Source organism: Rhizobium brockwellii, from assembly GCF_000769405.2.
GTDB lineage: Bacteria > Pseudomonadota > Alphaproteobacteria > Rhizobiales > Rhizobiaceae > Rhizobium > Rhizobium brockwellii.
This window is the reverse complement of the sequence record NZ_CP053445.1, coordinates 57,672-142,731: the sequence shown is the minus strand read 5'-3', so window position 1 is coordinate 142,731 and position 85,060 is coordinate 57,672. Positions and strand designations below refer to the sequence as shown.

Here is an 85,060-nt window from a genome sequence, read left to right as displayed (position 1 = left end):
TCAGCTATTCGCCTCTAGTCACGATAATTTTAAGGAACTGATCCAATTATCGTGACAATTGCCCGATTCCCAACTCTGGGCAAGGGATTTAAGGTTAACAGGGAGTTAACGGATATTTCCCGCTTCCATCGCCCAAGGCGAATCTGCAATCATTTACCGTGAGTTAGTCAGATTTACTCCCTTTCGCCTAGTCATCGCAAAATGCAGATTTGCACATGAAACTCCATCGCCTAGCTCACCACACGCTCACATTCTAAGAGCCGGAGCAGCGACTCGCTAGAATCACCTGAGGTGCAGATCTGCACATAGGCACACGCTCAAGGAGATGATTTCTGTCCGCATGACCTTGTTCAAGCGGAGATCATCATGCGGATATTGACCGTTGCACCCGACCAATACGAGCGCCATCGCAACGACCTGAGACAGATGCACCGTCTTCGCGCCACGGTATTCGGCGGACGTCTCGCCTGGGACGTCTCCATCACCGCGGGAGAAGAGCGCGACCAGTACGATGATTGCAAGCCGACTTATCTTCTGGCAATTGCCGACGGCGGAAAGGTCGCAGGTTGCGTTCGTCTCCTTCCAGCTTCCGGTCCCACAATGCTGGAGCAGACCTTCCCCCAGCTTCTCGATGCAAGTTCACTTCGCCCGCATTCTGGGATGGTCGAGAGTTCACGCTTCTGCGTCGATACCTCACCTGCCTCGCAGAGGGGGGCAAGCCAACTGCATCTTGCGACGCTCACCTTGTTCGCCGGTATCATCGAATGGTCGATGGCGAGCGGCTACAGCGAGATCGTCACGGCCACCGATCTCCGCTTCGAGCGCATCCTGAAGCGAGCGGGATGGCCGATGCAGCGTCTCGGTGAACCGGCCACGATTGGTAACACCATCGCTATCGCTGGAAGCCTGCCGGCCGACCTTAGCAGCTTTGAGCAGGTTTGCCCGCAGGGTTATCATTCGACCCCGCAGATCGATGGGTCATTGCTCAGGAGCGCTGCGTGACCCAGCTCCGCTCTCATCCCCGCCTCGTCCGCAAACTGCAGGACGCACTCGGCGACCAACTGTGCATCGCCCTCGATGACGCCACCGTTGTCGAGATCATGCTCAATCCGAACGGCAGGCTGTTCATCGAACGGCTGGGGCACGGCGTGGCACCGGCTGGCATAATGAGCACCGCCGCAGCCGAAGTTGTCATCGGCTGTGTTGCGCATGCCCTGCAGTCGGAGGCCGACGACGAGCGGCCGATCATCTCTGGCGAACTTCCGATTGGTCGACACCGCTTCGAGGGGCTGTTGCCGCCGGTGGTCTCCGGACCGGCATTCACCATTCGCCGTCGTGCCTCGCGTCTCATTCCACTGACAGAGTATATGAATTCGAAGGTGATGACCGAAGCCCAGGCATCGGCCATTCGAAGCGCGATCGACGCTCGGATGAACATCGTCATCTCGGGTGGCACGGGATCGGGCAAAACGACGCTCGCCAATGCCATCATCGCCGAGATCGTGGCGGGAGCCCCGGATGATCGAATGGTCATCCTCGAAGACACCGCCGAAATCCAGTGCGCGGCCGAGAACGCCGTGTCCCTACACACCAGCGATACCATCGACATGGCTCGTCTGCTGAAAAGCACGATGCGCCTGCGTCCTGATCGCATCATCGTCGGCGAGGTCCGCGACGGCGCGGCACTGACGCTGCTCAAGGCCTGGAATACCGGCCACCCCGGCGGCGTCACCACGATCCATTCCAACACGGCGATGTCAGCTTTGCGCCGGCTCGAGCAACTGACGGCGGAAGCCAGCCAGCAGCCGATGCAGGAGGTCATCGGCGAGGCCGTCGATCTCGTCGTCTCTATTGAGCGAACGGGAAAGGGGAGGCGGGTCCGTGAGGTGATCCACATCGAAGGATACCGCAACGGCCGCTACCAGACCGAACATTATGCCCAGATCGATGAGGACAGCCATGTCGCGTAAAATCTCTATTCTTCTCACCGGCGCGACGCTTGTCGCCATTTCTATCGGCTTTACCGATTCCGCACTCGCATCCTCGGGAGGCGGCGGTCTTCCATGGGAATCGCCGCTGCAACAGATCCAGCAATCGATCACGGGGCCAGTCGCCGGGTTCATCGCGCTGGCCGCCGTCGCCATTGCCGGCGCTATGCTGATCTTCGGCGGCGAGCTGAATGATTTCGCGAGACGGCTTTGCTATGTCGCGCTGGTGGGCGGGGTACTCCTCGGTGCTACCCAGATCGTTGCTCTCTTCGGCGCCACCGGTGCCTCGATCGGCGAGACCCACGCACAGGCCGAGCAATACACCCCCGAACCGAGGATGAGGCCGACCATAGCGGGGGAGGGGGCTCATGGCTGAGGCCGGATCTTCCCTGGCGCGCTCGCGTGTGCACAGAGCATTATCGCGTCCAAATCTCCTTATGGGTGCCGACCGCGAACTCGTGCTTCTGACGGCGCTGGCCGCCATCATCCTCATTTTCGTTGTCCTGACCTGGTATGCGGCACTATTCGGCATCGCGATCTGGCTGGTCGCAGTCGCGGCGCTGCGCATGATGGCCAAATCCGATCCACTGATGCGGCGGGTCTATCTCCGCCACATCTCCTACAAGACGTCGTATCGCGCGACGTCGTCGCCGTGGCGCAAGTTCTGAGAGATGGTAGCGCTCAAATCATTCCGCCATTCCGGACCGTCATTCGCCGATCTGGTACCTTATGCCGGCCTCGTCGATAATGGGGTCATCCTGCTGAAAGACGGCTCCCTGATGGCCGGCTGGTATTTCGCGGGGCCGGATAGCGAGAGCTCGACCGACGCCGAGCGCAACGAGGTGTCGCGACAGATCAACGCCATCCTGTCGCGTCTGGGTTCGGGATGGATGATCCAGGTCGAGGCTATCAGGGTGCCAACGGGCGATTATCCGACCAAGGCCGAATCCCACTTTCCCGATCCGGTCACGCGCGCCATCGACGACGAGCGACGAGTGCACTTTCAGACGGAAAGGGGTCATTTCGAGAGCCGGCACGCTCTGATTTTGACTTGGCGGCCGCCGGAACCAAGGCGCTCCGGCCTGACGCGGTATGTCTATTCGGATGCGGCGAGCCGCTCCGCGACCTATGCCGATACGATGTTGCAAAGCTTCCTCACCTCGATCCGTGAAGTCGAGCAATATCTTGCCAATGTCGTGTCGATCCGTCGGATGATGACGCGAGAGACTTCGGAGCGCGGTGGGTTCCGTGTCGCCCGATACGACGAACTTTTCCAGTTCATTCGCTTCTGCGTCACCGCAGAGAACCACCCTGTGCGCCTGCCTGATATTCCCATGTATCTTGACTGGCTGGTGACGGCCGAGTTTCAGCATGGGTTGACCCCAATGGTCGAGAACCGCTTTCTCGGCGTGGTGGCGATCGACGGCCTGCCAGGCGAGAGCTGGCCGGGCATTCTTAACACGCTCGACCGGATGCCGCTCACCTATCGCTGGTCGTCCCGCTTCGTCTTCCTCGACGCCGAGGAAGCACGGGCAAAGCTCGAACGCACCCGCAAGAAGTGGCAGCAGAAAGTACGTCCATTCTTCGACCAGCTTTTCCAAACCCAGAGCCGCTCGGTCGATCAGGACGCGATGCTGATGGTGGCTGAGACTGAAGATGCCATTGCCGAAGCCTCCTCGCAGCTCGTCGCCTATGGCTATTACACACCGGTCATCGTGATATTTGAAGAAGACCCCACCCGCCTCCAGGAAAAGTGCGAGGCTATCCGCCGCCTGATCCAGGCCGACGGTTTTGGCGCGCGCATCGAAACGTTGAACGCCACGGATGCCTTTCTGGGCAGCCTACCCGGCGTCTCCTATGCCAACATCCGCGAGCCGCTGATCAACACCCGCAATCTCGCCGATCTTATTCCGCTGAACTCCGTCTGGTCGGGCAGTCCGACCGCGCCTTGCCCCTTCTACCCGCCGGCCTCGCCGCCCTTGATGCAGGTGGCGTCCGGTTCGACGCCGTTCCGGCTGAACCTGCATGTCGACGATGTCGGGCACACACTGATCTTCGGCCCGACCGGCTCCGGCAAGTCGACGCTGCTGGCGCTGATTGCCGCGCAGTTCCGGCGTTATGCGGATGCCCAGGTGTTCGCCTTCGACAAGGGTGGATCGATGCTGCCCCTGACGCTGGGCCTCGACGGCGATCACTACCAGATCGGCGGCGATATCGGCCCTTTGGTTGGTGGCGAGGTGAAGGCGCTTGCCTTCTGCCCGCTCGCAGAACTGTCGACCGATGGTGACCGCGCCTGGGCCTCCGAGTGGATAGAGATGCTGGTGGCACTGCAAGGTGTGACCATCACCCCGGACTATCGCAACGCCATCTCCAGGCAGATCGCACTGATGGCGGAATCCCGTGGCCGCTCGCTGTCGGACTTCGTTTCCGGCGTGCAGATGCGCGAGATCAAGGACGCACTGCATCACTACTCCGTCGATGGCCCGATGGGCCAGTTGCTCGATGCCGAGCACGACGGCCTGGCGCTTGGCGCGTTCCAGTGCTTCGAGATCGAGGAACTGATGAACATGGGCGAGCGCAATCTCGTCCCCGTTCTCACCTACCTGTTTCGTCGCATCGAGAAACGCCTCACCGGTGCGCCCAGCCTGATCATCCTCGACGAGGCCTGGTTGATGCTCGGTCATCCGGTCTTCCGCGACAAAATCCGCGAATGGCTGAAGGTGCTGCGAAAGGCCAACTGCGCCGTTGTGCTCGCCACCCAGTCGATCTCGGATGCGGAGCGCTCCGGCATCATCGATGTACTGAAGGAAAGCTGCCCGACGAAAATCTGCCTGCCGAACGGCGCGGCACGGGAACCGGGCACGCGCGAGTTCTATGAGCGCATTGGCTTCAACGAACGGCAGATCGAGATCGTCGCAACCGCCATTCCAAAGCGCGAATATTACGTCGTCTCACCGGAGGGCCGGAGGCTCTTCAACATGGCGCTCGGTCCGGTCGCGCTCTCGTTTGTCGGGGCGACGGGCAAGGAAGACCTCAAGCGCATTCGAACCCTTCATTCCGAACACGGGGCCGCATGGCCTCTCCACTGGCTCCAGCAAAGAGGGATCGCCCATGCCGAGACACTTTTTTCTGCCGAATAACATCGCGCACGCCATGGCCATGGCTGCCATTATTCTCCCCGCCGTACTTCCGGCCTCAGCTGAGGCCGGCGGCGTGACGGGCCAGGCGACCGAATGGACCCAGATCGCCAACAATACCGAACTGATTTCGCTGGTCGGCAAGTCGGCCGAGCAGGTCAACAATCAGATTACCCAGATCTCGCAGCTTGCCGAGCAGATCCAGAACCAGATCAACATCTACAACAACATGCTGCAGAACACGGCTCAATTGCCGAGCCATATCTGGGGTCAGGTCGAAAATGACCTGAAGAACCTGCAGAACGTTGTCGCGCAAGGGCAGGGCGTCGCCTTCTCTATGGGCAATATCGACGACGTGCTCAAACAGCGCTTCCAGAGCTTTGCCGAGATGAAGAGCAACCTGCCTGATGCAGCAAGTTTCTCATCGACATACCAGAACTGGTCCGACACCAACCGCGATACGATCGCCGGTTCACTGAAGGCCGCAAACCTGACGGCCGACCAGTTTTCGAGCGAGGAAAGCACGATGTCGTCGCTGCGATCGATGTCGGAATCGGCCGACGGGCAGATGAAGGCGCTGCAGGTCGGGCACCAGATCGCCGCCCAGCAAGTCGCACAAATGCAAAAGCTGCGGGGCCTCGTCTCCCAGCAGATGACGATGATGGGCACCTGGTTCCAGTCTGAACAGGCGCAAAAGGATTTGGCCCAGGCGCGCCGCGAACAATTCTTCAGCGGAAGCGAGCATGACATCCGCGGCGGACAGACGATGGAGCCGCGCTGGTGAGCCCGCGTCTTGTCATCATCCTTGCTGTCGTGGGGATCATCGCGTCCGGAATCGGCGTCGTTAGGTGGATCGTCCAGCCGCCTGCGGCACACCTGCCCGGAGCGGGCGAAGCGTCACCGCACGCTGCATCAGACGCAGACCGCCGGGCTCACCGGGAAAAGTTCTTTGGTGGTGATGCCAACCGCGACATTCGCGGTGGCCAGGAGATGAAGCCGAGATGGTGATCGTTCATCCCTCCCGGCGCGTGGAGCTCGCCTTCGTTTCGATCGGCCTCATCCTAATCGCGAGCACGCCGGCTCTGGCGCAGCAGGGTCAAGTTCTGACGACCCTGGAGAACTCCGTCGTTGCCGCAGCCAAAGGCTGGGAGACGACGGTGATGGATGCGGCGCGGTCGTTGTTCTGGATCCTTGCTGGAATCGAGGTCGGCATCGCCGCTGTATGGTTGGCGATCAATGCTGCCTCGCTCGACAGCTGGTTTGCCGAGCTGGTGAAGCGCATCATGTTTATCGGATTGTTCGCCTTCATCCTCGACCGGGGGCCGGCCTTCGCCAAGGCGGTCGTTGACAGCCTCTACCAGATTGGCGCCGGCGGTGGCTCGGCCTCGCCCGCCAATATTTTTGACGCCGGCATTCGTGTCGCGACCAAGATGTCGGAACAGGCGAAGTTTGGCCTCTTCGAGGATAATGCCCTGGCGATCGCCGCCGTCTTTGCCATGGTCGTGGTCGTCGTCTGCTTCTCGCTCGTTGCCGCTATCTTCGTCTCGGTCATGGTGGAGATGTATGTCGGCCTTCTGGCGGGAATGATCATGCTGGGATTGGGCGGCACCTCCTATACCAAGGATTTTGCCATCAAATATCTGGTCTACGCCTTTTCCGTCGGCATGAAGCTTATGGCGCTGGTGATGATTGCCAAGATCGGCTCGGACATCCTGCTAGGCCTGGCCGAGGCACCGACAGCAACATCAGAGCAGTTCATCACCACGCTTGCGATCGCAGGCATCTCAGTCGTGGTCTTCGTCATCGCCATGTATGTGCCGCCAATCCTGCAGGGTGTCGTTCAGGGCGCTTCCGTTTCCGGCGGCATGGAGTCGATCCGCCACGGCGGACAGGCCGCATCTTTTGCGGCGGGTGCCGGATTTTTGGCGACGGCAGCAGCCAGCAGAGGATTTCAGGCAGCAGGAGCGGCACGGGCAGGGGGAGCATCCCTTAGCAGTGCCGCGATGCGCGGCATGGAAGCTGGCATCGGCGGTGCTGCAGGTGCCGTCGGTTCGGCCGCGAAGGAAAAGGCGGTCGGGTCACCCGGCGCCTATGCCGGATCCCTACTCGGGCTTGCCAATGCCAAACTCGACCAGCAGTCGGGTCGGACCGCATCGCCTCCACCACCGCCACTTAACGAGACCAAATAACTGGAGGCCGACCCGCCATGGCCGGACACAATCCGCTCGATAATCCCGATCTTGCCAATCCCTATATCGCCGCCCGCAACGAATGGAACGAGCGTTATGGCTCCTATGTCAGATCCGCCGCCGCATGGCGCATCGTCGGCATCGCCGGCATGACCATGGCTGTAATCGGCTTTGGCTACGCGCTGTACCAGAGCACCCAGGTCAAACTCGTTCCCTATATCGTCGAGGTCGACAAGCTCGGCACGGCCGTCAATGCCGGCTTTCCTCAACAGATCGAATATGCCGATCCGCGTGTGGTACGCGCCACTCTCGGCAGCTTCGTCTCGAATTTTCGCAGTGTGACGCCGGATGCGGTCGTGCAGAAGCAATACATCGATAGAACCTATGGGCTGCTGAGGACATCCGACCCGGCGACCGAGAAGGTCAATGCCTGGTTTCGCTCGAACTCACCGTTCGAGAAAGCGAAGAACTCGACTGTCGCGATCGAGGTCAACAATATCGTCGCGCTCTCGAACCAGAGCTACCAGTTGGACTGGACCGAATTCGAGCGCGACCGGCGCGGCAAGGAAACTGCCGTTCGTCGTTTCCGCGGCATCGCCACGGTGACACTTACCCCACCACAGGACGAGGGCGTCATCCGCCTGAACCCCATCGGTCTCTATCTCCGCGACTTCGACTGGACAGCACAGCTTTGAAAGGCATGGCCCCGAACATGATCATCCCGCGAACAAGAACACGGGCCACCCTGACGGGCGCTCTCGCCTCGGCAATGTTGGCGTCTTCAGTGGTCGCTCCCCTGCATGCATATGCTGCCGATGGCGTCACGGCCAACGAAGCGAAGGGCATGGGCATCTCCACCCAGTGGCGAGGGTCTCGCGGCTTGGTGACCAAAGGAGCCGACGGCAAGGTGATCTTCCTCTACGGCGAGGTGCAGCCCTCCGTCGTCTGCTCACCGCTACAGGTCTGCGATATCGAACTGCAAGGCGGCGAGGTGGTCCGCGACGTGCTCGTCGGCGACACGGTGCGGTGGAAGGTAGAGCCCGCGACTTCGGGTGCTGCCGGCGGTCAGGCCATCCATCTGATCGTCAAACCATCGGAGCCTGGTCTCGTAACCTCGATGGTGGTGACGACGTCCAGGCGTACCTATCACATCCAGCTCAAATCCCATCCGACCCAGTATATGGCCCGTGTCGGGTTCGAATATCCGGAGGATGTTTCGGCGAAGCTGGCCGACATCAACGCCCGGATCGAGGCGACCACCATCCCAGGCGCAGGCGTCCCCGCCGAGCAGCTGAACTTCTCCTATTCTGTTTCGGGCAGCGCCGGTTGGCGACCGACGCGGGTCTATTCTGATGGGCTCAAGACCTACATCCAGTTTCCGCGCTCGATTTCCGGCCAGGATGCGCCTGTTCTTTTCGTCACCTCAGGCGGGCAGAACCGGATCGTCAACTATCGGATGAAGGGCGACATGATGGTCGTCGATTACCATGTCGATCGCGCGGTGCTCGTGTCGGGGGTCGGTTGGAAACAGGAAAAGATCACCATCAAGCGGGGAGGGCGGCAATGAACATCCCTCTCTCCCATTCGCGCGCCTTGCAACGCCTCCGCAATTTTGCCGCAGCCTGCGCCCTAGCCGCCCTTCTTTCCGGATGCCAGTCGATAGGGACTGACAGTGTCGTGGCCAGCAGCGCGCCACCGGAAATATCCGGTCCCGCCGCCAGCGCCATCGCCGGCGATATGGTGAGCCGCCTTGCCGAACAGATCGGGCCGGGAACAGCGACCATTGCGCTCAAGACTGATACCTCGCCCTTCGGACAGGCGATGGAAGCGGCGCTGAAGGGATGGGGTTATGCCGTCGTCACCGATCAGAAGACAGATAGCGGCGCGACGGTCATCCCGCTCGCCTATGTGATCTTAGACGTCGATGGTCAGGTCCTGGTCCGTCTATCGACAAATAGCGTCGAGCTCGGCCGCGCTTATTCCGTCACGGCAAACGGCGCGACGCCAGCAAGCGCCTTGTCGCTCATGCGGCGCGGGTGAGGGAGGATCATATGGTGCAATCTCTCAATCTCGGCGGCGCGCCAAACAGCCAGGCGCCATCCACTATCCGGCGGATCAACCGCCTGCCGATCGTCGTCATTATCGTCCTGGCTGTCGCGTTTCTTGGCGTGATCTTTTACGGCCTTGCCTCCCGCGGGCTCTACTTCGGCAGGGACACCGGCCCGGAGACAAGTTCGGGCAATCCGGCTTCGACGTTCGCCGACCAGATCAAACGGGGCGTTACCGACGGTATTATCGGCGATCCGCAGGAGCAGACCACCTTCCAACCGACGCCGGTCGAGACCAAGCAGGTAGAAGAAAAGACGAACAATCCCTTCACGCCGCAGCCGGGGCAACGCGAGGTGCAGCAGCGCGGTCAGGACCTCGAAGCGGAAGCGGTCTGGCGGGCTCGTCTTCAGCGAGAACAACAGGAACAGCTTCTCCGTGAGCAGCAGCGCCACCGGATGGCCCGCCTGCAGGCGAACAACGCTGCCTATGATGCGCCGCTTGCCATCGATCGCGGCAAATTGGACGGGCGTGCTGAAACGCATGATGCGACCGCAGACACGGCGGCAAGAGCCGCAACGACTTCAGCGAACACGGCAAGTGGTCCCGATCTCTATGCGGCCGCGTTGCGCGCCGGGCTCGGTGGTCAAAACGTTGATCCCAATGCCCAAGGCGCCAAGGAGGATTTCTTCAATGCCGACCTGAAAGAGCTTGGCTACTTGCCGAACCGTGTCGTGCCCCAACAATCACCCTTCGAGCTAAAGCGCGGTTCGGTCATTCCGGCAACACTGATCACTGGCGTCAATTCAGATCTGCCGGGGCGGATCACCGCCCAGGTGAGCCAGAACGTCTATGACAGCGCGACAGGGCATCGTCTGCTCATTCCGCAAGGAACGAAGCTGTTCGGCCGCTATGACAGCAAGGTGTCCTTCGGACAGAAACGCGTTCTCGTCGTGTGGACCGACATCATTTTCCCGAACGGCTCGACACTGCAGATCGGCGGCATGTCGGGGACAGATGCGCAAGGATATGGTGGTTTCAGCGACAAGGTGAACAATCATTATTTGAAGACCTTCGGCTCGGCCGTGCTGATTGCCCTGATCGGAACAGGTATCGACATGGCCGTTCCGGAGAGTTCGACGCTCGCGACCCAGGACACGGCCTCGGATGCGACGCGGCGGAATTTCGCAGAGACGTTTGGGCGGGTTGCTGATCGTACCATCCAACGGAATATGGATGTTCAGCCAACCCTCGAAATTCGCCCGGGCTACAAGTTCAATGTCCTTGTCGATCAAGACATTGTTTTCCCGGGAGCCTTCAAAGGCTGACCATCGGCTGGAACAGTCGTCAAAGGATGGCTCGATCTTGCGCGTTCGTGCCCGATCAGGACATCCAGCCCTGGAGAGCTTAATCTGCCGAAACCCTGACGATGAGGCGGCTTTCACCGAGAAGCCCCTACTCATCCATGATCGGGTGGGCGACCGACACAATGTGGGCGTTGATGCGCTTGAGATCCCGAAGAATGTCGAGATGAAGTGAGCTCGTCTGAAGGCTATCTGCGCGACCGTTCCTCAGCCGCTCCAGGTGTCGCTCGGAAGATTGTTTTTCCATGTTTCGAACTTCAACCTTCCTCTCCATCAATTGCTGGGCGAGGTTGAAGTCACGCGTGATCAGGATCGTTTGCGAAATTCGCAAGTTGTCGATCGTCAGCTTGAACAACTGCTGTAGCTCGGCGAAACCATCGTCGGAAAACTTCAGTCCTTGGGAAACCTTCTTTCGCACTGCCGGCAAAAGACCTTTCTCGATGATGTCACCAATGTGCTCGAGATTAATGGCATAATCGATGATGACGATCGATTTGCGCCCTTCGTCCTCTGAAAGGCCTGTCCGTCCGAGCTTCGACAGATAGACCTTGATCTCCTGCTGCAAGCGATCGACCTGAGCTTCCAGGGCAGGGATCTCGCGAAGCCCGGTTTCGTTGTTGTGATCGAAGGCGTCAGATGCTTTCAGCAGCATTTTCTCGATCAGGTCACCGACACCGAGTACCTCCCTTGCGGCGCTGGCAAGTGCCACGACTGGCGTCGAGAGTTCTACGGGATCAAGATATTTTGGCGCGTCTCCAGTTTGCATCTGCTCGGGTATCAAGATCGTCATCCAACGTGCCAATAGCCTTGAAAACGGCCAGGCAATCAGCGCGAGGGAGAGGTTGAAGGCGAGGTGCACATCGACTGGCAGCTTTGTCGCGGCGAGGGGAAGCATCGCAAGTAGATCAGCCGCCAATTGTGCACCCGGGAGGGCGATCAGACAACCAGCGGCACGTACGATCTGATTCCCAAGTGTCACACGTCGTGCCGCACCGGAACCTGACAAAGACGCAATCACCGGTGGGACGGCGCCTCCGAGATTGGCACCAAGTACCAGTGCGACGACAAGACCGCCGGAAAGCATTCCGGTCGACGATAGTGACAAAATCAGGATTACCGCCGCGAGGCTTGACGATGACAGTATGGCGATCACAGCCGAAAAACACATTGCTATCGGCCAAGCGTTGTCGAGCAGGCCGATGAAGGCAGCAAGCGCAGGCGAATGACGGAGGGGCTCGGTCGCACTGCTCAAGAGATGCAGCGAAAGCAACATGAGGGCAATTCCGATTAAAGCGGTGCCAGCGCCCTGTCGTGACGTGGAATTACTTCTGTAAAAGATGATGCCGACGAACAGCAGAACTGGCGAAATCCATTCGATTCCTGTCGCCACGATCCAGGCCGTTACGGCTGTTCCTACGTTGGCGCCAAGAAGCACCACCTGGGCCATCCTTGGTTTGATCAGCTCGCGCTCGACGAAGGAGGAAACCATCAGCGCGGTTGCAGTCGAACTTTGCAACGCGACTGTCGCGACAAAACCCGACACGAATGACCGAAGGCTTCCCTTGGTGCCGCTTGCCAGTCCCGTACGCAGCTTCGCGCCCAGCGCACGGATTGCTCCATCCTTGACCAGCGCAAGGCCGAAGAGAAGCAACGCCACCGCTCCGAGCAAATTTATCATGACCACAGTGGAATTCAATTTTGAGCTCCGTTCGAGTTCGAGTTGTCCGGCGTGTCGGCTGAGCAAGACGGGATCGATTGCCGTCTGCGACTTTGGAGCTCTAGGAGCAGCGGTCATTATGATCGATATCGCTCACTCATTCAAGAGTTCTCAGTTTTTCCGCTCTTGGCCATCCTACTCAGACAGTGATTTATCTTCGATAATGCTGCAAAGCAGCATCTTTTGTCATCAATCTGTCATTTGACAAAGATAGATAACGATCATACGAATGATCGAATTAGATCACTATTCGAAGAGAGACACCGTGTTAACAGCCGCCCAGGACCGCCAAGCCAAAATCGCAGACCTGCTGCGCGAGGAGCAGTTTGTCGCGATCAATACGCTGACTGAACGTTTCCAAATCTCGCTCGCAACAGCCCGGCGCGATCTTGGCGACCTCGAGCAGGCCGGCGTACTTCGCCGGACGCATGGTGGTGCCGTTAGCGTCAATCAGGTCGGCCAGGACCCAACGCATGCTGCGCGCGCGATTTCGCGTCAAGCAGAGAAGGCAGCCATTGCTGCCGTCGCCGCAGGGATGATCGCCGACGGTGACGCAGTCTTTCTCGATGCCGGGACGACCGCACTTGAGGTCGCCAAGATCCTGTCGGCTCGCAAGGGTCTGACGCTGATCTCCAACGGTCTTGATATTGTAGCCGAGCTCTCCCGGGGCGAAGGCAACACCATTTATTCCGTCGGTGGTGAGTTCACCGATACGAACCGCTCCTATCGCGGACCGCATGCGGAAAGCTTCATTCGCCAGTTCAACGCCGACAAGCTGATCCTCAATGCCAGCTCGATCGATCTCGATCGCGGCCAGATCTGCACATCGACACCGATGAACGCCAGCGTTCAGAAAGCCATGATCGAAGTCTCGAGCCGTGTGATCGTGGTCGCCGACCACTCGAAGTTCACGAAATCCAGCTTGTCGGTCACAGCAAAAATCGAGGACGTCGGTGTGATTATCACCGACGTCGGCACCAGGACCATCATCGACACGGTGCCAGAAAAATTGCGGAGGAAGTTCGTGATCGCGAACTAGGGCTCGATGTCCCCGCCAATCCGTCAATAGAAACTTGTTAAGTCCGGGAGAGGACCGATGGTAAAAACTGATCGCAGAAATTTCCTTATTGGCGCAAGCGTTGCCGCGCTCGCATCGACCACCAGCCTGAAATTCGCCTTTGCAGCAGATCGCCGCGCGTTGCGGATCGGCGTCAACGGCCTGCCGAGTTCGCTTGAGCCGATCAACGGTATCAGCAACACTGGTCCCCGCATTATCAACCAGATCTTCGACACCCTTATCCGTCGCGACTATTTCGCTGACGGCGCAAAGGGAAATGGCATCAAGCTGGTGCCGGCACTCGCCGAAAGCTTTGAACGCATCGATGACAAGTCGGTACGCTTCAAGCTGCGCCAGGGCGTTAAATTCCACAACGGCGCTGAAATGACGGCCGAGGACGTAGCCTTTACCTTCTCTTCCGAGCGTCTTTGGGGCGATGAGGCGATCAAGACTGTCCCGAACGGCCGTAATTTTTCGCCGAACTGGGATGAACCGGTTGTCGAGGACAAGTACACGGTTGTGCTGCGGACCAAGACGCCGTCCTATCTCATCGAAAAGTATCTCGGTTCCTGGCTCGGCCCCATCGTTCCGAAGGAATATTACAAGAGCCTCGGCGCCGTCGCCTTTGGTAACAAGCCCATTGGTACCGGTCCGTACAAGTTCCAGGAGCTGGTCGCCAACGATCACGTCACGCTGGAAGCCAATGACGCCTATTGGGGTGAAAAACCCACGGCCTCCAAAATCACGTATCAGGTCGTCGCTGAACCGGCGACACGCGTCGCCGGTCTCATCAGCGGCGAATACGATATCATCACCACTTTGACGCCGGACGACATGGCGCTGGTTGACGGATACTCGGACCTCGAAACGCGGGGCACGCTGATCGAGAACGTCCATATGTTCACCTTCAACATGAACCAGCCGATCTTCCAGAACAAGGCGTTGCGCCGGGCCCTTGGCCTCGCGGTTAATCGTCCCCTGATGGTCGAAGCACTCTGGAAGAAAACCGCGTCCATTCCGAACGGGTTCAACTTCCCTCACTATGGGGCAAGCTTCGATCCGAACCGCAAGGCTATGGAATACAACATCGAAGAAGCCAAGCGCCTGGTCAAGGAAAGCGGCTACGACGGCACGCCGATCACCTATCACACGATGGGTAACTACTACGCGAACGCCGTACCGGCGCTGATGATGATGATCGAGATGTGGAAAGCGGTCGGCATCAATGTCGAGCCAAAAATCTACGCTCCGGGAACCACGCCGAAGGATCCCGACATCTTCATCCGCAATTGGTCGAATGGCCAGTGGCTGACAGACGGTCTCACCACACTGGTATCCGAGTTCGGCCCCGGCCGCGGCATCCAGAAGCGCTGGGGCTGGAAAGCACCTGCCGAGTTCAACGAACTTTGCGACAAGGTGGCCCAGTTGAAGGATGGCGAGGAGCGCTCGGCCGCTTTCAATCGCCTGCGCGATATCTTCGAGGACGAGGCTCCTGCCGTGCTCCTGTATCAGCCGTATGACGTCTATGCCGCGCGCAAGGACGTCCAGTGGAGCCCGGTCTCGTTCGAGACCATGGAATTCCGCAAAAACCTGAACTTCAAATAACCACGAACCGACAAAATTGGCGGTGCGCATCCGTGCGCACCGCCCCCTGGGAGGGAAGAATGTCTACCTTGTTGAATGTTCGTAATCTCGTGGTCGAGGTTCCGGCACAAAAGATCAAAATCATCGATGACGTGAGCTTTTCGCTGGAGGCCGGGCAGACGCTTGGGCTTGTCGGAGAATCCGGCTGTGGCAAGAGCATCACCTGTTTTGCCGTTGGTAACATGCTTCCGCGCGGGATCGCCCAGACGGCTGGCTCTATCGAATTCGGAGTGGATCCGGCGGTCGTGGGCAAGGCCGGCAAACCGACCATCGCGATGATTTTCCAGGACCCGACAAGCAGCCTGAACCCCGTCCATACGATCGGTTATTACCTTGAATCGGCGCTCTACCGCCATCAGGGCCTAAGGGGCAGTGACGCCCGAATGGAGGCCATGCGCCTTCTTGAGCGGGTAGGCATCGACCGCGCCAAGAGCAGGCTGCGCTCGTACCCGCATCAGTTCTCCGGCGGCATGAACCAGCGCGTGATGATTGCTCATGCCCTTGCGGCCAAACCCCAGCTTTTGATTGCAGACGAACCAACGACAGCGCTGGACGTAACGATGCAGGCGCAGATCCTCCATCTGCTCGAAGAGTTGAAAGCTGAAACCGGTATGGCCCTGATCATCGTTTCGCATGATCTGGGTGTCATCGCGCGATTGGCCGACCGGGCAGCCGTGATGTACTGCGGCAAAATTGTAGAGACAGCGCCCGTCGCCGAATTGCTGGACAGGCCTGCCCACCCCTATGCGCGCGCGCTTATCGACTGCATGCCGAGCATCGACGCTGCCGATCTCGAGCCGCCGGTTCCGATCCCCGGTTCCGTCCCGCTTCTCGATAGCCTGCCTGAAGGCTGTTATTTCCATCCGCGCTGTTCGCGCGCGAGCGGTGAATGCACCGCTCGCTTCCCGGCCCCTGCAAAGATCGGCCTCGCCCATGAAGCCGCTTGCTACCATCCGGTGGCCGCATGACGACGAACCTCCTCCACACGCGCAATCTGTCCAAGGCGTTCAAGCACAAAACTGGTTTCTTCGCCAAGCCTACCAGCCAATTCGCATGCAACGCGATTGAACTGGAGCTGGCACCACGCGAGCGGTTGGGGGTTGTCGGCGAGTCCGGTAGCGGCAAGTCCACGCTCGGTCGACTTCTCCTCGGATTGACGCCGCCCACCAGTGGCGACATCTGGTTTGAAGGCGTGAACCACAAGGAGCGAAGCCCGCAGGACTGGAAGCAGTTTCGCATCAGAACCTCGCTCGTGCAGCAAAACCCTTTGTCCGCATTGAACCCGCAGATGACGGTCGGTCAGCAGGTTGCCGAGGGCCTCCTGGTGCATCATGTCACCAATCGCGCCGGCGCCTATGAACGAGCCGCAGCCATGCTTGAGCGTGTTGGCCTGTCGAGTGCGATGATGAGCCGCTATCCCCACCAGATGTCGGGCGGCCAGAGACAGCGCGTGGTTATCGCTCGTGCTCTGATCCTTGATCCGAAGCTCGTCGTCTTCGACGAGGCTGTCTCTGCGCTGGACGTTTCGGTGCAGGCGCAGGTCGTAGCATTGCTACGCGAGCTCTGGCAGGAACTAGATCTCGGCTATGTCTTCATCACCCATGATCTCCGTATCGTTCGTCATCTTGTTGATCGTATCGCGGTCATGTATCTCGGCCGCGTTGTCGAGACTGGAGATATAAAGTCGGTCTACCAATGGCCACGCCATCCCTATACGCGCGCGCTTCTGGCTTCCGTTCCGACAATGGACCCGACGGTTCGTAATATAGAACCGCCGATCAAGGGTGAGCTAGATGCTTCGAAGGTGGCGCAAGGATGTGCATTCCGTTCGCGCTGTCCATTCGCAATCGAGAGATGCGCAACCGAGATACCGGACCTTCGGCCAGTTGGCGGCCAGCTAGTCGCATGTCACCGGGCTGAGGAGTTCCCGCAATCGATTGCGTTATCGCCTCAGACTGCGCTGCAGAAGGAGATTGCGTAATGGGTTCTTTCATAACAGCTCGCATCATCCGCGCACTCATCGTCCTTATCTCCACCGTGACAGTCGTCTTTGTCGTGCTTCGTCTGAGCGGCGACCCTGCACAGCAGATGCTCCCAGATACAGCGAGTCCCGAAGCGCTGGAGGCTTTTCATGCGAAGTGGGGATTGGATCGAACAATCTTCGAGCAATATGTGATCTATGTCGGGAATGCGCTGCGGGGCGACTTTGGCACGTCCTTCGCGGATGGCCGCGAAGTCTTCGAGATTGTCAGAGAGCGAATTCCAAAGACACTGCTTCTGACGGTATCCGCCTTCTTTATCAGCATAATGATTGGCATCCCGGCCGGTATCATCGCTGCTGTGCGCCGTGAGTCCCCTGTCGACAAGGGTGTTATGGCAGGAGCGGTGCTCGGCTACAGTATCCCAAACTTTCTGCTTGGCTTGATATTCGTCTTTCTGTTCGCCGTCTGGCTGCGTGTGCTTCCAAGTTCCGGCAGTTCTTCCTGGAAACATATGATCCTTCCGGTGGCAACGTTCGCCCTCTTCAATGCGGCTGGCATTGCCCGGTTCATGCGTTCGACGCTGATTGACGTGTTGGGCCAGCCCTACATCGCTGCCGCGCGTGCCGACGGGATCCCGAACTGGGAGATCATTGTCCGGCACGCACTGCCGAACGCCGCGATCCCAATGGTGACCACGCTTGGTTTTACCGCCGGTGGGCTGCTGGGCGGTGCTGTGCTCATCGAACCGGTCTTTGCGTGGCCAGGCCTTGGTAGCGGTTTTGTCGCCGCCACCAGCAGCGGCGACCTCTCGGTGGTCCAGGCGATGATCCTCCTGTTTACCGCCTTCATGGTGACCATCAATCTGACCGTCGACGTCCTCTACGCGGTTCTCAACCCCAAGATCAGGAAGCAGTGACATGACGACAGCGACATCATCGCGTTCGTACACGAGCGCCATTTGGGCCCCTTTCCACCGCATGCCAATCAGCATCGGCGCATGCTGCACATGGATCGCAATCGTTATCGCTATCGGTGTTTCGGCGCGATGGGTGGCGCCCTTTGACTACCTCCATCAAGACCCTCTGGCCCGCTTTGCCAAACCGTTCCTGTCCGCCGCCCATTTTCTCGGGACCGATTACCTTGGCCGGGACGTGGTCAGCAATCTTCTGGTGGCAACCCAGACGACCCTGATGATCGCCATCATCGGATCGATCATCTGTGCTTTGGTCGGGACCAGCCTTGGTCTGCTCGCCGCCCACTTCGGTGGCTGGGTGGATAACGCCATCATGGGGTTTTCCGACGCCATGGCGTCTATTCCCTTTATCATCGTCGCACTCGGCGTATTGGCTATCTTCGGATCCAGCCCGCTCCTGTTCGTTTTCCTGGTCGGGTTTGCAAACTGGGAGCGCTATGCCCGACTGACACGCGGCCTGGTTTTGAGCGCCAAGGAAGAGGGCTACGCGGAGGCCGCCCGGATCGTCGGCGTTCCGCCTATGCGTATCTACCTGAGGCACATGCTCCCGAATATCGCCGGGCCTCTCATCGTGCAGTTCACAGTGAACTTCCCGGAAATCATCCTGCTCGAAAGCGGTCTGAGCTTCCTCGGCCTTGGCATTCAACCACCGGCGACGAGCCTGGGCCTGATGGTGGCAGACGGTCGCAACTATCTGGCCATCGCATGGTGGCTGGCTGCGTTCCCCGGCGTCGTGATCGTGCTTACAACCCTGTCCATCAGCCTGCTCGGCGACTACCTGCGCGACCGTCTCGACGCGCGCCTCCGTTAAACGAAAGGAAAAGCAAATGAACCCCCTGAGAATGACACCGAAGACGATGCGTGTCGCCGGCCACCGCGGCCACAGCGAAGGGGCGCCGGAAAACACGTACGCCGCATTCCGCAAGGCCCGCGAATATGCCGGACCCGGCGTGACATGCGAAACCGATCTGCGCATCACCAGCGACGGCGAGCTCGTCCTGATCCACGATGAGGCCGTGGATCGCACGACCGACGGCCATGGCCTTGTCCGTAACATGACCTATGCCGAAATCGAGACCTTGAGTGCCGGTCTCTGGTTTGGTGAGGAGTTCGCGGAGGAACGGGTGCCGCGCCTTAGGGACGCACTCAAATTTGCTCGTGAGTATGGCATCATCTATCAGCTCGAGCTCAAGACGTATGGCCATGACGACGTCTTCTTTCCCAAGCTGAGAGCGATGATTGACGAACTGGTCTGCGCGGATCTGCTGCAGTTTTCGTCATTCGACTTCGTGCAGCTGCGCGCGTTGAAGAAGGCGATCCCGGACGTTCCAACGGTCGGTCTTTCTCATTCCCGTTTGATCGATCCGGCCGCGATTGCCCTGGAGGCGAACGTCGACGCGATCAACCTGGAGATCCACCATTTCCCAAGCGGCGAGGCACGCCAGCTGCACGAGGGCGGCATCGCAACCTTCCTGCACGTGCCACCTCCCAGCAAACTGAAGAACCTCAAGACCTATGGCGTCGATATCGAGGCCGATGTGGTTGAATGGATCCGCGATGGTCAGCTCGACCAGCTGATCAGCAACGATGTCTCCCAGGTCGTCCGGCTCAAGGACATGGCCAATGCATGATTTGAATACGCCAGCCTCGGTCGAGACAATCATCGAAGGAATCGCTCGGGAGGCCGGTGAGCTTGCACTTGATCATTTTCGATCGCTGGCAAGTCTGCCCGTCGAAAAGAAGGGGCATCTCGATCTTGTGACGGAAGCCGACAGGCAGGTCGAAGATTTGTTGATCGCGCGTCTCAAACAGGCCTTTCCGGACGACGGTATCTACGGAGAGGAGCGCGGCGAGCTCGCTGGGACGTCTGGTCGGATCTGGGTCATCGACCCGATTGACGGAACCTTCAATTTCGTTCGAGGCGGCGACAACTGGGCGATCTCGATCGGTCTCTTTGAGAACCGCCGCCCGACCTTCGGGGTGATCTACGCACCTGTTCGCGACCAGATGCTTGTCGGTGGCAAATCGGTTCCCACACAGCTCAACGGAAAGGCGTTGTTACCGCTGCGTCCGCTCGACATGTCGCAGGCGGCCATGAGCTTTGGTATCCACCCGACAGTGGCAACCAAAGATCGCCTCGAACTGATGCGGTTCATTTCGGATGAGCTGCGCATAAGCTTCCGGTTCTGCGGATCGGCGACGCTATCGTTTATCTCGGTCGCACTGGGTGAAACAGACGGTTACCTCTCTCTTGGCGACTCGACATGGGATGTCATGGCGGCTCTGCCGATCCTGGCCAACCTTGGCGTCTCGCACACCATCGACTGGGACCACACCGACCTGTCGCAGAAGCTGCGGTTTGCATGTGGCAGCGATGAATTCGTCAGCCGGCTTCAGCCGCTCCTGCAAAACGTGGCAGCGGCCGCGTGATTGTTGGCAAATGACTGGGATCCGGTGCCGCGCACGGTCGCGGCACCCCGAAGCCACAGCTTTAAAGGGTTGATCACGCCATGGCCGGTGAGCTTTCAAGGCGAACATCGCTGTCTCAGCTCGCACGCGTCACCGACACGCTTTTTCATGGCAACGTCCGGACGCAGTATGCGGCGATTTGCTATCGTCACAATAACGGCGACGGATCGATCGAAGTTCTTCTGATCACGAGCAGGGATAGCGGGCGCTGGGTCATTCCGAAGGGCTGGCCAATGCGGAAGAAGAAGCCCCACGAGATTGCGCGTCAGGAAGCATGGGAAGAGGCAGGCGTGCGCGGGCGCGTGCGGAAAAAGGCATGGGGCCACTACACCTATATGAAGAAGCTCGATGACGGTGAACTCGTGCCCGCCGTTGTCCAGGTTCACTTGCTCGATGTGGCGCAGATGGAAGACGACTTCCCGGAGCGCCATCAGCGCAGACTGGCATGGTTCAGGCCAAGCATCGCTGCTTCGGCTGTGGAGGAGCCAGAACTGAGCGGTCTCATCACCAAACTCGAACTATTCGATTCAGACAAGGGTCGTTTGCGCCGAGTGCCTGAAACATCGTGATGATCACATTCCACGCCGACAATTTTACAAGGAGCATGAAATGGACATCGAGCTATTGAAGCGCAGCGCTGACCTGCGTTCGCTCGCGGACATACGCCTTGTCACGTTGGAAGATGGCCTGGGGCGCGGTCAGCGTATCTTGGTCGCCCGAAACGCAGCAGGCGTTGCGTTTGAAGTCGCTGTCGATCGCGGGTTCGACATTTCCAGCCTGTCTTTCAAAGGGACGAATATCGGCTGGCACTCACCGGCGCAGATGGCATTTCCGACGCATGACCCGGGATCTGAGGACGGGTGGGGCTTTCTCCGCAACTTCGACGGTTTCCTGGTTACATGCGGGCTGGACCATTACAGCAAGCCCTCCGAACTCGATGTCAGCCACTATAACCATCCCCACCTGAAGACGTGGAAAATGCCTCTCCATGGCCGGATTGCAACCGAGAAGGCGCGCCTCGTCAGCTATGGCGTAGATATCGAGACCCTCGAAATTTCTTGTGAGGGGATAGTCAGGCAAGCAAGTGTTTTCGGGGAAACGCTGGAACTGCGGCGCAAAGTCACCTTGCCGATCTTTGGTTCGGAGCTGACGATCCAGGACACGGTTACAAACCGTGGGTTCAGGCCGACTGACCACGCGATCATGTACCACACGAATTTCGGCTATCCCTTCCTCGACGACACGCTCACGATCGGCGGTTTGCCAGATGAATTCTCTTCCGAAATCAACTCATCTGCACCCAGGCCAGGTGACGAATATGGCGAGAAAGTCGATGTAGTGGACAATCGCGTCACACCACATCAGGTCCCTATTCTGCTTCGCAATCCGAAGTGCGGGATCGAAATTGCCATGACCTATGGTCAAGCGGCGCTTCCTAAGCTGGCCATATGGCGGGCATATCAGTCAGGTGTTTTTGCGCTAGGAGTGGAGCCGAGAACGGATCTGCGGCCCGCCAACGGCACGATGCTGCAGCCGAGCGAGGGCCGTTCTTATGTTCTCATGTTTGGGTTCTCGTCACTTTAAGCGGACAGTGCCGCCAAAAGGCGACAACACCAGTCGCGTGACCTGAGACCACTGGGTAGAGCTGACGGCACCGACTGTGTCGCGCATCGGATCATGTACGTGCGCCCGGCTGAGCCGGCTGCAGGATGACGGTTACCAAGGCGCGTTCAAGGTCCCCTGATTACGCTGCGCCCATGTCTATCTACCGTGCGGTGAGCGAATCTAATTTGTGGTTCATCAACAAAGGCCCCTCAGCTCAAGACGTGTGTTGTCGTGGTGCCTTATCAAATGTCTGCCGAAAAGCGTGACCAAAGGCACTTTGCGATGTGTAGCCGACACTTGCCGCGACGTCTGCAATGCTGGAATGACGTTCAGCCAGAGCGGCACGGGCGCGCGTCATCCGCCAGTTGCGCATATAGGCAAAGGGTGCCTGTCCTACCCGGCAGGCGAAAGCGGAAGAGAAGGCCGCCCGTGACATTCCCGCCTCTGTGGCCAGATCGGCAACGGTCCACGGCCGTGCGATATCGCTATGAAAGCATTGGATAGCGCGTCCGATGCGTGGATCCGCCAGCGCGCCAAGCCAGCCGCTGGTCGTGTCGGAAGCCGACGCGAACGTCCGGATAGCATGGATCATAAGAACCTCCGCTAACCTGGCCGTCACAATCTCCCGTCCCATAGCACTCTGTTCCGCCTCCGCGTCCAACAAACCCAGAAGCGCTGTTATCGTTGCGGCTCCCGTCGACATGCCAGAGATGTGCATGAACGATGGCAGCATATCGAGAAGGAAGGCAGCGTTGCCGGGCGCAAAGGATATGCCGCCGCCGAGCGTCACCGTGTCGTCACCGCGCAAGCGAACAACATCATTCCCTTCCACGTACAATGGCAAACCGTCGATTGGCACCAGCCCGGGATCGCTCGCGATAACATAGGCCGTGCGGCCGATCAGGCAGCAGTCGCCCGTCTCCAGGCGCTGGGGAGCGGTATCGGGCAGCAGAAGCCAGCCTGTTCCACGCAGCACTGCAACGAATTTCAGGCGCTCAAGCGCTGGGAATGCCAACGCCCAATCACCTGACCCCTCGAAGCGAGTCCTCCGCGTCGCCCGTGCATCGAGCACGGTGAGCACATCTGACAGTGGATCGAACATTTGAGACGATTGCGATAAATTCATGGCTTATCAAGCATAGTACGTCTTGCCCAATCTTTCTACAGTCAAGTGGAAGGAGACCAACATGACTATAGCAGGCAAGGTAGTAGTGATCACAGGCGCCAGCAGCGGCATTGGCCGCGCGACCGCAGTTGTTCTGGCTGAGGCTGGCGCGACAGTGGTGCTTGGCGCGCGGCGCGAAGATGTCCTGGCGGAAGTTGCCCGGGACATCGCTGCTGTCGGCGGCAAGGTCGCCTACAAAGTGACCGACGTGCGCGTTCGTGCCGATCTCGAAGCGCTCGTGGCACTCGCGGTGGAGCGCTGGGGCAGGCTGGATGTCATCGTCAATAATGCAGGCATCAGCCCGATTTCGCGGTTTGATGCCCTGCAGGTCGAAGACTGGGACGCGATGATCGACGTGAACTTGCGCGGTACGCTGTACGGTATCGCCGCTGCGTTGCCTGTCTTCGCACGCCAGCGCAGCGGGCATGTCATCAATGTGATTTCAACAGCCGGCATCAAAATTGTGCCGACGATGGGCGTCTACGCCGCGACCAAGAATGCGGTACGAACGATCACCGAAACCTTGCGGCAGGAAGCGGGACCTCATCTGCGCGTTACCGACGTCTCGCCGGGTATGATTGCGACCAATCTAACAGACTCATTCACCAACATAGCGGTCAGGGATGCAATCGCAGCACGGATTGAGGAGATTGCTATCCCGCCCACAGCCATTGCCCGCGGCATCGCCTACGCGATCGATCAGCCGGACGACGTGGACGTCGGCAGCATCGTCATCCGACCTACCGCGCAGGATTAGCGTCTGCGTTAAAATGCAGCCGCGTGGCTGATGGCGCAAATCGTCAAAAGAACGTCAGTTTGAACGGAGTTGCAGCCGCGCCCATCGCGGCCGCGTCCGGCTTGATCTCCGACACGATCAACTTCGGGCTTGCGCGCCATACGCCGTAGCGCGGCTTTCCAAACAGGTGCGTCCGCTCAATCATCAATTCGGCGAGGGCTGGCGGGATCTGACCACCGAAGACAATCGCCTGCGGATCGTAGACCGCCCAAATCGCATTGACCAGGCGATTGTAGGCGGGGGTCACCTCATCCAGCCACTCCTGCACGCCCGGCCATTTTGGGTCGAAGGATGTTCAGCCGACGCTGGAAATCCCTCCTGGTTACAAATTCAACGTCCTTGTCGATCAGGACATTGATTTCCCAGGAGGCTTCAAAGGCTGAGGGGAAGTGAGAACGGCAGACCTTTGAACGTGGCACACATCACTCACGGAACCGCGCCTAATAAGTGTCGCTGCAAGAAGGGTTTCTTTGCGGACGTTTGAGGCGGCACCCGTCAAACGCGCTATCAGCTTTTCTGTGGCGGCAGTAGCAAGTTCCTTAATTGGCTGCGAAATTACAGTCAGTGGCGGTGTCGTTATAGAGGTCCAGTCGGGATTGTTAAAGCAAATGAGCGAGACATCGTCAGGGATTGAGAAATGCAACTCCCGGAGAACATTCAAGATAACAAGGGCAACGGAACTCTCCGTGGCCAAAAAGGCGGTAGGTCGGGCAGGGGAGCTGCAGAGTACCCGCAATTCATGCGCCAGATTTTGGGGCTCCGCCCCACCCATAACGACCAATTGGGGATCGACCGGGATCTCAGCATCATCTAACGCCGCGCGATAGCCGTCGATACGCTCCCGCACGGACGAAATTAGGTGCTGTCCCGGGTGTGCAAGAGCGTTAGACGCCAGCGCAATGTCAGTATGCCCTCGTCCAATCAACATGGTGACGGCCTCATAGGCGGCACGGAAATTGTCGACCGCAAACGTGTCGGCGCGTAGTTGGGGTACCCGCCTATCCAGGAGGACAATCGGGCAATCAATCTCGGAAAGCCGTGCGAGATGCGCTACCTCACTGCTCGATGTTGGCGAGATGATCAACCCGTCGACACGCTTGGTGAGCAGAACGCGGACGGCATCTCGTTCTACCTCTATATCTTCGTCGGTCGTCGCAAGGATCACGACAAAACCGTGCGCACTTGCAGTACCCGTGATCGCCCGGATGGCGCGTGCGAAATACGGACTGTCGATGTCCGCTACCACCACACCGATTGTCTTGCTGCGGCCGGTCGCCACGCTCTTCGCGAGTTGATTGGCTTGATACGCCAAGCTCCTAGCGGCTGCCAAGACGCGTTCCCGAGTTTCGACATTGACATAGCCGTAGTCACCGAGCACCCGTGCAGCGGTCGCCCGTGAAACACCAGCCGCCCGGGCAACGTCGGTAACGGTCGCAGCGGCGCCTCCGCGGCGGATTTCCGTAGGTGGTATCACGCTACCCCGCCTCGATCATCTTCAGAAACGAATTGGCTATTCCCACTATCCGGAATATTTACGTTGGACAGTCTGCTGGAATACCGCATACGTTCACCCCTGCTTCTCCCTCTGGCAAATTCAACTGGCCGATCGTCTGGGTCCAGCCTACGCCCCCGAAAGTCATTGTCCCTATAGTGATAGTGCAAATCTTGAGGCCAGAACGGCCAAGCAACCGGTAGTCCATTGCCTGTCCAAGTAGTTCTTAGCTTGAGACAGGATGCGGATACCCGAAGGCTCCTGGCCATTCACACGCCTTTGCTGCGGAGGCAGCCGCGTGGCTCAGCGCGGCCTCCAACTCAGCGCCAGTAATCCGTGCGGCTAGAAGTCCTCCGATAAATGCGTCACCCGCCCCCATGGTGTCTACCAAGGTTGCTTTGACTACACCTTGTTTTAGAATTCGAGATCCGTCGCTGAAAACAGCACCGCGTTCACCTTGGGTGATACACACTTGTTGAGCTCCAAAGCCGTGTAGGTCGGCAATAAGTGAGTCTCTCTCGTCATCGGAAAGATCCGAGCCGGACAAAAAGGCCAGGGTGATCATCGGACAAACGGCCGCCAAATAATCCCTGTCGCGTTTAACTGAAAAGTCAAACGAGATCTCTCGCACAACCGTTCGGATTCGCTGTAATTCCGGTTCCAGATAGCTATAGCACGACGTGTGTACGTATCCGAAGCGTTTGATCAACTCGAGATCGTCCACGTCCATACGCAGTGTGAGCCGCCTTCTAATCCCGCCGGCATTTGAACTCAGAAAGACCCGATCGCCATCAACGATATGACAACTGGAATAGCCGGTTTCTCCAATCGCTTGGCGTAGATGAGATTCCGAAAGACCTTCAGCAAGAAGGCTTGCCCGGACATGCGCACCATATTCATCATCGCCGATAAGGCCAATATAGGCTGTATCAGCGAGCCCGAACCGATGCGCGAGAACGGCGACATTAAGCGCGTTTCCGCCAGGATAATAGACGTTTTGATCGACATAGTGATCAACGACATTGTCGCCGATACCTACAAGTCCTGCCTGACCTGAAGCTAATTTCCCCAAACCAATCGCCTCCGTTTTTAGGCCATCCAACCCCTTTACGAAAAAGAAGTAGGCTTGTTACCGCAGTGGCGGGCTGCCGACTTAAATCAAGGGCAACCCACCTGTTCTCAAAGACTTAGTACTCCAACTTCCACATGTAGCGGCGCACGGTGAGAGGATGTCCTTTGGCTTCAGCCAGCTTTTCCATGTACGCGCGTAGAATGGGGGTAAAAAGTAGTGGAGTAAGGTACTCAGCGATGCTTTCTGGAAAGTCCGAGATGCCCAGTTTTCTTGCGTCGAGTGCGGTCACGCGGCGGCTGTATTTCTGAGCAAAGGAAAACGCACGTTCGTCGATTGCACGCGTGGGACCGACTCCCATCAATTGCACAAACGGGACATCAAAATCTGTGACCTCAAACGGTCCATGAAAGTATTCACCCGCCTGGATGGCGGCTGAATGGATCCATAACATCTCCTGAAATAGGCAGATCGCGTAACAATAGGCGACACCGTAGTTGGAACCCGACGCCATCGTGTAAATCACAGAGTCACGCTTATGCGCCTCTGCGAACGTAGCGATTTCCCCCTTCAGATCAGCGATCTTCTGGTCGACGAGTCTTGGAAGGGTTGTGAGGGCTGCTTCGAAATCATCTGCTTTGTTATTACCTTCGCGCACTTTGACGATGCCCAACGCCAGCCGCGAAAGGATAGCTGCCGAATGGTGCGAACTCATCTCGAGTGGAGTGTGCTTGTAGGCGATGGTAAACTCTGATGCATCGTCGAGTGGGCTGCCAAGGACATTGGTCAGAGAAATGGTCAATGCGCCAGCCTGCCGTGCGAATCTAATAGCTTCGACCGTTTCCGGCGTGGTGCCCGAATGCGAACATGCAATAACCAAAGAATTCCGGCCAAGGGTCTTGGGGGCGCGTGCTGTAAACTCGGCGGCATTCAATGCGATGCCATTAATACGGCTCGCCTCTCGGTCGGTAATATACTGCGTCGTTAGCATCAAAGAGAACGAGCCGCCGCACGCAACAAAGAAGATGTCCGTCACGCTTTCGCGGCCGGAAACAGCCTTCAGGGCGTCAGCTATTTGAGCATCTGTCTTATGGATATCCATCTGTTCTTTCCTTCGTAACATTGTCATTGATTGGTATGCTTGCGGACAATCACAGCCCGGTCAGCCATTTTTTTGCCGCTTCGTGGAGATGCATTTCAGCAAGGGAGCTATTTGCTCTTCGTTGCGAAGCGCGATTAGGGCTCCCTCTAAGCTTTTCATCTCATGATCGCTTAAAACGCCGTCGCCGCATCTTCTGAGTTTCTCGACTCGCTCCTCAAAAGTCATAGGATTCCGAGAATCGCCCCTTGCGATCTCGACGTAGACGGTGTCCGGCGACGGTCCACCATCCACGGAAATAGTGACGCGTCCCGACGTTTCGTTGGGGTAGACTGCTTCCAGGTCGGCATCGACCTTGACCTTGACCTTTTCCGCCAGTGCAAGCACGCGGGGATCGGATAGAAGCTCTGCTTTGATGGGCTGTAGACAAGCCGCGCCATAAATCGCTGCCGACGCCAGACAAAACGGAACGCTGTATTGCGCTGATTGCAGCGTCTTAGGCTTGTGCTGATTGTTGAGCGTTAGGGTTCGCTCAAACGTGCCGACAGTAATTTCTTTGACGTCGTACCAGTCCTTAACAAGGTTTCGTTGGACGAGCAGCGCATCAAGCAGAGCATGTATCCAACGGCAACAACTGTACGGTTTGAAGTAAGTGGTTTCGATATACCAGCCGCCAGCGACGTCACGGCTTATGACCCCGCCGTCGAAGCGGTCCCGATCAAGAAAATCGATCGGGCCGAGCATCCCGTTTCGTGCAGCAACGAGCTTTTCCAGCCCGTTCTTCGTCCCATCAGGAATAGCTTCCTTAACGTGATTTCCCACCTGGGTGTCTTCGGTGGCCATTGCATAAGGTGCGATGGTATCGGTAAGGGCCATGGCATTCGCGATGGTCATTGCATCGTCGCCCCTCAGCCACCCAATAGCCGCAACCACTCCCTGCCCGCACCATCGGCCTGACGCCCCAGTCAAAACGGTTTTCGGATCGCGTGACTTAGCGATGCGTGTGGCAACCTCATAGCCGATGGCTATTGCAGTCAGCACACGATCAGCATTGGCACCGATCTCCTCGGCTTCTGCCAATACTGCCGGAACCATGGCCGCGGCCAGGTGGCCCTCGGCCATTCGATGACCATCGTCATAATCAAGAATTGAAGTCGCCATCGCATTGGCGAAGGCTGCTCCGTGCGCAGACGCTTTGTCCCCCGTAAACCAGATCGAAGATCCTCCGTCGCCCCAAAGCTCTATTGCGACTGCCCGCGCCGCAACGGAACCCGCATTGTCCAAGCCTGCAAGCGCGCATGAGACAGCATCCATTACAACCAGAAATGAGAACGCCTTAACCTCGGCGGGGATATCGACAACGGACGCTGACCACTCCGCAAGCTTTACGGCGCGCATGTCTTGAGCGCCCTGAATATTGATTGTTCGAGCCGTCATAGATAAGCCTTTCTGAGAGAATGCGAGAAGCACAACCAGGGACGCACCTAAGCGTCACGTCGCGGCCTGAAGATCTGAGCCAGCACGAGCAAGGTGATCGAGACGGCTATCAAACAAGTCGATATGGCAGCGATTGTAGGATCAACTTGATCGCGCAAGGCGTTGAACATCTTGCGGTTTAGCGTGCCGCCCGTCCCATTCGAAATGAACATTGCGATGATGACTTCATCGAACGAAACGAAAAAGGCGAAAAGTGCACTAGTCATGACCGAGAACTTGATCTGCGGTAGCGTGACGGTGAAGAAAGCACGCGCTCTGGTGGCACCGAGACTTCTGGCTACCATCTCTTGATTCATGTCGTAGGATGCTAGACCCGCCGTGGTGACAATCACCACGAATGGAAGTGCAAGCATAGTATGAGCCAAGACAAGCCCAGCCGTAGTGTTTACCAGTCCCAATGGTACAAAGATAAAGAGAGATCCGATTGCGATCAGAATCGCGGGTACTGCCATCGGTAAGATAAAGATTGCCGAAATCGGTGCGGCGAGTAGTTTGCTGCCGACACGGATCCCATAAGCCGCCGCGGTACCAATAACAGTCGCAACAACTGACGTAATAACAGCGGCCCTAAGTGACACGACCGTGGCCCGTATCCATTCAGGCGATTGGAGGTAACTCAAGTACCATCTGAATGAATAGGTACGAGGCGGAAACTCTAGATACTGCGAATCGGAGAATGACATTGGAACTACAATCAGTGTTGGCGCTACAAGAGCCACCAGCACAATAATGCTGAACGAATAAAGCCATAACCGGTCGAGATTTGTAATCTGAGTCGGGGTAACACTCTGCTTAAACCAGTTCATTTGGCGCCTCCGCCCAACTTCGAAATTTGATAAGCGACGAGTAGAAGAACCGCTGTAATGGCGATGAGGACCATCCCAAGCGAACTCGCTGCACCCCAGTTCGAATAGATACTCACATTGGCTTCGATACGCATGGCGATCATGATCACGCGACCACCGCCCAGAACCGCGGGCGTGACGTAGAAACCCAAACAGAGCACGAATACGATTAGTGCGCCGGACAGAAGGCCCGGCATCGAAAGCGGAAAGAAAATGTCCCAAAACGCTCTGCTTGGTCTTGCTCCGAGATTGGAAGCCGCGGACATCAGATTGGGATCAATGGATTTCATGGAGGCATAGAGCGGTAGGACGAGAAATGGCAACATGACATGGGACATGCCGATAAGAGTGCCGGTTAAATTATTGGCTAGGTGTAGACGTTCACTAATGACACCAAGGTGCATCAGCGTGTCGTTAATAATGCCCCCGTCTTGCAGGAGAATAAGCCACGCATATGTGCGCACCAGAACTGCCGTCCAGAACGGCATAAGCACGCCAATCATCGCGATGGAGGATGCACGATCCGACAATTGTGACAAGAAGTAGGCAAGGGGATAGCCGACGAGAACTACGATTGCGGTGGTCGCAAATGCAACTGTGAAGGTGATACCAAAGACCTTACCGTATATCGGACTTTCCCAGATACGCATGTAGTTTTCGAGGCTTAAAGAACCGTCTGCGCCGATGAAAGATAGATACATCATTAGGCCGACGGGCAAAACTAAAGCGACGAATATCACGACAATGCCCGGCAGCGACAAGCCAAAGAGCATCGCGGTTTCCACGCGACTTTTACGATGCAAACCCGCGTGGTTTATTAGCTCTGCGCTTGAAGGCGCCTGCATAGATAACGCATCAACCATCGACCTACTCGCCCTTAACTATACGGGTTTCATTGCGATGAAGGCCCACAACGACTATGTCGCCTTTTTTTGGAATCTCGGACCTGCTACTCTCCCGCAGATTGCGGCGGACGTGAATGAGCGCCCCGGAATTGAGCCGGATGTAACCCAGGCAACTTTCGCCCTGGTACAGCATCTGTTCGACTACGCCTTCAAAGCAGTTGTAGGCCTCTCGCTGTGCGGGTTTCACATAATCCAGCTTTTCCGGACGAAGAACGAGCAAGTGCCTTGGCGCGTCGGAGAATACCGAACTATCTGTTTGAATTTTTTGGTCACCGTAATAGAAGTCGGTGTTCTTGTATTCGACCTCAAGAAATGAGGACTCGCCCATGAATGCAGCTACAAATTCGGAGTTCGGCGCATCATAGAGGGATTCAGAAGTACCTAATTGCGTCACTTTGCCATTTCGCAAGACCGCAATTCGGTCGGACATCGTCAACGCTTCGCGTTGATCATGCGTAACCAGCACGGTGGTCATACCCAGGTCTTCGTGCATCGAACGCAACTCAAGCTGCATCATCTCACGAAGGTTCTTGTCCAACGCAGAGAGCGGTTCGTCCATCAAAAGTATTTTTGGTTTGAAAACTATAGCTCGAGCCAAGGCAATACGCTGGCGTTGGCCGCCGGACAGCTCAGAAATACGCCTGTTTCCGTATTCCCCTAGTTGCACTTTTTCCAAAACTTCATTGACCTTGGCCTTGACGACTTCGCTCTTCTCACCGCGAATTTTCAGCGGATAGGCGATGTTCGCGGCCACGTTCATATGGGGGAACAGAGCGTAGTTTTGAAACATCATTCCGACGCCTCGTAGGTGCGGCGCCTTCAGAATAACCTCCTGGTCACCGAACTTCAGAGATCCTTGATTGGGACGAATGAACCCGGCAATCACCATTAAAAGGGTCGTCTTCCCCGAGCCAGATGGACCTAGGAGCGTGATGAACTCGCCGCTCTTGATGTCCAAGCTGACATTATCGAGCGCGGTCACAGGGCCATAGGTCTTGGTCAAGCCTTCTATTGCTATGGGCAGAGACAAATTTGGAGTGGAGTTGAGATTCATTGTTCCGAGGATTCTTTGCTATGTGCTACAGGCGATCGCAAAAGGGTACGTTGCATCGTCGTGCACCGATGGACGGCTGGGGTTCAGCGGCGGTCGATTTGAGCCCAGCCCGAGACACTGGTCCCAGGCCAGGCTCAGCAATCGTTATCTGGACAACCGCATATTGTCATAAGCTTCAGAAGCCCAGGCGCCATTTGCTGCCCACCATGTGGGATCAACCGGATACTGAAGGCCAATGTTTTGCGGAGCAGAGGCCATTGTCGCAATCTTCTCGGGCGAATATCCCGCAACGTCGAAAGCCTTCAAATTCGCCGGCGCCGTTGCAAAGGTATCGGGAAGCTTGGCCTGGTACTCGGCCTTAGACATTTCAGCCAGGAATTTCATAGCCGCATCGCGGTGCGGTGCCCCCTTGACGACAACGTAACCGTCGACGCCAAGCTGCCCGTCGTTGAAGGTGTAGTCCCATTTTGCACCATCATTGATAGCACCAACCACGCGTCCGCCCCACGTCATGATCATGTCGACTTCGCCGTCCTTGACGAGCTGCGCTGCCTGCGCGCCGCTCTCCCACCACACGGACACGTGAGGCGCAAGTTCAGCGAGCTTGTCCATTGCTGCCTTCTTACCCTCTGGGGTGGAAAGAAACTCATAGACTTTGTCGCGTGGCGTACCAAGGGCTAGAGCGGCAGCTTCAATCATCCCGCCGGGCTGGTTCCACATCGCGCGCTTTCCAGGAAACTTCTTGGCATCGAAGAAATCGGCGGCTGACTTCGGACCGTTTTCGCCATAGGTGTTCTTGTTCCAGGCAATTAGGGTCGCGTAGCTGCTATTCGGTACAAAGTATTCCGTGAAGGAACCTGGCGCGTATACTTTCGGATCAACGACACCAGGGTCGAGTTTTTCGATCACTCCTGCAGCGCGGGCTAGTGGCTCGTCGGCGATGGAAATCTGTACAATGTCCCAACTAACGGAGCCGGATTCGACTTGGGCGCGAATTTCGGCCCAGTTTTGCATAGTATCCTGCGAATAGGTGATACCAAGTTTTTTGGCGGCCGGAGCCCAAAGCGCGGAGTTCTGAGCGTCCTGCCAGGCACCGCCCGACGACACAATCACAACGTCTTGGGCGGAGGCTGATGCTACGCCAGTTGCAACAAGTATGGCTGTAGCGACAGCTACCGCAAGCCTGCGACGAATTGAGTTCATTATTCTATTCCCCTGATGTGGCGCCACCTAATGGGTATACCAAAGGGCGGAACCGTTGAAACCAGCCCACTTTCTTTCAGAGATCACAGCTCGTTCCTCCCGAGCTTAGCGCTAATGGGCGCTGATCCCCTCCATCGGCGGGGCCAAGACCATAGACCAAAAGGACAGCGAAAGCGCCCATCTGGTGTATACCACATTAGGCGCAGCCAAATTTGCTGTCAATATGATTTTTGCGCGAGGGCGTGTGGACCGCGAAATCGCTCTTAAGTACGAGCAAGCGAATCGGAAGTCGTCCAGAAAGTGCTTAAGTTGCTCATCGCCATTTCGTCGATGCCGTCTGGCCTAGAGGTATGACGGAGTTGGAAATTGGGACGGTGGCCTACATGGTGCCGGTCATCATCATGCTGATGGGAGCCGATGTTGAAGCGAGCTCTAGCTGCTTCCCATGATTGAGCGAGAAACTGACGTGGTCTGGGTGATTTAATGAACGAAGAAATTCAAAGGGGATACCGTCGTTCGAGACATTGACGGATTCAAATTTGAGTACGGGAGACCCGGCTGGTAAGTTCAGAAATTCCGCTTCGGTCGCCGTCGCCCAATGAACGCTGATTGTGGACGTCTTGTTACGGAAACTCAGATGATAAACGTTTCGAAAGTATGCATATAGTGACTTGTTTTCAAGCACATCGCTTGCTGATAGCCCTGGCACTAGATGAGCCGGTATCTCGATAAATTCAACACATACTGGAATGCCATCTACCGAACGCAGTCTTTGGATAGAGATAATCGGAGTTTCGACATCGATTTCGAGCTTCGCGGCACTGATCTTGCCAGCTAGTTTGCGCTCGAAATACAGAAGCTTCGATCCCGGTACATGCCCAGCTTTTTCCACAACGTCCGAAACACTGTATGATGCATGTTCACTAATAGGCCGATCAAAGAGGCGCTCTGGTAGATAAGTTCCGCTACGAGGGCGCCGCTCAAGCACCCCCATCTGCACTAGCCGGTCGATGGCTTTTCGCATGGTGACACGGCTTGTGCCAAACTTTTCGGACAGCTCCCTTTCAGAAGGAAAACGGCTGCCCTGTTCAAACTCTCGGCCGTGAATTGCATCCAGCAATTTCTTTTGGAGCTGAATGTAAATTGGGTATTTATTCAAAACATCATCCATTTCAGCGCTTTGATCCGCCTCTAGCTTAAACGTTACGAGCCAGCCGCAGGCTCGCCCGGCTACAGTGTACCACTTAAAGCTCCTGTTCACATTTTGCCACGCCTGTTCTGACGCCAGTTCTCCCAGTATGGGAAAGTTGGCGATCATAGAATGTAAGTTCTTGACAATCTGGTGTAGACCAGACAGTCTTCACTAGGGCGCCGTTTTACTGATCAGACAGGAAATTGATGCGCTGGACAAGGGCAGGCAGGCGCTCAGTTTGTCGCAAGACCAAGACAGTCCCTGGCACCGGCATTTGAAAAGTAGGGAACCATGAAACTAAAAGGCAAGACTGCGGTCATCACCGGTGCTGGACGGGGCATCGGTCGGGCAATTTCAATCGCGTTAGCAAGCGAAGGCGCGAATATCGTTCTGGCGTCGCCAGAGGTAGACCAGATTGGCGCAGTAAGCGATGAGATTAGAGCGCTCGGCGGTCAGGCGCTGCCGATCCAGACAGACATACGATACAAGTCGCAGATTGAAGCGATGGCAGCCGCAGCTTTCGAGCGATTCGGCTCGGTGGAGATTTTGGTAAATAATGGGGGGGTAGCTGTTCACAACGCCATTCCTGATATCAAAGAAGAGGATTGGGATTTCACCATGTCGGTAAATCTCAAAGGCACTTTCCTGTGCACTCAAGCCTTCTTCCAGCACATGTGCGATCGGCAGCAAGGCCATATTATCAACATCGTGTCACGCGCTGGGAAAGTGGCATCCGCTAAGTTCGGCGCCTATGCCGCCTCGAAATTCGGCGCGCTCGGCTTTACCCAAACAACTGATGCCGAGGGCTTACCGTTCAACGTGAAAGCGACCGCCATCTGCCCCGGTGCGGTAGATACCCAGCAACGATCGGAAAACCACGTCGATGACCACTCGAAATTGCTATTGCCAGAAGACGTGGCGGACTATGTCGCCTTTATATTGACGCGCCCGAACAGGGTATACATCGCTGAGGCTTCGCCAATTTCGCAGTTCATGAAGCCCGTGCCAAATGCGCTCAACCTGAAGCCCGGAATCTAGCGTATTAGCCTCCAGATTGGGGCGGGCGCCCTGAGGGCGAGCTGCTAACCATGTTGGCACGACCAGATGAATTCGCGGTTGTACCAGTAATCTCTTCTGCCGGAGCCTCCCAAGGCTGGATGGGCTGCCGCCGGAATTCGTCGGCGGCAGCCTCGCGTTCTCCAGAAAGAGCCCGTTTCTCCGATTTTTTGGAGTGCCTCAAGTTCAAGGACGACGTCCATGCTCATGACAGGATGCAAAGTGCGCCGAGACCCTTCAACTAAAGAACAGCCGTCCATCGACCTCTCACGTCATTATGGACCGATAGGAATCAAGGCCGTGGTCGCAGCAACGATCTTCAAGCCTAGTCTTCGCGTCAATGATGGTCATGCTAACTCCTCGACCGATCAAGATAGGCAACATCAATCTGGAGACTAGTAAATGAAAAGGCCAAGCATCCGGTTTCTGCTAAGTCTCGTCCTGCTGACACTAGCGGTGCTTTTTGCGGCGGTTGCTGTTGTTGCGATAAGTGGACTGGAGTCCACAAATTCCGCTACCAAGACGATCGCGGTCAAAAAGATGAAGAGCGTTGAGCTGTCGAAGACGATCGCCCTCGACATGGCTAATCTTCAAAATGCTTATCGTGATTATCTGCTGGTCTTTTCGGTCGATGAAAAAAAAGCGGCTAAGGAAGCAATCCAGGATCGCGCGCTCGTTTTGGATGATCACATCCAGGGATATGAGGCCAATTCCGTTTCCGAGCATGAGCTTCAGTTGATCGCGAAGATAAAGGGCGCGAAGGCGAGTTATGTGACCGCAGCCGAGAAGGTAATGTCATACTCTTCGCTGAACAAAACCGTAGAAGCTGCGATGTACCTGACAAGTACGATGAAGCCTCTTGGAGTTCAGGTCTCGGCAAATGCCGACGAGCTTGTTCGGATAAACCAAGAGGACACCGAGCACACGTACGCTGAAAGCCAGGCATCTTATAACAACACGAAACTAGGACTGATTGCAGCTGCGATTGGATCCCTGCTGATCGTTTTAGCTGCAATTGTCTTCGTAACCTTTGGTATCACCGGGCCGATCGCCCGTATTGCCGCGTCAATGAAAAGACTGGCCGATGGGAACGTTGATGCCGATGTCCCCTATGCCGGGCGGACAGATGAAATCGGGGCAATGGCGGCTGCAGTCTCAGTGTTTCGTCGAGCAGCGATTGCGAAGAAAGAGCTTGAAGCACAATCAGAGCTTTTACGCCAGCAAAGGGATACCGAACTTGCCGAGGCTAAAGAGCGAGCCGACGCAGAGGCCGAGCAGCGCCTTCGCGCCGCTACATCTGGATTGGCTGGTGGCCTAAGAAGACTTGCTGATGGTGATCTCAACTTCTCATTACCCGACCCCTTTGCTCCGGACTTTGAAGGGTTACGCAATGATTTCAATCAGTCCGTTGAACAACTCCATGACACTCTGGACAATATATCTCGCTCCATCTCAGTAATTGATGAGGGAGCGCTGGAGATCGCGAACGGGTCGCATGATTTGTCACAGCGTACGGAGCGTCAAGCCTCTTCGCTGGAAGAGACCGCTGCGGCATTACACGAGATTACTGCGAATATCAGTCTATCCAGTGATCGTACTCTTGAAGCACGAACGATCGCTGCGATGGCTAACAAGTCAGCATCTGGATCGGCCGAGGTCTTAACACGAACAGTAGAGGCGATGAGGCGGATAGAAACCTCATCAGCGGAGATTTCAAGCATCCTGAATGTTATCGACGAAATCGCGTTTCAAACAAACCTGCTCGCTCTCAACGCGGGCGTTGAAGCCGCACGCGCGGGTGAGGCCGGCAAAGGATTTACGGTAGTTGCTCAGGAAGTGCGTGAACTCGCCCAACGGTCTGCGCGGGCAGCGAAGGACATCAATGTCCTGATCACGAATGCATCTGCCGAGGTGAGCAGCGGTGTGAAGCTTGTTCGAGAAACAGGTGAAACGCTGCGGGCGATAGGTGGGCTCATCGTGGAGGTAAACCGCCACATGGAGGGTGTATCGGCGACCTATCAGGAGCAGGCCGAGAGCCTCGCTGCAATCAACTCCGTAATTAGGGCTCTGGATCGAGACACGCAACATAATGCCGCGATTGCTGAGGAAGCAAATGCAGCGTCAGGCAGTCTTGCAACAGAGGTCAAGTCGTTGAGAAGTCTGGTGTCGCAGTTCAAGCTCCGGGGAGCTTTTTATGCGACCGGATCGCAGGCTCTTCCTGCCAGCGACGTCCGGCAGCAGGGCGAAATCCCCCCGTCGTTGAAAGCACGCGCTAGCTAGTGCCTGCCACCATTGGTTCCATAAGTACTATTATGCAATCTAAGGTTGATTTTTGAGCGCATATGATAATAAACGTCGAGGGGCTCTCGTGATCTGTTCCACCTGACCACCAAAACGGAGTGAAAAAATGCAGCACTGGCTGGACAAGCTGACCGATCTTGCGGCGATACAAGGCGACGAAAGCATCCTCACGCAGGGCCTTTCCGACCTCACCCAACATTTTGGCTTCACCGGCTACGCCTATCTCCACATCCAGCACAAGCACAGCATCGCAGTCACCAATTATCATCGTGAGTGGCGGTCGATGTATTTCGAGAAGAGCTTCGACAAACTCGATCCGGTCGTCAAACGCGCGAAATCCAGAAAGCTAATGTTTGCGTGGTCCGGCGAACAGGATCGTCCGAGGCTATCGAAGGAGGAGCGTGCCTTCTACGCGCAAGCTGCAGATTTCGGCGTTCGATCCGGGGTCACCATTCCCATCAAAACTGCCAACGGCTCGATGTCGATGTTCACCTTGGCGTCAGATCGGCCAGAGATCGATCTCGACCGTGAGATAGACGCGGTCGCGGCCGCCGCTGCCGTCGGACAGCTCCATGCCCGCATCTCGTTCCTTCAAACCACTCCGACTGTGGAAGATGCCGCCTGGCTCGATCCTAAAGAGGCGACCTATCTCCGATGGATCGCCGTCGGTATGACGATGGAGGAGATCGCCGATGTGGAGGGCGTCAAATACAATAGTGTCCGCGTCAAGCTTCGCGAGGCTATGAAGCGCTTCGATGTCCGGAGCAAGGCCCACCTCACCGCGCTAGCAATTCGCAGGAAGTTGATGTGAGAGCGCCGGTGGCCAAGTTGCTCACCAGGCGTGGTCCTGAATCCGGATCAGTTAACGGTCACCTTCGGGATGTAGCCGAGGATGCTGATCAGGGTACTCACTGCGCTCATCTGCGCATGCATCTCGATGCTGGCCTCGATGTAACAAAGATGCTGTGGGCCACCGGTCAATTCCCCTGATCTGTAGCTTTCCGGCAGTGCCTGGAACAGTTCGTCAGCCTTTTCGACTAACCGCCGGTGCGTTCGGATCGCGTCGACGGTAAGGCTTTCCAAGTCGGCGGGAGGTAGTCCCCGCGTTAGCCCCACCACTGGCCGGAGCTCCACTCCCTTAGACAAGCTCACATCTTCCGATTCCATGCTTCCAACCCTGGTTTTGTCTGCGGTCCGCCCCCGCTGACGTTGAACCCTATGAACCCTAGCCGGGGGTTAGAATCCGAGATGAATCGGCCCTGAGACCTTTAGCACCGAGGCGCCTGGACATGAGTCACAGGCCCCCGGCCATAAGGTCAGAGGATTCCTGGCGCCATTTCGGTCAGCGCCAACCTTTCATCCGCGGATTCTACGCCGCAACACAGCACGTACTGCGTCCCGGCCTTTATAAGAGTCATTTCAACGAGATGCCAGTAGGGATTGGCATCGCGAACGTGCAAATCTTCACATCCAAGAAGCATCAGACGCAAGGAATTCCGTTCCGATCGGTATATTCGCGTAGTCCAAACACTCTAAGAGAGTTGCTGGGCAATTGCGTTGGATCGATCAACCCATGGTAACATCTACTTTTCATGACCGATGCCAGAAAGATCAATCCGGATCCCTGCCTTGTTAGGGTCGGTAGCGATTTCCGGAGCAGCATCGGAATCGTCGGTCGCACCATGGTCCGCACGTTCGCCCGAGGTATCGTCTTCCCGCGCGGGCTCCGGGTCAGCCATTTTCGTTTTACCCGGATCTTCAGCTCGAAACACTGCCGTTCCTTCGAAGTATCCCGTCTGCCAGGCGATGATCGCATCGTCGAACACTTGCGGCAGGACTTGCCTCCCGGTCGGGTTGCCATACCATTTGGTCACGATCCGATAGACCTTGGCGAACAGGGCTGTGCCCATGCGCATGTTCTCGCAGGCATCGACCAGGTCCGGCTTCAGCTGGCCCGCCTCCACGATGCCGAGCCCGGCGGGATATTGTGTGATCCCGACGCGAACGGTACTGCGACCGAGGTTGTCTCGGATAAGCGCCAACGCCTCCTCCGCTGTCTTCGGCCTGGGCACCAGCACCACCCGGTTTCCGGAGCGGACCGTGACCGCGAGCGGATCTTGCGACCCTGCCTGCTCGATGAACTGTTCGACGATCGCCGGCTTCAGGCCGGGATCGCTGCATTCCTTGATGAGGGCGGCATCGACCATCGCAAACAATTTCCTTATCTGTTAAAAGCCGTGACGACTGGCAGTCCGAATAGTTTTGCCCAGGCAATCACGCTCGCGTTCTGAATGGCGACGATCGACGTTCCCGCGGTCCACCATCCGTTGCCCGGGGCAACGATTGCGGTGGGGGAATGCAGCATCGACTGCAGGACCGGCCAGAGGAGGAGCTGTTCGTAGCAGATCAGCGTGGCGACCTTCTGGTCGTCGCTTTGCACAACTGGATTGCCGAAGAGGTTGGCGCGAGCTCCACCGCCCTGCCCGGTCCATGCCCGCCATGGCTGCCACATGGACACCGGAACCGGCATGCGTTCGCGATAGAGAATTCGTGCTTCGTCAGCCGAAACCTCCACCATGACATTGTCGTAGCCGCCCGGATCGATGACGGCCGCGCCGGCGATCACAGTGAGCTCCGAGCCTCGCAAGCCTTGGCTCCAGAGCTTTGCCACGGTCGGCGTCCAGAAGCCCAGAGCACTTTCGGGAAGAACGATGAAGCGGGTTTTCTCTCCCGCAGCCGTACGCACCGTTGCGATCAGGTCACGGTGATAGTCGAGCGAGCCGTCTCGTCCGAGGCTCTCGCCCTGTTCGAGGTCGACGCCCTTCCATCCCTCGGGTAGGTCAGGTGATGTCCACGTAGCGGCAGACCAGAGCCAGAATCCTCCCAGGACGATGGCGACAGCTGGCCAATATCGCGATGTCATCATCGCGAGGCCGGCTGCCATCGCGACCAGCCCCCACCATCCCCATCCCGGAAAGAGCACACCTGCAGCGGTCAGCGGATGTGCCCAGCAGGTTATGCCGAGGGGCGGCAGTCCCATGAGCATCGCCGCCGCCAGATAGCGTGGCGCCCTTGCCATTACCGTTCGACCTTCTCCCCGAGACTTCCCTTCCGGTTGCCCCTTCCAGAGTGCCGCATGGACGCCGGCGAAGGACAGCGAAGCAGCTGTCCAGAGCAGAAGCCCAGGCCAGAGATCGGCGGCATAGAAGTTGGCGACACCCTGCGGCAGCCCACGCGAGGCAGCCAGAAAATATCCGGCGGACACGAGCCCCGCCGTCAGCCGCGATGGCGACATCCCCCAGAGCGCCGGAAACAACACAGCGACCGGAAGGGTCAGGGCATGGCCGCTCCAGGCAGTCCAGCCGCAAGCGACGGATACGGCAATGAGCAGGCAGGATCGCTGCCAGTTATGGATTGAACGTGAGGACCGGCCGCGCCAGACCGAGAAGGCCCGTGTCGGGAACCGGCCCGAAGTACCGACTATCATAGGAGCTCGCAAAGGATGAGTGAAGAAACAGGTTTCTCAGTGGCACGAGGCCGGTTTTGAACGGTGTGATCGGCCTGCCCTCGCCATCGCTCGCGCGAACGATCGATGAGGCGAGAGGCCTGCCGTCGACAGTGACATTCGCACCGATTTCGACATGCTGTCCGGGAAGTGCCGCGACTGTCTTGATCAGCGGCGCAAAGCCGCCGGGGCAGAGGCCACGCCTAACATAGCCGCGGCGCCGTGCCTCCTCGAATGACGCGGTCGGCGGTGGGCAGATGAACACGAGATCGCCAGTTTCGACCGGACGCTGCAGGGCCACGATACGCCAGAGTCCAAGCGGCTCGCTCGGCGTCAAGTTCAAGCGAAAGCCGCCCATATAGGCGACTGCCGCCAGAGCGGCGATCGCCCCACCCACGCTGGCCAGGAACGGGAGAAGCCGCCGTCTCATTGCTTCATCACCGGCGTCTGGCGCTGGGCGAGACGCAAATCCTCGGCTTGCCGCAGGGTCTGGACGGTGCGCTCGTAAGCGGCGAGCTGCTGGGACGTGCGCATGATCGGCCAGGCTTCCTTCAGACGTTCCTTCTGCTCGGGCTGCATCCCGTCTGAGAGTTTGTCGAAGAGCTTTCCGGAGGGTTCGCGCGCGGCATTGGTGAGCAGTGTGCGTTCCCCGAACCGCTGGGTGACGGCTTGGTTGAACCCGTCAATTTCCAGCTTGGTTTCCCGATTGCTCAGTGCATATGCCATGGCCGCCGGCAGATCGTTGCGGTCGATCGCGTCACGCACGCGCTCCAGCACCACATGTGCTGCCGGCGAGAGCGCCGGGATGTCGATCGACACGCGCTGGCGCTGTACCTGCTCGTCTGTGGAAAGCCGCTTTATGGCAGCCTCGCGCATCTGCAGATACTGCTCGAGATCGCGCTTCAGAGCGGGGACGTTTATCTCGGCGATGCGACGGTCCTCGCGCTCAGTCTTGCTGGCAAGAATGCCGGCCTTACCCTTCAGCGGTCCGATCGACGCCGGGGCGGTCGTCAGCGTCTGAAGCGCCAGATTGGCCGTTTCCTTATCCACTAGCACCGCATCGAAGTTCATCGCCCGGAAGGCGGTCTCGGGATCGGCAAAGACGTAAGCAAAACGGGTCGAAACCTCTTCCCATTGTTTCTTGAGGGCTGGATCAGTGTCGAGCTTTTGCTCCACCGTATCGGCGACGGAACCGGAAAATGTCCTGATGCCTGCAACCATGGGCGCGGCCTCCTTCATCGTTTGGGTTTTTAAGGGGTGGTGCAGACCGAGACGCTCTGCAAAGACAGCAAGGCGCTGGCCGAGATCGACAAGTTTCGTCTTCTGGCGCAGCGTCCAGTCGAGTTGGTCGCGTAGCAGCGTCCGCGCCACCTGGACGATGTTAAGGCCGCGACTTTCCGCAAACCGCAGCGCCTCGCGGTAAAGCTTTCCGCGCTCATAATCGAGCGTGGTCTCCTTGGCATTCTTTCGGGAGAGTACCTTGGCCAGGCCACCATTGAAGTCGAATGACCGGCGGCCGTAGTAAAGCTGCAAATCCTCGCGGTGGCGGGTCATCGCCACATAGGTCAGATGCCGGTCGAGCGAGAGGCTTGCCAACACCTTCACGCGATCGACGGTAGCGCCTTGCGATTTATGGATCGTGGTAGCGTAACCATGATCGAGATTGCTGTAGAAGCGTTGCTCGACGATGACCTGCCGCCGCTGATCACCCTCTCCGACGACAGCAACGATCCTGTTCGGTGCGGCCTCAATGACATGAGCGATCATGCCGTTCTTGACGCCGAGCGAGGTCTCGTTCTTCAGGAAGACGATCTGGTCGCCCGTGTCAAACTGGCGAATGCCGTCAGCTGTTTTGAAGACATGGCCCTCACCGACAATGCCGCGTTCGACAAGTTTTTCGCGGGCCATAACGTTGAGCATGCGCACGTCGCGGCGCAGATGCGCGAGGATCAGCGTTGTCTTCGTCTGATCGTAATCGTGGTTCCAGTCACCGATCAGCCGCTCGACCGCTTCGGCCTTCAGGCGCATTCCCGTGATCCTGGCATTGGCATCATAGGCGGTCAGCGCTTTTTCCACATTGCCCCGGGCCAGATCGAGCGACGCCTTGCGCATCCAGTCCTCGCGCTGGCGATAGATCGTCTCGAGTTCTGCATAACCAATGCGGTCGACGATGGCGCGGAAGGCAGCACCCGCCTCGATCGGCTGGAGCTGTTCGGGATCGCCGACGAGAACGATCTTGGCACCTGCCCTGACAACGGTATCGACGAAGCCGGCCATCTGCTTCGAGGCGACCATGCCGGCCTCGTCCATGACGAAGACGGTTTTATCATCGAGAACGTCACGGCCCCGATTCCAGCGCAACTCCCATGATGCCAGCGTGCGGCTTTCGATGCCGGCTTCCTTCTCCAGACCTTCGGCCGCCTTGCCGGCAAGCGCGCCGCCGACCACACGATATCCGGCCAGTTCCCACGCCTCGCGGGCAGCCTTCATCATCGTGGTTTTGCCGGCGCCGGCGCGTCCAACCACGGCCGCGATCCGGGCGGGACCGGCGATCCGCTCGATCGCCGCTTTCTGCTCCTGCGACAACCGCTCGTGCCGCCGGAACGTTGCGTCAAGAGCAGCTTCAGAGACAGGATGACCGTCCCGGTTCGCCAGCCATAACGCCTGCCGCACCATCGTCGCCTCAAGGCGGATCATCGCCCGCGTCGAATAACGGGCGGGCACCTTTTCCCCGGTGGAAAAGTCGATCGTGTCGCGCTGCAGCCGGAGAACCTCGGGGTTCAGGATGATGCGTAACATCAGTTGGTGGAAGACAGCCGGATCATCGACATAGCGATGCAGAACCTTGGCGACATCGCGTTCATCGAAAACGCTCTTTTCCCGCGTGATCACGTCGAGCACGATGGCTGGATTGTTTAGAATGCGGCGGGTGTTTTCCGACCGCCGCTGTTCGTTCAGTTCGGTCCGTTCGAGCTTTGGCCGAATACCCTGTTCTTCCGCCTTGCGTTCGATGGCTTTCGCCCCGACGCCGAGATGGATTGTCGGTTCCAGCGCGATGCCCTGCTTCTCATAGGAACGGCCGTCGATACGGAGATCGATGCCGCCGAGCGCCAGATGGTGGTTCAGCCGCTCGAACCATCCATCGCGCAGAGTATTGAAGTCGTCGATCGAACCCGCCCAGAGCTCATAAAGGATTTTCCCGGACTTCGTGCGGACTGGCTGGCCGTCCTCGCCGGTCACAGCGACCTTCTTCGATCCGAACCCGTCTTCGGTCAGTGGGCGCAATGTGGTCATCAGGTGGATATGCGGATTGCCGGGATTGTCATGGTAGACCCAGTCCGCGACCATACCTTTTGCGAGGATATGCTTGTCGACAAAGTCCCGCACCAGCGCGATGTTCTGCTCGGACGACAGCTCCAGTGGAAGCGCTATGGTCAGGTCGCGAGCGAGCTGCGCATCGGAACGCTTCTCGAAGGCCTCAACGTTGTTCCAGAAGGCTTCCGAAGCTCCGGCGACAGAGTGGTCGGCAATTATCGCGCGGACCCATTTCGGGGCATCGGCCGGGAGCAGGAATTCCTCATGCACAAGCCCCTCTTTCCGAGTGTAGTCGATGGTACGGGCCTCGCGCTCGTATTCCATCTTCGCGCAGTGCCGATAGGCCGCAGACAGCACCACGCTGCGGCCGCTGCCGCGGCTGACAATGCTGGCTGAGAAGTGGGCGATGGCCACGGCGGTAAAGCTCCCGGTTTGAACGCCGTTCGTCGGGAGCGGTCAGGCCATGGTCGGCCGCACTTCGGGCGCTGAGCAACGCGTCGCATCAGCGACGTATAATTGCGCCCTTGGATCCGCTCCTTCGGAACGGCGGGATCATCCTCCAAAGTGTCGGCCTTGCCGACGTGCAGATCTGCACATTCCTTCGGATGTGCTTTTGAGGAAATCTTGCAGCGAGATAACGCCGCAAGATTTCCAGGGAGATGCGACCGGAATGAAGAAGCCATCATCGAAGATCAGGGAAGAAATCGCCAGATTGCAGGATCAGCTGAGACAAGCCGAAACACGCGAGGCCGAGCGCATCGGCCGGATCGCGTTGAAAGCCGGTCTCGGTGAGATCGAGATCGAGGAGGCCGAACTACAGGCGGCGTTCGAAGAGATCACCGGGCGGTTTCGCGGAGGTAAGGCGCCTTCGACCGGAAGAAAAAACGCCGGGGATGGTCGAGCCGGCGGTGAACCGGCGGCGACGATCGCGTCTGGCGCGCCTGCGGGCAGGCCTGGTGAGGCTTGAACGCATGGCCCGCACGATGACGAATGACGCGCGAAAGAGAGACACGCGCGAAAAAATCGAACTGGGTGGCCTGATCGTCAAGGCAGGACTTCGCTATGAGAAGCGGGCACTGCTGCTCGGCCTGCTGATCGATGCCAGTCGCCGCCTGAAGGGCGACGATGCGGAGCAATTGCGCCTCAAGGCGATAGGCGCGGAGGCGTTCGCTCATGACGGCGAGTAAACTGTTCCTCGCCACCATCCCGGCCACGACGATGATCGTCGTCGTGGTTTTCATGCCGGGGATCGAACAATGGCTGGCCGCGTTTGGCAAGACCGCGCAGGCCAAGCTGATGCTCGGGCGTATCGGCCTCGCGCTGCCCTATGCGACCGCAGCTGCAATCGGCACGATCTTTCTGTTCGCGGCGAATGGCGTAGCGGGTATCAAGGCGGCAGGATGGGGCGTCGTCAGCGGAAATGGAGTGGCAATCCTCATCGCACTCCTGCGCGAAGGGGTTCGCCTGGCCGGGATTGCTGGCGACATCCCGAAAGGTCAATCCGTGCTCGGATATGCGGACCCAGCAACGATGCTTGGCGCATTGACAGCATTCCTCGCCGGCGTCTTCGCACTGCGCGTCACGATGAAGGGAAACGCAGCTTTTGCCCAAGCCGCACCACGGCGGATCGGGGGAAAGCGAGCGGTGCATGGCGAGGCCGACTGGATGAAGGTGCAGGAGGCCGCGAAACTTTTCCCCGATCCAGGCGGCATCGTCGTCGGCGAACGGTATCGCGTCGATCGCGATAGCGTTGCGGCGGTGTCGTTCCGCGCCGATGATCCGTCGACCTGGGGAGCGGGGGGCAAGAGCCCGCTCCTATGCTTCGACGGCTCGTTCGGCTCGTCCCATGGCATTGTCTTCGCCGGCTCCGGTGGCTTCAAGACGACGTCGGTAACGGTCCCGACCGCGCTCAAGTGGGGTGGCGGCCTTGTCGTCCTCGATCCGTCGAGCGAAGTGGCGCCGATGGTATCGGAGCATCGCCGCAAGGCTGGCCGAAAGGTGATCATTCTCGATCCCTCGGCGTCAGGCGTCGGTTTCAACGCGCTCGACTGGATCGGGCGACACGGCAGCACGAAGGAAGAGGACATCGTCGCAGTCGCGACCTGGATCATGACCGACAATCCGCGCTCGGCGTCTGCCCGCGACGACTTCTTTCGGGCGTCGGCGATGCAGCTTCTGACGGCCCTCATCGCAGACGTCTGCCTGTCCGGTCACACGGACGAGGAAGACCAGACGCTGCGCCGTGTGCGTAAGAACCTTTCGGAGCCGGAGCCGCAACTGCGGGCGCGCCTGACCAAGATCTACGAGCAGTCGGAATCGGACTTCGTGAAGGAGAATGTTTCGGTCTTCGTGAACATGACGCCTGAGACCTTTTCCGGCGTGTACGCCAACGCGGTGAAAGAAACCCACTGGCTGTCCTATCCGAACTATGCCGCGCTCGTCTCTGGCGACAGTTTCTCGACCGACGATCTCGCCGATGGCGGAACAGACATCTTCATTGCGCTCGATCTGAAGGTCCTCGAAGCCCATCCGGGACTGGCGCGTGTGGTTATCGGATCGCTGCTCAATGCCATCTACAATCGAAACGGCGATGTGAAAGGTCGCGCGCTCTTCCTGCTCGACGAGGTCGCCAGGCTCGGCTATCTGCGAATCCTCGAAACCGCCCGCGACGCCGGACGCAAATACGGCATCACGCTGACGATGATCTTCCAGTCCATCGGCCAGATGCGCGAGGCCTATGGCGGGCGGGACGCGACGAGCAAGTGGTTCGAATCCGCGTCGTGGATCTCGTTTGCCGCGATCAACGACCCTGATACTGCCGACTATATCTCGAAACGCTGCGGCGATACGACGGTCGAGGTCGATCAGACTAACCGCTCGTCAGGGATGAAGGGATCGTCGCGCTCACGTTCCCGGCAGCTCAGCCGCCGTCCACTGATCCTGCCGCATGAGGTGCTGCGCATGCGCGCTGACGAGCAGATCGTGTTCACATCGGGCAATCCGCCGCTCAGATGCGGGCGCGCCATCTGGTTCAGACGCAACGACATGAGCGCGTCCGTCGGAGAAAACCGTTTTCACAAGCAAATCACAGAAGGGGTGAAGAGCTATAAGGCCGCTCCGACGACAGACACAGAGGCGACATGACATTGAGACTTTTTACGGCAATTGCCAGCCTATCCCCATTAGCCATTGGCTTCCTCGCATCTATTGCCTCAGCCCAGCCTTCAAGCAGTGCAAGCAGCGTGAGCGAAGCCTTCTCTATCTGCGGAAGCGGACAACGGATCACCTGCGTGGTGGATGGTGATACGTTCTGGTTTCGAGGTGAAAAGATCAGGATCGCCGACATCGACACGCCGGAGCTCAGCCCGCCGAAATGTGAGCGCGAACGCAAGCGAGGTCTTGCGGCGAAACAGCGTCTGCTCGACATCCTCAATTCGGGTCCGCTGTCGTTCAAGACGACCGCCAGGGATGAAGATCGCTTCGGTCGCAAGCTCAGGATCGTCTATCGGGAGCGACGATCGGTCGGCGATATTCTCGTCGCCGAAGGCTTGGCTCGGAAGTGGGAAGGATCGCGCCGGAGCTGGTGCAAATGATCCGGACGCCGGCGGATCACTGTTGTGAATCGATGATGCCCGACCGATTCAAAACTGTCGTTGGACGGCAGATTCCGAACGCGCGATTCTTCTGTTATGATCACGCAGCCCTATCACCTCTATGTCGAGCGTATCGCGCCGGAAAAAAACATGGCGCGGTTCTACGCGCTCGCCGTTCAGCCGACATTGTTCGGCGAGGTGTCGCTGGTGCGCGCCTGGGGCCGGATCGGAACGCGCGGACAGCAGATGGTGCATCTGTTTAACAACGAGAGCCAGGCCATCAACCTGTTCCTCGACGTGCTTCGCGAGAAGCGCAAACGGGGTTATCGGCCGAAACCACCTGTGGACATCCCACGGATCTGATCCTCGTCTCCATCGTCGCCGATGACAATCCGGTCATAAGCTGACACGGATTTTATCTTTGACAACAAGATGCGAGGAATTCCATGACCACCACCAATGAAATCGCCGACAAGATTGCAGCCGATAACGGCCTGACGAAGGTTCAGGCCAAGGGCATCGTGGAGGCCGTCTTCCAGGCAATCGCCGACGCCGCAAGCTCCGACGCGGAAACCTCGATCCCCGGCTTCGGAAAATTCAAAGTGAAGGCTTCGCCTGAGCGCGAGGGCCGTAATCCGGCGACCGGAGAGAAGATGACGGTTGCGGCTTCGAAGAAGCTGACCTTTGCGCCTGCCAAGGCGCTCAAGGATGCACTGAACAAGTGATCCCTGCTGGAGAGCCCCGCCTTACGGCGGGGCATCCAGTATCAGTCCCGGTTCGACCGGGACCAGATGAGGGCGAGGCCTTCCTCGCCTTCGACCTCGATCAGCGTTGCGTAGATGGGGGCCGGGAAGCTCGGGTCGTCGAGCTTGACCGAGAGGTAGTCACGACCTTCGTTCGAGGTCTTCTTCCAGGCTGCGCCGAATTCCGTTGCTCCCGCGAGGATGCGGTAGTCAGGGCCCTTTTCGGACGTGCGCTCGACGGCGCGGATGGTTGCCTTGACGTTGAGGTTGAGGGTCTTGATGGTGCCGGAGAAGCCGTTGCCTGAAGCGGTGAAAGAGCCGATGGTTGCCATTGTCGTAATCCTTTTCGGTTGTTCGAGCCGCGTCCATCGCGGCCTCGATGGCAGTCGATAGGACCGGAGACGATCGGCCTGCACCTGAAAGGCCGAAACGGAGTGGAGGACGGCCAGGGAGAGGTTTTCTTGTCTCGCGAGGAATGGGCGCTTCAGCGCACAGGGGAAGAAAACGATCCGGCCGTTGCGGATGCCGATCGAGCCGAGCATCGCGAGATGGTCTTTGGTCAGACATGCCCCATCGAGACCGCAGTGGACGTGCCAGTGGACTGATCAAGGATTGCGGCAAATGGCATCATTCTGGTGGTGACCAATGGGAACGGGTGCATAGCGCCCACAGCCCGGATCGAATGGTTGGAGCCAACGACTGCATGTGAGAGGCTGCCGGGAATGGAGCATTGTAACCCCTCGCTTAGCGGGTCGCGGTGCCAGGCCTTGATGATCAGCCTTACAGGGAACCGCTCCACCTTCTCGTCGGCAGCTCCATGCGGGTTCTCAGCGTCGTTCAAGCGGTCACGTGTCGTGTTGGCGCTGACACCCCAACGGGTGACTTACGCCGACCACGGCCGCGGCGGTTGCTGCGTCCGGAATTGATTTACTGTCCATAAGTTGGGTGTTGGCGCGAGAGCCAGTGCTACCGCTCGCCGGGCGTTTCGTAAAGGCCGGTCGGAAAGCCGTCTAGGCTCACTTGGTTCTTTTCCCGCCAGTAGTCGTCGATCCCGTCGACGCCCTTGGCCTTGGCCCAGGCGTCCATCTGCGGGCGCTCTTCCTGGTATTCAAACAACGGCACGCCGTAGCCGCAGGATGTCTGCACCAGATCGAAGTCGAGCCTTATCATTTGACGCGCGCCGAGCGGCGCGTTGCCGTCGAACCGCTCGTCCAGCAGGCTGGCGAACTCGTCACTGTCGCGACGGATGACGCGCCCCTTGCCGAAAAGCCGCATGATTAGCGGCGGCCCGGAAACCGCACAAAACATGATGGTGAGGCGGTCGTCTATCCCCAGATGGGCAGCGGTCTCGTTGCCGCTGCCGGTGCGGTCGAGATACATCGCGGCGTTGTCGCCAAGGACACGAAACATGTCCGTGCTGCGCGGAGACATGTTGACATGACCGGTCGGCGCTGCCGATGCGGTGAAGAACATGTGCTGTGCCACAATGAAGCGATGGTGTTGCGGTTCGAGAGTCGGGAAGAATTTGGCCATCCCCGAGAATATGGCTAGCTTCATTCGCTGCCAAGACCGGAATTTGAGAAAAGCTCCTGACTGTGAAGCAGGCTGTTTCTGTCCCTCACCTGCCGATGTAAGCCGCCAGTTCATCGGGCGTTCCGTTGGGGAAAGCCTGCTTCAGAAAGTCCAGGAAGGCAGCGACCCGGGCGCTCAACAGACGCCGCGACGGGTAAAGCGCCCACAGCGCGACCTCGGAACCCTCGATATCGCCCCAGTGCAGCAAAGTGCCGTCGGCCAGATCGTGACTTACCAACGATATCGGCATACGCGCAGCGCCCACGCCGGTTCGAACGGCGTCCCGAACCATGATAAGCGAGGATAGGGCGAGGACGGGCTCGATCCCGATCGTCGCGGGTCCTTCTGAAGTCACGACGTTCCAGGTTTGCCGATCGCCGGCCCCGCGCACGACACCTGGCGCCGAGAGATCGGCCACTGGGCGGGGAAGGCCGGGGCTTGCCACGACGACCAGGCGATCATGCAGAAAGGCTCGGCCGACAAGACTTTCGTCTGGGTCCGGATTGACCCGGATGACCAGATCATAGCCTTCCTCGATCATGTCTACGGCTCGGTCCTCTGTCGTGACTTCCAACCGCACGTCGGGATATTTCAGTGCAAAGCCCGCCGCGATCCGACCCATGGCGGTCTGCGAAAACAGCAGCGGCAGGCTGATCCGTAACCTGCCGCGCGGCTTGTCCCCGCCCGCCGCGATGGTAGCCGCCGTTTCGTCAAGCTCCGTCAGGAGCGCGGCTGTCCGCTCATGAAGGGCGCGACCTTCCTCGGTGAGTTTCAGGTTGCGCGCGCCACGTTCAAACAGCCGAAGCTCAAGGGATGCCTCCAATTCTGTCACCCGCCTGGACAAGGTCGCCTTTGGCCGGCCGGAGGCCCGCGCCGCTTTGCCGAAGCCTCCGTGACGGGCGACGAGATTGAAATCGACGAGAGCGACGAGATCCATGATCGTTCCACCTGTGAGACGAACTGTCTAATTTAACAGTCTATTGGTTTGATAATGAACCAGCCATATTCCGGGTGTCAAGCAATACCAACCCGGAGAAAATCCCATGACCATTCTCGTTACCGGCGCCACCGGCAATATCGGCGGCCAAGTCATCCAGCATCTCGTCAATAGCGGCGCTGATGTCCGCGTTCTCGTCCGCGACCCTTCCAAGGCCAATTTCCCGGTAGGTGTTACTGTTGCCAAAGGTGACTTTCTCGACGTCGACTCCCTGCGTACCGCCATCGATGGTGTGTCGACGCTGTTCCTGCTGAACGCTGTCGCACCAGACGAGTTTACCCAGGCTTTGATCGCCCTCAATGTCGCCCGCTCTGCGGGCGTTGAGCGGATCGTTTACCTGTCTGTGATCCACCCGGACATCTACGTGAACGTGCCGCACTTTGCCGGCAAGTTTGGCGTCGAACGGATGATCGAGCAGATGGGCATGAACGCCACGATCCTGCGCCCTGCCTACTTCATCCAGAACGATCTGACGATCAAGGACGTCATCACTGGCTATGGCGTCTACCCGATGCCCGTCGGCGACAAGGGCCTTGCTATGATCGACGTCCGCGATATCGCGGAGATTGCTGCAATTGAACTGCTGAGACGCGAAAGGGCCGCACAGCCGCTTCCGACCAATCGCATCAACCTCGTGGGTCCTGACACACTCACCGGCACGGATATCGCTGCTATCTGGTCGGACGTTCTGGGCCGTCAGATCAACTATGGCGGCGGTGATACGGCAGCTTTCGAACAGAACCTCAAGCAGTTCATGCCGCCGTGGATGGCCTATGACATGCGCATGATGGGCGAGCGCTTCCTGACTGATGGCATGCTGCCCGAGGGCGGCGATGTCGAGCGCCTGACGACGCTTCTCGGCCGTCCGCTTCGCTCTTATCGAGACTTTGCCTGGCAAACCGCTGCTTCTGCCTGACGCAGGCGCCCACAATTTTAAACAAGGACGATCATCATGATCTATTCGACCGCAACAGTCCCGGTGAATCCGGAAGGCGAAACAAAACTCACCAGGGAGCAGGTGTGGAAGGGCCTGGAGCTGAAGGCGCGCGATGCGCGCCTCTTTCTCCCGCCCGGCCTCTGCACCCGCTGCGACGTCGTCGAGGAAAGTGCGACCCACTTCGTGCGCGAAGCCACCATTGCTGGCTCTGACATCAGGGAAATCATCACGCTTGAGCCGCAGAGCAAGGTCACCTTCTTCCAGGCAGGCGGCCCACGCGAGGGCGCCATCGTCAATGAGCTATTCGAGGACGAAGCCGGCGCGCTGCAGCTGAAGTTCTACTGCTACCTCGGCCTACGCGGCAAGCAGCCGAATGGTCCTGAGGAGCAGGCCGAGCAGACGCAGTTCGACAGCGACAAGGGCTACAAATCGGCCCTCGTATCGACGCTGAAGCGGACCCGAGAACTGCTCGCAGAGGGCAGGCTCTGATTACCGATCACAACAACCAAACCCGGGCTACCTCCTGAGAGGCGCCCTGCCTTTCAAGAGGACCCGATCATGACCACCTCCATCATTGACATAGATTTCTCCGCCGCACCGAAGATCGTGGTCCTCGGCGCCACCGGGCCAACCGGCCGCCACATCGTCAGCCAAGCCCTCAGCCGCGGCTACGATGTCACCCTCCTGGTGCGCTCGCCGGAAAAGGCCGCGGACATGAGGGGAGCGAAGATCGTCGTTGGAGACGCCCGTGACGAGAAGGTGTTGCGCCAGGCCGTCAAGGGTCGCGATGCCGTTATCAGCGCACTTGGAACACCCGCAAGCCCGTTTCGTGAAGTCACCCTTCTCTCGACTGCAACCCGAGCGCTCGTCAATACCATGAAGGCAGAGCATGTCTCGCGTCTCATCACCATCACCGGAATGGGCGCGGGGGATAGCGCAGGCCATGGCGGGTTTCTGTTCGACAAGCTGATCTTCCCGCTGCTTTTGCGCAAGGTATACGCCGACAAGAACCGCCAAGAGGCCATCATCAAGGGCAGCGATCTGAATTGGACCATTGTCCGTCCTTCAGTTCTCAACAACAAGCCTAGGCGCACCACGATCCAGACGCTCACGAGCTTGAACCAGTTCCGCGGAGGCTCCATTTCGCGAGAAAACGTTGCGACCTTCGTGCTGGATCAAGTCACCACGGACTTGTGGCTCCATAAGTTGCCGTTGATCACCTGGTAGTGTTCGCCCGAAAAGCGCGCCGAAATGATGCCGGAACACGGGGTTACGTTCCTTCAAGCCAAGAACGCATAGCTGCACCGCACAAAAATTAAGTGCAACGCGATGAAAATTCGGGCATACAGGCTTCAGCTGATGCACATGGCGGCTCCTCCCAGTTCCGCCGCAGCAGCTGTTCCCCTCTGGAGGTCCATGACCTTCACACTTTATGGGCCGCAGTTTTCCGTCGGCCCTTTTTTCTTTTTCCGAACCAGGTAGCAACGACGTTGCGGACGCTGGAGGAAGGCGGGGCCGAAGCCCCGCGATCGTCCTATTCGAATGCTGACATCTGGGCAGTGGCGGCTTGTCTGTCGACCGAGTTGGCGGGCTGCTCGACCGTGCGCTCGTAGGGCTTCCAGGTTTCGCCTGTGATGTCCTCGTAGGCGGAGACGGCGCCTTCGGCTGCCATGCGAAGCACGTGGGCCTGCAGGCCCATGTCGGCTGCGAACTCGCGCTTGCGCTGGGCGCGGCTGTCGAAGCCGACCGGGCCGTCGAGGTCCTCGTCTCGGGTATCGTTGGAGAGTTTCGTGGTGAGATCGCGGGCCTCGGTGACCGCGCGGCTGTAGAATTGCCCGGCGCCGTAGGCGGAGCCGACGAAGGAGCCGACGATGCGCTGCATGTGGATCTGCATGGCCTTTTCGGCGAGACCATCTTTGAGCGCCTCAGCGCTTTCGATCAACTGGCCGCGATGGAGCTCGCGGATCCCGTCGCTGTCGATGAGGGCAAGGCCGAAGCTTTCGGAGATGCGCAGCGCCTGGGCTGTGTCGGGGCAGGCGTGCCTGACCATTTCGAGTGTAGTGGCGCGTTGGGATTTTGCGGGGCGGTTCTTCTGGGTTGAGCGGTTGAGCGGTGCCATGATCGGATCCTTTTAGCGATGTTTCAGCGAAACCCGGGGTGCCGGTTGTCGTCCGGCTCAGCCCCTCGGGTGCGGGCAAAAGGACATGGGCACCAGCGGCCCGGCCCAAGGTCAGGGCATCGCCAGGAGGAGCGAGGATGGTTTGCGGATGGTGCTGCCCGCACTTGCGGGGTGCGACAGACGCGGGCCTGCCTTGCGACGAGGCGATGATCCTGCCGCAACGCGGCGCGCCAGCGGCCTTTGACCGGGACGCGCCCATGTCAGACCGCAGCAAAACCGAGGTGCTGTGCCGGCCGACAATCTGGTCTACGACAGCATGATATCGCCATCGCGATCCGACCTTGGCAACGCCGCGTCACCCATAGAGGGCACTGACAAAACTCGATGCCAACACACTCCACGGCAAGCAGGTTGCCCCGTTCCCGGGCTCCGCCCTTCGATCAACGCTTTACCGCACCCGCGACTTGGTCAGGCTTCCGCACTCGCCCGGCTCCGTTGATATGCGTGCAGTGGTCGATGGTGGGCCATGCCGTGTTTTGCATTTCCACCGCACCATCGTTTGTCGTGTCAGCTCTGCTCGCCGCAAACGGCAATCCCTCTGCCGTGCCCAGATGCCTTGATAGAACGCGATGACATCGATCACATGATTTCGGGGCGCGTCGGTGTCAGTGGACGCGACTGTCATCGCCGCGCCGCCCAGGTCACGAAGCTGGACGGACCATCATATGGCTCGTGCTTGGCTGGATCGATGACGAAGCCATGCCGGCCGATCGTGTAGTCGGAGCGTGGAACCAGAAACCGTCGTTCACTGGTCTCGCCCCGGGTCCCACCCAGCGCCGCGATGCACTCGACAAAGCCAGGCTGGTGATCGGTATTGAGGGCCGCGATGACCACCCAGTCGTTGCGATGTCGCTTTTCGAATTCCTGTCGGTCCCGAATATGCGACTGACCGTCCTTCAGTGTGACGCTCATCACGCGCTCGTAGGCATCAGGATAAGTGTCGCGAAGTGTGCGATCCGCCAGGCGCCGCTCATAGGCCGTGAACAGCTGCGGGAAGGCATGGGCGACCTTCGCCCATTCACAATCCTCTTCGTAGAATTCGGTGTCATTACGATAGTGTGCATGGACGGTGCCATTGGCATTCTCGTCGAGATGGAAACCACCATGGCTGGCGGTGGAATGCAGAACGATACCGTCGGCGAATTGCCGCGAGAGCTGCGCCAGACCCCATGGCGTCGAGGCTCCTGTTCGTATCGTCGGCCGGTCTAGTGTCCGTAGTTCAGCCTCATGCGCTGCTTGTTCTGCTGCGATGTCATCATGGATTTCCGCCATGACAAACTCCTTCTGATTGCTGGAAACGAAGACGCCGCCGGCATCAGCCAGCGGCGTCGGTTCAGATCCTGGTGCCTGGTGTTTATTCGGCGGCCTCGCGGAAACCCTCGCCGGCCTCTTCATCGGCGGCGGAATGGTCCACGAAGTCACCACCGGAAAGCTGATCCTCGAGAGTATTGGGATCGTCGGCAGCATCCTCCAATCCACGGTCGACGCCGATGTGGCGTCCAACCCACGACCGCGCGTCCTCAGTTAATGGCGCGAGCAGCGCTGCCGGATGCACCAGTTTCCCCTCGGCAAAATGCTCGATCAGCGCCGCACGGGTGTCCTTCACCTTGATCCGACCGGGCACGCCTGCCTCCTCCGCCGTCGCCTCCAGCGCGGTGCGCGACAGGCAGGAGAGAAAGTCCTCCGTGCCCATATTGGGTAGGAACTGATCAGCGCCGATGGCGTCGCCGGCAATGCGGGCGATCAGTCCGCTGTCAGAGCGATTGCGGCGAAGCGACAGGACTTCGATCAGCACCGAGCGCGCAGCCTGAACCAGTGTCTCGCGATCGAAGGACAGCTTGCCGTCCTCGCCAATCAGCCTGGCAGCATGCGGCCCGCATTTTGCATGACCATAGGGATTGTCCGATGCGCCACTGGCGACCGTGACATTCGTACCGGTGAAGGCCAGAATGAGCAGGGCCATCAGCGTGTCGTCCTCGATCGGCGCACGGGCGAGCGCCTCGTGCAGAGCGTCAGTCCGCAGATCACCGATCATGTCGAGACCCTTCTGGGTCACGTCGGGTCGTACTCTCGGTGCCTCGACCTCCTCGACGAGGGTTTCGACACCGTCGGAATCCTTGACCAGCTTGGGCTTCTTCACCTCCGGCATGCGGTAGGCAACCGACTGCACCGAGCCGTCGCGCGCGTTGATGTACCAGCCGGTCAGGTCGCCCTTGCCCGGTTTGCCGTAGACCTGTTGCGCCTTCGCGGGCAGCTTGGCCTGGCCGTATTCGTTGGCCTCGATAACCGAACCACGCTTGGGCAGGTTGTTGGCAAGCCATTCCTGCTGCGCCCCGAGAAACGCCTCGACATCCGTGGTGTAGCGACTGTCCTCGTCGGCGGGTGCAAACAGGTCCTCGACCCAGACGATACCATAGGCCAAAGCCAGATCGTCGCCGAAGCTTGCGTGCTTGGCGAGCATCCGGGTCGTGGTCAGCGCCCGGGCGACCTCCCACCACGACACCTGTGGATCCTGCTTCTTCGGCTTGTACTTCTTCCACACCTCGGCCTGCTCATCCTGACTGGCGGCGGCGATCGTGCGCAGCTGCTGCTCGTTCGGCATATCGCCCCGCGCCATCTGGTCGAGCATGGCGGGCAGGATATTGGCCAGCAGCCGCAGCTTTCTGATCTGCCGGCTGGGGAGTGCCAGCGCCATGGCGATCGACTCCTCGGTCCATCCGAGAGCAACCAGCCGTTCGATGGCGCGCCACTGGTCGACAGGGTTCAGCGGCTCGCGGGCGATGTTCTCCGCAAAGGACTGCATGGCGCCGAGATCGTCGGATGGATCGGCTAGCAGCAGCGGGATTTCCATGAGATCCGCGGCAATCGCCTGGGCGGCGCGGCGGTGACCGAAGACGATGATGTAGCTGTTGCCGCCTTCCGGATCGAGTTTGACGATCGGCGGCTGGACGACACCGATGGCCCGGATCGATGCGCAGAGCAGCGCGTCGGACTGGGCCGAAGATTTCGACTGACGGGACCGGTCAGGATTGTCCTTCAGACTGCGCGGATCGGCTGTAATCAACTGCATGGGAATGACCTTTCGGTTTCGGGCGGACGGACTGTCCTTGCCTCCTCATCTTCTTCTCGAAGACATCCTCCGAACCGCAGGACGGGACGGCGGCTGCAATTGCGCCGGAGCAGACCTGGCTTGCGGAGGAGCGAGGCACACCTGCCTTGCGAGGCAAGCTGGCCCGGTCTCGGCGACCGGCGCGATTGAGGGAACCGGCAGCCGTCGGACCGTCCAGCGAACCGGTTTCCTTCCCCTCCTTCCTCCCCTCTCTCGTCGTCCTCCCTTCCATTTCCCAGCGATGTCACACGATTTTAAGCAATTGCTGCTGAACTCAGGCCATGACAAAGCCGCCGCGCCAAAAATCCCAGCCGCTTTTGCGGGAGACGGACGCTCCGATCCGCTCGCGACCGCGCAAACCACGTGATCCAGCGCAACCGCAGCTTCCTTTCGACCCGATGCCGGATCGCATTGAACCTTGCCTGGCGCTCTTGAAAGCAAAGCCGCCATCGGGACCGGACTGGATCTATGAGATCAAATGGGACGGCTATCGTGTGGCTGTTCACGTCGAGCCGAACGCGGTGCGGATCATCACCCGCGGCGGCCATGACTGGACCGACAGGTTTCCGGCAATCGCCGCCGCTGCGCGCAAGCTCGGCGTCGGGACCGCAATCCTGGATGGGGAAGCCGTCGTGCTCGATGCGGAGGGCCGATCGGACTTTGGGGCGCTGCAGCGCTCGCTCGGTGGGCGCGGGGGCAGACAAGCGTCAGACGATGCTATTCTCTACGCATTCGACCTGTTGTATTTCGATGGCCATGACCTGACGAAGATGGAGTTGTCCGGTCGTCGTCACCTGCTGGAAGACCTGATCGGCGAAAGCGAAAGCGTAATCCGCGTCTCGGAGGAGGTCGAAGCGGATGGCGCGACACTTCTGGCGGCCGCCCGAGAACACGGCCTGGAAGGCATCATTGCCAAGCACCGCGACAGTGCCTACCGCTCGGGCCGGCTCGGCGACTGGCTGAAGATCAAATGCATCCAGAGCGAAAGCTTTGTGATTGTCGGATACGAGCCATCCACCGCGGCGCGCGGTGGGATCGGCAGCCTGTTGCTCGCAGCGTATCAGGGCGACGCGTTCGTCTATGTCGGTTCGGTCGGAACTGGCTTCAAGCAAAAAGACGCGATGAAACTGCGTCGGATGCTGGACACGCTGAAGACCAAGCGTGCGCCGGTTGCCGTCGATAAAAAGGGGGTCGTCTTCGTTCAACCGACATTGATTGCCGAGATCGAATATCGCGCCTGGACCGACGATGGCAAATTGCGGCATGCCTCGTACAAGGGCCTGCGGGAACTGCAAGACAACGCGGCGATCTACAAACTCAGCGAGTAGCGCCCGAACGTGCCAAAAACGGAAGGGCGCTCGACCCTTTCGGGGAGCGCCCTTCCAACCCGGACAGTTTCAAACGCGCGGCAATCGCCACTGTGAGGCAAACCATCGAAACGGGTGATGACCGATAGATGTGTATGGTCCGACCCCGTTTCAAGTAACCGCAGTATGTCGCCGATCACGCGGCCTGCTGGCGATCCTCCTCTGGTTCGTCGGCGGTTGCCGCCAGATCCCTCTCGATCTCGTCCAGTTGGCTCAGCTTGAGTTCGAGCTCGGCTTCGAATGAGAAGCTTTCCCCCAGACGCGGCGTATAAGAGGCGAGACGCCGTTTCGCATCGACGAGCCTATTGCGATGGTTCTCGCGTTCCTGTTCAAACCCGCCAAGCGCATGTTCGAGCCGGGAGATCGCGCCGATCGGCGTGGTGGTGACGGCCAAGTCGATCTCGTAGCCTCCACCTGTGCGTTGGAGCAGGGTGTCATAGCGATAACCATCCTTGCCAAACCGTTCGCCCTGATAGGCGAGATCGAAACCGCCGATGGTGGCGATGATCATTTCTTTCTCCTGCTGAAGCTGAACCAGCGTCAGGATTTCCTTCATCAGCGCGCGGCCAGCGAGTTTGCGCTCGTCGAATGTGTCTTCGCCAACTTGCATGACAAAGGCGTCGCCAGATGTTGGGACCAGCCGCTCGATATCCTTGCCTACCTCCTCGATCCGGCGGCTGGAAAACTCGATATCCCGTTCGGCGTCGCGGATCTGCCGACGGATGGCGTGCTGATCGTCGATATGGGCGGCCCGCAGGCGATCCAGGCGGGCGATCTCGGCCTCAAGTCCGGCCTTCTGCATCAGCCGCTCGTCGCCGGACGCGATGGCCTTGGCCATGGCGAACTGGTTTGCCTGCCCCTCGCCCATATCCTCCAGCCGACGCACACTTGTGTCACCGGACAGGGCCGCCGCAATGAAGCGGGCCTTGCGCTCGTTGTTCTGCCACATGGTGGCATCGAGACTGCCGAGCGTCGCATAGGCAAACACGTCGACCTCGTCATGTTGATTGCCCTGGCGGATAATACGGCCCTCGCGCTGCTCGATCTGCGATGGGAGCCACGGTACATCGAGGTGATGCAGGGCTTTGAGCCGCGCTTGAACGTTGACACCGGTGCCCATGGTTTCGGACGAGCCGATCAGCACGCGTACCTTGCCGGCATTGAAGTCGTTGAACAGCCGCTGCTTGGCGTCCGACTTCTTGTAATCCTGCATGAAGGCAATTTCCGAAGCCGGCACGCCAAGGCGGACGAGCTCATCGCGGATCCATCTGTATGCGGAAAAACCGCGGGATGCCTCGACATTGATCGTGCCGAGATCGGAAAAGATCAACTGGCCGGCGCCCGGCCGGTCGAACGGCTTGCCGTCCTTACGGCGGTATTCCGCCTCTCCGGTTTCCTGCCAGATCCTGTGGGCATTGGTGACAAGCGCGTTCAGCTTGTTGGCGGTCTCATTGCCCATGGCCTGATCGACCAGGCGCAGATCGATCGCCGCATGCCGCCCGTCGGTGATGACCGAGAGCAGGATATCGTCGCCGGGCTTGGCCGGACCATCCCGCATCTCGATGGCCTTGATCCGCGCGTCCAGCTGTTTCTGGTAGGACTTGAAAGCGGCGGTCGGCTCGGCGGTGACGATCTGGCGCTTGCCGCCGGAGACCTCCGGCACTTTCACATAGGTTTTCAGATCGACCGGCAGCACGACGTCGGCGAAGGATCGGAACATGGCGATCAGTTCGGGCACGTTGACGAACTGGCTGAAGCGCGTGACCGGCTTGTATTTGCCCGATGGCTGCAGCTCGAGTTCCGTCGAGGTATCGCCGAAGGTCGAAGCCCAGGCGTCGAACTCGTGCAGACCACGTTCCAACAATGCCACTGGGCCCATCATCCGCTGCACGGAGAACATCTCGCCGAGCGTGTTGGTGATCGGCGTTCCCGAAGCCAGCACCAGCGCCCTGCCCGGGTTCTTCGTCTCGACGAAGCGGGATTTGACGAACAGGTCCCAGGCGCGTTGCGATCCGTTCGGATCGACACCGCGCAGTGTCGACATGTTGGTGGCAAAGGACAGCTTGCGGAACTCCTGTGCCTCATCGACGATGATCTGGTCGATCCCAAGCTCGGAGATGGTCAGCAGATCGTCCTTGCGGGTCGCCAGCGCTTCGAGCCGTTCCTTGTGACCTTCCTTCATGCGCTCAATGCGCTTGCGCGACAGCCGATCCTGGCTATCAACCTTGACCAGCAGCTCCTCATAGAGCTCCAGTTCATCCTGGATCATCTGCGCCTCGAACGATGAGGGAACGGAGATAAAGCGAAACGCCGAATGGGTGATGATGATCGCATCCCAGTTGGCGGTCGCTGCCCGCGACAGGAAGCGATGGCGCTTTTCTCTGACGAAGTTGGTCTCGTCGGCGACCAGAATGCGCGCATTGGGATAGAGAGCGAGGAACTCGCGGGCGGCCTGCGCCAGGCAATGGCCGGGCACGACGAGCATCGCCTTGTTGATCAGACCCAGACGGCGCTGCTCCATGATGGCGGCCGCCATGGTCAGCGTCTTTCCAGCACCGACGGCATGAGCGAGATAGGTGCTACCTGCCGAAATAACCCGCCAGATCCCGCGTTTCTGATGCCCATACAAAGAAAAGGCGCCTGAGGCGCCCGGAAGTTGCAGGTGATCGCCGTTGAAGGATCGCGGCGCGATGTTGTTGAAAGTGTCGTTATAGATGCGCGCCAGCCGGTCGGTGCGATCCGGATCGGACCAGATCCACGACTGGAAGGTAGTCTTGATCTTTGCGAGCTTTTCCTTGGCGGCTTCCGTCTCCACGGTGTTCAGCACTCGTCGCTCAGTCTCGCCGTCGCGGACGGTGTCGAAGATCTGCGGCACGCAGGAGTTGAGAGCGTCGGACAGCAGCTGGCCAGCATGGCGGCGATGCGTGCCCCATTCCGTGGTGCCAGCGGCCGACCATTCCAGCTGCCGCGCATTGACCGTCCATGTCGCCAGTTCCGGTAGGTGATGGATGGAAATCTCGGCATCCATGGTCTCCTTGACGAAGGCGACGACATCATCGGCGGGGATCCACGGGGCGCCAAGCCGGGCGGTGATGTCCGAGGGCCGGAGATCGGCAGGTTGGACTCGCTCCAGCGCCGCGACGTTGCGCTGAAAGGCGGGGTCGAGGTCCGCGGCCGCGCGTGCGGTGGAGAGCTTCGAGCGGACTGCGCCGGACAGATAGGCATCGGCCGACTGCCAGGAGCCGTTGGATGGATCGCGGAAGATGGATTCACCCAGCTCACCGATCACACCTTCCACGTCACGATGCAGCAGCTCGGCGATATGATCGGGATCGACATGGCCGCGTTCGTTCAGAACAACGGCGAGCGCATCCGATGCCGAGGTGATGACAGGTGCCGGCGGCGGCGCGATGACGCGCTCGGTAAAGATCGGCCCGGGCTTGGCGGTATTGGTCTCGAGATCGTAGTCCTCGATCGAGGCCACCAGCCAGCAATCGGGATCGTCGAGGAAAGGCGCGATATTTGGCCGGCGATGGATCTCCCTGACCTCACCGGTTTCCGGATCCTCCGATGTCGAGACGGAGGTGAAGTTGATCGGGCCGAACTCGCGCACGAAACTGGACCAGGCGATGCGCAGCGCGACCTGTGCCTTTTGCCAGGGCTGATCGCGTTCCTGAAGCTTGAGAATGAGCCGGACCGCATCGCGGATAGGGATGAGCTTGCGGATGATCACTGCGTGCTTGGCAAAGATGCCCTCAGTGCTGCGGCCCTTCCTCACCTCAACAGGAACAGCGACCCCGTCCACCACCTGCATCAAGGCCGTGCCTTTGCCAATGAAATAACTGCCCTCGCGCACCTTCGGATCATCAGGCCGCTCTGCCATGGCTTCCGCGACTTCGTCCTCAAGGGCGAAGTCGATTGCCGAAGGCTCGCCGTCGTAGAGCCCGGCCGTAAGGTGTCCGACGGCAGCGTTCAGGCTCATTTCAAGGTCGCCGCCTATCGGGAGGCAGGTATAGGCCTCGCCGAATGGACCTGAGGTGAGAGCATGGCGTCCCAGCACCATGTCGGGGTGATCGACGAACCACCTGTTGATACGGACGCTACCGCCCTCACCTTCCACCAACGCATGCGCAAGATCGAGCCAGCTATCGTCTCCAGCCTGCTCTTCGGCGCGGCGTTTCCGGAAGAAGATGATATCGACGACAACATCCGTGCCTGCGTCAGCGCGAAAGCTGCCTTCGGGAAGGCGGATCGCGCCAGCGAGATCGGCCATGCCGGCGATGTGTTCACGGGCGCGGGCGTCAGCCTTGTCCATCGTGCCGGACGAGGTGACGAAGGCTGCGAGACCGCCCGGCTTCAACCGGTCGATGGACTTGGCGATGAAATAGTCATGCAGCCGCAAGCCGAGAGACCGGAGGGCCGGATCACTCTTCACCGTCCTGTCAGAAAACGGCGGGTTGCCGATCGCCAGATCGAAATGGTCAGGCAGGTCGGTGCGGGCAAAATCGCCACAGACGATTCTGGCCCGTGGCTGCAGCAGCCGGACGATACGGGCGGTGACGGGATCAAGCTCGATGCCGGTGACATGGCTCACCTTGGAGAGAGCATCCGGCATCAGCGCCGGAAACATACCCGTGCCGATACCCGGCTCCAGGACCCGTCCACCATCGAACCCCATGCGGACCAGGCCCGACCAGATGGCACGAACGATAAACTCCGGCGTGAAGTGGGCATATTGGGTGCAGCGCGCCAGCGATGCGTAATCACCCGGCGCAACGGCACTTTCGAGATTGCCGCCGAGCTCCTCCCAACCTTTGCAAAATGCCTCGTCGCCGGGACGCCGGAATATGCCGTTGGCCAGGTCCGACGCGCCGAAGCCCGTGAACTTGATCAATCTGGCCTGCTGGTCAGGACGAGCCGGCAGGCCCTGGCGCTCGATCTCGTTCGCCAGCAGGATGGCGGCGATATTGTCACGCGCACGGTCGCGCCAGGATTTTGCGAGACCGCGAGAACTCTGCAGCCGGAAATCGACCTTCGTCCGCAGCTGCGGTGTGGTTTTCGGTTCTTTGCGGACCGGAGCGGCTGGCGCCGGTTTCGAGGGCCGGGGGTCGATATCGATATCGGTCCCGAAGTCTGCTGCGAAACCCGGCACACCGAGATCGAAACCGGATGCGAGAGCTGTATTGCCGAACAGATCGACAGCGAAAGGATCGTCATGCGCCATTGGAAAAACTCCTGTGAGTGGGCGCGCCGAGGCACACTCGCGCGAAGAAGCGGTGTTGCCAGGCTGCGGATGGTGGAGGTTTGGAAATGAAGGCCGCCGTTAGGCAGCGATGGTTTCCGGCAGAAGACGGAACTGCACCGGCAGTTTTGCGGCGATCTCCTCGTCGGTCAGATCGTCGAGGAGCTTCCAGATCTTCCCCTGAGCGGAGGGATAGACGAGCACGATCTGGCGATTGCGCAAGTCGGCCGGAAAGCGAGCGTCGGCATAACCTCGAAAATCCGGACCTGTCGCACTCCAGATATGATCGAGCTTTTCCTGTCGGTTCATCGCGCGCACCGGGCGGGATTCCCGGGCGATGATCTCGGCACGCATGCGGTCGGGTGACTGATGATCGGCCAGGTCGCAATAGCCGTGAAACCATCGGGACCGATCATCAATCGTCAGTGCGAAGAACACGCTGGTGACACTGGCGGCCAGAAACTCGCGCATGGCGAACATGTCGCCACGGTAAAACAGCGGAGGGAGGATCTCGAACATATGGTCGTGGTCGGCTTCCGTGATTTCGAACCATTCGCCGACATATCGCGTGCCATTTATCCGATCATCATCGAATGGCGACTGGCTATGGCGATTGAACAGGGCGTACATTTCGTGGCGGCTGGTCACACCTTCGAACACTTTACGGATGGTGGGAGGGTTGAACATCGGCTGCTCCTTTGGGGTTGGGGACCGAAGCGGAAGCCTGATCGACCTCTTCTTTCAGTCCTTTGATCACCCCTCCCCAGCCGGCGCCTCGCGGGCAGCGGGTCAAGGGCCGCCGTCAGGCGGGCGGCAGCTTCACCCTTGATGCGCTGTCCGCGTATGCGGCAGCTCTCTTCTCTCCCTCCCCTGTTTCAATTCCTCATTCCAGTCTTCACATTCCGGCCTCAGCCGCGAGAAATCGCAACCGGCGCTGTCCGCCATCTGGCGCAGGCGGTCGGCAAAAACTTCACCCTGGACGTTGTTGTCGGTCGCGGCCACCAGCCACGCGCCCTCCCCGGACGCTAAGTTTTCCAACGCGAGCGCGGTTAGCGGAGACCAGCCGCCTCCAGTGCTGACATAGAGCGTGTCGGATCGTGTCTGCTCGATCGCGGCCAGGCTGAGCGCATCGATCGCCGCCTCCGTCACACAGATCCGATGAGCGTCATTCATCCCAAACTGGAAGAGCGTCTTGGCGCCGCCGGTGGAAAACCCGCGCCACTCCGGACCGCGCTCCTCCCAGCCGATGACGGCGCCAGCCTCATCGACATGCTTTGCCCACATCGAGCCATATGGGCCTTCCCGAAGAACGTCTGCATCGATCGCCGCGGAGATGACTTGCCATGGCAGCGCCCGGCATCGCTGGAGGTAAGTCCACATCGCAGATCCGCGCCACGGCCGTTTTCGGTGGTTCCAGCGGTCAGCGACCGAAGCAATTGGCTGCGTTTGACGAAGAGGTTTCTCCCAGATTGGCGCGGTGGGCTGAAACGCGACCAGATCGCCGACCACCGCCAGGGTCTGAGCAAAGCCGATCCCATGGAGATAGCTTGCGAGCGCGAAAACATCACCCTTGGCGTCCGAACGGGCATCGAACCAGCCCCTGTCGTCGTGGATGACGATGATGACGTCGTCGTCGCGTCGGAATTTGACCGCCCGGCGCGTGCTCTCTTTTCGGTCTATCGCGAAACCTTCATGCTCAAGGACGGCTGCGCAGCCCACCCGGGTACGCAGCTCCTCGATGTCCTTCTTTTCCATATCACTTCCTCTAGCTTTCCTGACTGTTCGGACTGGCAGCGCCCAGGCCGCGAAGATGGAAGCGCGCAAGGGCGCGGTTCGCAATGTGCAGATCTGCCGGGAAAGATCGCGGCGAAGCCTCCCTTGCGCGCGCATCAGCGCAAGCGGCACGCCTTCCCCCGAAGGGGGTGATCGGCTCAATGAGCCGATCCGTAGGCAAATGGATCGTATTCATTGAGGATGGCGTCCTCGTCGCCGTCATACTCGGCGGAAGGCATGACGCCGATCTCGCCATCGATTTCGAAGAGGGTGACCGGGACCATCAGGGTCCGGGCAAGATCGAGTGCGTGGTTTTGTGCGAGGCTGAGATCCGACATGTGAGGCTCCATCCAGTGGCGGGGCCGATCCCCGCTTGATGGCGCCCGTTTGATCCGGACCCGGCCGCGGTCACCGCGCAGGCGCAGCCGGAGAGGTCGCAGTAGCTGCGAACCCCCTGCGGGTTGACCGTCCAAGGTCGGGACTGGATTAAGGATGCCAGACAAGAGAGCTGGGTTGGCAACGCCAATGGTTGGAGCATTATTGCGCTCGGCCTGAATTGCCTTGCCGCTTGCTGATCAGGCGACCTGCAGGTTCCGATACAAAGAAGGTGTTGGGCAGTTGCTGCTTGTGGTTTTCCGAAAGGGGAACTGTGCAGCAACGCTTGACGGTGCCAGACCAACGTAGTCATTGAACGCGTCAGGGATGAAAGCCCGAAGGGAGAAGACTCGCGTCCCGAGGCTTCTGCATAGCCAACAGCCCGGCCCGACAGGGCGACGTTATGCCCAACTGTGAAGGCCTCGTTCTCTCCGGTTGCAACGATTGGGAACAACGCATGCGTCGAATTCTGCATGCATTTTACTGACCAATATTTAGATATAAAAATTGGTCAGTAGGGCAGCCACGGTTGCTAGTGACCAAAGTTTGTATATAATCTTCGGTCAGAAAGTAGGACAGCCATGCCGAATCCGACATCGGACACTCTTGAGCGCATTCACCAAAGGATTGCCGGCGCGGCGCCTTCAGGCGTTTGGTCACGCGCTGATTTCCTCGATATCGCTACGCCGAACGCCGTCGAAAAGGCGCTGCAGAGGCTGACCAGCCGCGGGGCCATCCGACGCCCTCATCGTGGTCTCTATGATAAGCCGGATATCAGCCAGTTGACCGGAAAGATGGTGTTTCCCCCACGCGCCTCATTTATCGATGCGATTGCACGGCGCGACAAGCTTCGTGTTTGCGTCGACGGCATGACGGCTGCCAATGATCTTGGCATGACGACAGCGGTTCCGGCCAGGTCGACGATCTATGCGGACACATACCCCCGGACCATCGAGATCGAGGCAAATGCCGGTGACACGAAGGCCACAAAACCGGTCATCTATATCCTGGACTTCAAGCGCATTTCGGCAAAGACAGCCTTTTGGGCCGGCCGGCCGGCGATGCGGGTGATCCAGTCCCTCCACTGGTTTCGCGATGAGCGCTCCAATCTGGAGACCGTCGTCGATGGTATCATTCGTCACTTGGCACGAAGCCCGCACAGGCAGCCGATCATCGAGGATCTGCGCGAAAACATCCACGCCATCCCGGCCTGGATGTACCAGGCAATAGAAACGATAACACGCGAGCCGCAGCCCACTGCGGATGAAGACACTCCGTTGGGCCAAGATGGGAAGGGTGAACATGCGCCAGAGCTTCATTGACGTCCTTCGCTCAAACGCCGATGAGCAGAGAGCGCTGTTCTCCGCCGCTGCATCTGATCTTGAGACGCGAGCCGAAAATATCGAGAAGGATCTCTACGTCTGCTGGGTGCTCGACTTTCTGTTCAACCGACGGAAGGACGATGCAATCGGCCTCTACTTCAAGGGCGGCACCAGCCTCAGCAAGGCCTATGGCCTGATCCAACGTTTTTCCGAGGATATCGACATCGGCATCTACAAGGCGGACCTGAAAGTCCCGCTTGAGGCCGACATCGCCGCGCTCCCGTCCGTCAATCAGCAACAGAAGGCTCTGGCCGAGCAGGTCGATGAGGCGGCGCGGCATTATATCTCCGGGCCACTCAGGAGCTTGCTTGAGGAGGAAATCGCCACGGTCGAAGGAGAGACCGGACAAACAAGGCAGTTCTCGCTCGGCTTCGGGTACGATCCCTACCGGAAGAAGGAAGCGCTCGACATTTTGGTGCTGGGATACAGAAGCGTCTTTGATACGAGCGGCGGCTATGTCGAGGCGGCGGTGCGCATCGAAGGCGGCGCACGCCCGGATCCGGTGCCAGCCGAAACGCGAGAGATCGTCCCCTACATTGCATCCGAAATGCCGGCCGGTTCGGATCTCACGATCTCCAATGTGATGACCGTCAAGCCGGAGCGGACGTTCTGGGAAAAGGTCCTCATCCTTCATGCCATGACGGAAATGACCGAAAAGCGAAACGCGGATCAGAATGCGGAAAGAAAGGTCCCCGACCTCAATCGATACTCGCGCCACTATTACGATGTTCACCAGATTTGGAACCACCCTGAATACGGAAAGACGACTGCATCCATGCTCGATCTTGCCGAAGCGTGCCGGCAGCACAAGGAACTGATGTTCCGCGCGCCGGACCATCGATATGATCGAGCAGTACCCGGCAGTTTCCGGCTGGTGCCGACGGCCGATATGCGGAAGAAATTGGCGACCGACTACGACAGAATGTCAGCCATGATCTTTGCGACACCGCCTGATTTCGAGGCCGTCATGACGAGCGTCGAGGATCTGGAACGTTACCTCAACAAGGAGCAATAGTCGGTTGACCATGCAGATGTAGACAAGACCGCGGTCGCACGACCAGGTACCGGAACTCAGGCTGTGCAAATGCTTGCATGGCCCCATCTTCCACGGTTTTCCAACCAAATGCTTCGCTATCAGCGCATGCCGGAAGGACTGGAACAGGATATCGGATTGCCGGCCCATCGAGCCATGCTGGATGCCTATGTCACAACTCATCATCTGCGCGACCTGCTAAAAGAGTCATCGCTCGCGCAGCTTCTGGCTTGGAGCAGTGAACCGGGTCTCCTGCCGCGGGTGCCATCTGGAGCGGAACGAGGCAAAGGCTGGAATCGCCTTGGCTTGGACACGTTGCATGAATTTTCTCGGGACCGGGACGCCGATATTCGTTTCAGCGCCCAGACCGAATTGGCCCGCCGTGGCGTCGATCAGGAACTCCTTCCGCCAGAGCCAGCGCAGCGAACGCTGCTCTAAGTGAGCAACGGCTTGAAGTCCTTCTCCGCATCAGGTGACTGGCCACCGCCGGTGCGATCGACTTTCACAAGGGCACCATATGCATTCCCAGCAGCAGGCAGAGTTCTCATCTCGAACGGCCAGACGAACAGCGCGCGGCGGCGTACCAATCCTTTCGCCAGATCTCCTGCAAGGTTCTGGAATTCAACGATCTGGGGGAGAGGTGCTGCTGAAAACAACGAACTGGTCAGGCGCTTTGCGCCCCCGTCATCCGTATCGAGCGTTGCCAGTCCATAGACTGCAGCAGGAGGAGATAAGACAGGATCGGCAGCGACGGTCACAGCAACCTCTAACGAGCCGGCCGGCCCGATCGCAGTCACAACGATGCGGTCTCCGGGAGCGATGGCCGGCTGAGGAGCGCGGATAGTATAACCAGCTGCCCAGCCATCCTTGTTGTTTGGCACAGCCTCCAGGAGATTCGTGAGCGCGATCGCATAGGGCACCCCCGCACAGAACCGATGGCGTGGCTGATTTCCGACATCGACCGTGGGGCGTCCGGCGACCACCAGCGGAGGAGAGCCGCTGTCGGCTTGTTCGTATTTCCGGAGAAGCCGCAGTTGTAGTGACATTTCCTCTGACGCCCCCCAGACCGGATCTGCGCCCGCCGGGTCGGCCGAGGTCGTTTTGATGATCTGGCCGGCCGCAAAGTGAATGGTCGAGGTCAGGTCATACTCTAGGCGATCCAAGGCAAGCAGGTACGACTTTCCATCGATATGCTGACTGACACTGGCCGTCTTGCTCGCAATTTCCCGGTCATAGGCCGGATCCCCAAATGCAAGCGTTGCCGTCTCAATGCGAACAGAGGGACCACGACCAGCCACGACAGGCGCTGGGATCGAAAGCAGCCGAGGAGGACCGGGCAGCAAATCCGACTGGGCGCAGGGCGCACGGGCGTTTGGCACGGGCAGAGAGAATGACAGGGAGACGCTGCTATCAGGTCCAACGAACTGCAACAGTTCGCGTGCCAATGTCGCGTTGGCGACAGTTGTCGACAGAATAATTGGTATATCGAACGCCGACCTAAGAGGATTTCCGTGCGGTTTAAAGAACGTGTTGACCACCGGAACGCCGGCGACGGGCTGAAGGAAGAGAACTTGCCTCCCATCGATGACCAAGGCGATCCTCGTGTCGGACCCGGTTAGACCGATGGCTGAAAGTCTATCGACCGCTGCTTTCCCGGCCGTAGGAATATCGGGTCCTGCAGCAAAAACCGTAGCCGTGAGTTGAATTGTCCCGTCCCAATTGGGCGTGACCGATGAAACCGCACCACCAGATCTCGCCAGCCGTAACAGAATTGTCTCGACTTCGGGCAACAGAACGTCATCGTTCAGCAAGCGCAGGGCCGTCATAGGGCCTTGGGCGACAACGAAAGGCATCAATTGGTCTGCAGAATCGATATAGTCGGTGCCGATGAAAGTTTGGCGTCGTACCGCCAAATCGCTTAACGGACGATAGGCAGTCGACCTTGGCGCCCTGGTCTGCCGGAACGATGTCGGACCCCGGTCGGCTGGTCGACCGAAACGGGGTTGAGGCGCATCGAAGCACTGCTCTTCTTCCACAAAACTCATGCCATCATACTGGAAGAACAAGACTCCTGGGCGCCGGCCGGTGGTCACAACTTCGAAATGGCTCGGCTGAATTGCCGCGATCGCCGCTTCTGGCTCTTTGTCGGATCGCCGCAGCCGAAGCGAGGCAAGGCTCTCGTCCACGCTACGGGCGCCAGGAACGCGCAGGCGTGGCGGCACTGGAATGAGGGCTCGGTCAGGCGGCGCTGTGAGATCTTCATCGGTCGGACGCCGGAACAACGCCCTTTGTCCGATCATCAGCACACTTGCTCGGAGAAATAGGTCGTCTGGCGCCAGGGCTGTGCCCGTCACGGAAAGGCTGCGAACGTCTCCCGCCCATGACACTTCCGCATCCTGGAGAGGTCGTTGGTCACCGAGCATCAGTGCGGCCAGCTGTTCTTCGTCTTCCCAACGGGCCCGAACCGCGGGCCGTGGCCAGGCCAGGGCTGGCGACGGAAAAATTGTCCGCGCCCGCTGGCGCAAAGGATGTGGCTGGTCCGCAGTGTCGAGGGTCTCTGGCAGCGCGAGGAAAGCGATGATCCGATGCGTACGAGCCTGTTTTTGATGTTCATCCAAGAGATCGATCGGAACGTCTGTCAACGCACCAAGTGCGGCTAGAAGGGGCTCATCGGGCAGCGACAGCGCCAGATGCGCCAGGCGATTGCGAGTCTCGCCATTTACGGTCTGACGGCTTTGGCTGAGTGTCCTCGCTTCATCGTTTGCTACAGCAGCGATTAAAACTGAGCGTCTCGTCAACACCAGGACATCGAAGGACGCATTAGATTGCGACGTGAAATCTGGTGCAAGCGCGCTGTCATTCCCGACCGGTTCGGCGTCGAGTGATCTTTGGAGCTTGAGGCGCAAGGCCGTCGATCGACTCGCCCCTCTTTCGCTGACGAGCACCGGCAGGACCGTGATGGTGCGATCCGCCAACGTTCGTTCTGACGTGATCGAGAGAATGCCCTTCCAGGCTGAAAGGGTTCGCAGCCAGATCGGTCGCTGCAGCCATGTGGTCGGATCCACACCGTCAGCGGGCAATGCGACATCCTCGATGACCGCCTGGGAGGTCGGCTCGAAATCCGGCACCCTCTGATGGGGCAACGCGCCGGCGATGCGCTCACGATGGTCGGTGATCCAGGCGATGGAAGTGTTGCTGGTCGAAAACGGAACTGCTGCTCCTCCGTCGAGTGGGCTTCCGTTGCATGCTGCCAAATCATAGCTCGATACTTGGCCGGCCCAGGGCGCTTGCGGTATGTTGCTAAGCACGCCAAGCGCGCCGGCCTCAAACAGGGGAGCAATCCATGGCGTCACTACGCGATGGCCGAACGTGTCGTCTTCGCCCGCAGCAGCCTCAATCACTGCCGCACCTGAAATGAATAGATCACTTGGCATGGCGACGTTGCCAGCCCCAGGTGCCTGCGGATTCTGCGCGATAGCTGGCTGCATTGCGAGGAGCAGTTCAATTGTTGGAATTCCTGCCCGTGCCATGGCTTTTGAAAACACACCGGCCGATATCGAATAACCTTGCAACGTGGTCGCCATCGAGCCGCGATAGCGGGCGGCGAAAGCGAGTTCGCCGGGCGGGTGTGCGATTGTCGCGAGCGCCTCGCGCTCCAATGCGGATCGATGACCGACGACAACTTCATCGATCGATGTCCACGTAGCGGATCCACTGGCTCCGGTAAGGCGGTGCGTTGCAATGGCCGGGAATGTCCAAGGCGCACCGAGGACGATGCTGCCGCCTACCTCCACGAGATTGCCCGCCGGCAATTCGGCGTCGCGGACGGCCGCCGTTACCTCGTGTGCATGGGATTTTCCGTCTGCGACGGCGAGATCCCGCCGCCACTCTGCAGCTTTGCGTGGATTGGGCGCAAAGGGAGTTGGAAACAATGGATTTGGCAACCCGTCAATTGGCCAGGCGATTGCGCTTGTGCGCCTGCTATCGGGCAGAGTGACAAGAATGCGGCTCCCGACCTCGTCCGAAAATGTCTTGTCTGAAGAACTCGACAACGTCGATCTGTGGCGAATGAATAGAGCGTCGGGCGTTCCGCAGGTTGCTTCGACAAAGCCAGCGCTGGGTGCAGTGGCGAATTTTGCGGGCGTTAAAGGAGCGGGAAATGCCACCGCCAGCGCGAGCGTGAAGGGTTTTCCGGCGACAGGCCACCCTGTTATAAACTCCGCATCGGCAGGCAGTGTCTCTATCGACACATCGAGGCTGAGCGTTCCCTTGGCGTGATCGACATCGAATGTCAGGTGATCGCCGGACGCTAAGGCTTCGCGGGAAAGCTCCGCTCCAAACCAGCGCATTGTCGCACCGAGTTGCCATTCGACCAGGTTGCGTGTCCCGGTTGGCGGCGCAGCGCCGGTGCCCGGCATTCGAAGGCGTGCCGATAGCATCACGAGCGGTCGTACGCCCTGCTGCCAGATCAAGGAAACCCTTCTCACCTCTAACAACGAAACGGTGGCCGCGGCGTCATATTGAAAGAATAGAGCTTGGGGAACCTCTGTGGTCGAAGCGTGGGTGAAGGAAAGCCGCGTCGCGCTGCCGAAGAGCACGGCATTCAGGGCTGAAGATACAATGGTCACCGGCGCTGTTGGATCGCCGCTTGCAGCAAGGGTCATATCCAGAACAATCGGAAGTCCGGCATTCGTTCGGTCCTGGATCCCTATTGCCGGAAGAGCGTCGGCCGCGCTGTAGAGCAGATCAGTTGTTGCTGCGAAGCTCACCGTCGCGTTGGTCGTGGCGCCGATCGCGATTGTCCTGCCCTCAACGGTGACGGGGTGGAGAGCAACCAAGGTGGCAACATCCCCGTTTGGATCGATCGCAAAGCTCATGGCAACCGCGTTCCCCGTTCGGTATGGGGCGTCGTCGTCGATGGGGCCTTCGGCTGTCTTCCGTGTCGAAGGCTCGATATTGGCAATGACCTCGAATGTCGAAAGCTTTATCCCGTTGCTTTCGCTCTTGAAACCGACGCGCGTGAGCCGGAGGGGCCGAACGTCAAGCGCACCAAACCGCAGCACGAATGAAGGGTTTTCACCAGCCGCGGTCGTATAAAAACTCCATTCAAACACGGCATCCTGCAGATGTCGTCGCTCGAATATGGATCCGTCTGGGCCAACCTCGCCCTCGGGTCCGTTCAGGTGGCGCGCATGGTCCCTTTGTTCAACAGTCGGGGCGAAGAGAAGGTCGCCATTGCCGGATTTCACCATCGGAAGGTCTCGCAAGCGCAACCCGCAGGCTTGACCAGCAAATTGAAAGCCGATGTGCGACGCACTCACCGACACCCTGTCAGCTTGCGTGATCTCACCTGATTTTGGATCGGAATCCAGGCGCGCGATTGAACGCTGTTCGATCAGGCCCTTTGGCAGGAGCTTGCGCGCTGCTGGTGTTAGAGCCAGGCCCATCCCGCGCGTGTCGAATTGCGCTTTATCGGTGTCTGCCAGCCCGTCAGAAAGCCGCGTGCTGAAGCCAACGATCTCGAAGGTCGCACCTTGCTGGCTAGCGAGCTTGCCTGACCATCCTGCCAGGGCTGTGCTTCCTGTAACCGATGTCCCGAATAAGCTATAACTGCCCAACGGAAGGCCGCCTGTTTCAACTGCGACAGAGAAACTCGAAACGAACGAATACGGCTCGACGAAAGTCGTCATCACCTTCGCCTGAGGGGCCCCGCCTGGGACGAGCCATTCTGTTGCGCGATCGTTCATGGTGCGCGACAGAGCGTGTCGGTTGGCGGTCAAAGCCCAGTAGTTCGACAATGCCTTCGGTTCCAGTGCCGTTGGGGCATGTTCAGAAGCGGCCGCGGGTTTTGCCGCGGATGAGGTTTTGGGCAATGTGCTCGACGCGAACAATTCACCGAGAATCGGAAGGTCATAGCGAAGCGAGGCCCTGAGCCCACTCCAGTCATTGGCAGAGAGTGTGGCTTCGAGGCCCGGAAGCGTGAGGACGGAAGCCGACACGTTCGAAATCGCGTCGTTTCCCTCTCCTGTACTTGAATTATCCGTGACGACATCCGGCCAGGGCCAGTGTGGATCTAAACTGGTAGTCAGATTGGCAATCGGCTCTAAGTCAGGGAATGGCGAGCGGCCCGCGATCTCAAGGTTTGTGTTCAATGAAAAGTCGCGCGCCTTGCCAGCAGCCAGGATGAACGGCACCAGATCGCGTGTTGTGGATGGTCGGCTTGCGTCAAACCTTGTTCTCGTCATAGGCATTGTCGAGACGAGCGCCATGCGGGGATGCGCCTGCCATACGATCGCATCGTCCGCAGTTGCAGGGAGCGCGATCCTGACGTTCAAGCGCCTGCGCTTTCCACGCTCGATGACGAACCCCCAGCTCTTGACGTGCAGTCCCCTGGTTGTCTGCGGATTCCCAAAGACGATGTCGAGCGGCTGGCAAGCGATCGGACCGGCGTCCAACGGCGGAAGGATGGAAGTCGGGCTTGGGCTGGCGGCGGCAGCGAAGACGAGGCCTCGAACCGTTCCGCGGGAACCGGAGAAAATCGCAGTCGTCTTCGTTATGTTTGTGAGCTCGACGGTGATTTCCGCACTGATTGCCGCCGTGACTTCGAGAAGCGCGTCATCCCGATTGTCCGAGACCGGAAGTGCACTTCGCACCAATCCGCTGAAGGCACTGCGATCGACACTTGTGGCTGGAGGAGTTTCCTTGTTGACCACGGGATGGGGCAACGGCAATTGAAGCATACCACGCTCCAATGGAAGGAAGGCGTAGAGGGACGCTTCCGGTGCCACCTGTAAGCCGGCCGCCACGTACCGCGCCCGCAGACCTGCCTCGAACTCCGTAGTCTCGATGAACTGCGGCGCCGTCTTACCCGGCTCAAGCGTCGCACGCGGCGGGGCCAGCCCTTCCCACACGAATGTTGCCTTCATAAGGTCGTCCATCGAAACCGCAGGCGGCAATATCCCCGCCGCAGTCGAGACGCAGGACAGCGAAAGCTTTCGATTTGCGGTGTCGATGAGTGCGGTTCGGACATTCAACTGGCAGACTATCGGGACGGATCCATCACCTAGACTGCCGCTGTTCAGACGGGCGCGGATCGAGGCGTGGTCGACAAAGATCTGCGAGCCTGTCGTCGCGAGCGATTGCCCGGACACCCCCTGCCCAAGCGCCCATGCGAAGGGTAGACCACGCGGATCCACTTCGGCAAACAGTGGTGTTCCGTCGCCGCCGAACTTCGTCAAAAGCCTGTCGAAGCTCGCCCGAAGTTTGTTGCTGTCGCCGTGATTTGGGCTTTGTATGCAAGGCCGCAGCGTGAATTGGGCGAGGACGGCATCGTATGTCAACAACAACCGCAAAGTAAGGGGATTGGCCGTTTCGCCAGGGTCGGCGAAAGGGTCAAGAAATTTGGCTTCGAATTCCATGCCCTCGGGCGTCAGCGAAACTGGCAGATACCGGGCCGAGCCAATTTTCATGGTCACGATGCTGAAGATCGACTGCGCGCCGAAAATCTTGTCAAACTTCGCCGTTATGCCGAGCCATTTGGCGAGTCCCCCTGAATCGAGCCGAAGCAGAGTAGTAATCGCCCCGCCTTCGAGCGTCGCCTCTGGCAACTCGATCTGCACACCCTGCTTGCCTCTAATCGTGTCGTTGAGGCCGATCAAGACATCGGAATAGCGATATGTCTCAGGTGCTTCAAGGCGAGGATCAAGCTCGGCCTTGCCGGCCGGTCTCGGCGTCGTTCCCCCGCCGCAAGCCGTCAGCGAACTGGGCGTGTTCCCAGAATCTGTCTTTACATCGCGCGCCCGCACCGCGGCTTGCAGCAGCCGTGGCGCGTGATATCCAGCAACTTCAACGCCATTCACATCGATGTCGGCTGGGTTGGTATCTTGTGTCACAACCCGAACGCTGGCGGCGCGGAAAGCGTCTCGGTCGGGCCCTTTGGGAGCATCCTGCTCACTGGGCCGGTTCAGCATCGCGACGACGACATCCGCTTTCCAGAGCGGCGGTCCGCCCGCACCGATCGCCGTACGCGCTTGGACGGTGATGTCGCGAAACTCGTTAGAAGGTACGGTCATGACGGTAACCTCTCGATCGCGTCGGAGACAGGAATGGCAAATCCACGGCTGATGCGCACAGTCATGTGCCGGCCGACGCCGAGAATGAGGTCCTGAGACAGGCTTCGCAGCGCCTCAACGGTATTGCGATCGATGCCGGGCAACGCCGTAAGACTGCTCAACTCCGTGTCGGCAGGGGGACGGCGAAGCGTCAGCGTTTTGGGCTTTCCGGCTATTAGGTCGACTGGCTGCGTGACCGCTGCCAGATAGTCCTTCAGAAGCGCCTCATAGTGATCGAGCGCATTTCGCCCCATCATGAGTATTGTACCGTCGCTGTTGCCTCGCCTTATCGCTAACCTGTCGAGGGCCAGGAAAGCACGCTCGAAACCCTCTCGTGGGTCCAGACCATCGTCCTTGAGTGTCGGCATGCTCTCTACCGCTTCGATTAGCGTGCAAAGCTTGTCGAATGCCGCTGCCGAGCTTTGGAATGCGCCAAGGTCATATTCTCTGGTCATCTCGAAGACTCGGGGGAGATCGGCATGATCGACGACGCCTGCAATCTTCTCGAATTCACTTCCGTCGAGCGGCCGGCTCAATGAGCCGTAACCGTGCGTAGGTAGGGATTGTCGCTTGAGCCGGGCGACGACGAGGCCGCTCATCGTACGCCAGAGCGATCCGACAAGCGCTTGCTTGGCGTCCATGCTGGGACCGCTCGAGAAGAGGACCAAATCGGCGGTATCGACCCTTTTGTGTATGCCCGTTTGGCTTTCATCGATAGTCGCACCCCACACGCTCGCATCGGGCGGGGGCGGCATGACGACAATGAAGGCGCCGCTTGTGCCGGCTTGGCGCGGCAGGCCGGGAACCCAGTTAGCAAGGACCTCGCTATAGCTATCGCTTGCTCCGGCAAATATCTTCCATGCAGCATCCGGGTTCGGAGCATTGGCGCATGCAAGCATACGCTGGAGGAAGGATAGTGAGGAAGAACCTGGAACGAGTTGCAGGTACTGGTCACGCAGGGCCGTCACGCCGTCACGGAATGCCACCCAGTCGGCGGGTTTAGTCCCTGCCGGCCGTGTCGCCACGAACGTCGTCGTCACCGGCTTTGCAATGCCCGTCCAGAGTTGCCACCCTGCTGGAGGATGCGGTGCTGCCTGCACCTCAAATGTTGCCAACGCCGATATCGCCAAGGCCGAGAAGGCCTGGTCGACTGGTTCGGCTGGTTTTTCGTCCGGCGCGTCGTATTGTCGATGCAGCGGCAGGTCAGCTTTCCACGCACCACCACCATCCGAGCCTGCCGGAATAAGCCCTGGAGGCGCCTCCCAAACGGGGAGCACGCGTGCAGGTTTGTCGAGCGCGTCGACAAACAACGATTCAGGCGCCTTAAACCGGCTTCCGGCCGCCGAGACGATGTAGCTTGACAAGTCGCGTGGCGGCTTGATCGACGTGTCGGGCGGCAGAGGCATCAATTCCGCCTCTACGGCCCGCGAACCGCTGATCGCGCTTCCTGCCTCAAGGGCAATCGAATAGAGCGCATTTGCGTCAGGCAGGCGGAAGACCTTCGGCAGATCGGTATCGACCAGCCATTGTGCGTGCTCCTCCTGCGACAACGCATCAATATGGCGCAGCAGGGGCAGGCTAACAACGACGGTGATGATCGTTCCTGTGTCATCAAGTTCGACCGACCAGTAGGGTTTGCGGGTAGCGACAGAGTGCGGGGCTCCGACCGCTTCCCAAGGAGCAGGAGCCCAAGGCAGGCGGGGGACAGCGCGACCTTCTGGAACAGTGGCGGCTGCGGCATCAGAAACAACCACGCCGGCACCCACGTGGGCAACCGCGTGTGTGCGGTAGAAGTAGGGAATGTCTGCCGTTCGGACCGAAACGATTCCCCGCCAACCATCCACGATCCGGTCTGGGAGTGTGCCATGATAGGCGCGCATCTTGCCCATGGCTTCGGATTGCCTCAATTCTGTGAAAGAGCTGCCATCAAACGAAATTGGCAAGGGCGCAGGTCTGGCCGGGCGACCGAGCATCGGCACGAGTGCGGCATCGTCGCCGATCCAAATCGCTCCCTTATCTTTCAGACCTCGGGCCCAGCTTGGAGACGCATATTCCCGGAAGAACTGCAGCCCCAGACCATCGAATTGATAACCATCCGCGACCTGGCGGTTTCCTTCCGACAAAATTTCTTCGGGATGGCGGGCAAGGACGAACTCCATCTTGCGTCCCGCTTGTCGCCGAGCCTCCATTGCAGCGTCAACCGTCGTCGCGCCGTTGCGTTTGAGTTCGATATATTCCACATCGGATATGTCGACGACATCGAGGCGCTGTGCGGAGAGAAATGTCGGAGCAAGCACCAGATGGGTACGCGGCAGGGTGATATCGATGCTGCGATCTGCAAAAGTTTCGGCCCCGGCGGCTATGTCTCTCAGGTTCGGGCTAATCACGCTGCTGACGACCTTCGCGGTTTCGTCGCCCGGGACAATTGCACCCGCGGCCACGGCATTCGCCAGGTTCTCGTATCGGCCGAAAGGCCGCACGACGTACCGGCGGCGTCTTGCCCAGTTGTCGTCATGAACGAGAAGCATATCCACGACCCCATCGCTGGTCGGAGCAATGCGCCATGGATTGTGGCGTGTGACCATCGCGAGCGCAAACGGCACGGCGAATGGGACCCCATCCTTCTTGATAGGTGTTGCCGAGCCATGGGCGATGAAGCGGGCGGTGTAAGCGTGAAGGTCGGCAAGCCGCGCGCCGCGGCGGTCTCGTCCCGCCTGGTCTGAGGTGTCGGTCTCGGGTTCGACAAGGCCCTTCCTTTTGGCAAGTTTCAGGAAACTAGGTATGGAATCACGCGACTGAGGGCGCGTTGGCACGTGGTCAGCCCCATAGAGCAGGACGTTGAGGACCGCCCCGCTCAGTGGAGCGAAGCGCTCAAAGGGCTCAGGTGCACTGTCGGGGATCGGGTTTGCGGGAGCATCAAGCAAGTCAACTGCTGACGGCTTCAGCACAGCCTTCACATTGAAATGCGGATCGTCCTTCGTTGCAGCCTGCCAATCGTTGATGAGCGAAGCGGCATCCCCAGTGCCAACCACGGTAACACGGATGAGGGCCGCCGGCCCTCGGACCGCATGGGTCACCTCAAACGTCTGCGGCAAGGGTGCTCCCGGTGACATGGCCGCTAAGACCACTGGGTCGCCGACGCCGACGAGCATCGGCTGTCCTCCCGAGAGCCCGCCAGAGATGTCGATACATTCCAGCAAGGCGGCGGCAAATGGGGCGCCAACCTCCGGCAAAGGTATGGTCTTGACCGTGCTGTCCCCGCCGGTGCATTCGACGAGGACATATCCTACGAAGAGTGCCGACACGAGACCCTCCGTGCGCGGCCTCAGCGCGATTTGAACCAATGAAAGTCCTTTTTCGGCGATCAGTTTTGTTGCGTCCTGCGCAGTCGCTACCGGTACGCCGGAATCAAACGATGACATCGCGTGCAGCCCGTCGGCGCTTGCCATGACCTCGACGAAGGGCTGGCCGAGTCGTCCAATCGTGTCCTTCGGCAAATATACGGCGGCAACGGCCTCAAGCGCCGAATTGATCAGTAGCAATGCGTCCTTTGCCGCGACGTAGTCAGTTCGCTCGAGGTCGAACAGCTTGATCCCGGTTGCAAGGCCAAGGGTTCTCAGCAGTGCCCATCCATATGGGTCGCGATCTGCTGGCCGTTCGTTCATGAAATCCGCAAGCGATCTCGCCTTGGTCGGAGGCGCGCCGTCGAGCACTGGTGAATATCGGCGATAGAGCGGACCGTTGGATGTGTCGAAGCGAAGCCGGTCGATGACATCGGCGAGAAACGGATGAAGTTGGGGGTTGAGGCTGGCCTTGAACGTCACTTCGGGAAGATCGCCTGCGGGTCCGGCGCCGACGGAAAACTCAACAGCCGAAAAGAGCGACGGGTCTTGACTGTAGGCATCATCAGCCAGCGACGCCTCCTCGCCATCAGCCGGCTCCCAGCAGAGATTTCGCAGCAGTTCAGTGACGTGCGATGGCGGCCAACCATTTTTGTTTTCAAAGGTCCAATAGCGAGGATCTTCCGTACTTTGTTTGGCCTCGACGCCGGCTGAGACAAGTTTGACGTTTCCGGAGAATTTCCGGCCGCCATCGAGCTCTACCGCAGGCAATGTTATCCGAACACGGATTAGGGCCGGTCTGCCGCGCTCGAACAATGGCATCAAGTCCGCATCCGGCGGCGTCGAAAGGACAAAGCGCCGCAGCATAAGCATAGGCCACTGTAAAAGCGTATCGGCCGTCGAAAACCATGGTGCTCGCTCGCCGCCGCCACGCGGATTGCTGGCGCGAAATTGCTGCGCCTCGCTCGGGTAGTGTGCCTCGACTTTTTCGAAATCGATGATCTCGCTGGGATCGAGACCCAGTTGATCGTCCGGCAACCGCTGCACCCGGGCGATGGCGCGTGCGTAGTCAGGCAGATCGTGCAGGCGAGCCAATTCGGAAAGATCGGTCTCGAAGACATCGAAGCCGCCAATCAATCGGTGATATAATGTCGGGCTGACCGCGCTTAAATAGGTGCTGGAGCTAACCGGGCGCGAGTTCCAGCGCACGCGTGTCGCCGTCCGACGAGCCGGGTCGATGAGGCGCCGGATCGGCGATGATGGCGACGCCGTTTTGCCTTTTGGCCCCCTGACCGGATCGATTGCGGTGACAAGATCAGCGAGAGATTGTCCGGGAAGGGGATGGAAAATGTCAAGGCGACCTGCTTCGCCGTCCAGGTCCTCGAAGTCCAGGGCGTTGAAGGTCAAATCACGCGGGTGCTCGAAGACTTCGACCATCGTCTCGACGGGCAACGCTTCGATGCTCTCTTTTGTCTGATCATTGTGCACCAACAGGGCAAGATCGGCAGGGCACCAGGGCGACGTGATCCTGAGCGGAGAAGGCGCGCCGGCAGGGGCCGGCAATTCCACCCGCTGAACCGCCGCGCGGTAGCCAACGAGATCCGTCGGCGTTCCGGTGAGCAACTTCTTGAGGTCGTCGAGATTCCCAACCTCGACAAAAAAGTGGGCGTCGCCTCTGACTGGATTCGATCCGGGGGCCCTGGTCGCGATCTGCAGCGGTTGAAAACGCTCGGCCGCCGTAAATGGACGGCCAATCCCATCGGGATCGTCGCGGAGCACCGTGTCACCAGCCTTCATAGAGACAGTGATTTCGTAGTCTCCAGGACGAAGAGGTTGTGCGAAGTCGTCCGGTGACGGACGCGTACGCGCTTGGGTAAGAGCATCAACCCCAAAAGACCCGCCTGGTATCGCGACCTCGCGCCTGAATCGGATTTTATAGCGACTTCCGTTCGGGGGAAGGGTGGCCTCGTCCTTCGTCTGGCGAACGATAGGATCATCAATCCGGAGAAACAATTCTAGATCGCCGGTCGAGAGATTGGCCTGAGTGGGCATTTTGCTGTAGCGGAAGATCACCTCGACCTTCGCAAGCGGTTTGCTCGCCAGGCCTGGCTCCGTCACCTTATAGACTATTGGCGTCGGCTGGGCGCGTGAACCAGCAAGATCGACCGGCGTTACCGTGTATAGCAACGTGTCAGGGCGATGGTCAGGGCCGAGAGCAGACCAGACCGCGAAGGGATCCTCGCCACGCTGCAAGATCGCATCGGCTAGGTTGATCCCGCCCTTATCTATGGCAACGATGTCGTCCAGGGTATCAACCAAATGGGCGGCATGTCGCAAGCGCTCGATCTTGACCTTGCCATTGTCCAAAACGCGCCGTTCCGGGGCACTCGCCTTGACCTTGAACTCAACCGCGGGATAACGCGCGTCTGTACCGTTTTGTCCAATGACTTCACGACGGACCAGATAGTAGCGAGCGAGAAATTCAGGGTCGTTGTAAGGCCCGGACGACCTGCTCCACGGCGGCTCCAGATCCCAATCGAGCGCAATCCCGTCTTTGGTGAGACGGGCAAGGGCGCCGGCCAGCGTCGGGTTTTGAGCCGCAAAAAAGCGGTTCAGGGGATTGAGCAGCCGAACCGGTTTCCCGAGTCCAGGCTGGGGGGTATCCGCTGCCTTGGCTGTTCTAGCCTTGATGGTAAAATTGGATTTCGGTGGGAGATCTTTCCCCTCCTCGGTAAACAGGTCGGCGATCTCGTGGTCGCTCACCTGGAATGTCAGCCCGAAATCGCGCGCGTCGATGCCAATTTGCCGGTCGGGCCAGCGATACACGGTGGAATTGTCAGGCTTCTTTTCGACAACGACATTTGCAGCCAATGCTGCTGCACTTTCGGCAATGGCGGCGATGATGTTGGAGCGTCTCTCCTCCACCTCACGCGCATAGTCGGAAACCGTTGGAACGCCCTGTTTTGGGGTGGCGTTGACGAGGGGCAATTGTCGCCGACCAGCGTCGCGCAGCGCTTCCGTGGCCTGCGCACTGTCATCGGGAAGCCGCTTCGGTTTCGCATCAATTTCGATTGCCGGGGGCTCATACAGATCGCCATCGAATAGTTTGTCGTCTGCGCGCCGAACGTACTTCCCATTCTTCTTGTCGACAGCGAGAAAGCACTCGTGCAGCAGATGATAGAGCTTGAAGCGGCCTCCGGCCGACTCGGCAGTGGCGGCGACTACAGCGACGGTGGCGTCCTGATCGGCACTGTATTCGGTTGCCGTGGACACGCTACCATTGGGCCTGAGATTCATCAGTGACATTGTCAGGCCATCAATCCGATAATCGATGACAGTTGTAGCCTTCGGCTCTGATGGTTGGTCCTTTGAAGAGGCGGCGGCCGGTGCGTAGAAAGTTGTGCCGGGTTTTTCCTTGGGAAGATCGATACCCGCTGTATGGTCCCGAGGAATGAATTGCATCACGAAGTCCCGACGTTCTGGGTCGATGCGTCGGGAAGCCGGGATCTCGAACAGCACCGCCCAAAACGACGGCTGATCGATGACGGCGACAGGAACAGTGTCCAGAAGAGCCTGGACCAGTTCGTGGCGGTCATCAACCGCATTATTGATGTCCTCGCTTGCCTGTTGGGGCGCGGTTGTGGCGGCCGGCGGCTGCAGGCCCTTGGCGGGATCAGGCGTGACGACCCCGAGCCCGATCGTCAGAAAACGTTGAACCTGCTGGCGCGCCTCTTCAAGCTTTCCTTCGTTGAATGCGAAGGAAGCACCCACCCGGGCCGTGCGGCCGAAGGCCGAAAAGCTCAGGGTGGCAGCGCCACGTCCACCAAGGGACGTCGGACTTGCGGCAAGCTCCAGTGCAAGCGTCAAAGTCTGGCTGAAGGAGAGGTGCACTGAGAATGAGATCGAACCGCCGAAGATCTTGATCCTCAGCCAGACGTCGATCCTGATCGACAAGGTCGTCGAAAAGGAAATGGCCCCGTAGAACAAAGTGTTTTTTGGATTGGCCACCGGAATATAGGCGATGAACTTGCCGTCGATCTGGAAGTCGGCCCTTGCAACCGCGCTGGCGCCGAAGGAATCGTTGCCGATCTTGCCGCCGATCTGTGCATAGCCTGATCCACGGAACGCAACGCCGTAAAGCATGGACGTGTCTTCAATACGAAACACCATACCGCCCTGCATGGTGATGGCCATTTCGGAAATGGCAGTCTTGTCCTCGAACTTGATTTCGAGCTCGTATGGCCAGCCCATCTCGAAATGGAAGAGACCAGGCTGGATCAGCATGGTTGCAGACCATCTGACACCCTGCATTGCTGACTTGAGAACCGGGTTCAGCGGCGGGTCTTCCCCCAAATATCCGGTGCCGTCGGCAATAAGCCGGCCCAGGAAGGTTTTGCGCGGTGCCGATAGATAGAGATATCCCCGAAGGGGCGGTGAGGATCGGATGTTTTCCTTCGTGGTCGTAACTTTGTCCGTCGCATCATCAAGCTTGCCATGAACCCAGCTGTAGTAGTTGGTGTTGAGCCATGCGCGAACAGTCATCAGGAAAGTAAGGTCAGAGCGTAGGGCGGCCGCAATGTCGAAGAGGAACGGGTTAGCGATGTACCGCTCTTCCTCCGTCAACTCATTTGTCTCGGTGGC

The 85,060-nt window shown here is 59.0% G+C and carries 67 protein-coding genes and 2 pseudogenes (1 of these 69 running past the window's edge); 39 read left to right on the top strand and 30 right to left on the bottom strand.

All coding sequences use genetic code 11. From position 1 onward, the window contains the following. The first annotated feature begins 366 nt into the window (after nt 1-366). Genes traI through trbI form a run of 12 tightly spaced genes read left to right on the top strand, consistent with a single transcriptional unit; the run spans nt 367 to nt 10,688 of the window. On the top strand, nt 367-1,002 hold the full coding sequence (gene traI, locus RLCC275e_RS34120; RefSeq protein ID WP_033184401.1) for an acyl-homoserine-lactone synthase: 636 nt from the start codon (nt 367-369) through the stop codon (nt 1,000-1,002). Further along, nucleotides 999-1,970 (top strand): P-type conjugative transfer ATPase TrbB, encoded by a 972-nt coding sequence (trbB, locus tag RLCC275e_RS34115; RefSeq protein WP_033184402.1) that lies wholly within the window; start codon nt 999-1,001, stop codon nt 1,968-1,970. Before traI ends, trbB begins: the two co-directional genes overlap by 4 nt. Then, nucleotides 1,960-2,364 (top strand): conjugal transfer pilin TrbC, encoded by a 405-nt coding sequence (trbC, locus tag RLCC275e_RS34110; RefSeq protein WP_033184403.1) that lies wholly within the window; start codon nt 1,960-1,962, stop codon nt 2,362-2,364. The genes trbB and trbC overlap by 11 nt, the downstream gene beginning before the upstream one ends. After that, nucleotides 2,357-2,656 carry a conjugal transfer protein TrbD gene (locus RLCC275e_RS34105; protein ID WP_033184404.1) on the top strand — a complete coding sequence of 100 codons (300 nt, stop codon included), beginning with the start codon at nt 2,357-2,359 and terminating at the stop codon, nt 2,654-2,656. The genes trbC and RLCC275e_RS34105 overlap by 8 nt, the downstream gene beginning before the upstream one ends. Before the next feature lie 3 nt (nt 2,657-2,659). Continuing rightward, nucleotides 2,660-5,128, top strand: coding sequence for a conjugal transfer protein TrbE (locus RLCC275e_RS34100; RefSeq protein WP_033184405.1), 2,469 nt, complete (start codon nt 2,660-2,662; stop codon nt 5,126-5,128). A 13-nt stretch (nt 5,129-5,141) separates the two neighbouring features. Next, nucleotides 5,142-5,909, top strand: a complete 768-nt coding sequence (trbJ, locus tag RLCC275e_RS34095; protein WP_246723449.1) for a P-type conjugative transfer protein TrbJ — start codon at nt 5,142-5,144, stop codon at nt 5,907-5,909. After that, nucleotides 5,906-6,133: an entry exclusion protein TrbK gene (trbK, locus tag RLCC275e_RS34090; RefSeq protein WP_033184407.1), complete on the top strand. Its 228-nt coding sequence runs from the start codon at nt 5,906-5,908 to the stop codon at nt 6,131-6,133. The genes trbJ and trbK overlap by 4 nt, the downstream gene beginning before the upstream one ends. Next, a complete protein-coding gene (trbL, locus tag RLCC275e_RS34085; RefSeq protein ID WP_171891382.1) occupies nt 6,127-7,314 on the top strand; it encodes a P-type conjugative transfer protein TrbL in 1,188 nt (395 codons plus the stop codon). The genes trbK and trbL overlap by 7 nt, the downstream gene beginning before the upstream one ends. A gap of 17 nt (nt 7,315-7,331) precedes the next feature. After that, nucleotides 7,332-8,009, top strand: a complete 678-nt coding sequence (locus RLCC275e_RS34080; RefSeq protein ID WP_033184409.1) for a conjugal transfer protein TrbF — start codon at nt 7,332-7,334, stop codon at nt 8,007-8,009. Between the two features lie 17 nt (nt 8,010-8,026). Then, complete coding sequence (gene trbG / locus RLCC275e_RS34075; protein WP_033184443.1) at nt 8,027-8,881, top strand: P-type conjugative transfer protein TrbG; 855 nt, start codon at nt 8,027-8,029, stop codon at nt 8,879-8,881. Beyond that, nucleotides 8,878-9,354: a conjugal transfer protein TrbH gene (trbH, locus tag RLCC275e_RS34070; protein ID WP_033184410.1), complete on the top strand. Its 477-nt coding sequence runs from the start codon at nt 8,878-8,880 to the stop codon at nt 9,352-9,354. The genes trbG and trbH overlap by 4 nt, the downstream gene beginning before the upstream one ends. A gap of 11 nt (nt 9,355-9,365) precedes the next feature. Next, the gene (gene trbI / locus RLCC275e_RS34065; protein WP_033184411.1) at nt 9,366-10,688 is read left to right on the top strand and encodes an IncP-type conjugal transfer protein TrbI; all 1,323 of its coding nucleotides are present in this window, start codon (nt 9,366-9,368) and stop codon (nt 10,686-10,688) included. 127 nt (nt 10,689-10,815) lie between these two features. Here trbI and RLCC275e_RS34060 read toward each other — a convergent pair whose 3' ends face one another. Then, complete coding sequence (locus tag RLCC275e_RS34060) at nt 10,816-12,420, bottom strand: Na/Pi cotransporter family protein (RefSeq protein WP_050516872.1); 1,605 nt, start codon at nt 12,418-12,420, stop codon at nt 10,816-10,818. A 250-nt stretch (nt 12,421-12,670) separates the two neighbouring features. Between RLCC275e_RS34060 and RLCC275e_RS34055 the strand changes: the two genes are divergently transcribed. The 10 genes from RLCC275e_RS34055 (at nt 12,671) to RLCC275e_RS34010 (ending at nt 22,150) form a co-directional block, all read left to right on the top strand. Continuing rightward, a complete protein-coding gene (locus RLCC275e_RS34055; RefSeq protein WP_050516873.1) occupies nt 12,671-13,480 on the top strand; it encodes a DeoR/GlpR family DNA-binding transcription regulator in 810 nt (269 codons plus the stop codon). A 57-nt stretch (nt 13,481-13,537) separates the two neighbouring features. Further along, the gene (locus RLCC275e_RS34050) at nt 13,538-15,103 is read left to right on the top strand and encodes an ABC transporter substrate-binding protein (protein ID WP_033184412.1); all 1,566 of its coding nucleotides are present in this window, start codon (nt 13,538-13,540) and stop codon (nt 15,101-15,103) included. 59 nt (nt 15,104-15,162) lie between these two features. Then, nucleotides 15,163-16,110: an ABC transporter ATP-binding protein gene (locus RLCC275e_RS34045; protein WP_033184413.1), complete on the top strand. Its 948-nt coding sequence runs from the start codon at nt 15,163-15,165 to the stop codon at nt 16,108-16,110. Next, nucleotides 16,107-17,123: an oligopeptide/dipeptide ABC transporter ATP-binding protein gene (locus RLCC275e_RS34040; protein WP_033184414.1), complete on the top strand. Its 1,017-nt coding sequence runs from the start codon at nt 16,107-16,109 to the stop codon at nt 17,121-17,123. The genes RLCC275e_RS34045 and RLCC275e_RS34040 overlap by 4 nt, the downstream gene beginning before the upstream one ends. After that, the gene (locus tag RLCC275e_RS34035; protein WP_033184415.1) at nt 17,123-18,040 is read left to right on the top strand and encodes an ABC transporter permease; all 918 of its coding nucleotides are present in this window, start codon (nt 17,123-17,125) and stop codon (nt 18,038-18,040) included. Before RLCC275e_RS34040 ends, RLCC275e_RS34035 begins: the two co-directional genes overlap by 1 nt. Nucleotide 18,041: 1 nt before the next feature. Continuing rightward, a complete protein-coding gene (locus RLCC275e_RS34030) occupies nt 18,042-18,908 on the top strand; it encodes an ABC transporter permease (RefSeq protein WP_033184416.1) in 867 nt (288 codons plus the stop codon). Between the two features lie 16 nt (nt 18,909-18,924). Then, on the top strand, nt 18,925-19,728 hold the full coding sequence (locus RLCC275e_RS34025) for a glycerophosphodiester phosphodiesterase (protein WP_033184417.1): 804 nt from the start codon (nt 18,925-18,927) through the stop codon (nt 19,726-19,728). Beyond that, a complete protein-coding gene (locus RLCC275e_RS34020) occupies nt 19,721-20,527 on the top strand; it encodes an inositol monophosphatase family protein (protein ID WP_033184418.1) in 807 nt (268 codons plus the stop codon). Before RLCC275e_RS34025 ends, RLCC275e_RS34020 begins: the two co-directional genes overlap by 8 nt. An 80-nt stretch (nt 20,528-20,607) precedes the next feature. Beyond that, nucleotides 20,608-21,135: an NUDIX hydrolase gene (locus RLCC275e_RS34015; protein ID WP_033184419.1), complete on the top strand. Its 528-nt coding sequence runs from the start codon at nt 20,608-20,610 to the stop codon at nt 21,133-21,135. A gap of 40 nt (nt 21,136-21,175) precedes the next feature. Beyond that, nucleotides 21,176-22,150 (top strand): DUF4432 family protein, encoded by a 975-nt coding sequence (locus RLCC275e_RS34010; RefSeq protein ID WP_033184420.1) that lies wholly within the window; start codon nt 21,176-21,178, stop codon nt 22,148-22,150. 235 nt (nt 22,151-22,385) lie between these two features. Here the strand turns inward: RLCC275e_RS34010 and RLCC275e_RS34005 are convergent, their stop codons facing one another. Further along, a complete protein-coding gene (locus RLCC275e_RS34005; protein ID WP_033184421.1) occupies nt 22,386-23,297 on the bottom strand; it encodes an AraC family transcriptional regulator in 912 nt (303 codons plus the stop codon). A gap of 61 nt (nt 23,298-23,358) precedes the next feature. Here RLCC275e_RS34005 and RLCC275e_RS34000 point away from each other — a divergent pair, with 61 nt between their 5' ends. After that, nucleotides 23,359-24,093: an SDR family oxidoreductase gene (locus tag RLCC275e_RS34000; RefSeq protein WP_033184422.1), complete on the top strand. Its 735-nt coding sequence runs from the start codon at nt 23,359-23,361 to the stop codon at nt 24,091-24,093. A 43-nt stretch (nt 24,094-24,136) separates the two neighbouring features. On the opposite strand, the gene RLCC275e_RS33995 is transcribed toward RLCC275e_RS34000, so the two are convergent. The 11 genes and pseudogenes from RLCC275e_RS33995 to RLCC275e_RS33950 all read right to left on the bottom strand — a co-directional run bounded on the left by RLCC275e_RS33995 (nt 24,137) and on the right by RLCC275e_RS33950 (nt 34,614). After that, nucleotides 24,137-24,379 (bottom strand): hypothetical protein, encoded by a 243-nt coding sequence (locus tag RLCC275e_RS33995; RefSeq protein ID WP_246723445.1) that lies wholly within the window; start codon nt 24,377-24,379, stop codon nt 24,137-24,139. Nucleotides 24,380-24,478: 99 nt separating this feature from the next. Continuing rightward, the gene (locus RLCC275e_RS33990) at nt 24,479-25,606 is read right to left on the bottom strand and encodes a LacI family DNA-binding transcriptional regulator (RefSeq protein ID WP_246723444.1); all 1,128 of its coding nucleotides are present in this window, start codon (nt 25,604-25,606) and stop codon (nt 24,479-24,481) included. A gap of 85 nt (nt 25,607-25,691) precedes the next feature. After that, a pseudogene (locus RLCC275e_RS34580) lies at nt 25,692-25,832 on the bottom strand (aldo/keto reductase); the annotation flags it as partial. 18 nt (nt 25,833-25,850) lie between these two features. Next, entirely contained in the window at nt 25,851-26,696 is an 846-nt protein-coding gene (locus tag RLCC275e_RS33985) for a PfkB family carbohydrate kinase (protein ID WP_033184424.1), read from the bottom strand. Nucleotides 26,697-26,811: 115 nt separating this feature from the next. Beyond that, the gene (locus tag RLCC275e_RS33980; RefSeq protein WP_033184425.1) at nt 26,812-27,795 is read right to left on the bottom strand and encodes an SIS domain-containing protein; all 984 of its coding nucleotides are present in this window, start codon (nt 27,793-27,795) and stop codon (nt 26,812-26,814) included. A gap of 60 nt (nt 27,796-27,855) precedes the next feature. Further along, entirely contained in the window at nt 27,856-29,229 is a 1,374-nt protein-coding gene (locus RLCC275e_RS33975) for an MmgE/PrpD family protein (RefSeq protein WP_050516875.1), read from the bottom strand. Between the two features lie 47 nt (nt 29,230-29,276). Next, complete coding sequence (locus RLCC275e_RS33970) at nt 29,277-30,095, bottom strand: ABC transporter permease (protein WP_050516876.1); 819 nt, start codon at nt 30,093-30,095, stop codon at nt 29,277-29,279. Then, nucleotides 30,092-30,997 (bottom strand): ABC transporter permease, encoded by a 906-nt coding sequence (locus RLCC275e_RS33965; protein ID WP_033184426.1) that lies wholly within the window; start codon nt 30,995-30,997, stop codon nt 30,092-30,094. Before RLCC275e_RS33965 ends, RLCC275e_RS33970 begins: the two co-directional genes overlap by 4 nt. Nucleotides 30,998-31,001: 4 nt before the next feature. Then, the gene (locus tag RLCC275e_RS33960) at nt 31,002-32,042 is read right to left on the bottom strand and encodes an ABC transporter ATP-binding protein (protein ID WP_368389649.1); all 1,041 of its coding nucleotides are present in this window, start codon (nt 32,040-32,042) and stop codon (nt 31,002-31,004) included. Nucleotides 32,043-32,237: 195 nt separating this feature from the next. Beyond that, nucleotides 32,238-33,296 (bottom strand): ABC transporter substrate-binding protein, encoded by a 1,059-nt coding sequence (locus tag RLCC275e_RS33955; RefSeq protein WP_171891381.1) that lies wholly within the window; start codon nt 33,294-33,296, stop codon nt 32,238-32,240. 379 nt (nt 33,297-33,675) lie between these two features. After that, nucleotides 33,676-34,614: a GntR family transcriptional regulator gene (locus tag RLCC275e_RS33950; protein ID WP_050516877.1), complete on the bottom strand. Its 939-nt coding sequence runs from the start codon at nt 34,612-34,614 to the stop codon at nt 33,676-33,678. Nucleotides 34,615-34,779: 165 nt separating this feature from the next. On the opposite strand from RLCC275e_RS33950, the gene RLCC275e_RS33945 reads away from it, so the two are divergent. The 3 genes from RLCC275e_RS33945 to traR all read left to right on the top strand — a co-directional run bounded on the left by RLCC275e_RS33945 (nt 34,780) and on the right by traR (nt 38,656). Continuing rightward, nucleotides 34,780-35,526 carry an SDR family oxidoreductase gene (locus RLCC275e_RS33945; protein ID WP_050516878.1) on the top strand — a complete coding sequence of 249 codons (747 nt, stop codon included), beginning with the start codon at nt 34,780-34,782 and terminating at the stop codon, nt 35,524-35,526. Nucleotides 35,527-35,946: 420 nt separating this feature from the next. Continuing rightward, on the top strand, nt 35,947-37,824 hold the full coding sequence (locus RLCC275e_RS33940; protein ID WP_050516879.1) for a HAMP domain-containing methyl-accepting chemotaxis protein: 1,878 nt from the start codon (nt 35,947-35,949) through the stop codon (nt 37,822-37,824). 127 nt (nt 37,825-37,951) lie between these two features. Next, nucleotides 37,952-38,656, top strand: coding sequence for an autoinducer-binding transcriptional regulator TraR (gene traR / locus RLCC275e_RS33935; RefSeq protein ID WP_033184429.1), 705 nt, complete (start codon nt 37,952-37,954; stop codon nt 38,654-38,656). A gap of 47 nt (nt 38,657-38,703) precedes the next feature. Here the strand turns inward: traR and RLCC275e_RS33930 are convergent, their stop codons facing one another. The 5 genes from RLCC275e_RS33930 to traA form a co-directional block, all read right to left on the bottom strand. Further along, on the bottom strand, nt 38,704-39,012 hold the full coding sequence (locus RLCC275e_RS33930) for a transcriptional repressor TraM (protein ID WP_033184430.1): 309 nt from the start codon (nt 39,010-39,012) through the stop codon (nt 38,704-38,706). A gap of 416 nt (nt 39,013-39,428) precedes the next feature. Next, complete coding sequence (locus RLCC275e_RS33925) at nt 39,429-40,052, bottom strand: TraH family protein (RefSeq protein WP_033184431.1); 624 nt, start codon at nt 40,050-40,052, stop codon at nt 39,429-39,431. A gap of 14 nt (nt 40,053-40,066) precedes the next feature. After that, nucleotides 40,067-41,236 carry a conjugal transfer protein TraB gene (locus RLCC275e_RS33920; RefSeq protein WP_171891383.1) on the bottom strand — a complete coding sequence of 390 codons (1,170 nt, stop codon included), beginning with the start codon at nt 41,234-41,236 and terminating at the stop codon, nt 40,067-40,069. A gap of 16 nt (nt 41,237-41,252) precedes the next feature. After that, the gene (traF, locus tag RLCC275e_RS33915; RefSeq protein WP_033184345.1) at nt 41,253-41,780 is read right to left on the bottom strand and encodes a conjugative transfer signal peptidase TraF; all 528 of its coding nucleotides are present in this window, start codon (nt 41,778-41,780) and stop codon (nt 41,253-41,255) included. Then, nucleotides 41,777-45,079 carry a Ti-type conjugative transfer relaxase TraA gene (gene traA, locus RLCC275e_RS33910; protein ID WP_033184346.1) on the bottom strand — a complete coding sequence of 1,101 codons (3,303 nt, stop codon included), beginning with the start codon at nt 45,077-45,079 and terminating at the stop codon, nt 41,777-41,779. Before traA ends, traF begins: the two co-directional genes overlap by 4 nt. A 256-nt stretch (nt 45,080-45,335) precedes the next feature. Here traA and traC point away from each other — a divergent pair, with 256 nt between their 5' ends. The 6 genes from traC to RLCC275e_RS33880 all read left to right on the top strand — a co-directional run bounded on the left by traC (nt 45,336) and on the right by RLCC275e_RS33880 (nt 48,983). Beyond that, the gene (gene traC, locus RLCC275e_RS33905) at nt 45,336-45,632 is read left to right on the top strand and encodes a conjugal transfer protein TraC (RefSeq protein WP_033184347.1); all 297 of its coding nucleotides are present in this window, start codon (nt 45,336-45,338) and stop codon (nt 45,630-45,632) included. Nucleotides 45,633-45,636: 4 nt separating this feature from the next. Then, nucleotides 45,637-45,852, top strand: a complete 216-nt coding sequence (traD, locus tag RLCC275e_RS33900) for a type IV conjugative transfer system coupling protein TraD (RefSeq protein WP_033184348.1) — start codon at nt 45,637-45,639, stop codon at nt 45,850-45,852. Next, a complete protein-coding gene (gene traG / locus RLCC275e_RS33895; protein WP_033184349.1) occupies nt 45,839-47,809 on the top strand; it encodes a Ti-type conjugative transfer system protein TraG in 1,971 nt (656 codons plus the stop codon). The genes traD and traG overlap by 14 nt, the downstream gene beginning before the upstream one ends. Next, complete coding sequence (locus RLCC275e_RS33890; protein ID WP_033184350.1) at nt 47,806-48,258, top strand: thermonuclease family protein; 453 nt, start codon at nt 47,806-47,808, stop codon at nt 48,256-48,258. The genes traG and RLCC275e_RS33890 overlap by 4 nt, the downstream gene beginning before the upstream one ends. 96 nt (nt 48,259-48,354) lie before the next feature. Further along, the gene (locus RLCC275e_RS33885) at nt 48,355-48,621 is read left to right on the top strand and encodes a WGR domain-containing protein (RefSeq protein WP_033184351.1); all 267 of its coding nucleotides are present in this window, start codon (nt 48,355-48,357) and stop codon (nt 48,619-48,621) included. 83 nt (nt 48,622-48,704) lie between these two features. Further along, nucleotides 48,705-48,983, top strand: a complete 279-nt coding sequence (locus RLCC275e_RS33880; RefSeq protein WP_033184352.1) for an HU family DNA-binding protein — start codon at nt 48,705-48,707, stop codon at nt 48,981-48,983. 41 nt (nt 48,984-49,024) lie between these two features. Here the strand turns inward: RLCC275e_RS33880 and RLCC275e_RS33875 are convergent, their stop codons facing one another. The 3 genes from RLCC275e_RS33875 to RLCC275e_RS33865 all read right to left on the bottom strand — a co-directional run bounded on the left by RLCC275e_RS33875 (nt 49,025) and on the right by RLCC275e_RS33865 (nt 51,510). Further along, nucleotides 49,025-49,333, bottom strand: a complete 309-nt coding sequence (locus RLCC275e_RS33875) for a DUF736 domain-containing protein (protein ID WP_033184433.1) — start codon at nt 49,331-49,333, stop codon at nt 49,025-49,027. A gap of 634 nt (nt 49,334-49,967) precedes the next feature. Further along, entirely contained in the window at nt 49,968-50,534 is a 567-nt protein-coding gene (locus RLCC275e_RS33870) for a pyridoxamine 5'-phosphate oxidase family protein (protein WP_033184353.1), read from the bottom strand. Between the two features lie 85 nt (nt 50,535-50,619). Next, entirely contained in the window at nt 50,620-51,510 is an 891-nt protein-coding gene (locus RLCC275e_RS33865; protein ID WP_033184354.1) for a LysR family transcriptional regulator, read from the bottom strand. 106 nt (nt 51,511-51,616) lie between these two features. On the opposite strand from RLCC275e_RS33865, the gene RLCC275e_RS33860 reads away from it, so the two are divergent. The 3 genes from RLCC275e_RS33860 to RLCC275e_RS33850 all read left to right on the top strand — a co-directional run bounded on the left by RLCC275e_RS33860 (nt 51,617) and on the right by RLCC275e_RS33850 (nt 53,734). Next, a complete protein-coding gene (locus RLCC275e_RS33860; RefSeq protein ID WP_033184355.1) occupies nt 51,617-52,486 on the top strand; it encodes an SDR family oxidoreductase in 870 nt (289 codons plus the stop codon). Between the two features lie 36 nt (nt 52,487-52,522). Then, nucleotides 52,523-52,996 carry an SRPBCC family protein gene (locus RLCC275e_RS33855; protein ID WP_033184356.1) on the top strand — a complete coding sequence of 158 codons (474 nt, stop codon included), beginning with the start codon at nt 52,523-52,525 and terminating at the stop codon, nt 52,994-52,996. A 69-nt stretch (nt 52,997-53,065) separates the two neighbouring features. Next, entirely contained in the window at nt 53,066-53,734 is a 669-nt protein-coding gene (locus RLCC275e_RS33850) for an NAD(P)-dependent oxidoreductase (RefSeq protein WP_033184357.1), read from the top strand. Between the two features lie 307 nt (nt 53,735-54,041). Here the strand turns inward: RLCC275e_RS33850 and RLCC275e_RS33845 are convergent, their stop codons facing one another. The 3 genes from RLCC275e_RS33845 to RLCC275e_RS33835 all read right to left on the bottom strand — a co-directional run bounded on the left by RLCC275e_RS33845 (nt 54,042) and on the right by RLCC275e_RS33835 (nt 57,756). Further along, nucleotides 54,042-54,626 (bottom strand): hypothetical protein, encoded by a 585-nt coding sequence (locus tag RLCC275e_RS33845; RefSeq protein ID WP_033184358.1) that lies wholly within the window; start codon nt 54,624-54,626, stop codon nt 54,042-54,044. A 681-nt stretch (nt 54,627-55,307) separates the two neighbouring features. Further along, the gene (locus RLCC275e_RS33840) at nt 55,308-55,958 is read right to left on the bottom strand and encodes a DUF7007 domain-containing protein (protein WP_033184434.1); all 651 of its coding nucleotides are present in this window, start codon (nt 55,956-55,958) and stop codon (nt 55,308-55,310) included. An 82-nt stretch (nt 55,959-56,040) separates the two neighbouring features. Then, on the bottom strand, nt 56,041-57,756 hold the full coding sequence (locus RLCC275e_RS33835; RefSeq protein ID WP_033184359.1) for a ParB/RepB/Spo0J family partition protein: 1,716 nt from the start codon (nt 57,754-57,756) through the stop codon (nt 56,041-56,043). Between the two features lie 320 nt (nt 57,757-58,076). Between RLCC275e_RS33835 and ligD the strand changes: the two genes are divergently transcribed. Then, entirely contained in the window at nt 58,077-59,123 is a 1,047-nt protein-coding gene (ligD, locus tag RLCC275e_RS33830; RefSeq protein WP_033184360.1) for a non-homologous end-joining DNA ligase, read from the top strand. A gap of 175 nt (nt 59,124-59,298) precedes the next feature. On the opposite strand, the gene RLCC275e_RS33825 is transcribed toward ligD, so the two are convergent. The 4 genes from RLCC275e_RS33825 to RLCC275e_RS33810 form a co-directional block, all read right to left on the bottom strand. Continuing rightward, on the bottom strand, nt 59,299-64,386 hold the full coding sequence (locus RLCC275e_RS33825) for a helicase-like domain-containing protein (protein WP_171891380.1): 5,088 nt from the start codon (nt 64,384-64,386) through the stop codon (nt 59,299-59,301). 99 nt (nt 64,387-64,485) lie between these two features. Continuing rightward, nucleotides 64,486-65,091, bottom strand: coding sequence for a DUF1419 domain-containing protein (locus RLCC275e_RS33820; protein ID WP_033184362.1), 606 nt, complete (start codon nt 65,089-65,091; stop codon nt 64,486-64,488). A 132-nt stretch (nt 65,092-65,223) separates the two neighbouring features. Next, a complete protein-coding gene (locus RLCC275e_RS33815) occupies nt 65,224-66,159 on the bottom strand; it encodes a DUF3991 and toprim domain-containing protein (RefSeq protein WP_033184363.1) in 936 nt (311 codons plus the stop codon). Nucleotides 66,160-66,335: 176 nt separating this feature from the next. Further along, nucleotides 66,336-66,515: a hypothetical protein gene (locus RLCC275e_RS33810; protein WP_033184364.1), complete on the bottom strand. Its 180-nt coding sequence runs from the start codon at nt 66,513-66,515 to the stop codon at nt 66,336-66,338. 618 nt (nt 66,516-67,133) lie between these two features. Here RLCC275e_RS33810 and RLCC275e_RS33805 point away from each other — a divergent pair. From RLCC275e_RS33805 to RLCC275e_RS33795, 3 genes and pseudogenes are all read left to right on the top strand, one after another. After that, complete coding sequence (locus RLCC275e_RS33805; RefSeq protein ID WP_033184365.1) at nt 67,134-67,874, top strand: DUF6088 family protein; 741 nt, start codon at nt 67,134-67,136, stop codon at nt 67,872-67,874. Beyond that, on the top strand, nt 67,855-68,949 hold the full coding sequence (locus RLCC275e_RS33800; protein ID WP_033184366.1) for a nucleotidyl transferase AbiEii/AbiGii toxin family protein: 1,095 nt from the start codon (nt 67,855-67,857) through the stop codon (nt 68,947-68,949). The genes RLCC275e_RS33805 and RLCC275e_RS33800 overlap by 20 nt, the downstream gene beginning before the upstream one ends. Before the next feature lie 78 nt (nt 68,950-69,027). After that, a pseudogene (locus tag RLCC275e_RS33795) lies at nt 69,028-69,405 on the top strand (DNA polymerase III subunit epsilon); the annotation flags it as partial. Here RLCC275e_RS33795 and RLCC275e_RS33790 read toward each other — a convergent pair. Further along, nucleotides 69,402-77,039 (bottom strand): hypothetical protein, encoded by a 7,638-nt coding sequence (locus RLCC275e_RS33790; RefSeq protein WP_033184367.1) that lies wholly within the window; start codon nt 77,037-77,039, stop codon nt 69,402-69,404. The pseudogene RLCC275e_RS33795 and the gene RLCC275e_RS33790 sit on opposite strands and share 4 nt — an antisense overlap. Beyond that, nucleotides 77,036-85,060: the 3' portion of a hypothetical protein gene (locus RLCC275e_RS33785; RefSeq protein ID WP_141653433.1), read on the bottom strand. Its footprint extends 3,837 nt past the window's final position; only the last 8,025 of its 11,862 coding nucleotides appear in the window; the start codon falls outside the window, past its right edge; its stop codon occupies nt 77,036-77,038. The genes RLCC275e_RS33790 and RLCC275e_RS33785 overlap by 4 nt, the downstream gene beginning before the upstream one ends.

Coding starts and splice junctions, on each gene's coding strand:
- traI (WP_033184401.1), top strand. CDS start 367: ATGCGGATATTGACCGTTGCACCCGACCAATACGAGCGCCATCGCAAC.
- trbC (WP_033184403.1), top strand. CDS start 1,960: ATGTCGCGTAAAATCTCTATTCTTCTCACCGGCGCGACGCTTGTCGCC.
- RLCC275e_RS34105 (WP_033184404.1), top strand. CDS start 2,357: ATGGCTGAGGCCGGATCTTCCCTGGCGCGCTCGCGTGTGCACAGAGCA.
- RLCC275e_RS34100 (WP_033184405.1), top strand. CDS start 2,660: ATGGTAGCGCTCAAATCATTCCGCCATTCCGGACCGTCATTCGCCGAT.
- trbJ (WP_246723449.1), top strand. CDS start 5,142: ATGGCCATGGCTGCCATTATTCTCCCCGCCGTACTTCCGGCCTCAGCT.
- trbL (WP_171891382.1), top strand. CDS start 6,127: ATGGTGATCGTTCATCCCTCCCGGCGCGTGGAGCTCGCCTTCGTTTCG.
- RLCC275e_RS34080 (WP_033184409.1), top strand. CDS start 7,332: ATGGCCGGACACAATCCGCTCGATAATCCCGATCTTGCCAATCCCTAT.
- trbG (WP_033184443.1), top strand. CDS start 8,027: ATGATCATCCCGCGAACAAGAACACGGGCCACCCTGACGGGCGCTCTC.
- trbH (WP_033184410.1), top strand. CDS start 8,878: ATGAACATCCCTCTCTCCCATTCGCGCGCCTTGCAACGCCTCCGCAAT.
- trbI (WP_033184411.1), top strand. CDS start 9,366: ATGGTGCAATCTCTCAATCTCGGCGGCGCGCCAAACAGCCAGGCGCCA.
- RLCC275e_RS34055 (WP_050516873.1), top strand. CDS start 12,671: ATGATCGAATTAGATCACTATTCGAAGAGAGACACCGTGTTAACAGCC.
- RLCC275e_RS34050 (WP_033184412.1), top strand. CDS start 13,538: ATGGTAAAAACTGATCGCAGAAATTTCCTTATTGGCGCAAGCGTTGCC.
- RLCC275e_RS34045 (WP_033184413.1), top strand. CDS start 15,163: ATGTCTACCTTGTTGAATGTTCGTAATCTCGTGGTCGAGGTTCCGGCA.
- RLCC275e_RS34040 (WP_033184414.1), top strand. CDS start 16,107: ATGACGACGAACCTCCTCCACACGCGCAATCTGTCCAAGGCGTTCAAG.
- RLCC275e_RS34035 (WP_033184415.1), top strand. CDS start 17,123: ATGGGTTCTTTCATAACAGCTCGCATCATCCGCGCACTCATCGTCCTT.
- RLCC275e_RS34030 (WP_033184416.1), top strand. CDS start 18,042: ATGACGACAGCGACATCATCGCGTTCGTACACGAGCGCCATTTGGGCC.
- RLCC275e_RS34025 (WP_033184417.1), top strand. CDS start 18,925: ATGAACCCCCTGAGAATGACACCGAAGACGATGCGTGTCGCCGGCCAC.
- RLCC275e_RS34020 (WP_033184418.1), top strand. CDS start 19,721: ATGCATGATTTGAATACGCCAGCCTCGGTCGAGACAATCATCGAAGGA.
- RLCC275e_RS34015 (WP_033184419.1), top strand. CDS start 20,608: ATGGCCGGTGAGCTTTCAAGGCGAACATCGCTGTCTCAGCTCGCACGC.
- RLCC275e_RS34010 (WP_033184420.1), top strand. CDS start 21,176: ATGGACATCGAGCTATTGAAGCGCAGCGCTGACCTGCGTTCGCTCGCG.
- RLCC275e_RS34005 (WP_033184421.1), bottom strand. CDS start 23,297: ATGAATTTATCGCAATCGTCTCAAATGTTCGATCCACTGTCAGATGTG.
- RLCC275e_RS34000 (WP_033184422.1), top strand. CDS start 23,359: ATGACTATAGCAGGCAAGGTAGTAGTGATCACAGGCGCCAGCAGCGGC.
- RLCC275e_RS33980 (WP_033184425.1), bottom strand. CDS start 27,795: ATGGATATCCATAAGACAGATGCTCAAATAGCTGACGCCCTGAAGGCT.
- RLCC275e_RS33975 (WP_050516875.1), bottom strand. CDS start 29,229: ATGACGGCTCGAACAATCAATATTCAGGGCGCTCAAGACATGCGCGCC.
- RLCC275e_RS33970 (WP_050516876.1), bottom strand. CDS start 30,095: ATGAACTGGTTTAAGCAGAGTGTTACCCCGACTCAGATTACAAATCTC.
- RLCC275e_RS33965 (WP_033184426.1), bottom strand. CDS start 30,997: ATGGTTGATGCGTTATCTATGCAGGCGCCTTCAAGCGCAGAGCTAATA.
- RLCC275e_RS33955 (WP_171891381.1), bottom strand. CDS start 33,296: ATGAACTCAATTCGTCGCAGGCTTGCGGTAGCTGTCGCTACAGCCATA.
- RLCC275e_RS33950 (WP_050516877.1), bottom strand. CDS start 34,614: ATGATCGCCAACTTTCCCATACTGGGAGAACTGGCGTCAGAACAGGCG.
- RLCC275e_RS33945 (WP_050516878.1), top strand. CDS start 34,780: ATGAAACTAAAAGGCAAGACTGCGGTCATCACCGGTGCTGGACGGGGC.
- RLCC275e_RS33940 (WP_050516879.1), top strand. CDS start 35,947: ATGAAAAGGCCAAGCATCCGGTTTCTGCTAAGTCTCGTCCTGCTGACA.
- traR (WP_033184429.1), top strand. CDS start 37,952: ATGCAGCACTGGCTGGACAAGCTGACCGATCTTGCGGCGATACAAGGC.
- RLCC275e_RS33930 (WP_033184430.1), bottom strand. CDS start 39,012: ATGGAATCGGAAGATGTGAGCTTGTCTAAGGGAGTGGAGCTCCGGCCA.
- RLCC275e_RS33925 (WP_033184431.1), bottom strand. CDS start 40,052: ATGGTCGATGCCGCCCTCATCAAGGAATGCAGCGATCCCGGCCTGAAG.
- traF (WP_033184345.1), bottom strand. CDS start 41,780: ATGAGACGGCGGCTTCTCCCGTTCCTGGCCAGCGTGGGTGGGGCGATC.
- traC (WP_033184347.1), top strand. CDS start 45,336: ATGAAGAAGCCATCATCGAAGATCAGGGAAGAAATCGCCAGATTGCAG.
- traD (WP_033184348.1), top strand. CDS start 45,637: ATGGCCCGCACGATGACGAATGACGCGCGAAAGAGAGACACGCGCGAA.
- traG (WP_033184349.1), top strand. CDS start 45,839: ATGACGGCGAGTAAACTGTTCCTCGCCACCATCCCGGCCACGACGATG.
- RLCC275e_RS33890 (WP_033184350.1), top strand. CDS start 47,806: ATGACATTGAGACTTTTTACGGCAATTGCCAGCCTATCCCCATTAGCC.
- RLCC275e_RS33885 (WP_033184351.1), top strand. CDS start 48,355: ATGATCACGCAGCCCTATCACCTCTATGTCGAGCGTATCGCGCCGGAA.
- RLCC275e_RS33880 (WP_033184352.1), top strand. CDS start 48,705: ATGACCACCACCAATGAAATCGCCGACAAGATTGCAGCCGATAACGGC.
- RLCC275e_RS33875 (WP_033184433.1), bottom strand. CDS start 49,333: ATGGCAACCATCGGCTCTTTCACCGCTTCAGGCAACGGCTTCTCCGGC.
- RLCC275e_RS33870 (WP_033184353.1), bottom strand. CDS start 50,534: ATGGCCAAATTCTTCCCGACTCTCGAACCGCAACACCATCGCTTCATT.
- RLCC275e_RS33865 (WP_033184354.1), bottom strand. CDS start 51,510: ATGGATCTCGTCGCTCTCGTCGATTTCAATCTCGTCGCCCGTCACGGA.
- RLCC275e_RS33860 (WP_033184355.1), top strand. CDS start 51,617: ATGACCATTCTCGTTACCGGCGCCACCGGCAATATCGGCGGCCAAGTC.
- RLCC275e_RS33855 (WP_033184356.1), top strand. CDS start 52,523: ATGATCTATTCGACCGCAACAGTCCCGGTGAATCCGGAAGGCGAAACA.
- RLCC275e_RS33850 (WP_033184357.1), top strand. CDS start 53,066: ATGACCACCTCCATCATTGACATAGATTTCTCCGCCGCACCGAAGATC.
- RLCC275e_RS33845 (WP_033184358.1), bottom strand. CDS start 54,626: ATGGCACCGCTCAACCGCTCAACCCAGAAGAACCGCCCCGCAAAATCC.
- RLCC275e_RS33840 (WP_033184434.1), bottom strand. CDS start 55,958: ATGGCGGAAATCCATGATGACATCGCAGCAGAACAAGCAGCGCATGAG.
- RLCC275e_RS33835 (WP_033184359.1), bottom strand. CDS start 57,756: ATGCAGTTGATTACAGCCGATCCGCGCAGTCTGAAGGACAATCCTGAC.
- ligD (WP_033184360.1), top strand. CDS start 58,077: ATGACAAAGCCGCCGCGCCAAAAATCCCAGCCGCTTTTGCGGGAGACG.
- RLCC275e_RS33825 (WP_171891380.1), bottom strand. CDS start 64,386: ATGGCGCATGACGATCCTTTCGCTGTCGATCTGTTCGGCAATACAGCT.
- RLCC275e_RS33820 (WP_033184362.1), bottom strand. CDS start 65,091: ATGTTCAACCCTCCCACCATCCGTAAAGTGTTCGAAGGTGTGACCAGC.
- RLCC275e_RS33815 (WP_033184363.1), bottom strand. CDS start 66,159: ATGGAAAAGAAGGACATCGAGGAGCTGCGTACCCGGGTGGGCTGCGCA.
- RLCC275e_RS33810 (WP_033184364.1), bottom strand. CDS start 66,515: ATGTCGGATCTCAGCCTCGCACAAAACCACGCACTCGATCTTGCCCGG.
- RLCC275e_RS33805 (WP_033184365.1), top strand. CDS start 67,134: ATGCCGAATCCGACATCGGACACTCTTGAGCGCATTCACCAAAGGATT.
- RLCC275e_RS33800 (WP_033184366.1), top strand. CDS start 67,855: ATGCGCCAGAGCTTCATTGACGTCCTTCGCTCAAACGCCGATGAGCAG.
- RLCC275e_RS33790 (WP_033184367.1), bottom strand. CDS start 77,039: ATGACCGTACCTTCTAACGAGTTTCGCGACATCACCGTCCAAGCGCGT.